104 protein-coding genes, 3 tRNA genes and 1 rRNA gene (1 of these 108 running past the window's edge) are annotated in these 115,343 nt (G+C 58.1%); 41 read left to right on the forward strand and 67 right to left on the reverse strand.

The genetic code is table 11. The annotated features are described in order from the left end of the window. Positions 1–310, forward strand: a 310-nt coding sequence (locus tag VLM75_10055) for a hypothetical protein (protein ID HSV97263.1), incomplete at its 5' end; no start/stop codon positions are given. Positions 311–435: 125 nt separating this feature from the next. Here VLM75_10055 and VLM75_10060 read toward each other — a convergent pair. From VLM75_10060 to VLM75_10130, 15 genes are all read right to left on the reverse strand, one after another. Further along, positions 436–1,053: a DUF4304 domain-containing protein gene (locus VLM75_10060; GenBank protein HSV97264.1), complete on the reverse strand. Its 618-nt coding sequence runs from the start codon at positions 1,051–1,053 to the stop codon at positions 436–438. Further along, on the reverse strand, positions 1,054–8,058 hold the full coding sequence (locus VLM75_10065; protein ID HSV97265.1) for a hemagglutinin repeat-containing protein: 7,005 nt from the start codon (positions 8,056–8,058) through the stop codon (positions 1,054–1,056). It lies immediately after the preceding gene. 483 nt (positions 8,059–8,541) lie between these two features. Next, entirely contained in the window at positions 8,542–8,916 is a 375-nt protein-coding gene (locus VLM75_10070) for a hypothetical protein (protein HSV97266.1), read from the reverse strand. 196 nt (positions 8,917–9,112) lie between these two features. Further along, positions 9,113–10,765, reverse strand: a complete 1,653-nt coding sequence (locus VLM75_10075) for a ShlB/FhaC/HecB family hemolysin secretion/activation protein (GenBank protein ID HSV97267.1) — start codon at positions 10,763–10,765, stop codon at positions 9,113–9,115. A gap of 166 nt (positions 10,766–10,931) precedes the next feature. Further along, positions 10,932–11,840, reverse strand: coding sequence for a tetratricopeptide repeat protein (locus VLM75_10080; protein HSV97268.1), 909 nt, complete (start codon positions 11,838–11,840; stop codon positions 10,932–10,934). A gap of 402 nt (positions 11,841–12,242) precedes the next feature. Then, positions 12,243–13,883 (reverse strand): AMP-binding protein, encoded by a 1,641-nt coding sequence (locus VLM75_10085; protein ID HSV97269.1) that lies wholly within the window; start codon positions 13,881–13,883, stop codon positions 12,243–12,245. Between the two features lie 187 nt (positions 13,884–14,070). Further along, on the reverse strand, positions 14,071–15,228 hold the full coding sequence (locus VLM75_10090) for an acyl-CoA dehydrogenase family protein (protein HSV97270.1): 1,158 nt from the start codon (positions 15,226–15,228) through the stop codon (positions 14,071–14,073). 112 nt (positions 15,229–15,340) lie between these two features. Further along, a complete protein-coding gene (locus VLM75_10095; protein ID HSV97271.1) occupies positions 15,341–15,811 on the reverse strand; it encodes a hypothetical protein in 471 nt (156 codons plus the stop codon). A 14-nt stretch (positions 15,812–15,825) separates the two neighbouring features. Further along, complete coding sequence (locus VLM75_10100) at positions 15,826–16,329, reverse strand: Zn-ribbon domain-containing OB-fold protein (protein ID HSV97272.1); 504 nt, start codon at positions 16,327–16,329, stop codon at positions 15,826–15,828. 10 nt (positions 16,330–16,339) lie between these two features. Beyond that, on the reverse strand, positions 16,340–17,503 hold the full coding sequence (locus tag VLM75_10105) for a thiolase domain-containing protein (GenBank protein ID HSV97273.1): 1,164 nt from the start codon (positions 17,501–17,503) through the stop codon (positions 16,340–16,342). Positions 17,504–17,516: 13 nt separating this feature from the next. Next, a complete protein-coding gene (locus tag VLM75_10110) occupies positions 17,517–18,668 on the reverse strand; it encodes an acetyl-CoA acetyltransferase (GenBank protein HSV97274.1) in 1,152 nt (383 codons plus the stop codon). A 159-nt stretch (positions 18,669–18,827) separates the two neighbouring features. Further along, complete coding sequence (locus VLM75_10115; GenBank protein HSV97275.1) at positions 18,828–19,370, reverse strand: XRE family transcriptional regulator; 543 nt, start codon at positions 19,368–19,370, stop codon at positions 18,828–18,830. A 192-nt stretch (positions 19,371–19,562) separates the two neighbouring features. Beyond that, the gene (locus VLM75_10120) at positions 19,563–20,207 is read right to left on the reverse strand and encodes an XRE family transcriptional regulator (protein HSV97276.1); all 645 of its coding nucleotides are present in this window, start codon (positions 20,205–20,207) and stop codon (positions 19,563–19,565) included. A gap of 119 nt (positions 20,208–20,326) precedes the next feature. Then, entirely contained in the window at positions 20,327–20,458 is a 132-nt protein-coding gene (locus VLM75_10125) for a hypothetical protein (protein HSV97277.1), read from the reverse strand. A gap of 226 nt (positions 20,459–20,684) precedes the next feature. Further along, positions 20,685–21,515: an SDR family oxidoreductase gene (locus VLM75_10130; protein ID HSV97278.1), complete on the reverse strand. Its 831-nt coding sequence runs from the start codon at positions 21,513–21,515 to the stop codon at positions 20,685–20,687. A 233-nt stretch (positions 21,516–21,748) separates the two neighbouring features. Here VLM75_10130 and VLM75_10135 point away from each other — a divergent pair, with 233 nt between their 5' ends. The 3 genes from VLM75_10135 to VLM75_10145 all read left to right on the forward strand — a co-directional run bounded on the left by VLM75_10135 (position 21,749) and on the right by VLM75_10145 (position 27,231). Then, entirely contained in the window at positions 21,749–23,638 is a 1,890-nt protein-coding gene (locus VLM75_10135) for a long-chain fatty acid--CoA ligase (protein ID HSV97279.1), read from the forward strand. 106 nt (positions 23,639–23,744) lie between these two features. Then, positions 23,745–26,015: a DEAD/DEAH box helicase gene (locus VLM75_10140; protein HSV97280.1), complete on the forward strand. Its 2,271-nt coding sequence runs from the start codon at positions 23,745–23,747 to the stop codon at positions 26,013–26,015. Then, on the forward strand, positions 25,999–27,231 hold the full coding sequence (locus VLM75_10145; protein ID HSV97281.1) for a ribonuclease H-like domain-containing protein: 1,233 nt from the start codon (positions 25,999–26,001) through the stop codon (positions 27,229–27,231). Before VLM75_10140 ends, VLM75_10145 begins: the two co-directional genes overlap by 17 nt. On the opposite strand, the gene VLM75_10150 is transcribed toward VLM75_10145, so the two are convergent. Further along, a complete protein-coding gene (locus VLM75_10150) occupies positions 27,197–28,489 on the reverse strand; it encodes an ATP-dependent 6-phosphofructokinase (GenBank protein HSV97282.1) in 1,293 nt (430 codons plus the stop codon). The genes VLM75_10145 and VLM75_10150 overlap by 35 nt on opposite strands. 203 nt (positions 28,490–28,692) lie before the next feature. Between VLM75_10150 and VLM75_10155 the strand changes: the two genes are divergently transcribed. From VLM75_10155 to VLM75_10165, 3 genes are read left to right on the forward strand one after another with little or no spacing between them, the layout of a single operon-like run. Next, positions 28,693–29,694 (forward strand): 2-hydroxyacyl-CoA dehydratase family protein, encoded by a 1,002-nt coding sequence (locus VLM75_10155; GenBank protein ID HSV97283.1) that lies wholly within the window; start codon positions 28,693–28,695, stop codon positions 29,692–29,694. Next, positions 29,694–30,419, forward strand: a complete 726-nt coding sequence (locus VLM75_10160) for a class I SAM-dependent methyltransferase (GenBank protein ID HSV97284.1) — start codon at positions 29,694–29,696, stop codon at positions 30,417–30,419. Before VLM75_10155 ends, VLM75_10160 begins: the two co-directional genes overlap by 1 nt. A 1-nt stretch (position 30,420) precedes the next feature. After that, positions 30,421–30,771, forward strand: a complete 351-nt coding sequence (locus VLM75_10165) for a hypothetical protein (protein HSV97285.1) — start codon at positions 30,421–30,423, stop codon at positions 30,769–30,771. A gap of 9 nt (positions 30,772–30,780) precedes the next feature. Here VLM75_10165 and VLM75_10170 read toward each other — a convergent pair whose 3' ends face one another. The 8 genes from VLM75_10170 to rpsF all read right to left on the reverse strand — a co-directional run bounded on the left by VLM75_10170 (position 30,781) and on the right by rpsF (position 36,441). Next, the gene (locus tag VLM75_10170) at positions 30,781–31,479 is read right to left on the reverse strand and encodes a protein-L-isoaspartate O-methyltransferase (GenBank protein ID HSV97286.1); all 699 of its coding nucleotides are present in this window, start codon (positions 31,477–31,479) and stop codon (positions 30,781–30,783) included. Between the two features lie 150 nt (positions 31,480–31,629). Then, on the reverse strand, positions 31,630–32,409 hold the full coding sequence (locus tag VLM75_10175) for an ABC transporter permease (protein ID HSV97287.1): 780 nt from the start codon (positions 32,407–32,409) through the stop codon (positions 31,630–31,632). Continuing rightward, positions 32,406–33,755, reverse strand: a complete 1,350-nt coding sequence (dnaB, locus tag VLM75_10180) for a replicative DNA helicase (protein ID HSV97288.1) — start codon at positions 33,753–33,755, stop codon at positions 32,406–32,408. Before dnaB ends, VLM75_10175 begins: the two co-directional genes overlap by 4 nt. 3 nt (positions 33,756–33,758) lie before the next feature. Next, positions 33,759–34,202: a 50S ribosomal protein L9 gene (rplI, locus tag VLM75_10185; GenBank protein HSV97289.1), complete on the reverse strand. Its 444-nt coding sequence runs from the start codon at positions 34,200–34,202 to the stop codon at positions 33,759–33,761. A gap of 16 nt (positions 34,203–34,218) precedes the next feature. Beyond that, positions 34,219–35,109, reverse strand: a complete 891-nt coding sequence (locus VLM75_10190; GenBank protein ID HSV97290.1) for a DUF2232 domain-containing protein — start codon at positions 35,107–35,109, stop codon at positions 34,219–34,221. 4 nt (positions 35,110–35,113) lie between these two features. Continuing rightward, positions 35,114–35,524 (reverse strand): 30S ribosomal protein S18, encoded by a 411-nt coding sequence (rpsR, locus tag VLM75_10195; protein ID HSV97291.1) that lies wholly within the window; start codon positions 35,522–35,524, stop codon positions 35,114–35,116. A 35-nt stretch (positions 35,525–35,559) separates the two neighbouring features. Continuing rightward, a complete protein-coding gene (gene ssb / locus VLM75_10200) occupies positions 35,560–35,994 on the reverse strand; it encodes a single-stranded DNA-binding protein (protein HSV97292.1) in 435 nt (144 codons plus the stop codon). 21 nt (positions 35,995–36,015) lie between these two features. Further along, positions 36,016–36,441, reverse strand: coding sequence for a 30S ribosomal protein S6 (rpsF, locus tag VLM75_10205; protein HSV97293.1), 426 nt, complete (start codon positions 36,439–36,441; stop codon positions 36,016–36,018). A 63-nt stretch (positions 36,442–36,504) separates the two neighbouring features. Here rpsF and VLM75_10210 point away from each other — a divergent pair, with 63 nt between their 5' ends. After that, a complete protein-coding gene (locus VLM75_10210) occupies positions 36,505–37,185 on the forward strand; it encodes a PilZ domain-containing protein (protein HSV97294.1) in 681 nt (226 codons plus the stop codon). Between the two features lie 6 nt (positions 37,186–37,191). Here VLM75_10210 and VLM75_10215 read toward each other — a convergent pair whose 3' ends face one another. From VLM75_10215 to VLM75_10235, 5 genes are all read right to left on the reverse strand, one after another. Continuing rightward, complete coding sequence (locus VLM75_10215) at positions 37,192–37,647, reverse strand: hypothetical protein (protein HSV97295.1); 456 nt, start codon at positions 37,645–37,647, stop codon at positions 37,192–37,194. Positions 37,648–37,660: 13 nt separating this feature from the next. Continuing rightward, positions 37,661–38,965 (reverse strand): trypsin-like peptidase domain-containing protein, encoded by a 1,305-nt coding sequence (locus tag VLM75_10220; protein ID HSV97296.1) that lies wholly within the window; start codon positions 38,963–38,965, stop codon positions 37,661–37,663. 42 nt (positions 38,966–39,007) lie between these two features. Continuing rightward, positions 39,008–40,384: a hypothetical protein gene (locus VLM75_10225; protein HSV97297.1), complete on the reverse strand. Its 1,377-nt coding sequence runs from the start codon at positions 40,382–40,384 to the stop codon at positions 39,008–39,010. Between the two features lie 86 nt (positions 40,385–40,470). Beyond that, positions 40,471–41,220, reverse strand: a complete 750-nt coding sequence (locus VLM75_10230; protein HSV97298.1) for a hypothetical protein — start codon at positions 41,218–41,220, stop codon at positions 40,471–40,473. A gap of 285 nt (positions 41,221–41,505) precedes the next feature. Continuing rightward, positions 41,506–42,846 (reverse strand): glycerate kinase, encoded by a 1,341-nt coding sequence (locus VLM75_10235; protein ID HSV97299.1) that lies wholly within the window; start codon positions 42,844–42,846, stop codon positions 41,506–41,508. Between the two features lie 181 nt (positions 42,847–43,027). Here VLM75_10235 and VLM75_10240 point away from each other — a divergent pair, with 181 nt between their 5' ends. From VLM75_10240 to VLM75_10275, 8 genes are all read left to right on the forward strand, one after another. Further along, on the forward strand, positions 43,028–44,410 hold the full coding sequence (locus tag VLM75_10240; protein HSV97300.1) for a UDPGP type 1 family protein: 1,383 nt from the start codon (positions 43,028–43,030) through the stop codon (positions 44,408–44,410). Between the two features lie 24 nt (positions 44,411–44,434). After that, a complete protein-coding gene (gene argB / locus VLM75_10245) occupies positions 44,435–45,292 on the forward strand; it encodes an acetylglutamate kinase (GenBank protein HSV97301.1) in 858 nt (285 codons plus the stop codon). 105 nt (positions 45,293–45,397) lie between these two features. Then, a tRNA-Ser gene (locus VLM75_10250) sits at positions 45,398–45,481 on the forward strand. A gap of 29 nt (positions 45,482–45,510) precedes the next feature. Then, positions 45,511–45,596, forward strand: a tRNA-Ser gene (locus VLM75_10255). A 14-nt stretch (positions 45,597–45,610) separates the two neighbouring features. Beyond that, positions 45,611–46,180 (forward strand): hypothetical protein, encoded by a 570-nt coding sequence (locus tag VLM75_10260; protein ID HSV97302.1) that lies wholly within the window; start codon positions 45,611–45,613, stop codon positions 46,178–46,180. Positions 46,181–46,197: 17 nt separating this feature from the next. Further along, a tRNA-Arg gene (locus VLM75_10265) sits at positions 46,198–46,271 on the forward strand. Positions 46,272–46,391: 120 nt separating this feature from the next. Continuing rightward, positions 46,392–46,880 (forward strand): nucleoside deaminase, encoded by a 489-nt coding sequence (locus VLM75_10270; protein HSV97303.1) that lies wholly within the window; start codon positions 46,392–46,394, stop codon positions 46,878–46,880. A 119-nt stretch (positions 46,881–46,999) separates the two neighbouring features. Beyond that, on the forward strand, positions 47,000–47,971 hold the full coding sequence (locus tag VLM75_10275) for a DUF2279 domain-containing protein (GenBank protein ID HSV97304.1): 972 nt from the start codon (positions 47,000–47,002) through the stop codon (positions 47,969–47,971). Positions 47,972–48,072: 101 nt separating this feature from the next. On the opposite strand, the gene VLM75_10280 is transcribed toward VLM75_10275, so the two are convergent. The 4 genes from VLM75_10280 to VLM75_10295 all read right to left on the reverse strand — a co-directional run bounded on the left by VLM75_10280 (position 48,073) and on the right by VLM75_10295 (position 53,434). Beyond that, positions 48,073–49,545 carry an AsmA family protein gene (locus tag VLM75_10280; GenBank protein HSV97305.1) on the reverse strand — a complete coding sequence of 491 codons (1,473 nt, stop codon included), beginning with the start codon at positions 49,543–49,545 and terminating at the stop codon, positions 48,073–48,075. Positions 49,546–49,752: 207 nt separating this feature from the next. Continuing rightward, positions 49,753–50,514, reverse strand: coding sequence for a hypothetical protein (locus tag VLM75_10285; GenBank protein HSV97306.1), 762 nt, complete (start codon positions 50,512–50,514; stop codon positions 49,753–49,755). 2 nt (positions 50,515–50,516) lie between these two features. Then, complete coding sequence (locus VLM75_10290) at positions 50,517–51,737, reverse strand: hypothetical protein (GenBank protein ID HSV97307.1); 1,221 nt, start codon at positions 51,735–51,737, stop codon at positions 50,517–50,519. Beyond that, positions 51,716–53,434 carry an adenylate/guanylate cyclase domain-containing protein gene (locus VLM75_10295; GenBank protein HSV97308.1) on the reverse strand — a complete coding sequence of 573 codons (1,719 nt, stop codon included), beginning with the start codon at positions 53,432–53,434 and terminating at the stop codon, positions 51,716–51,718. Before VLM75_10295 ends, VLM75_10290 begins: the two co-directional genes overlap by 22 nt. A gap of 353 nt (positions 53,435–53,787) precedes the next feature. Here VLM75_10295 and VLM75_10300 point away from each other — a divergent pair, with 353 nt between their 5' ends. Continuing rightward, a complete protein-coding gene (locus VLM75_10300) occupies positions 53,788–54,417 on the forward strand; it encodes a hypothetical protein (GenBank protein HSV97309.1) in 630 nt (209 codons plus the stop codon). Here VLM75_10300 and VLM75_10305 read toward each other — a convergent pair. The 5 genes from VLM75_10305 to VLM75_10325 all read right to left on the reverse strand — a co-directional run bounded on the left by VLM75_10305 (position 54,383) and on the right by VLM75_10325 (position 61,925). After that, positions 54,383–55,240 carry a response regulator gene (locus VLM75_10305; protein HSV97310.1) on the reverse strand — a complete coding sequence of 286 codons (858 nt, stop codon included), beginning with the start codon at positions 55,238–55,240 and terminating at the stop codon, positions 54,383–54,385. The two genes, VLM75_10300 and VLM75_10305, sit on opposite strands and share 35 nt — an antisense overlap. A gap of 172 nt (positions 55,241–55,412) precedes the next feature. Further along, entirely contained in the window at positions 55,413–57,992 is a 2,580-nt protein-coding gene (gene clpB, locus VLM75_10310) for an ATP-dependent chaperone ClpB (GenBank protein HSV97311.1), read from the reverse strand. Positions 57,993–58,301: 309 nt separating this feature from the next. After that, a complete protein-coding gene (locus VLM75_10315) occupies positions 58,302–59,972 on the reverse strand; it encodes a VWA domain-containing protein (GenBank protein ID HSV97312.1) in 1,671 nt (556 codons plus the stop codon). A gap of 66 nt (positions 59,973–60,038) precedes the next feature. Further along, entirely contained in the window at positions 60,039–60,680 is a 642-nt protein-coding gene (locus tag VLM75_10320) for a rhomboid family intramembrane serine protease (GenBank protein HSV97313.1), read from the reverse strand. A 75-nt stretch (positions 60,681–60,755) separates the two neighbouring features. After that, positions 60,756–61,925: a sugar phosphate nucleotidyltransferase gene (locus tag VLM75_10325; GenBank protein ID HSV97314.1), complete on the reverse strand. Its 1,170-nt coding sequence runs from the start codon at positions 61,923–61,925 to the stop codon at positions 60,756–60,758. Positions 61,926–62,095: 170 nt separating this feature from the next. Here VLM75_10325 and VLM75_10330 point away from each other — a divergent pair, with 170 nt between their 5' ends. After that, entirely contained in the window at positions 62,096–63,640 is a 1,545-nt protein-coding gene (locus VLM75_10330; protein HSV97315.1) for an ASKHA domain-containing protein, read from the forward strand. A gap of 47 nt (positions 63,641–63,687) precedes the next feature. Here the strand turns inward: VLM75_10330 and VLM75_10335 are convergent, their stop codons facing one another. Genes VLM75_10335 through ccsA form a run of 6 tightly spaced genes read right to left on the reverse strand, consistent with a single transcriptional unit; the run spans position 63,688 to position 69,886 of the window. After that, positions 63,688–64,350, reverse strand: a complete 663-nt coding sequence (locus VLM75_10335) for a bifunctional precorrin-2 dehydrogenase/sirohydrochlorin ferrochelatase (protein ID HSV97316.1) — start codon at positions 64,348–64,350, stop codon at positions 63,688–63,690. Then, complete coding sequence (locus tag VLM75_10340) at positions 64,347–65,621, reverse strand: radical SAM protein (GenBank protein ID HSV97317.1); 1,275 nt, start codon at positions 65,619–65,621, stop codon at positions 64,347–64,349. The genes VLM75_10335 and VLM75_10340 overlap by 4 nt, the downstream gene beginning before the upstream one ends. Further along, positions 65,618–66,670, reverse strand: a complete 1,053-nt coding sequence (locus VLM75_10345; GenBank protein ID HSV97318.1) for an Lrp/AsnC family transcriptional regulator — start codon at positions 66,668–66,670, stop codon at positions 65,618–65,620. The genes VLM75_10340 and VLM75_10345 overlap by 4 nt, the downstream gene beginning before the upstream one ends. Continuing rightward, on the reverse strand, positions 66,667–67,737 hold the full coding sequence (locus VLM75_10350; protein ID HSV97319.1) for a radical SAM protein: 1,071 nt from the start codon (positions 67,735–67,737) through the stop codon (positions 66,667–66,669). Before VLM75_10350 ends, VLM75_10345 begins: the two co-directional genes overlap by 4 nt. Then, a complete protein-coding gene (gene hemA, locus VLM75_10355; GenBank protein HSV97320.1) occupies positions 67,734–69,038 on the reverse strand; it encodes a glutamyl-tRNA reductase in 1,305 nt (434 codons plus the stop codon). The genes VLM75_10350 and hemA overlap by 4 nt, the downstream gene beginning before the upstream one ends. Positions 69,039–69,046: 8 nt before the next feature. Next, positions 69,047–69,886: a cytochrome c biogenesis protein CcsA gene (gene ccsA, locus VLM75_10360; protein ID HSV97321.1), complete on the reverse strand. Its 840-nt coding sequence runs from the start codon at positions 69,884–69,886 to the stop codon at positions 69,047–69,049. Positions 69,887–70,219: 333 nt separating this feature from the next. On the opposite strand from ccsA, the gene VLM75_10365 reads away from it, so the two are divergent. The 7 genes from VLM75_10365 to VLM75_10395 all read left to right on the forward strand — a co-directional run bounded on the left by VLM75_10365 (position 70,220) and on the right by VLM75_10395 (position 76,804). Further along, the gene (locus VLM75_10365; GenBank protein HSV97322.1) at positions 70,220–70,888 is read left to right on the forward strand and encodes a hypothetical protein; all 669 of its coding nucleotides are present in this window, start codon (positions 70,220–70,222) and stop codon (positions 70,886–70,888) included. Next, complete coding sequence (locus VLM75_10370; protein ID HSV97323.1) at positions 70,885–71,682, forward strand: histidinol-phosphatase HisJ family protein; 798 nt, start codon at positions 70,885–70,887, stop codon at positions 71,680–71,682. Before VLM75_10365 ends, VLM75_10370 begins: the two co-directional genes overlap by 4 nt. 98 nt (positions 71,683–71,780) lie before the next feature. Beyond that, the gene (locus tag VLM75_10375) at positions 71,781–72,512 is read left to right on the forward strand and encodes a polyphenol oxidase family protein (protein HSV97324.1); all 732 of its coding nucleotides are present in this window, start codon (positions 71,781–71,783) and stop codon (positions 72,510–72,512) included. A 243-nt stretch (positions 72,513–72,755) separates the two neighbouring features. Beyond that, positions 72,756–73,706, forward strand: coding sequence for a hypothetical protein (locus tag VLM75_10380; protein ID HSV97325.1), 951 nt, complete (start codon positions 72,756–72,758; stop codon positions 73,704–73,706). Between the two features lie 312 nt (positions 73,707–74,018). Further along, positions 74,019–75,440, forward strand: a complete 1,422-nt coding sequence (locus VLM75_10385) for an ammonium transporter (GenBank protein HSV97326.1) — start codon at positions 74,019–74,021, stop codon at positions 75,438–75,440. 30 nt (positions 75,441–75,470) lie between these two features. Further along, positions 75,471–75,812: a P-II family nitrogen regulator gene (locus VLM75_10390; protein ID HSV97327.1), complete on the forward strand. Its 342-nt coding sequence runs from the start codon at positions 75,471–75,473 to the stop codon at positions 75,810–75,812. Positions 75,813–75,964: 152 nt separating this feature from the next. Next, on the forward strand, positions 75,965–76,804 hold the full coding sequence (locus tag VLM75_10395) for a hypothetical protein (GenBank protein ID HSV97328.1): 840 nt from the start codon (positions 75,965–75,967) through the stop codon (positions 76,802–76,804). Positions 76,805–76,864: 60 nt separating this feature from the next. Here the strand turns inward: VLM75_10395 and VLM75_10400 are convergent, their stop codons facing one another. The 4 genes from VLM75_10400 to VLM75_10415 all read right to left on the reverse strand — a co-directional run bounded on the left by VLM75_10400 (position 76,865) and on the right by VLM75_10415 (position 83,547). Further along, a complete protein-coding gene (locus VLM75_10400; protein ID HSV97329.1) occupies positions 76,865–79,120 on the reverse strand; it encodes a vitamin B12-dependent ribonucleotide reductase in 2,256 nt (751 codons plus the stop codon). Positions 79,121–79,257: 137 nt separating this feature from the next. Next, complete coding sequence (gene carA / locus VLM75_10405; GenBank protein HSV97330.1) at positions 79,258–80,343, reverse strand: glutamine-hydrolyzing carbamoyl-phosphate synthase small subunit; 1,086 nt, start codon at positions 80,341–80,343, stop codon at positions 79,258–79,260. Between the two features lie 169 nt (positions 80,344–80,512). Next, on the reverse strand, positions 80,513–82,024 hold the full coding sequence (locus VLM75_10410) for a hypothetical protein (GenBank protein HSV97331.1): 1,512 nt from the start codon (positions 82,022–82,024) through the stop codon (positions 80,513–80,515). 26 nt (positions 82,025–82,050) lie between these two features. Beyond that, on the reverse strand, positions 82,051–83,547 hold the full coding sequence (locus VLM75_10415; protein ID HSV97332.1) for a hypothetical protein: 1,497 nt from the start codon (positions 83,545–83,547) through the stop codon (positions 82,051–82,053). A gap of 240 nt (positions 83,548–83,787) precedes the next feature. Between VLM75_10415 and VLM75_10420 the strand changes: the two genes are divergently transcribed. The 4 genes from VLM75_10420 to VLM75_10435 all read left to right on the forward strand — a co-directional run bounded on the left by VLM75_10420 (position 83,788) and on the right by VLM75_10435 (position 86,735). After that, the gene (locus VLM75_10420; protein ID HSV97333.1) at positions 83,788–83,958 is read left to right on the forward strand and encodes a hypothetical protein; all 171 of its coding nucleotides are present in this window, start codon (positions 83,788–83,790) and stop codon (positions 83,956–83,958) included. Further along, positions 83,959–84,297: a hypothetical protein gene (locus VLM75_10425; GenBank protein ID HSV97334.1), complete on the forward strand. Its 339-nt coding sequence runs from the start codon at positions 83,959–83,961 to the stop codon at positions 84,295–84,297. It begins immediately after the preceding gene. A 397-nt stretch (positions 84,298–84,694) separates the two neighbouring features. Beyond that, on the forward strand, positions 84,695–85,363 hold the full coding sequence (locus VLM75_10430) for a TetR/AcrR family transcriptional regulator (GenBank protein ID HSV97335.1): 669 nt from the start codon (positions 84,695–84,697) through the stop codon (positions 85,361–85,363). 52 nt (positions 85,364–85,415) lie between these two features. Next, positions 85,416–86,735, forward strand: coding sequence for a deoxyribodipyrimidine photo-lyase (locus VLM75_10435; protein HSV97336.1), 1,320 nt, complete (start codon positions 85,416–85,418; stop codon positions 86,733–86,735). Between the two features lie 98 nt (positions 86,736–86,833). Here VLM75_10435 and sppA read toward each other — a convergent pair whose 3' ends face one another. The 7 genes from sppA to VLM75_10470 all read right to left on the reverse strand — a co-directional run bounded on the left by sppA (position 86,834) and on the right by VLM75_10470 (position 96,750). Next, the gene (gene sppA / locus VLM75_10440) at positions 86,834–89,320 is read right to left on the reverse strand and encodes a signal peptide peptidase SppA (GenBank protein ID HSV97337.1); all 2,487 of its coding nucleotides are present in this window, start codon (positions 89,318–89,320) and stop codon (positions 86,834–86,836) included. Further along, positions 89,283–91,484, reverse strand: coding sequence for a SpoIIE family protein phosphatase (locus tag VLM75_10445; GenBank protein HSV97338.1), 2,202 nt, complete (start codon positions 91,482–91,484; stop codon positions 89,283–89,285). Before VLM75_10445 ends, sppA begins: the two co-directional genes overlap by 38 nt. Continuing rightward, complete coding sequence (locus VLM75_10450; GenBank protein HSV97339.1) at positions 91,481–92,875, reverse strand: SpoIIE family protein phosphatase; 1,395 nt, start codon at positions 92,873–92,875, stop codon at positions 91,481–91,483. The genes VLM75_10445 and VLM75_10450 overlap by 4 nt, the downstream gene beginning before the upstream one ends. Beyond that, complete coding sequence (tmk, locus tag VLM75_10455) at positions 92,872–93,489, reverse strand: dTMP kinase (protein HSV97340.1); 618 nt, start codon at positions 93,487–93,489, stop codon at positions 92,872–92,874. The genes VLM75_10450 and tmk overlap by 4 nt, the downstream gene beginning before the upstream one ends. Next, complete coding sequence (locus tag VLM75_10460) at positions 93,486–94,883, reverse strand: glucose-6-phosphate isomerase (GenBank protein ID HSV97341.1); 1,398 nt, start codon at positions 94,881–94,883, stop codon at positions 93,486–93,488. Before VLM75_10460 ends, tmk begins: the two co-directional genes overlap by 4 nt. Continuing rightward, the gene (locus VLM75_10465) at positions 94,880–95,677 is read right to left on the reverse strand and encodes an EI24 domain-containing protein (GenBank protein ID HSV97342.1); all 798 of its coding nucleotides are present in this window, start codon (positions 95,675–95,677) and stop codon (positions 94,880–94,882) included. Before VLM75_10465 ends, VLM75_10460 begins: the two co-directional genes overlap by 4 nt. A gap of 95 nt (positions 95,678–95,772) precedes the next feature. Next, positions 95,773–96,750: an L-threonylcarbamoyladenylate synthase gene (locus VLM75_10470; protein ID HSV97343.1), complete on the reverse strand. Its 978-nt coding sequence runs from the start codon at positions 96,748–96,750 to the stop codon at positions 95,773–95,775. 106 nt (positions 96,751–96,856) lie between these two features. On the opposite strand from VLM75_10470, the gene VLM75_10475 reads away from it, so the two are divergent. From VLM75_10475 to VLM75_10495, 5 genes are all read left to right on the forward strand, one after another. Continuing rightward, positions 96,857–97,933 (forward strand): glycosyltransferase family 4 protein, encoded by a 1,077-nt coding sequence (locus VLM75_10475; protein HSV97344.1) that lies wholly within the window; start codon positions 96,857–96,859, stop codon positions 97,931–97,933. Between the two features lie 42 nt (positions 97,934–97,975). Then, positions 97,976–98,482, forward strand: coding sequence for a hypothetical protein (locus VLM75_10480; protein HSV97345.1), 507 nt, complete (start codon positions 97,976–97,978; stop codon positions 98,480–98,482). 13 nt (positions 98,483–98,495) lie between these two features. Further along, positions 98,496–99,092: a histidine phosphatase family protein gene (locus tag VLM75_10485; GenBank protein HSV97346.1), complete on the forward strand. Its 597-nt coding sequence runs from the start codon at positions 98,496–98,498 to the stop codon at positions 99,090–99,092. 96 nt (positions 99,093–99,188) lie between these two features. After that, complete coding sequence (locus VLM75_10490) at positions 99,189–99,497, forward strand: hypothetical protein (GenBank protein ID HSV97347.1); 309 nt, start codon at positions 99,189–99,191, stop codon at positions 99,495–99,497. 81 nt (positions 99,498–99,578) lie between these two features. Beyond that, positions 99,579–100,280 carry a hypothetical protein gene (locus VLM75_10495; protein HSV97348.1) on the forward strand — a complete coding sequence of 234 codons (702 nt, stop codon included), beginning with the start codon at positions 99,579–99,581 and terminating at the stop codon, positions 100,278–100,280. A gap of 56 nt (positions 100,281–100,336) precedes the next feature. Here VLM75_10495 and VLM75_10500 read toward each other — a convergent pair whose 3' ends face one another. Further along, the gene (locus tag VLM75_10500; protein ID HSV97349.1) at positions 100,337–102,667 is read right to left on the reverse strand and encodes a sulfatase; all 2,331 of its coding nucleotides are present in this window, start codon (positions 102,665–102,667) and stop codon (positions 100,337–100,339) included. A gap of 264 nt (positions 102,668–102,931) precedes the next feature. Here VLM75_10500 and gatC point away from each other — a divergent pair, with 264 nt between their 5' ends. The 4 genes from gatC (at position 102,932) to VLM75_10520 (ending at position 104,686) form a co-directional block, all read left to right on the forward strand. Then, positions 102,932–103,228 (forward strand): Asp-tRNA(Asn)/Glu-tRNA(Gln) amidotransferase subunit GatC, encoded by a 297-nt coding sequence (gene gatC, locus VLM75_10505; protein ID HSV97350.1) that lies wholly within the window; start codon positions 102,932–102,934, stop codon positions 103,226–103,228. Beyond that, positions 103,225–103,785 carry an RNA 2',3'-cyclic phosphodiesterase gene (gene thpR / locus VLM75_10510; GenBank protein ID HSV97351.1) on the forward strand — a complete coding sequence of 187 codons (561 nt, stop codon included), beginning with the start codon at positions 103,225–103,227 and terminating at the stop codon, positions 103,783–103,785. Before gatC ends, thpR begins: the two co-directional genes overlap by 4 nt. 148 nt (positions 103,786–103,933) lie before the next feature. Next, positions 103,934–104,296, forward strand: a complete 363-nt coding sequence (locus VLM75_10515) for a YkgJ family cysteine cluster protein (protein ID HSV97352.1) — start codon at positions 103,934–103,936, stop codon at positions 104,294–104,296. Positions 104,297–104,386: 90 nt separating this feature from the next. Beyond that, positions 104,387–104,686, forward strand: a complete 300-nt coding sequence (locus VLM75_10520; protein HSV97353.1) for a hypothetical protein — start codon at positions 104,387–104,389, stop codon at positions 104,684–104,686. Positions 104,687–104,691: 5 nt separating this feature from the next. Here VLM75_10520 and VLM75_10525 read toward each other — a convergent pair whose 3' ends face one another. Beyond that, positions 104,692–105,435 (reverse strand): ATP-binding protein, encoded by a 744-nt coding sequence (locus tag VLM75_10525; GenBank protein HSV97354.1) that lies wholly within the window; start codon positions 105,433–105,435, stop codon positions 104,692–104,694. A gap of 245 nt (positions 105,436–105,680) precedes the next feature. On the opposite strand from VLM75_10525, the gene VLM75_10530 reads away from it, so the two are divergent. After that, on the forward strand, positions 105,681–106,037 hold the full coding sequence (locus VLM75_10530; GenBank protein ID HSV97355.1) for a response regulator: 357 nt from the start codon (positions 105,681–105,683) through the stop codon (positions 106,035–106,037). Then, positions 106,034–107,098, forward strand: a complete 1,065-nt coding sequence (locus VLM75_10535; protein HSV97356.1) for a cyclic nucleotide-binding domain-containing protein — start codon at positions 106,034–106,036, stop codon at positions 107,096–107,098. The genes VLM75_10530 and VLM75_10535 overlap by 4 nt, the downstream gene beginning before the upstream one ends. On the opposite strand, the gene VLM75_10540 is transcribed toward VLM75_10535, so the two are convergent. The 5 genes from VLM75_10540 to VLM75_10560 form a co-directional block, all read right to left on the reverse strand. Further along, entirely contained in the window at positions 107,095–107,634 is a 540-nt protein-coding gene (locus VLM75_10540) for a PadR family transcriptional regulator (GenBank protein ID HSV97357.1), read from the reverse strand. The two genes, VLM75_10535 and VLM75_10540, sit on opposite strands and share 4 nt — an antisense overlap. Before the next feature lie 426 nt (positions 107,635–108,060). Continuing rightward, the gene (ruvA, locus tag VLM75_10545) at positions 108,061–108,645 is read right to left on the reverse strand and encodes a Holliday junction branch migration protein RuvA (GenBank protein ID HSV97358.1); all 585 of its coding nucleotides are present in this window, start codon (positions 108,643–108,645) and stop codon (positions 108,061–108,063) included. A gap of 7 nt (positions 108,646–108,652) precedes the next feature. Continuing rightward, positions 108,653–109,165 (reverse strand): crossover junction endodeoxyribonuclease RuvC, encoded by a 513-nt coding sequence (gene ruvC / locus VLM75_10550; GenBank protein HSV97359.1) that lies wholly within the window; start codon positions 109,163–109,165, stop codon positions 108,653–108,655. After that, positions 109,162–109,917: a YebC/PmpR family DNA-binding transcriptional regulator gene (locus VLM75_10555; GenBank protein HSV97360.1), complete on the reverse strand. Its 756-nt coding sequence runs from the start codon at positions 109,915–109,917 to the stop codon at positions 109,162–109,164. The genes ruvC and VLM75_10555 overlap by 4 nt, the downstream gene beginning before the upstream one ends. A gap of 47 nt (positions 109,918–109,964) precedes the next feature. Then, positions 109,965–111,317, reverse strand: a complete 1,353-nt coding sequence (locus VLM75_10560) for a tetratricopeptide repeat protein (protein ID HSV97361.1) — start codon at positions 111,315–111,317, stop codon at positions 109,965–109,967. 199 nt (positions 111,318–111,516) lie between these two features. Here VLM75_10560 and rrf point away from each other — a divergent pair. After that, positions 111,517–111,633 (forward strand): 5S ribosomal RNA (gene rrf, locus VLM75_10565). Between the two features lie 225 nt (positions 111,634–111,858). Here the strand turns inward: rrf and VLM75_10570 are convergent. From VLM75_10570 to glp, 5 genes are all read right to left on the reverse strand, one after another. Further along, a complete protein-coding gene (locus VLM75_10570; GenBank protein HSV97362.1) occupies positions 111,859–112,308 on the reverse strand; it encodes a hypothetical protein in 450 nt (149 codons plus the stop codon). Positions 112,309–112,547: 239 nt separating this feature from the next. Next, positions 112,548–113,081 (reverse strand): hypothetical protein, encoded by a 534-nt coding sequence (locus tag VLM75_10575; protein ID HSV97363.1) that lies wholly within the window; start codon positions 113,079–113,081, stop codon positions 112,548–112,550. A 76-nt stretch (positions 113,082–113,157) separates the two neighbouring features. Further along, positions 113,158–113,769, reverse strand: a complete 612-nt coding sequence (purN, locus tag VLM75_10580) for a phosphoribosylglycinamide formyltransferase (protein ID HSV97364.1) — start codon at positions 113,767–113,769, stop codon at positions 113,158–113,160. 89 nt (positions 113,770–113,858) lie between these two features. Next, positions 113,859–114,854: a tRNA 4-thiouridine(8) synthase ThiI gene (locus tag VLM75_10585; protein HSV97365.1), complete on the reverse strand. Its 996-nt coding sequence runs from the start codon at positions 114,852–114,854 to the stop codon at positions 113,859–113,861. A 2-nt stretch (positions 114,855–114,856) separates the two neighbouring features. Then, positions 114,857–115,343: the final stretch of a gephyrin-like molybdotransferase Glp gene (gene glp / locus VLM75_10590; protein HSV97366.1), read on the reverse strand. Its footprint extends 752 nt past the window's final position; the window shows 487 of its 1,239 coding nt (coding positions 753–1,239); its start codon lies beyond the right edge, outside the window — the gene reads right to left on this strand; it ends in the stop codon at positions 114,857–114,859.

Here is a 115,343-nt window from a genome sequence, read left to right on the forward strand (position 1 = left end):
GGTTATCTGCTCGGGCGTGAGTTTGCTGAAATCTACATCTTCAAGCAACTTCTCGACTAAATCTTCTTTCTTGGTGGCCATTTTCTTTCCTCTCCTCATGGTATTTGTTATGGCCATTTACACAATCTTTTTTACACCCTCCTATCCAACGCCTGGGCCGTTTGCCTCAGGCTTAAGCCGCATTCCTGATGAAGCCTCAGGGCTTCCCTTATTCTTTTCACTGATGTTCTCCTCTGTGCCATGGTCGCTCTCCGCATTTGTTTTATGCGGCGATTATCATGACCGTAATGGCGTTGAGAAGATTTATTAGGTGGCAGGTTTGCTCCGGAATGACCGGCAGGTTTCGACCGGAACAGGTGGCAGGTTTATTCCGGAATCAGTGGCAGGTTTGGTCCGGAATATGCATTAAGCCCCTCGACTTTTTGTAGTATAAGTTTACTCCTCATTTTTTAATTTATTAACATGCACCTCAACCATTTTGAAAAATGGTTTATTAATCGAGGCTTGATGCAGCTCAGTAATTATTTCCGCAAGTAGCCTCGTATCATATGTCCCCATCTTCTTCACAAGAGCCGAAAGATTCAATAATCTCTGAATGTCCGTTAATCCTGGGGATTTCCCACTTAGCCACAAATTAACAAGGTTTTCATCATGCATGTTTTCCTGAATTGCACTAATTGCATATGACGTTAAATATTCCTTTATTTCCATATATAATTCATCAACATTTGTTCCCTGATCGATCTGCCACCATTTATCATTGTTTTCTTTAAGTAAAAACCCTATTCGTTGTCTCCAATGGCAATCTTCTATAGAAGGAGATTCAATATTTAGCGAAAAATAATCTATCAATCTATTTGATATAACTCCAATATTGATTGTAAAAATAACTATATCATTTTTACTCTTTCGACTTTTTTGAAAATCTATCAATCCATAATTTGAATTTTCCTTTATTATAAAAGTGTTCCCCTCAAGAGAAAAGCCATATTCTTTAAAAAACGGTTTGAAATACATCTTTATCAGATTATTATACTTTAGTGAGGAATTCATTTACTTGTCCCTCACTACATCAACTTGATACCCTTGCTGTTTTAACCAATTATCTTTTGCTCGTTGACTTGGAGTGTAAGGCGACTTGCCAGCTTTGGTCTCAATACCACCAAGAACCCGTCCATCCTTGCTTACCTCAATATCAATAACTCGTTTACCAAAGGGAGTATTTTTTGCAACCTCAGTTTGAACATTGAATCCTTCTTTATTCATTAAGTATGAAATTTCATCGCGAAAAGCGTCACCCTTTATTTTATTTTCTATAATTTTTGTCTCTTTCGTAATTTTACTTACCGCATCCCCATGCTTAGCAATCTGCTCCGCCCCTTCGGAAACGACATCAATCCCCGCTTTAACCATCTTCCCGGATACTATTGGTAACGCTGCGCCTGCTATGCTTGCGGCACGGTCAATCCCGCTTAGTTTATCATTAAATTCATCGTACCCGGTAATTGCGGCTTTCAAATCTTTCAAATCGGAAAACCCCGGAAACAGGTCATCTATCGGACCAATTAGCATGGGAGTTATCGCTTCATTCGCATACGCTCTCTCTATCTTCTGCCGTGCTATCTCATCCAGCTCATGTTCTCGTATAATGTGTCTACGCTGCTGAACTTCGTCCAATATCGTTCCAGTCGGGTCGATCCCCAGCAATTCAATATAGGCGAGCTTTAAGTCGGTACTTGTCCTTGTATCTTTGTAGAAATTACTCCCTAGTATCACTTCTTTATATTTTTCATAAAGCTGCGCCCCTATACCATACTTTGAATCGTCATTCCACACCTGTATGCATTCGTTTATTCGTATCTCCTTATTCGTGTAAAACCCTTTGTCGTTTATGAAATTCGTCGTCCTTTCATACATCACAACCGACTTCTCGTATATCTCCTCCGTCGTCTTCGCCGCGTCACCATATCCTTTCTTCAACGAATCAATCGCATTCTTTATCTCTCCTTCCGGGTCCGTCACAAACGCCACCGTCGAGCTATCAACCGTAAACCCGCCCTTAAGCCCTATATCCACCGTCCCGTACTGCGCCTTCGTTACGTCCCGGTTAAGCCCCGAGAGGTCCGTTTCCCCATCCCGTACAATAATCGTCCCCTCGCCTATGGTCGCGAAGTTCGTTTGCCGCTTCTGCGAAAAGCCGTAGCTCGCGTTCACGCTCCACGTATTGTTCTTCTCCTCGGGTTTGCCCGTGCTGTTCGATCCCAGGTTTACGCCAGCTCCCGCGTTATAGGAGATGTCCTTGTCTTTTATATGGATGTACTCAAAGGAACCGGTATCGAGAGTAAGATCGTTGGAGGTCGAGGCGATCACCGCCCCTTTCAGGGTAGTCTTGTTCTCCACGTATATATTTACGCTGTTTCCCGTAAGGCTCGTCTGTTCGCTCACCCATTTCCTTGTACTGCTCGATACGCTGAAATTGCCTCCGGCATTCAACCCGCTGCCGGATTTGCTTTCGCTGTACCCGGCGCTCAGGCCCAGGCTGTGCGAGCCGGAGCTGCTCTTGTCCTGCAGGGATTCCACTATCAGGTTCCCGCCGACGTTCAGGTCAAGCTGCTCGTTCGCCGACACCACGGCGCCGCGCACCGTGGTGTCGTTTTTGCTCGTAATGCTTATATTGGTCGCGTTCAGGCGGGAATTGGCCCAGGTCGTGCTCTCCGAGTCCATCTCCGAGTAGCTCGCGTCGGCGTTTACTCCCCACGAGCCGTTCGTGCTGTAGCTTCCGTTTATGTGCGCCTGCCTGGTGCTCGAGCTCGACTTGTTCGTGTTCCGCGCCGCCGTTATCTCCACGTCTTCCGCGTCGATCGAAAGCTCGCCTTCGGCGCCGAGGTCGCTTCCCTCTATCTTCGCCGTCTTCCCGGACTGTATCGCAAGGTTCCCGCCCGCAAAGAGGGTAGAGCCCTTCCGCGTCGTCGATTCCTCTTTGTTCTTCGTTATGCTCGCGTCTATGTCCAGTTGAATGTCACCGCTGAAGCCCAGCGTCTCCCCGCTCGATCCCAGGCCCGCCGTCGCCTTTACCAGGTTGGCCGTCTTCGCCACCACGTTCTCGGTAAGGAGCGCTATGTTGGCGAGGTAGTACTTCTCCATCGACTCCAGCGCCTCGTAGTCGTCCTCGTCGATGAGGCCCTTCCCCTTATCCTCCCTCGCCTTCCTAATATTTTCCTTGTAGTCGTCATAATCCTTCTTCGCCGTCTCGAGCGCCTTTACCGCCTCGGCAAGCGCCTTCCCGGCGTAGTACACGTCCGTCGCCGCGTGCTTCGCTCCCACCGTCACCACGCCGCTTCCCTTTATCGTCTCGCTCGTCGTCTTCGAGCTCTCCTCCGTGCTGAGAATGTTCACGTTACCGCCGGCGGTAAGCGTAACGTCCCATCCGGCATTCACTTCGGAGCCCGCTATCGTAAGGTCCTTCCCGGCGCTCACGGCGAGGTCGTTCGTTATGTTCAGGATGGACGACGCCTGCGTGATCGTCTCGACGGTCTTCTCGCTCCGCTCGTATTCCACCCGGCCCATTTCGACCGAAACCCTTCCGTTTTCCTCCTTCGCCATGTTGTTCGTGGCGTGCCCGGTTACGAGCGTCGTAAGATACGCGTTCAGCGGGCTCGCCATTCCCCCCGTAAGCGTCATAAGGCCGGCGTATTTCGCCGCCTCCATAACGCTCACGCCCGTCTTCTCGTGCACCTCGCGGTGATAGCTCGTGTTCTTCGCGCTCGTCTCCGTAAAATTCCCCGCGGCGTCGATAGTCGCGTTCTCCGCGTTGAGCGTACTTCCCTCTACATATACATCCGCTCCGCTCCTTACCGTAAGCTCCTTTGCCGTTATGACCGAGCCCACGGCCTTCGTGTAACCGCTCTCCTCCAGGTCAAGCTCCTGGCTGTAGATGTCCTTGGCACCGCCTATGCCGGTCTTTACCGTGGTGTGCGATTCGTCGTGCCGGTCGTAGGCCGCGACAATGTTGACGCTCCCGTCGGCGGAAATATCGGCCAGGTCGCCGGCGGTAAGTGTACTCCCGATGATGTTGGTGTCCTTCCCGGAATGGGACGCGTATGTGCCTCTAACATCCACCGTGGAGCCCTTGACCTTGCTGTCGTAGGTCATGTCCTGACGCGCTTCCTTCCCGTAGATCGACCCGCCCTGGGCGAAGCCGCTCTTCTTTGTCTCTTTCTTGAAGTAGTGCTCGTCGTTTACCGCCACAATGTTTTCCGTCCCGGCGGCGGAGAGCTTCATGTCCTTTCCCGACGACACCGTGCTTCCGATTATATTGATGTCATTACCGCTTTCCACGTTGAGGTCGTCGCCGGTGGTAAAGCTCGATCCCACGACGGTTTTATCGTAGCTTTGAACCTTCGTGGTCTTGCTCTTGTACGCGTTTCCGCTTCTTTTTTTCCCCTTGAACGAATCGGTGTCGTAATCGTTCAGTAAATTGAAATTCCCCGCCGTCTTTACGTCCGCCTTTCCTTCTATGTCCGCGGCGCTTCCCACGAAGTTGACGTCACGGCCCGCGCTCATCGAGAGGTTTCCGTTCACGTCGAGCTCCGACCCGATCGACGTGGTGCCGTCGCTTACCCCCTTCACGCCGTGCCGCCGCTCGTTCTTCACGGCGCGAAGCTTCACCGTCTCGAAGTCGATGTTCCCGCCCGCCTCGATCACCGCGTCGCTACCCGACTTTACCTCCGCCCCCCTGTTCGTGAAATCGCCCCCGGCGTTAATGGAGAGCCTGTCCCCGCTTTCTATCGAGGCCGTCGTTCCCAGGGTCGATCTGATCTCCCCTCTGGTAAGCCTGGTGGTTTTAACCGTCGTCTCGTTTACTATGTTACCGGCGGCGGTTATGCTTACTGTCCTGTCGGCGTTGATGACGGCACTCCTGTTGACGACATCACTTCCCGACACTACATTCACATCCCCGCCTTTAATCTCCGCGATCATACTGCCTGTCGCGTTTGAAGTTTCGTTCACAATGTCGCCCGCGGCCGTAACGTTCAGCGTCTTCCCGGCCTTGATGACGGCGCCCCGGTTGATGATATCGCCCGCCGATACCAGGTCGACCTCGCCGCCCCGTATCTCCGCGGTCATGCCTTCGATGCCGCTCGCCGTGTTGGTGATCTTCCCGGCGTTAACGACGAGAGAGCTCTTCCCCGCGATCAGGCCGCTGTTCGTAAGCCCCTCGGTGATGTCCATGTTCACGGTGCCGGCCGCTATCTTCGCCGTGCCGCCGTTCGTAAAGCCCGCCACTATGTGCTCGGGGATGTAAATCTTGGGCGCGAGCACCGTAATCCCCTTCACCGTCTCCTCAACGTACCATACGATGGGCTCCTGGAGCAGGTTTATCTGTTCCTTCGTAAGCGCCACCCCGACGGCCAGGCTAAGGTCCTTATACGCCGTCGCCGCGTTGTCGAGGAGGTACTTCATCTCCTCCTGGTTGCTCGCTATGTCCTCGCCCAGGTACTTTTCCGCCGTCGCCTGGTAGATGGCGCGCATGATGAGCTGTTCTTCGTAATACGCGTCGCCCAGTATCTTCACGTCCCCGGGGCTGTAGCCGATCCGGTCGAAGAAGTACTGCGAGCCGTACAGGCCGTTCAGGTCGATAAACCGGTTCCTGGTCTCTATGAGGTACGTCGTTCCGGGCGCGGTGTTGATGGCGAACAGGGCGTTGCCATCGACGCTCACGTACCGCGATACGTCGATGGCGCCGGTGTTGACCAGCTCGTTCAGCGCGGCGTTGTTCGTAACGGTGCCGACGCGCCCGCCGGCGGCGCTTCCGGGCGTGCTGCGCTCGATACCGTTGCCGAGCTTGTTCGCGCGTATCGTTACCGTTTTCCCCTGTATCAGGGCCGTGGTGTTGGAGCCAAGAGTGACGGTTTCGTACCGATAGCGCGTGTCGTTGGTGTAATAGGTTTCATACTTTATCTTCCCAAAACCTAAATCGATCTTTTTTGTATGGCGTGTCCTCTTCCCTTCTAATATTTTCTGCGATACGTCGACCGTATGGGTCTCGTTGGTCAGCGTATCGGCGTCGATCGTCAGATTCCCCGCCGCCGATATCTCGCTTCCGTGGTTGAGCACGTCCCCCGCGTTGATGGAGAGGTTCCCCCCCGACACGAGGTATGAGGAAGCGGTGCGCATATCGCCGTTGGTTATTACGTCCCTTGCAAGCACGGCCCAGCTCTTGCCGAAACCCGCGCCGGTGCTCACCCACTCTTTGGTATACGTCCCCAGGTCGGCGCCCGTGTTGACGAGCGTCCCGTCGCTTCCCAGCTCGATCGCCATGTCCCCGTCCGCGCCGATATAGGCGGAATGGTTGTACAGCGTGTTCCCCGACGCGGCCTTGCCGCGTATCGCCATGCCCCCCATGGAGTAGATATATGCGTTGCCCAGCAGGTTGTCGTCGTCGATATTCGTGCTGACGTTGGAGAGCGACGCGCTTTCGAGCGTTATGCCGTTCACGGCGAAGAGGAGGCCGCCGCTGTTGGTGATGCCCTCGGCCGTTATCGCGAGGCGGTCCCCCGAGGATATCTCCGGGAAGATTCCTGAGTCCGCGAGCGCGTCGCTGTTTTCCACGTGCGCCGCGTTTATCGAAATACCGGAGGCGCTGCTAATCCTCCCGTGGTTCGTAAGGTCCCCGCCCGCGTTGATCGTGACGCTTCCGTCCATCTCGAGGGTGGTATCGTTCACCACGTTGGCCGCGTTCAGGGTGAACGCCCTGCCCGCGTACAACAGGCCCGTGGCGCCCGAAAGCGTAATGTCGCCGGTCATGTCGAGGACGAGCGCCCCGGAGGAGGTAATCGCGCCCCCCTCGCCGTCGAGCGCGGCCAGGCCCGTTATATGAACGCTCCCCGTGTCCGTTCCGCCGAGCCTGATGCTCCCGCCCCTGTTATTGAGCGCGTCGTTCGCGGCGATCATGATGTTTCCGCCCGCGGCGATCTCTCCCCCCTCGTTGTCAAGAAGGCCCGTTACGGCGAGATCGTTCACCGCCAGGAGAGAGCCCCTGTTCGCTACCCTCGCCGCGCCGTATTCGAGGTCCCCCAGGGCCAGCGCCGTTCCCGTCTGGATGATCTCACCCGAGCCGGACCATACGCGGACGTCCGTCGCGGCCTGTGCGTTCTTAAGCTCTATGTTCCCGTCCGCGCGTATGCGGATATCCGCGGCGTCCGCCAGCATGTCCGCCTTCGAGCGTACGCCCACGCCCTGTTCATTGCAGACGAGACTGATCCTTCCGGCGTAGATGCTTCCCAGGGCCGAGGCGTCGATGGCGAACTCCGGCTTCCCCTCCGGCGTGTCGCGGAGCGTGAACACCCGGTCATCGTGATTGTAGAAGCCCGTGCCGGTGATGATGCTCACGTCCCTGCCCCACACCGGCGCGGAGAGCGAGGCCATGCGCGTAACGATGGTGAAGTAGTCAGCCTGCGTGGCGTCGACGCCGCTTCCCTCTATGGAAACGTTTCCGCCCGCTATGTCCAGCCCCCGGAAGACGCCCGCGTCGAAAACGGGCACCCCGGTAGAAAGCGTCACCCGGGGAATGTTGATGAACCCGGCCCCGTTCAAAACGATCCCGTTGGGATTGGCCAGGATGAAATCCGCGCGCCTGCCGAACATCTCCGTGTACCCGCGGAGGTTACTCGCCTTATTCCCCGTCACCTCGTTTATGACGAGCGATGCCGCACAGCCGCCCCGGAAGTTCGGGTTGCCGTATATGGCGCCCCCCAGCACCGACACCCCGTCCGCGGTCGAATTGTTGAGGATGACGCCGCCCGGACCCACGTTGTAGTCGGTGAACTTGTTATGCGACACGCCGCGCCCGTCGGTCTTCGCGAGGTTCACGAGCGGCACGCCGTTCGGGGCCGTGTCCACGGTGGGCTTGTTCCCTGACGCGGATTGATCAACTGCTATGCCTCCTGCCATTACGGGGAGGGCGGCAATAGAGAGCTCCGCTATGAGTACGCACACCAGCGCGTACTCGAACGCGCGCCCCAGCAATCGCCTGATTGTTTTTAGCGGTTTTCTCATACGGTTCATCATAAACAGCGTTGATGCTTTACAACGTAGCGCCTGTTGAGACCGCCGCGTCACTCTGCTCCTCGCGATGACATGCTCCTCATAACATCCTGTCATTGCGAGCCCCCGCCGTTTGGGGGCGTGGCAATCTCTCTATGCACAGAGTTTCATGAATCAACATGTTGCCTTTAGAGATCGCCACGTCGCTGCGCTCCTCGCGATGACATGTTTCTCATAGCATTCTATTCCGAATTGTCACCTGTCCCGGGAGCCTCCGGGTTACACCGGCCCGAGGCGGGCGACAAGTCTTTGAATTATCAATGCTCCGTGTGGTCGACGCGGGGATCGGGGTTCTAACTGGAAGAACCGCACCTCGGATGACTGCGTCGATTAGCACTCACCCGAAAATGAAAGACCGTTTACCGATGAAACCGATGAACAAGCACCACCACCCGGGCGGGAACCGCCGGGGAGCGTACGGCGTTACCGGGTCACCTATTCCTTGCTTACCTTCTTGATGGCCGCCACCATCTTCTTGTTCAGATCATAAAACACGGTGGCGTCCTCGCCCCTCAGCTTGGCGCGCTGCATGAAGAAAAGAAAATTCTTGGCCATGGGGACGGTAAAGCCGACATCGGTGGAGCCCTTTTTCCCACTGCTCGATTCCTTGTAGGACGACTCCAGCAGCGCCTTGATATCGAGGAAGGGGCCCACCTCTCCGCCGGCCAGCTCGATGGAATTCAATAGATTGAGGGAAAAGGCAAGCTCGCCCGTGTTCAGGTTAACGACGACCTTCTCCTCGGCCCGGGCGGCAACGACCGCCACAAGCACGGCCAGCGCGGCAAGCGTCAATTTAACGGTTTTCCCCATCTTTCGGACTCCTGTCGTTATTCACACGTACACCGGGCTGCAAGCGTTAGTTGTAAGACAGCAGTCTCCCGGTGTCAATGATTTTTATCCATCCCTGTCGGTTTTTTTATTCTCGCCCGAAAACGCGCGCCACGCCTCCGCCGCCGCGTCAGTCAGCTTCGCCGTCGCGACGGCGTATATAACGTACTCGTCTTCCTTATATAAAAGACGGAGCGGACACTTTTCGCGCGTATGTCAGGTTCGCGTCGAAAAAATCGCCGGTATACGCCACTCCCGCCGATACCCCCGCCAGGCTCGCCTCTCCGCGGCCGCCGTCGGATTTTTTACCGATTTTATCGATTATATACCCGTAATCGAAACCGGTAAAAAATTTAAGGCCTCTCAAACGCTTCCATACGCCCGAAAAATCATGCGCCGACAGCTCGTTCCGGACATAATACCCCCGGTCACCGACCGCCGAGTGATTTTTAAAGCCCCTCACGGTGTAAAAATCCCCGATATTGAGCTGCTCGGAGTTATACAGGGTATCCATGCCGTACTGCCCGCTCAGGTTGACGGAGTACGCGAAGCCCCGCCCCAGGATAAAGAACGGGCGGTTCCAGAATACGCTCGTTTTATATTTTTCAAACTGCGCCCTCGGCATATCGGCCGACATCCCGGGCGCGTCTTTGCTCGCCTTGAAAAGCCGGGTTCCCCTGTCGTAGCAGGCCTCCCAGTAAAAATAGCCGCCGCCGAGGTATCCGTTATAGACAAGGCCGAACTGTGCTATGGCGAGCCTGTCGCTCTGTGCGTCGATTTTAATGTCCTGGATGAACGTCTCCTTTTCCTTCAGGTTGAGCGACATCCTGCCTTTAACCCTGTCCAGCTTCTTCCTCCAGAGCAGCCTGTCGATGGTAAAAACGCCGCTGCCGTCGTTACCCGCCATCTTATACGGGGCGCCGAGCCCCTGTATGTGCTGCATGTATTCCGAACGGCTGTACATGAGCGAAAACGTCCAGTACCCGAGTGGGAACTCCATGAACATCGTATAGCAGCGGGTGTATTTCTCGCGCGTATCGGTATCCGGCCCGTCGGTATACGTTAGAAGGCACAGATCGTTCACGCTTGCCAGGTTGTCCAGCCCCAGGGAGAGTTTCTTCCTGTATTCCCCGGTCGTCTTCTGCCCCAGGTTGTCGATCCCCGCTTCGAGGTGCACCGGATGCCCCGGCGCGTTATAGATGACGATGCCGGAGGCCCCCAGCGCCGCGCCCGGCACGATTCTCATGGTGGCGTTATTGGACTTCAGCCTGTTCATCTTTTCGATCCCGTAATCGAGGTCGTTGATGTTGAGCGGCTTCCCTTCAAGAAACGGAAACGCGGAAAACACCTGCATCCTTCTCCGCGCGCCCTCTTTTTCCGGATGGATGTCCTCGATGTAACCGTTGATTATGGTAAGCACGAGCTTCCCGGATTTAAGGTTCTGCCCCAGGGGCACCTTTACCCGCGCGGTGACGTATCCTTTCTCTATCAGGGTATTCGTTATCTTCCCCACCAGGACGTTTATATCGTTGTAACCGATCTCCCTGTTCATAAACGGCTCGAGAAGCCCGTTTTTCTCCCTCTCGCTCAACAGCCCGGAATTCTGAAGCTCGATCTCACTTACCAGGATGCGGAGCCCGCTTTCATCCGCGGGAGCGGGCCGCTCGCCCTCCTTTCCCTCTTCCCGCTCCTTCTTTTCAATTCGCTCCCGTTCCCGCAATCGTTGTTCTATTTCCTGCCGCTTCCGCTGTATTTCACGGATGGCCTCCTCGCTTTCCGGCAAGGCCGCTTCCATAACGCCGGGGAACGCGAGAAGAGCCGGTATCATCATGCATGATAGTAAAACACCGGCGCGGAAACACCGGTGGAGTTTCCCGCTTCGCGTAACGCGGGGAAGGCGAGCGACGGCGCGGCCCTTTCCGGAAGTACGCGGCACGGCCTCAAGCGGCGGGTTATTTACGCCACCGTACCGGTCGCGCGCCGTATGCCCGGGGCGGTCAGTCATGACAGGCGCTCATACCGTCCGATGCCGCCTTCCAGCCGAGCGAACCGGCCTTCCTGATATCCTCACACCCCTCCTCATCCATCTTCAACCTGAGCCTCACTTTCCCCCGGCTGTAATAGGCCGCCGCCTCACGCGGGCGGAGACCTATGGCCTTCGTGTAATCCTCCAGCGCCTCGCGGAGCTCCCCGTATTTTTCCCTCACGCCTCCCCTGCGCAGGTACGCGAAGGCGTCATCCGGCTCCAGGTCGATTACCCTGCTGAAATCCTCCAGGGCTCCCTTGTAATCGCGCGCCTCGAACCTCACCGTACCCCTGTTGTAATACGCTTTCGTATATCCCTTTTCAAGGTCGATGGCAAGGCCGTAGTCGGCTATCGACTCGTTGTATCGCTCCAGCATGTGTTTGGCGTATCCCCTGCCGAAATACGCCACGGCGGACCGCGGCTTCAGCCGTATCGCCTCGTTGAAGTCGTCTATGGCTCCGGCGTACTCCTTCAGCGCGTTTTTCGCTTCGCCGCGGCGCACATACGCGTCGGCGAGTCCCGGGTTTAACGCTATGGCCGCGTCGTGATCCGCGACCGCTCCCCGGTAATCGCCGAGCAGGTATCGGACCGTGCCCCTTTCGCCGTAAAGCTCCGGATCGCGCGGGTTTTCCCGTATCGCTTTATCTAAATCCTCCAGCCTGTCGTGAAGGCTCTTCGGTTTCTGCTCGGTGCTTTTTTTCTTTTTCCCCGGCCCCTGCTCGGTTTTCGGGACATCCGCTTTCCCCGATATCTTTTCCTCCCATGTTTTTTCCGTTTCTTTTTCGTGGATATCGCCTGTATCCTTTTGTCCGCAAAAGGGGCATAGCAATGCGGTCAACGATATAATGGCGATAATCGCTATTGGTGCTGGATTAGTCATATCAATCGAAAACCCCTTCTCCATTTCCAATTTCAGCCGCGGCAGTTTTTATCGAACGATACTACAGACGATTTCAGCAAAAAAGTCAACACATACTGCGTTATTTCCCATACCCTGATTGCCCGATACTGCACCGCGAACTCCTTCAGTTTAGGTATACATGGCACAAACCCGCCGTCATGACGTCCGAACGCTTCGTTGACACAAAATTGCCCGATTTACACGGCAACCCCTTCCAAACGCGCCGCGCCGGGAGCATAGTGGGATGCTCGGGGCCTACTCACTGATTTTATGGAATGGACTGAAGACCTGTCGGCAGGATACTAAGGTATATTCACGCCTGACACCTTCGCCGGCGCATACGGGGCGCGGCCATACACCGCGCCCCGACGCGAACAACTCCTACGACGCAAACTTATCCGAGTACATCTCGCGCAGCTTGTACTTCTGCACCTTGCCGCTGGCCGTCATCGGGAAGGCGTTGACGAACTCCCAGTACTTCGGGATCTTGTGGCGCGCTATCTTCCCCTGGCAGAACTCGATGAACTCCTCGACGGTCGCGCTCATCCCCTCTTTGAGCTGAATGGCCGCCAGAACCTGCTCGCCGTATTTCTTGTCGGGTATGCCCACAACGTGCACGTCGCTCACCTTGGGGTTCGTGTAAAGGAACTCCTCGAGTTCGCGCGGGTAGATGTTCTCGCCGCCGCGGATGATCATGTCTTTTATGCGCCCGGTCACCTTGAAGTAGCCGTTTTCGTCCACCTCGCCCAGGTCGCCGGTGTGGAGCCAGCCGTCGGAATCCACGGCATTGGCCGTTTCATCGGGCATCTTGTAATAGCCCTTCATCACGCAGGCGCTGCGGGTCACGATCTCGCCCTGCACGCCGGCGGGCATGTCCTCGCCCGTGTCGGGATTGACGATCCTGCCCTCGATGTCGGGCAAAAGCCTTCCGACGGTCGATACGCGCAGCTCGACCGGGTCATCGCGGCGCGTCATGGTCATCACCGGCGAGCACTCGGTCTGGCCGAAGGCGATGACCACCTCGGGGCAGTGCATGCGGGTGCGCACCTGGTTCATCACCTCGATGGGGCACGGCGCCCCCGCCATGATGCCGGTACGGAGCGACTTCGTATCGTACTTGTCGAAATCGGGATGCGAGAGCATCGCGATAAACATGGTCGGCACGCCGTTTATCGCCGTGCACTTCTCCGTGTGGATCGCCTTCAGCGACGCGAGCGGGTCGAAGGCCTCCATCACCACCATAGTCGAGCCGTGATACACGCCGTTGAGCGTGCTCATCACGCAGCCGAAGCAGTGGAAGAGCGGCACGTGGATGAGCAGGCTGTCCTTCTCCGACAGGCCCATCACGTCGCCGACCATGCGCGCGTTGTTGACGATGTTGTAGTGGGTGAGCATGACGCCCTTCGGGAAGCCCGTCGTCCCCGAGGTGTACTGCATGTTGATGACGTCGTGGCTGTCGCACGAGGCAATCCGCTCCTCGAGCGCCGCGTCCGTAACTCCTTCGCCCATCTTCACCACCCCGTCGAAAGCGAACATGCCCGGCGTCGACGGGCGATCGCCGATGTAGACGACGTTTTTGAGCGACGGCAGCTTCGACGAAGCGGTCTTCCCGGGGGCCTGCGTTTCCAGCCCGGGAATCACCTCGTTCGTCGTGTCGAAATAACTCGTGTCGCGGTATGTGTCCATCAGCACGAGCGTGGTCGAATCCGACTGACGCAGGATGTATTCGAGCTCGTGCGACTTGTAGTTGGTGTTGACCGTCACGAGCACCGCGCCGATCATGCCCAGGCCAAACTGCATGTAGACCCACTGCGGAAGGTTGGTGGTCCACACCGAAACGTGATCGCCTTTTTTAACGCCGAGCGCCATAAAGCCCTTCGCTACCGAAACGCACGAGGCCGAAAAATCGCGATAGCTCTGGTTGATTCCGAACTCCGGATGCACCAGCGCCCGGTTGTCGGGATACTTCGAGACAGTTTCCTTTAACAGCCCACCGATGGTAATTTCCCTGAACTCCGACATGGTAAATCCTCCTGAAGTTGTAAATAAAGACAGTCTCCCATTGCCAATCGCTCCACTCAGGATCCCGGATGTCAGGGCCCGCCGCAGTCCCTGGAAATTCCGGGCCTTCCTCCGCGCGTTGCGAAGGGCAAAGCCCGGAATCTCAAGTTATGCGGCACGCCCATTTTTATATATATTTACGTCCCCTTTAAGCATAACAACCGATAGCGCGCGAGATGACCGTGCGCTGAATCTCGCTCGTCCCCTCGCCGATGGTGAGGAGCTTGTAATCGCGATAAAAGCGCTCGATATTGTACTCGCGCATGAGACCGTACCCGCCGTGCAGCTGCACCGCCTCGTCCACCACGCGGCCCATCATCTCCGAGCAGTAGAGCTTGGCCATGGCCGCATGTTTCGAGAACGGCAGGCCCGCATCTTTAAGATGGCAGGCCTTGTACAACAGATTGCGCGCCGCCTCGATCTCGGTGGCCATATCGGCGAGCTTAAAGGCGTTCACCTGGAATGTCGAGATGGGCACGCCGAACTGCTTGCGCTGCTTCGAGTACTTGAGTGCGAGCTCGAACGCACCCTGCGCCCCGCCAAGCCCCATCGCGGCGATCGCGAGCCTGCCGTTGTCGAGCGTTGAGAGCATCTGGTGAAAGCCTTCGCCGCGCTCGCCGATCAGGTTCCCCTCGGGGACCCGGCAGTCGTCGAAATACAGCTCGCCCGTGTCCGAGGCGCGCCACATCATCTTGCCCGTCATCTTCTTCGCCGTAAAGCCGGGGGTGCCGTTGGGCACCATGATGCACGACACTTCCTTCTTGCCGTCCGCCCTCGTTCCGGTTATCGCCTGCACAACGCAGACGCCCGCCATCACCGAGGTCGAATTGGTTATAAATATCTTGCTCCCGTTTATCACCCACTCGCCGTTCTCCAGGCGCGCATTGGTCCTGCTCGCCCCGGCGTCGGAACCCGCCCCCGGCTCCGTAAGCCCGAACGAGGCGAGTATCTCGCCGCGGCAGAGCCTCGGCAGCCACTGGCGCTTCTGCTCCTCGCTTCCGAAATAGTAGATGGGGCCTATGCCCAGCGAATTCGCCGCCGCCACCGTCGCCCCGTGCGAACCGTCCACCCTCGATATCTCCTCCACCGCGATGCAGTAGGAGAGATAATCCATGTTCGGCCCTCCGTACTCCTCCGAGACCACTATGCCGAAAAGGCCCATGTTCGCCATCTTCCCCGTGAGGTCGGTGGAAAACGTTTCCGTCTCGTCCAGAATCTGCGCCAGCGGCGCGATCTCGTGCTCGGCAAACTCCCGGACGTTGTGCCTGAGCAGCTTCTGTTCCTCGGTCAAACCAAAGTCGACCATAGTAAGCCCCCGGAAAAAAATTCTTTATATTTATTTTTACCCGTTGGTCCCGGGCGGCAATCACGACCACCGCCCGTTTCAAAACCATCCGCCGGCCGATGCCGACAAAACCCTACGCCATCTCGAAGTGAAGGATGTCGTCGACCCCGCCAATCCTCTCCTTTCGGGGCTTCAACACCGCTTTCACTTTCAACCCCATCGCCAGATGGCCCTTTTCGATTTTCAGACGGTGGATGATTCCACCTTTGACCCCCTTGAACCTGATCATACCGATAAGATGGGCTTCGCTATACCGGTTGCCCTGAAAATCCGAATAACACCCGGTGAACGAATAAAGCTCGCCCTCCAGCCCCACGGAAACGAATTTCTCCACCGGGCTGAAACACTCCTCGCAGTAAATAAGCGGGTAGATCGTCTTCGTTCCGCATTCGGAGCACTCCGAGGCGATGAAATCGCCTTTCTCCATCACGGTGGTAAAAAACCGGTCCCCGGCAATACCCAGGGTATACTGGTATTTGACTGGAACCTGGCCCTCGAAATAGCCGAGTTCAGTTGATTTTAAGATTGATTCTTTAAATGACATATCAGACCTCCGGTTTACGCTGGTTCAAAATACTTGATATCGGTGATGGAGCCTTCCCTTTCCTTTTCGGGTTTCCAGACCGCCTTCACCTTCATGCCGATCTTCACGTTCTCGGGTTTCACGTTGCCCAGAAGGTGCATGATTCCCTGGCCGTCCGAGGCGCCGTCGATCTCGATGACGGCCGGCATATGCCGGGGCTCGTCGGGACCCAGGCGACTCGCATCCCAGTTTACGTGACAGATAGCGAAAGTGTTCACCTTGCCGGTATCCTTGACCGGAAGGTATTCGTCGGTCGGCCGCCAGCAGAGCTCGCAAAAGCTTCGGGCCGGCAGCATAATCCTTCCGCATTTTTCGCACAACGCGCCGAGGATTTCGCCCTCCTTGAGCGCCCTCAGGTATTTCCCGATGGCAATGCCATTGTCCCAGGCGTACTTCAGTTCAGGCTTCCAGCTTATCTTCAGCGCCTTATCGTATTCCCCTCCAGAAAGACCTTTAACGGGTACATTATCAATCTTCATTATTCGCCTCCTAACTTCTCAATACGATGACAGTACCGACCTGCATCAGGTCGCCCCAGGCCTGGGCCACGCCCACCCTGGGATTTCCCGGCACCTGGCGCGCCCCCGCCTCCCCTCTGAGCTGGAGGAAAAGCTCTATAACCTTCATAAGCCCAGTCGCCGAAATGGGATTCCCCACGCCCAGGGCCCCCCCCGAGGGGCAGACCGGAAGGTTGCCGGTACGGGCGGTGTAGCCCTCCGCCGTGAGTCTCGCCGCGTCGCCGCGGGCGCAGAGGAGCAGCCCCTCCATGTGATGGAGCTCCTTGTAATCGAAGGGATCGTAGGGTTCGGCCACCTGTATCTCCTTGTGTGGTTCCTTTATGCCGGCCATGTCGTAGGCCATTCGCGCCGCCTTCTCCACATACCTTGGATAGCAGAGGTCCTTGGTCGCCCAGTAGGCTGTGTCGAGATTCCAGCCCACGCCGTCGATCCAGACCGGCTTATCGGTGAGCCTCTTGGCCACATCTTCGCTCACCAGGAGTATCGCCGCGGCGCCGTCGGAAGCGGGGCTGATATCCAGCCTGTTCACCGGTTCGGCCAGCACCTCGGAATTGAGCACGTCCTCGATCGTAACCACCTCGGCAACCTGCGCCGACGGATGGTCCAGGGCGTTGTTCTTGTTCTTTACGGCCACGCGGGCGATATCGGCCTTCGATATGCCGTAGGTCTCCATGTAGCGCCGCATCTCCAGCGCGAATATCCATATCAGCGTGGGTTTCAGGGGCTGCTCCGTGGTATGATCGAAGATCGTGAGAAAGGCACCCGCCGGATGCGGATAGATGGTCGACATCTTCTCGGAGCAGACCACGAGGCAGACGTCGCAGGCGCCCGAAGCCACGTGCATCCATCCGTGTACTGGGGCAAAGACCCCGGTGCCGCCGCCAACGAAATTTCTAATATATTGCTTGTTGTTCCCGCCCGCGCCGCTGAGGAGATATTCGCCCTTCATATGTACGCCGTCGAAGGCGTCGGGGGCCGACCCCATGGTGATCATCTCTACATCCTTCAGCTTCATCCCGGCCTGATCCAGGGCCATTTTGGAGGCAAGATACGACATCTCCGGGCCCGTCTCCTGCGCGCGTCGTACGAATTTTGTGATTCCCGCTCCGACAACTGCCACTTTTCTGTATCCCATATCATGCCTCCTCTTACCCGTTCGACAGGATCGCCACCGAGCCGGTGGCCGTCGGTATGCCGCGCCAGGACTGAACAAGGCCCGTCCTCGCGTTCTTCACCTGACGCGCTCCCGCCTGATGCCGCAGTTGCGTCACCGCCTCGTTGACCTTCATGCCGCCGCTGGCCTCGAAGGCATGCCCCATGCCCAGGGAACCGCCCGAGGCGTTCACCGGCAGGGCGCCCTGTATCGAAGTCTCCCCCGTCTCCGTCAGAAAGCCCGCCTCTCCCTTACGGGCAATACCCAGCGCCTCAAGGTGCTGGAGCTCCTTATAGGAATATTCATCGCAGACCTCGACGAAATCGATTTCCTTCGAAAGGTTGGTTATTCCCGCCATCCGACAGGCCTTCTGTGACGCCAGCCTCGCGTAATCGGCCTCGGCCATGTTCCGGCACCATACATTGCCCTGACCGGAGAACCAGGCGAAACCTTTCACCCACACGGGATTCTTGCAGAGCGCTTTCGCTTCCTTTTCGGCTGCCAGTACCACCATGATGGAGCCGTCACAGGGCGCGGCCGCGTCCAGGTGTTTGAGCGGCGTCGATATTGGCCTGGACGAAAGGACGTCATCCACCGTAAGATCGGCACCGTGGGCCGCCTGCGGATTAAGGAGCGCGCTCTTCCTGTTTTTCACCACGACCCTTGCGCACTGCTCTTCGGTGTTGCCGGACTCGTCGATGAACCGCCGCATTTCGAGGCCCGCGATAAACTCGGCGTTTTCCTTCAGCGTCCTCAGGTAGACCGGGTCAAGGGCGAATGATTTTACATCATTCAACGTCTTGACGTTGGACGCCTTGCTGTGGGCCTGCACGGCGATGGTGCGGAACATTCCGGTGTTGATCATCATGCAGCCTATCCCAAAGGCCTGGAGAAAATCCGCGGTCACCGTGTGCACCGGGCGCATGACCGCTCCCATCTGGTCGGGAACGTACTCGTCGAAAATACTGTAGCCCTCCATGAAGTCCTCGGAAGCCGTGACGAAAGAATCAATTTCCCTGGGATGCAGTCCCGCTTCGGCGTACGCCTTGACTGCCGCGCTGTACGTAAGCTCCTTGAAGGACAAGGCGGGGCTTACGGATGTAAAGCCCGTTACGCCTATTCCAATGATTGCGACACGCTCATTCATTAACTGACCTCCTCTTGGTTGTTGTGGTTTTGTGTTTTTCCCCCGGTTTCATGCGTGACCGCCGGACTGAGCGCGCCCCGCAGAACCATCGTTCCATTGAAGAAGCGAATCATCCCCGCACCGGCTGGATGGTCGTCCAAATTATATTTAAAAATATACTCACAATGTCCCAACCCATAATACCGCCGCGCGCCCTTTCGAGCGGCCCGTAACCATCTGTTTCTCCGGCACCGACCAGTAATGCACCGCGTCGCCCTCCGAAAGGGCTATGTGCTCCTCCCCGAGCACAAGCTCGACCGAACCGTGCAGTACGCACAAAACCTCCTGGCTGTTCTTGATGTTTTTCCTCACCGGGATGCTCCTGTTCTGCTCGATGAGCAGCACAGAGCTGTCTACGACCCGCCGGTTCTCCGGCGGGAAGAATCGCCTGGTAACGAAACCCGACGCGGGAATGTCCGCGTCGTCCCAGTCGTCCCTGCGCACCACCACCAGCTTTTCCTGCTTGCGTGCCTGGTTGAGAAGATCGCCGGCTTCCATGCCAAGCGCACTGCATATATTGACAAGCGTGTCGACCGAGGGCGAATTGACGTCGTTCTCGATCTGGCTCAAGAAACCCTCGGAGATGCCCGCCTTTTCCGCAACCACCTTGAGCGTGAGTTTGCGATCCTTTCGTTTCTGCCGCAACAGCGCGCCGAGATTCATTTTCCCCAAGCCTATATAAATATTTGCTTACAGTAAATATATACCATAAGTAAACATTTATAAAAAATGTCAATGAATTAATGAAATGTGTGGTATTCGGACGGGTGTCCGTGGGGATCCGGCACATCGCTTCGCGCCGGAATGTAAACGATCCGGCGCGGTTATAATTCTCGACAAGTCAGCATCAACAAATCAGCCCGTATACACCACCGCGAGCACCTGCGCCGGGCCGCTCCCCAAGCTTTTCAGAGAATGGGGCACCGTTGAGAGATAATAGATACTGTCGCCTTCCTTCAGCGTTTCTTCTTTTTTCCCCAGGCGGATCAACATCTCTCCCTCCAGCACAAAAAGGAATTCCTCGCCGTCGTGGCTGGAAAGCTCGTCGGCGCTCCCCCCTGCCGGGAGGGTGACGATGAACGATTCCATGTGGCGCGAGACCACTCCGGTCGAAAGGGACTGGTAGAGGTATTGCGGGTTCTCCCTGGTGCCCGACGGGGTCCTGTGCGCATCGCGCCGGTCTTCCTTGCGGATGACCGAGTAGCTGTAGCCGGACTCCTCGTCGAGGATAATCCCCGTGGCGACGCGAAGGGTCTTTGATAATCGGATGATGGATCCCAGGTCCGGGAATACCTTTGCGTTTTCGACTTCCTGCAGATACCGCTCGTCGACGCCCGAGAGCTTCGCGAGCTTTTCGAGCGAGATTCCCTGCATTTCGCGGATTCTCTTAAGCCGCTCGCCGATGAAGGTCTTTTCCTCGCTTTTTTCCTGCTGGCCGTAATAGCCGGCGAGGTCGTTGAGGTAATTCTGGTAATCTTCGCTCTTTACCTGGGTTCTCATGCTGTCACCTTTTCCCTTTCCGAAACGGTCCGCGACAGGCGGCCGGGCATACCGTATGTCGGCAGACTATTCACTCCGGGGATAATCAGTCAACAGCAAAAACTCGAGAGGGGCGGCAGCTACGCGCCATAGAGAACGGCAGGGATGATCGACCGGTCGTCACTCAGGTTTTCGATACGATGGGGTATGGAGGAGTCGTATGGTGCCGATTTCGATACGACCATTCCGCCCGGTTCCTTTTTATCTTTCATTGATAAACGCCCCGCGCGCCGCCCCGTCCCGGCATAACCGGATGTAAGCGTTGCGCTTTGACACAACCAGTGGCATATAAAGCGTACCGCAGCATATCAGGCGTTCAACTTATTTCACCAAATAACCGCCGCCCTAAAACGGCCCGCATGAGATATATGGCTTCGCGGCGCCATCCCCTCGCCCTGTATTCCTCTTTCTTCTTCGGCCCCTGCCGCGCCGAATCCTTCATTTCTTCGCCGCCTGCCTGCGTACTTTTTTTACCGCCCCGTCCATGACCGCCTCGACCAGCCAAGGGAACAAACGCTTCATTATATGAGTAAACTTCCCTTCAAATCCCGGGATGATGACGAACTTTTTCTTCAGCGTGTCCTTCAGCATGGCCTTCGCCACGAAGTCCGGCTGGTACAGCCCGGCGTTCCCGGAGATGGCCTTCGTTTCGGCGGGCTTGGTCTTGTTCTCCTCCCGGAGCTGGGGCGTGTCCGTATCGGGAGGGCACAGCACCGAAACGTTCACGTTATGCGGCTTCAGCTCGCCGCGCAGGCTCTCGGAAAAGCCGATCAGGCCGAACTTGGCCGCGCTGTACGCCGTGTAGCCGTACACGCCCACCAGGCCCGCCAGCGACGAGATGTTCACGATGTGTCCGGCGCCCTTCGCCTTCATCACGGGCACCAGCGCCTCGCACACGTTCCAGACGCCGTACAGGTCGATTTTTATCTCCTCGTCGAACTTCTCGAACGAGGTATTTTCAAAATCGTTGCAGTAGGCCACTCCGGCGCTGTTGATAAGCACGTCCGGCGCGCCGAATTTTTTCACCGCCTTCGCCATCGCCTTCTTCACGCCTCGATTGTCCGAAACGTCAAGCGACTCGGCCGCGAAACGCTGCGAGCCTGATTTCTTCGAGCCTTCTATCTCTGCAAGCGCCTTTTCCAGCCGCTCTTTGTTCCGCGCGAAGATCGCCACATTCGCGCCATACGACGCGAGCAGGACCGCGGTGGCGAGGCCGATACCGCTCGAGCCGCCGGTGATGTAGACCGTTTTCCCATCATAATAGTTCATGGACAATTCTCCATACAGGTTTATTGCACGGTGATTCCGAAAATCCGGGGACGGCTGCTTTCGCGTTTCCGCAAACTGCGGAAGACGCCCTCCGGGCGCTTCGACCCCGCAACAGTCTGATATGAAATTTGCTCCGAAAATCAACATAAAAACCGCCGCCCCATATATTTATTGACGCCCGCGGGCACGCTCTGGATAATGCGGGAGAGCGTCGGGGACGGAGGTGCTAACGGATGGGAAAAACGGCAGGCGGCATCGAGGGTCTCAGGGAACTTTTCAGCGACGCGCCGCTCGAAGAGAAATCGCTCGGGGCGCTGCAAATCAATTCATATCTGCGGATATGGAACCGGACCGCCGTCATCTCGCGCGAGAAGAACGGCCACTCCACGCTCGAGATGGTGCCCATAAAGGCGTCCGAATTCGTCGAACAACAGCTCTGCCTGGCCGCCGGTCTTCTCGAGCTCGGCGTTGAAAAGGGCGATACGGTCGCCATCTACTCTCCCAACTCGGCCCGGTACGCGATCGAGCTCTTCGCCATCTTCACCATCGGAGCGGTTTTCGTACCGGTTTACCCCACCATGACCGAGGAAGAGGTCGACCTGCTGCTTCGGCACTCGGAGTCCAGGTTCGTCTTCGCCGGCGACATTATGCAGTTCCAGAAGTCCCTTGCCATTCTCAACAGGGTGAAATCGCCGCTTAAAAAGCTCATCGTGAATTACCACACGGCAACGGGAAACCCGAACGTCCTCACGTACGACGAACTCATCAGACTGGGCAGGCGCTCGGGGAAAGTCCACGATGCTGCGCGGATGCTGCGAACCGTCAGCGAAGAGGATCTTGCCGCGCTCCTTTATACACCCGGCACGACCGGCATACCCAAGGGGGCGCTCCTCACCCACGGCAATTTCCTCGCACAGCGGAGGCTTCTCGATCTTTTCCGGGTTACCGATAAAGACGTGCGGCTTGCGCATCTCCCGTTCAGCCACGTGTTCGGCCTGTCCGCCGACCTGCTGTCAGCGACGGCCACCGGTTCGCTCCTCTGCATAATGAAAAGCCTCGAGACCGAGGAGGTGCTCGATTACATCCGCGAGGTACGGCCCACGATTATCTGTTCGGTCCCGCGCATGTACGAAAAGATCTGCGTCACCATCGTTCAGGGGCTGCAGCAGTACGGGAGGACCAGGCGCGCGCTCGCCTCGCTTGCCATGAAGATCGGCCGCAAACACTATATCGCCGAATCCAGCGGCCGCGGAGCCCCGCTTTTTTTGGGCGTTCTAAAAAAACTCCTGTATCCCCAGCTCAGGCGGATCAGATCATCACAGGGCATGAGCAGGGTCCGCATCCTCGTCTCCGGCGGCGGCCCCCTCCCGCTCGAGATCGCCTACTTCTTCGGCGGCATCGGCCTGCCGATCACCGAGGGATACGGGCTCACCGAAACCGCCCCCATCATCAACGTAAACAGGTTCGACCTCAACAAGCCCGGCACGGTCGGGCCGCCGCTCGAAGGGGTGGTCGAAAAGATCAGCGACGAGGGCGAAATACTCGTCAAGGGCCCGACGGTATTCAAGGAATATTATAAAAGCGACGAGGAAAACGAGGTGGCATTCACGGCCGACGGCTTCTTCCGCACCGGCGATATCGGCATTTTCGACAAGGACGGCTATCTTATAATAACAGGCCGAATCAAGGACCTGCTCATCACCTCGTCGGGGAAAAACATCGCTCCGCTCTACATCGAGAAAAAGTTCGAAAACGAACCGTACATCAGCTTTATCTGCGTGGTCGGCGATCGCAGAAAATATCTTACGGCGCTGGTAGTCCCGGATTTCGCCCGCCTGCGCGCCTACGCCCGCGATCGCAACCTGAAATTCCAGGGGGACGAGGACCTGGTGGCCCACCCCGAGGTGTTCGCGTTCTTCAAGGAGCGCATAGGAGCGATCAACGAAACGCTGGCCAGGTACGAGCAGATCAAAAAGTTTACCCTGCTGCCAAACGATTTCTCGGTGGAAAGCGGGGAGCTCTCTCCAACCTTCAAGTTCCGCCGCCACCATGTGCATGAAAAGTACAGGGACCTCATCGACACCATGTATCCGTCGAGCGACTCGATCCCCGACGAGTTGTAGGGCCGGCCGGGAAAACATGACGCGGCCATTTCCATATTGACAAAATCCATGCGGCCTGCCATGCTTTCCATGTGACATAAATCGATTCCCTCGCGCCTGCCGGACCATGAACATCGAACAGCTCATCGACTACCTTAAATCCCACGAGCCCTTCACCGCACAGGTAAGTTCGTGGATCAGACATGACCCCGTGCCAGCGTCTTACGAACCCTTCCCCGACTATATCAACGGGCGGCTTGTCGATATAGTCGGCAAAAGGGGCGTCGAGAGGCTCTACTCGCACCAGCGCGAGGCCTGCGACGCGGTGAACAGGGGCGAGAACGTCGTCATCGTCACGCCCACCGCGTCTGGAAAGACGCTCTGTTACAACCTCCCGGTTCTCGACGCCATGATGAAAAACCCCGACGACCGTGCGCTGTATATCTTCCCCACCAAGGCCCTCTCGCAGGACCAGCTTTCCGAACTCCACGGCATCATCACCGAAACCGGGCTCGACATAAAGACCTTCACCTTCGACGGCGACACGCCCAACTCGGCGCGCAAGGCAATCCGCGCCGCCGGCAACATCGTCATCACCAATCCCGACATGCTACATTCTGGGATACTCCCGCACCACACCATATGGGTAAAGCTTTTCGAAAACCTCAAATACATCGTCATCGACGAAATACACTCCTACCGCGGTGTGTTCGGGAGCCACCTGGCTAATCTCATGCGCCGGCTCCAGCGCATCTGCCTTTTTTACGGCTCGAACCCGCGGTTCATCTGCTGCTCGGCTACAATTGCCAATCCGCTCGAACACGCCGAGGCGCTCATCGAGCGCCGCTTCAGACTGATCGATAAAAGCGGCGCGCCGCGGGGGGAGCGGCATTACGTGCTCTACAATCCCCCGGTGGTAAACCGCGAACTCGGGATCCGCGCATCGGCCGTAAAGGAAGCCGCGAAGGTCGGCGCTCTCTTCCTCGCCAATAAAATCTCCACTATCATCTTCGCGCGGAGCCGCCTGCGCACCGAGATCATCTCTACCTACCTCAGGGAGCAATGCGCGCCAATCAAGAGCAAAATCGCCGCATACCGCGGAGGGTATCTCCCGAACGAACGGCGCGCCATCGAGCGGGGCCTCCGGGAAGGGAAGATCGTGGGCGTGGTATCGACCAACGCGCTCGAGCTCGGCATCGATATCGGCATGCTCGACGCGGCTATTACCGTGGGCTATCCCGGTTCCATCTCATCGCTCTACCAGCAGCTGGGCCGCGCCGGGCGCCGCGGCCGAGCCTCGCTCGCCGTCATCATCGCCACCAGCTCGCCGCTCGACCAGTACATAGTGAGCAACGCGGGCTTCCTCCTCGGATCGAATCCCGAGGGCGCCACCATCAATCCCGACAACCTCCTCATATTGATGGACCACATCAAATGCGCCTCCTTCGAGCTCCCGTTCGACAGTGGCGAGCGCTTCGCGCGCCACCTCGCCACCACGACCGAAATGCTCGAATATCTCGAGGAACGGGGAATCCTCAAGCGTTCCGGCGAACGATTCCACTGGATGAGCGACATCTATCCGGCGAACGAGATATCGCTGCGCACGGCCGCCCGCGAAAATTTCGTTATCGTCGATAACACCGACCACTCGCGGGTGATCGGAGAGATCGATTATTATTCGGCGCCCACCCTCATACACGACGACGCCATCTATCTCCACCAGGGGAGACAGTACTATATAGACAGGCTCGACTGGGAGCGCCGAATGGCCTTCTGTCACGAGGTGGATTCGGACTATTACACCGACGCCGAAACCAAGACCGACATCCGCGTGCTCGAGAGCAGCGATTCGCGCGCGCTGTCGGGCGGCACGCTTTCCAGGGGAGAGATCAACGTCCGCAACAAGGCGGTCATGTTCAAGAAGATCAAGTTCAACACGCACGAAAACCTCGGCTGGGGTAAAATTCATCTTCCGGAACAGGAGATGCACACCTCCTCGGTATGGATCGACTTCGACGAGGAGCGGCTCGACGCCGTTGCCGGAAAGCCGCTCTCGGCCAGGCTTCTTTACTCGATTGCATACATTTTGCGCAATATCGTTCCGTTGTTCACGCTTTCCGATTACGGGGACATACACGTCGTTCATCAGACCCGCTCAAACTACAGCGGAAAGCCGGCCGTCTTCGTATACGACTCGGTGCCCGGCGGCGTCGGCATCGCCGAAAGGGCCTTCCAGGTGATCGGGCTTGTCGCCGCGGAATCGATCGGCGTAATTGAACGCTGCGCCTGCGCCGCGGGCTGCCCCGGTTGCGTGGGGCCCCTTCCCCCGGGCGACGACGACATCAAGGGCGCGGTGAAGAAGGCCCTGCGCGAGCTTTCGCATGAGCCTGAAGGATAAACTCCGCCGCTACGAGCGCTCGACCGCAACCGCCCCCGCCGCGCCCGCAACCGGGATACTGCTCGAAATGGGCGGCACCACGCTTGAAACCGAAAACGGGCCCCTGTGGCGTTTCGCCACCACGCATCCTGTGGACAACGGTCGGGAGGCCGCGCTGCGCGAGTTTCTCCCCTCTTTTTTAATGCATGTGGGCGCGAAGCCGGTCGAACTCGAGCGCCTGCTCTTCTTCGACCTCGAGACCACCGGCCTTTCAGGCGGCACGGGCACCTACCCGTTCCTGACCGGGATCGGGTACTACCGCGACGGGGCCTTTCATGTGGAGCAGTATTTCTTGGACGACTACGCGAGCGAACGCGCTATTCTCGCCCACCTCGTATCCGTTTTCCGCGAGGCGAATGCGTTCGTCGCGTTCAACGGCAAAACCTTCGACATTCCGCTCATCAAAAGCCGTTACCGGCTCAACCGCGTAGGCGGGTTCCCCGTGGATATCCCTGTGGTGGACCTTCTCTACCCCTGCAGACGTTTGTTTAAAAAGCTGTACGGAAGCTGCTCCCTTAAGTCCATGGAGGAAAACCTGCTCGGCGTCCGCCGTGGCGACGACATCCCGGGATGGGAGATTCCCGACGTGTTCTTTTCGTTTCAGCGCCATGGCGAAACCGGACGGCTCCCGCTGGTAATCGAGCACAACCGGATGGATGTTTATTCCATGTTTATGCTTGTCGAATCGCTCGGCCGCGTCTTCCGCTCATTGAGCGAAAAAAACTACAACTCGATCGAACCGCGCCTTCTTCCGCGGATCGCTCACTATCTCTACGTAACGGACCTCGTCTCCTTTCTCGAAATATCGGGGCTCATCCACGACGAGGTGAGGACCGACCGTCTGCTCTTCAAGAAGTACTGCACCGCGCTCAAGCGCTCCGGGAGGATCAATGAGGCCCTGAGGTTCTGGAGAGATGACCCGTCGATTTATTCGCTCGAGGAACTCGCCAAGCACTGTGAGCACCGACAGCGCGATTACCGGCTGGCCCTCGGGCACGCCCGAACGGCGCGCTCGCTCATCGAACGCGGGTTCTTCTCGGAAGACGGCGAGGCCCTGTCCGCCGACAGGGCCTTCTTCCACGGCGCCCGCTTCGCCCGGCGTATCGCCCGCCTCGAAGCGCGGATAGCGCGCGGCGACGACGCTATGCGAAATCCGGCTGGCCCGTCGCGCCCCTGACAATGGACCAGAGATAGCCGTCGGGCTCCACCTTCTTGCGCTTCTGGACGGCCAGCGCCAGTGGTATGAACGTAAAATAATTGTTCCAGCGGCCCACCATCATCCCGGTCTTGCCGGCCATGGCCCCGTGGACCGCGTTCTGGGCCAGCATTATGCAGTAAACCGCGTCATCGGCAGAGGCCGGAACGCTCCGTATGATATAGCTCGGATCGATGTACTTTATATTTATATGAAAGCCCATTTTTTTGAAGTGGGCGTTGATTTCGTCCCTGAGCAGCACCCCGATATCCCCGTGTTTGACGTTACCCGAGGCGTCGCGCGCTTTTTCGCCCTCGAAATACTCCTGCCCCGCCCCCTCGGCGACCAGTATGACCGCGTGCCGCTTTGCCGTAAGCCTGCGATGCAGATGATCGAGAAGGCCGCCCTCGCCGCGCAGCCGAAACGGCACCTCCGGCAGCAATACGTAATTCACCACATTGGAGGCCAGCGCCGTATAAGCGGCGATAAAGCCCGAATCGCGCCCCATGACCCGCACCAGCCCTATGCCATTGCGCGCCCCGCGCGCCTCCTCGTGTGCTGAAACGAGCACCTTCGTGGCCTCGGCCATGGCCGTCTCGAAGCCGAATGTCCGGTCTACGAAGCTGATGTCGTTGTCGATGGTCTTGGGGATTCCGACCACGGAGATTTTCGAACCCCGGCGCGCAATCTCATCGCAGAGATCCCTCGCCCCCCTGAGTGTACCGTCCCCGCCGATGGTAAAGAGCATCGATATGCCGTTGTTCTCAAGCGTGTCCACCATCCCGGGGACGCTCTGTTCTCCGCGGGACGAGCCGAGCATGGTCCCGCCCTTGGCGTGGATATCGTCGACCGTATCCGGACCAAGCTCGAGAAAGCCGTGGCCGTACGACGGGATCAGCCCCTCGTAACCATAGCGCACGCCATAGATCGTCTTCACCCCGTACTGGTAGAAGAGCTCCATCACCAGCGCCCGGATCACGTTGTTGAGTCCCGGGCAGAGCCCCCCGCAGGTGACGATCGCCGCCTTCGCCCCGGACGGCTCGAAGAAGATATTCCGACGCGGCCCCGCGTTTTCAAACGATGGAGCGGCGCCGCGGTCTTTGAAGGAGGCCTCCACCCGGCCGTATTCCACGTCCACGATGACGCGCTCGCCCTCATCGATAAACCGTCTTGCCGGCAGCGGCGAATCGACTCGGCATTCACCCAGGCTCGCGACCATGGTATCCTTGTCATTCAACATGGCACAGCACCTCCTCGGAATATTTCCCCGCGGGCGGCATATCAGGTTAGACGAAACAATATGCGGCCGCACCGCATTCCCGCATCCTCTGTGTGTCCGAAATCCATCCAACTTTCAAGCACATTTCGGCCGGGCAACAAATGGATTGAAATTTTTCGTCGTGCTTTTCATTATACCAGCTGGGGCGGTCTGGAGCGGATGGAATGAGCGAGCACGTCAAAATTGCAGGCATCACCTCGACCATACCGGTTGAAATCATATACGCCGCCGGGCGCGTCCCCGTCGACATCAACAACACCTTCATCACCTCCAAAGACCCGGCCTCCCTCGTGCGGCGCGCAAAAATGGACGGATTCCCAGACACCACCTGCAGTTGGATCTGCGGGCTGTACGGCGCCGTGCTCGAACGGGGTATACGGACCGTCGTCTGCGTAACGGGCGGCGACTGCGCCGAAACCATCGCGCTGATGGAGGTGCTCTCCCTGCACGGTATCGACGTCATACCCTTCTCCTACCCGCGCGGGCGCGATCCCGTCTCCCTGGGAGCGGAAATCAACCGCTTCGCGGAGCGCTTCGGCATCGGGATGGAACGGGCCGAAGAGGAAAAAAAACGGCTCGATCGCGTCCGTAAGCGAATCCATCACCTGGACCGCCTGCTCTGGGAGGAGGACAGGGCGCTCGGCGGGGAGGTGCAGAATCTGCAACTGGGCTCCAGCGATTTCGAGGGTAACCCCGAATCCTATCTCGCGAAGGTCGAGGAAAAGATCACGGAAATCGAATCACGGAAGCCGCTGAAAACGACACTGCGGCTCGGCTTCGTGGGTGTTCCCCCTATCATAAGCGACCTTTACGATACGATAGAGCGGGACGGAGTACGCGTCGTCTTCAGCGAGGTCCAGCGCCAGTTTACGCTCCCCTCCGGGGGCACGATCGGGGAATCGTACACGCGCTACACCTACCCCTACGGCATTTTCACGCGCGCGGAAGACATCGCGCTCGAGGTGCAGCGCCGGCGCATAGACGGCATCATTCATTACGTCCAGGCCTTCTGTTTCAGGGGTATCGAGGACATCGCGCTCCGTCGCGAACTCGGCGTCCCCGTGCTCACGCTGCAGGGAGACCTGCCCAGCCGCGTCACCGAGACCGTGCGCCTGCGCGTCGAGGCGTTCGTCGACATGCTCCACCGGCGAAGGGAGCGGCGCTGATGGAACCATATACCGACCTCGCCCGGTCTTACGACCACATCCTCAACCACGTCGACTACGACCAGTGGTATCGCTATCTGAGAACCATCATGTTCCAGTACATCGAGTATCCGGAGTGGATCCTCGAGATGGGATGCGGTACGGGCAAGTTCGGCGCCATGTTCTCGCGCGATGATTTTCCGGTGTACGGCATGGACCGCTCCGTCGAGATGTTGCGCGTTGCGAAAAGACGCTCGTATAAAAACTTCCGCATATTCTGCGCGGATATGACCGATTTCCGCGTTTCCCGCACGTTCGATTTTCTGTTCTCGGTCCACGACACCATGAACTACTTTCTAACCTACGCAAACGTCCAGAAAGTCCTCCGCTCGGCCCGCCGGGCGATGCACGACGGCAGTATTTTCATGTTCGACATAACCACCGAGTACAACATACGGCGTTACTTCGACGGGCGCGTCACGCGGCACAGGACGCGCGGAACCATGGTCGAATGGAGCAACTCCTACGACGAGGACAGGAAAATAATCCGGTCGACCCTGGAGTTCCGCCACCGTGACGGCACCAGATCCGTCGAGGAACACCTTCAGCGCATCTATTCCATCCCCGAAATTAAAGCCCTGCTCGAAAGGGAGCGGCTGCGCGTCGTCGATATTTTCGGCGACTACACCTTTTCCGCCCCGTGCGACGACACGGTAATGATCAACTTTATTACGCGGAGGGCCTGAGGTGCAGTACCTTTTTTATTTCGTGGGATTCGTCATCGCCCTGGCGGTGTTCCTCTACGCGCTAAACGCTTACGAGTCGGGCAAGCGGAAGCTCAAGGAATTGAAAAGCGGACCGAACAAAAAGGACGGCGGCCGGACGGCGACCATAGAACCGCAGGACATCTTTCTGAAAAAGCCGCGCAGCCACCCCGGCGAGCGCATGTGCCCGCTCTGCGGATCGGCGCTGACGAACTACGAGGCCCTGTACGCTGCGCCGGTCAAGGACGGCGATGGCGGTAAGATTCTCATACTTGGGTGCCGGTACTGCTACAAAGAAGAGGATGCGAAGGGCGGCTCCCCAGACGCAACATAGGGGAAACCTTTATTTCACCGGCTCCACGACGGGCGGCTCGTTCCCTTCGAGATACTCCGGCAGGTAAACGGGAAACCCGTATCGCCCCTGCAGAAGACCGAAGACGCAGAGGTCATGAAATGTGACCCGCAGCAGATCGTCCCCGTCTTCGGGAGTGTCGTTGATCACAAGGGTGATCTGCTGCTGGTGCGGCAGCCCCATCGGGAAAACCATCCTGCCCCCCCTCCTGAGCGAACGTATAAGTGAGAGCGGCCGTTTCCCGCACGCACCGCACACAATCACCGCGTCGAAGATTCCCAGCGACGGCTCATGGTCGGTCCCGTCGCCTGAAAAGAAACGGATATTGTCGAATTTCTTCTTTCGGCAGCGGGCTTTCGCCGCCGCCGAGAGTTCACCGTACAGATCGACCGTCACCACTTCGCCCACCATGCGGGAAAGAACGGCCGCGGAATAACCCGACCCGGTTCCCACCTCCAGCACGCGCCATTTCTTCTGCGGCGCGAGTATGCAAAACATGCGCGCCAGCGACATGAGCGGATCGCTTCGCTCTCCGACCCCTATCGGGACCGTCTCGTCGGTGTAAAACAACTTCCTGAACGCGGCGTCGAGGAAGTCCTCCTGTTTAACGGCGGCGAAGGCGTCGATCACGGCCTTGCCCGTCTTTTTCCTTTTTAGTAAGGCCAGAAACGCGTCTCTTTTTTTGCTCATTGTCTGCGCCGGTGATCCTCAGTAAAATAATCGAGTGGTGCAATACATCGCTTCTACACCGGAAAAATTCAAGCATTTCCCCGGGCCGGCGGCGGATAAAACACCCGGCTTTCGCGCGCCGGCATCCGACCGCCGCAAACCACATCGCGCCTATTCGAAGAATTGGAAAAGGTAAGTGAGAAAATAATTCGAGATGAGTATCGCTATCGAGGACTTCACCACCGCCTGAATGGTCGACTTGCCGACTCCCTCCGCGCCGCCGCTCGTGTTAAAACCCTGGTAACAGGAGATAACGGCGATCTGGATACCGAAAAAAACCGACTTTAAAATCCCAGTCATAAAATCCGCCAGCTGGAGATTCTGTAATATGTTCTCGATGTACTTGTCGATCGTGATGTTCAGGCTGAAGTAGGCCACCACGGCCCCGCCCAGCACTCCGACCACGTCCGTTATCACCGTCAGCGCCGGCGTCATCACCAGGCAGGCCAGGAAGCGCGGCACGGCCAGGTACTGGATCGGGTTCGCCGAGAGGGTGACCAGCGCATCGATCTGCTCGGTGACTTTCATCGTGCCGATCTCGGCGGCGATGGCCGAGCCCACCCTGCCGGCGAGGAGAAGCGCGGTGAGCACCGGGCACAGCTCCCTGAACATGGATATCGCCACGGCGCTGCCGATGAAGATCGACGAGCCGGTCATGATCTTGTCCATGGCATTTCCGATCTGGAGCGCCATCACCATGCCGGTAAAGAAGAGCGTGACCGCCGTCACCGGCAGCGACCGGTAGCCGATTTCGAGCATCTGCGCCGTAACGCTTCGCCGGTCGAACGGCGGCCTGAAGATCCATCGTAGCGTCTCGGCGAAAAAGATGGCATAGCGGCCGACCCCCGCCAAGAGCGACACGGCATACTGTCCGGCCCCCGCCCTTGTCATGCCTCCGCCACGGTCTCGTCGAACTCATGGACCTTGTCGAGGTTCCCGAACTTGGTGAATTTTTCCCAGAACCGGAGCTCGACATCGCCGATCGGGCCGTTACGCTGCTTGGCGACGATTACTTCGGCTATCCCTTTTTTTTCCGAGTCCTTTTTCACGCGTTCCTCACGGTAGATGAACATAACCACGTCCGCGTCCTGTTCGATCGCGCCCGATTCCCTGAGGTCCGAAAGCTGCGGCCGCTGATCGGTGCGCGATTCGACCGCCCGCGATAGCTGGGAGAGAGCGACCACAGGCACCGAAAGCTCGCGGGCGATCTGCTTGAGCGAACGCGATATCTCCGCTATCTGCAGGTGGCGGTCCATGCGTGAAAGGCTCGAAATGAGCTGCATGTAATCTACCACAATAGCGCCCAGGCGCTGCTTCTGCGCGACACGGCGCGCCTTCGCGCGGATCTCGAAAATATTGATGGCCGGAGTATCGTCGATGAGAAGCGGCGACTTCTCGAGCCTGCCCGCACTCTGCATAAGGCGGCGCAGCTCTTCGCTGCTTATATGGCCTGTCCTCACCCGCTGTGAATCTATCATCGCGTCGATGCAGAGCAGGCGCATCCCGAGCTGCGAGGCCGGCATCTCCACCGAGAAGAAGAGCACCGGCATTTTTTCCTTCATGACGATATGGTTCGCGATATTGAGCGCGAGCGCGGTTTTCCCCATCGAGGGGCGGGCGGCGATGATGATAAGCTCCGATTCATGAAGCCCGGAAAGCATCTCGTCGAGCCCGGTGAAGCCGGTGGCCACGCCGGTGACCGCCTTCTTGGTTTCGTACATGCGGCCGATGTTGTCCATCGTTTCCTGGATGACATCGGCGATGTTTTTGAAGTCGGAGGTGATGCGCTTTTCAGTGACGCGGAAAATGTCCCGCTCCACCTCGTCCATAAGCTCGTAGGTGTCGCGCGCCGTATCGTGGCATTTTTCGAGCACTTCATGAGAAACCTCAATGAGCCTGCGTCTGAGGCTCATTTCCTTTATCCTGCGCGCATAGAATTCGGCGTTCGCCGAGGTGGAGACCGTACGGTAAATATCGACCAGGCCATGATCGCCGCCGATCCGTTCCAGGCGGCCCAGGTCGTTCAGTCGCTGCCTTACGGTAACGAGGTCAATCGGGAGGTTTTTTCGCTCAAGCTCGACGATGACGCCGAAAATCTCGCGGTGCGCATCAAGATAGAAATCCTCCGGCTGGAGGATTTCTATTACTTTGAGAAGCGCGTCCCTGCTCAGTAGCGCGGAGGATAGACACGAGGCTTCCGCCTCAATATCCTGAGGCGGCACCAGTTCGATCGCCATCGGCTACTCCTTGAAGACGGTGACCTTCAGCTTCGCGGTAACGCCCTCGTCGAGCTTAACAGGCACCTCGTATTCCCCCAGTTTCTTGATCGGCTCTTCCAGATGGATCTTCCTTCTGTCAACATCGTGGCCGAGATCCTTGAGCCTGCGGGCGATGTCCATGGAGGTGACGGAGCCAAACAGCTTCTCCTCCTCGCCCACCTTCGCGCCGATCCGGATGTCAAGGCTCGCGAACGTTTCCATAAGGGTCTCGCTCTGCTTCTTCCTTTTGTCCTTCTTGATCTTGATCAGCTTGCGCTGGTGCACGGCCGCCTTCTGGCTCGAGTCGTTGGCTACGAGAACCATCTTTTTCGGCAGTAAAAAATTACGCGCGTATCCGTCGGAGACGTCCTTGATATCGCCCGCCTCACCGAGATTCGGAATGTCTTTCTGTAAAATCACCTTCATGGTCAATACCTCGAACTTATTGTTCGCCCCGGGCTTCCAGTTTCCTGAAATCTGCCCAGAAGTCCAGGGCTCCTATACCCAAAAGAACTACCGAAACAAAGAGCAACGCCTCCACCCCCAGGAGCAGAACAACGAACGCCGCCAGGGGCAGGATAAAGGGCGGGGCCCCTTTTTTATCCAGGTAGAACCTGGCGATTCCCAGCGCCTGCACCAGATAGAGCGCCGAAAAGCACAACGCGCAGTTGAGGCCGATTACATACACCGCACGATAGCCCTCCTCGTCGACCAGCAACACCGCGAGCCAGCCGACGATAAGCGCAAAGATATAATAGTCCTTAAGCCTGAAATACGCAAGTCCGCTTTTATCGGCCGTTTTGTCCCTGCCGCCGCGCATAAAAAACGGCCTAAGTATCGTGTAACAGAGTGCGGCGATTATCAGCGAATGCATGAAATAGCTGAAAGGTATGATATCCCCAATCACCTCCAGCGATCCGTTCACTTTCGCCAGAATCTCGGTCTTCTCCGCGTCCGGAAGGTCCGCGGCCTTGATCATGTCAACCACGCGTTTCTGCGAATCGGCGACCAGATCGAAATCCCTGTACACCTTGAGAAAATAGTAATTGGCGGAAAAAGCCACTGTAAGCGACAGTACCGAAACCATTAAGAAAAAAACGAGCGCCCTTCCCGACCGAAACGTATATCCCGCCGCCGCGCCTATCACGACCGGCGAGAGCACCATCATGTTATACTCGCCGCCTCCGGACGACAGAAAAGACTGCGCGGCGGCAATTCCCACGAAAAGCGGCACCAGCCCGAAAAGCGCCCGAGCACCCAATCGATACGACACGGCCGCTGAAGCGACAACCAGGCACAGGCCTACCAGCGCGTATGCGAGGAGCGCACCCACGGCACTACTGCACGACGAATGGCATTAGCGCGATGATCCTCGCCCGTTTGATCGCTATCGCCAGCGCGCGCTGATGCTTGGCGCAGGTGCCGGTGATGCGGCGCGGAAGAATCTTTCCGCGCTCGGTGATAAATCTCTCCAGCACATCGATGATCTTATAGTCGATAACGATGCTCTTATTCTGGCAGAAGCGGCAACCCTTTCTTTTAAAGCGGGCCACACGTCCGCCCTGCCTGCCTTCTTCGTCGCCCCCTTCCCTGGGAGGGCGGCCACGAAACCCTTCACGCTCCCTTCTGGGGGCGGGGCTCGTCGCGAGATTATCCTGTGCCGCTGCAGGCGCCCCGGGGGCGGTATTTTCGTCCGCGGACTCCGCGGACGGCTCTATGGTTTCACTGCTCTTAATTTCATCTGACATGATGTCGTACCTCTGATTGGTTTATGGAATTCCGGTTAAAAGGGAATATCATCGTCGCCGAATGCGCCCCCGCCGCCACCCTGGGGGGGCGGCCCTAAATCCTGCGAATCCTGATGCTCGGCCTGCCGGGGGCCATCGTCTTTTCCCGAAAGAAACTGGAAGTTTTCCACCACTATTTCGACCGTCGATCGCTTGTTTCCGCTCTGGTCGTCCCACGAACGCTGCTGGAGCCGGCCCTCGATTGCGATCCGCTGTCCCTTCTTGCAGTATTGCGCAATCACCTCGCCCGTCTTGGCCCAGGCTACACAGTTAAAGAACGAAACCATCTCCTTTTTTTCGCCGGAGACACTATAGCTCCTGTTGTTCGCTATTGAAAAATTGGTTACGGACGACCCTCCCTGCGTATATTTCAGTTCGGGGTCCCTGACCATTCTCCCTATCAGCATAACCCTGTTTATATCGCTCGCCATTGGAGCCCTCCGGGGGGCCGCTTACGCGGTCTTGGCCTTGGGCACCCGCACAAAGAGATGCCGCAGGATGTCGCTGTTAAGACGAAACTCGTTGGTAATCTTCTGAATGGCCTCGGGCGGAGATTCGATGTTCATGAGGGTGTAATTACCGTCGTTCTCCCCATCGAGCATGTAGGAAAGTCTGCGGTTTCCCCATATGTCTTCGGACACGATACTTACGCCGTTTTTCTGAAGAATCGCTTTAACCTTCTCCCTGTTCGATTCAAGCGCCTCATTAATGCGCAAAATCACCGTCAACTCGTACTTGCTCACCTTTTCCTCCCTCCTTTGGATTGTGCTGAAATACGGCAGCCCGCTTTCAGCAGAAAGGATTTCCACTATCCTCACCACCCCTTCTTTTTTCAACAAATATTTTTTCATATGGTTGATTTTGGCCCGGAGATTCACTATAATGTCCACCGCACTGTCACAATATAAAGGCGCCGGAACGCCCCGGAAACTGATTACACCATGAAACAACTGGCAACGACAATGGACCTCAGGGAAAATATGGTGCTCCGCGCCTACCTCAAGGGATACGGCTATGCCCGGCTCATCGTCGTCGGGGTCACCCGCCATTTCTACATTACCGACGCTCCCGCCGATTTTTTCCAGAGAATCCAGGCGAAAGCCGTACTTCAGGGCTATTTGTGGACCCAGAATTCCATTTCATTCGAATTCAACATGGAGGTGGCTGGCAGGATCACGGTCCCGCCCGGTCCCTCTTCGGCCGGCGACCCGGATGCAGGTACCCCACCCGGGCATTTCATCGCTTTCATTCACACCGCGGACATCGCCAGTGCCGACGAGCGCAAGTGCCTCAGGGCCAAGGTTTCGCTACCTTTCCGATTTTTCACGATCGCTGTCGCGCGAAACGACAAGAGCTTTTACACCGAGGAAATACGATACCTGGACGGTACGATCATCATGCTGAGCGACCGTGAGGCCGTAGTCGAAACCGGCCACGAGATACCACTTGCCGGCCTGATCCGCGGCCACCTGGCGTTCGGCGGGGACGATATCGACTTTACCGCCAGGATAACATCGGCCGAATCCGGAACGATGAACCGCTACGGCATGGAGTATACCGGCATGAACGACCGCGAGCGGAACCGGATTCTCGAATACGTTTTCTCTATCTACCGGGAATAGGTCCGCCTATCGCCCTTCCTCTACGACCACCGCCCCCTCTTCCATGACGATATCGAAGATGTACGCGTCCCTGCTCGAATTCACCGGCGTGTAGACGACAAACTGCCCCTTGAACTCGAAAAGGTCGCCCGCCGAGAGGAGCGTGCGGTAGTCATCGCCGTCGGCGTACACGTAAAACGTGATCTTCGGGGAGACCGCCAGGCCCGCGAGCATGATCCTGTAGCGCCTTTTATATCTGCCGGCCGTATCGACTGCGATGACACGGCCGCGGCCGACCATGATTTTATTGAGATGGGCGTCGAGAAAGAAATCCCTTCGTATAACGGGAGCCGCCTGCAGGCGCGTGTAGAACTCGTCGGCGAGCAACGCCGGGGTCGCCTGTGACCGGAGATCGTCTGAATACGGGCCCGCCGAGATGGTAAGGACGGCGCAGACGGCCGCCGCTGTCCGGATCACGCGCATCACCCGCCGCCGCTCATTCAATATCCGCCGAGAAGTCGACCGTGTACAGGCGCGAATCCCTGAGAACCTCAATACGCACCAGGCGCGAAGAGTCACGCCGAAAGACATTTAAAAAATCGTCGACGTTTCCCACAACGCGCCCGTTGACCGAGCGCACGCAATCCCCTCTCTTCAATCCGTGCCGATACGCCTCACCCAGCGGCGAAACCGCCGATATGACGACCCCTTCCAACAGGGAATCGTCGTCGAGCTCGATCCCATACGCTCCCAGGAGCCTTCGCCCTTCCTGCTGGGAGCGTCTGAATTCCGCCTTTTCCCTAAGAACAAGCGCGTACTCGCCGATGTAACCCTCGCGCGCCGCCCGGATCGTGACGGTCGAGCCGATCGGCTTGTTGCCGACCGCCGCCACGAGCTCGCCCAGAGTCGTTATGCGCTTTCCGTCTACCTCGCGTACAACGTCGCCAGTCCGTATGCCCGCCGCCTCGGCCGGCGAATCCTTGATGACCGACATCACCTCTACGACGTTCCGCTCGCCGCGCGCTGGAAGGCTCCTTTCCCTTGCCAGAAACCCAAGCCATCCGCGCCGGATACGCCCGTATTTTAAAAGCTCGACCGAGACCCTGCGCACGATATTCGACGGGATGGCGAAGCTGATTCCCTGAAACCCGCCCGAAACGGTACGTATGGCGGTATTGATGCCCACCAGCTCTCCCCGAAGGTTCACCAGTGGACCGCCCGAATTGCCCGGATTGATGGGAACGTCGGTCTGTATGAAATCCTCGATATCGGCGAACCCTATGTCGCTGCGGCCCGTCGACGATATGATCCCGCTCGTAAACGACTGTCTGAGCCCATAGGGCGTCCCGACGGCGATCACCCACTCCCCCTCTTCGAGCCGGTCGGAATCGCCGAAAACAGCCGGGATAAACGCCGGGGCCTTGCCGGCTGCGATCTTTATAATGGCGATATCGGTCTTGGGATCGGCCACATAATATGCATTTCCGAAGACAGGTTCCGGTTCGTACTCCGAACCATCCGAAAGCACCATCTGGTAATAATCGCCTTTTCGGACCACATGATAATTGGTCACCACGTAACCCTCGCCAGAGATGAGGGTTCCCGAGCCGAACCCGGATTTTGCGTACACCCGCCTGCCGTCCCTCATCGAGGTCCGATAGATGATGATATTCACAACCGAGGGCTTGACCTTTCTGGCCGCCTCGATGAACGTGCGGCTCATCTCGGCCGGGTGTGCGGGACCGGCACCAGACACCACGACGCCAAGAAGGACGATAAATATACGAATCGCGTTTTTCATTGGTTTCTCATTATCGCCGAAAGGGCAAATCGCCGCCTTATATCAGCGGCCGGGAAAAGCGGCCGCATCGAAATAGCTCTTTTCATTTGAACCGCTGTATTTCTCGATGTCAATCCTTTTCCCCCTGGGGCCGCGCGGCCCGCCTATATCTCGCAGTTTCATCCCCGCAAGCAGCGAATAAACGCCGACTGCGATGCCTTCGGCGATTTCATCCTGGCGCGCGGTAAGGATATAGCGGAACCGGGGCTGGTCGAAATACCCGAGCTCCATGAATGCAGTAACCGCGTTGAGAAACAGGGGCATGTGCCATACCGAAACGTACGGTTTTGACAGCCGCTGATCGGGGTGTCCCAAATTATTCAGTCTGAGCGCCATGAGGATGTAGCGGATGATTTCAGCGGATGCAAAGTGATTGTCCCCCCCGTAACCCTCCTCTCCTCCGTCGCGGCGGAACCGCTCGAATTCGGACCGCTCGCGGTCCCAGTACCTGCCCGTCAGGCTGATCGTTCCAGGAGAGGCTGCGTACGGCGTATAATCGGGATGGTTTCGCGCGACGACCTCCCAGCTGGGAGAGTCCCGATATGGCCAGTCGACCATGTTGTGGCGGTATCCCCTGAATCCCGCCATATCGACTTTTCCGCGGGCATCGAGCGGAAATCCGCTGAAGTAGAGCATCGAGTCGTTTAAAAACCATTTGTATCCCGTGCGCTCGTTCGACTCATCGAACCAATCGGCATACGGGCTCGAGAGAAAAAAGCTTCTATCCGATTTTTCACCTCGTAGAACCTTGAGTCCCTGGTACATGAAGCCGAAGGGGGGCGCGATGACGGGATTCATTCCCCTGAAATACGGCGACCCGCTGCGGGTGACGTGCAGACAGACTACCAGGTGAGGACGCAGCGCGTTGATGCGCGAAATCCGTCCCGGACGCATTTTCCCGTCGGGACCCGGGTAGTCGAAGAGCCTGAACTCGCCATTTGGATCTTCGCGACCGCGGATTTTTTCCCTGTCGCGCGAATCCCCACGGCTGAGCGAGACATCCACAATAATCCGCCGGGGCTGATCCGACGAGTACCGTTCGAGCAGGCGACTGAAACGATTAAAATCGCCTCCCTCGCCGCACAGTGCGATGATGTCCGCCGCCTTCCTGGCGATTTCGTACACCACGGCGTGCTCCTCGATGGCGCCCCACGAGGCGCCTTCCTTAAACGATTGAAGGTAGGTCCCCGACAGCGCATCGTACCGGTCTCCATGGCGGGACCGATCCGGCAGGGCCATCCCCCCGTGGCCTGGATCAAGCACAATACGGTACTCGGGGAATTCCCTGCGAACGATACCTTCCGGAACGAGCAGAAAGGCGAACATCGCCAGGACTGCCGCAGCGGCCCGAATGGTGCGGTAACTCGGAGGATAGATCATCGGCCCGGTGCCATTCTTGTTTTCACTATCAATGAAAAAGGGGAAGAAGCTTCCCCTTTTTGTAAACCAACCATATTGAAATATGCTTATTTCGCTACCGGCTCAGCCTTCGCCCTCTCGGGATTAAGCACCCTGTTAAGGTTATCCGCCTTGTGAAGTTCGAACTTGCCCTTCGAATTGACCGGATCAAGCTCTTCCATGATCCTGATACCATAGGCCTTTGCCACACGGTAATGAAGAATCGACGTTCGGTAGATTCCGTCGCTATACGCGTTCTGCGCGTCATCAAGCTGGCCGTAAGCGATCCTGAGGCGCATCATGTTCTGGAAGACCACCTTGCTTCGATTGGGATCTAACTGGCTGCGCTCATCGAGCGAAAGATCCAGGATCGCGTCCGCGCACTGGAAGAGCAGCGTCTGTGTGTATTCCCTATAATGGGCGCTGATCTTTTTAAATAGATCGTTTATCGCCTTCTTATTGTTCTCCAACTCAACCCGCGAGTAGATCACATCGCGCTTGTAAAATAATCCGACCCCTCTTTTATACTGGTCGTAAATCTTCTGGTAGTCGCCTTCCCATCCCTGTTCCTTGAAATTGGATGCTATTACCTTAAGCACGTAAATCTTTTCCAGGTTTTCCTTTATCAACCTCTCGGATACCTCAATAGCCTGGAAGCGCGCCAGGTAGTTTTCCTCGGGGCGCTCGGCTTCAGAGTATTCCGTCCGCGGATCCTTCTTGGCCTCGTCCGATTTCATTTCCTGCGCCGATACGCCCGTCGACAGCACGCAGACGCCAAGAACGAAAACGAACCACTTTACGCCATCTCTCAATTTCATAGCACCACTCCTTTTAATCTGCTTTTATGCATGATATCGCGAACCTCCATGCCCGCGCCGCCTGTTTCGCCTGCAGCGGTTCCCCCGATTTATTCCGCCGAACCCGTCCGGTAGCGCCGCGGGAGCTGCGGACAGCCGCCTTTTACAAGCAGTGCATAGAATAGTGGGCAATTTAATTATAAGCAACTTTTTTTTTAAAATTTTATCTTTTATTTTTAGAGCCGCCTCTCGGATTATGTCGTATATTGCGCGTTCGGGAAACACCCCGCGTTCTCATTAACCTTCTTACCGCACAATCAGTATCCGAACATCCATCACGTTGGTGTTGGTTGGGCCGGTTATTATAAGATCTCCGAGGTTTTTGAAAAAAGAATATGAATCGTTGTTTTCCGCGTACGACCCGATATCCATGCCCGCGGCGCGGGCGCGGGCGACCGTGGCGCCGTCGGCGAAGGCGCCGGCCGCGTCGGTCGGGCCATCGGTGCCGTCGGTGCCCACGCTGGCCGCGCAGATGCCCCGCGTCTGCGCCAGGAAAATCGCGGAATGCAGCGCGAACTCCATATTGCGCCCGCCAAGCCCCTTCCCGCGCACCTCGACCGTTGTCTCCCCGCCGCTGATGATGCAGGCGGGAGGTCTCACCGGGTTTCCCGAAGCGAGCGCCTCCCGGGCTATCGCCGCATGGAAAAGTGCCGCCTGTTGAGTATCTCCCTCGATGAGCGATGAAAGTACCACGGTTGCGTACCCAAGCGATTCCGCCTTCAGGCGTGCCGCTTCGAGAGCAAGGATGTTTGACGCGATAATGACGCCGGTCACACCGTCGAAGCATTCCCCGTCAGCCTTGGGATTTTCAGGCACCAGGCCGTCGACGCCGTCGAGGATCCGCTTGCGCACGGCCGCTGGTACCGAATCCTCAATTCCATAACGTTCGAGGATGGCAAATGCGTCGGCGAAGGTCGACGCGTCCGGCACAAACGGACCCGATGCGATCACGTCGGGGTCGTCCCCGACCACATCCGAGATCATGAGGTTCACGACGGTCGCCGGATACGCGGCCCGTGCCAGATTCCCCCCCTTTATCAATGACAGATGCTTTCGCACGGCGTTCATTTCATGGATCGATGCTCCGCTTTTCAACAGAAGATTTGTCGTGGCCCGCTTTTCCTCAAGCGTGACGGGCGGTGCCGGCAGCGGCAGCAGTGCCGAGCCGCCCCCCGAAAGGAGCGAGATGACAAGATCGTCTTTCCCCGCATCGGCGGCCATTTTCAATATCCTTTCCGCGGCTTCCATGCCCTTCCCGTCCGGCACCGGGTGGGCTGCTTCGATCGACTCCACGCGCGTGAGCGGCGCCGTATAGCCGTACTTTACCGATATGCAGCCCGCGGCGATCCTGTCTCCGAGCAGTTCCTCGACCGCCTGCGCCATCAGGGCTGTCGCCTTTCCCGCTCCAAGCACATATACTCGGCGGAAACGGGAGAGATCGAGCTCGCGGACCATCTTCGCGTTCGAATAGACAAGCAGGCTGCCGCCTTTTATCCGCAGATGCTCGAGCACGGCCCTTCGCGGATTGACGGCATCGATCGCGGCGGTATATATCTCCCGCACATCCTCCCGCAGGTTTTTAATCACAGGCGCCCTGTATCATTTTTAATTTCATCCATCCCGACCAATGCTATCCGGGGCTCCCGTCATTTGCAAGCTCTTCTCCGCCGGGCCGGTGGGCAAAATACCAGGGCGAGAAAACTTATTTGACATCCCGGCAAAAATGACGCGGATTAGTCTATCATTCCGTTCCCCACGAGGACATGCGATGATTTCATATCCGGACCGAAGCGACGTCATTCAGCGCGTGTACGACCACGGGCAGGAGCACGTCTTCACGTTCTGGGAACAGCTCCCGGACGTCAAAAAAAAGGCCCTGCTGGATGATGTTGCATCCATCGATTTCGACCTTCTCTCTCGCCTCTACCTGCAGGCCCGGGAGAGCAAGCCGACGGCAATGGGCTTCGAGCCCGCGCCCTATATCCCAGCCCCCTCCGGGAACAAAGATCTCCGACGCTTCGACGCCGCGCGCGAGGAGGGGATTGCGCTCATTCGAAAAGGCGTCGTCGCGGCCTTCGTGGTGGCGGGTGGACAGGGGTCCCGCCTGGGCTTCGGCGGCCCGAAGGGGCTTTTCGGGGTTGGGCCCGTTTCAGGTAAATCCCTGTTTCAGATCCATGCCGAAAAAATCCTCAAGAGCTCGATAAAATACGGTGCCCCCATTCCCTGGCTCATCATGACCTCGCAGGCCAACCACGAGGACACGGTGCGCTACCTCACCGCCAACCGCCACTTCGGTCTTGACGAGAAAGACGTGTACATCTTCCCCCAGAGCATGATCCCATCCCTCGACACCGGTGGCAAACTCATTCTTGAGTCGCCATCCGCCATCTTTAAAAATCCCGACGGCCACGGCGGGAGCCTCGATGCCCTGGCCGATTCGGGAACGCTGGCGGCGATGCGTAAACGCGGCATCGGGATCATTTCCTACTTCCAGGTGGACAATCCGCTCATTTCCATTATCGATCCCGTCTTCATCGGATTCCACGCACAACGTGGCGCCGACATCTCGAGCAAGGGGCTTATGAAAGCCTATCCCGGCGAAAAAATCGGCGTCTTCGTCCGCTTCGACGACGGGACCATCGGCGTGGTCGAATACTCGGACCTACCCGAGCGTTTACAGAACATGCGCGACGGCAGCGGAGCGCTCCGCTTTTGCATGGGAAGCATCGCCATCCACCTGTTTTGCGTCGGCTTCCTCGAAAAAATAACGGGCGGATCGGCCGTATCTCTTCCCTTTCACGTCGCGCGAAAAAAAATAACGCCCTGCACGCCATCGGGGCCCGCCGAAATTGAAGGATTCAAATTTGAAAAATTCGTCTTCGACGCCCTGCCGCTTACGGATAAAAACATCGTGCTCGAGACAATCCGGGAGGATGAGTTCGCACCGATAAAAAATCCCTCGGGAGTCGACTCGGTCGAATCGGCGCACGAGCTCATGACCGGGCTTTACCGGCGCTGGCTCGGGGAACGCGGCATTCTCATCCCCTCCCTCGTGAAAAAGCTTGAGATATCACCCCTTCTGGCCCTTGAAGCGGCTGATATTCCCGATTCCCTGTCAATACCCGATGCCGAGAGCGTATACCTGGAATAACACACTAAAAGGAGAATGCGTACCATGCAGCGCTACATAGAAAAAGTCAGCACACTTATCGAGTCGTTCCCGTACATTCAGGAATTCTACGGAAAAACCATCGTCATAAAATACGGCGGGCACGCGATGGAGGACGAACGGCTGAGGCGCTCGTTCGCCACCGAAATGGTGCTCCTCAAGCTGGTGGGCATAAACCCGGTCATCGTTCACGGCGGCGGACCGCAGATCGGCGAGCTCCTCAAACAGGTCGGCAAGAAGAGCGAGTTCGTTGCGGGTATGCGAGTTACCGACAGCGCGACCATGGACCTCGTCGAGATGGTGCTGGTGGGCAAGGTCAACAAGGAGATCGTCCACAACATCAACATGGTGGGCGGCAGGGCCGTGGGCCTCTCCGGCAAGGACGGCGGTCTCCTTATTGCCGAGAAGCACTTCCACGAGGACAACGGGGTCAGGCTCGACATCGGACTGGTGGGTTCGGTGAGCCGCGTCAATCCGCAGGTGATCGAGGCGCTCGATCGCGAAAAGTTCATCCCGGTCATCGCGCCGATCGGGTATGACGAGGCCGGCGTTACGTACAATATCAACGCAGATACGGCCGCCGGCGCCATCGCCGAGGCGCTGCGCGCCGAAAAGCTTATCCTTCTCACCGACATCGAGGGGGTGAAGATAAACGGTTCGCTCGCCTCTACCCTCACCGCGTCGGAGATCCCCGCGCTCATCGCTTCTAACGAGATTACCGGGGGTATGATCCCCAAGGTCAACTGCTGCCTCGACGCCCTTCGCGGGGTCAACAAGACGCACATCATAGACGGCAGGGTCGAGCACGCCGTGCTCCTGGAGATATTCACCGACGCCGGTATCGGCACCGAAATCGTGAGATGACTTCCCCGGCGGGATTTATATTTCACTCAGGCGACGCTACGGGCACAGGCCGCCCCGTGGAAATTTTTGTTTGACAGAACGGGCACCCTCCATAGAGTTATGCGCGGAGGGTTGTCTGAGTGGTCTATAGAGGCGGTCTTGAAAACCGTTGGGTGACAAGCTCCGGGGGTTCGAATCCCTCACCCTCCGATATCACGCAACCGGTTTATCACTACACTGGAGAGATGCCCGAGAGGCCGAAGGGGACGGTTTGCTAAACCGTTGTACCATTCCGGTACCGAGGGTTCGAATCCCTCTCTCTCCGAAAGGATACACACAGTGAAGTTTGTACATGCCGTCAAAGATCGACTCCCCCTGCTCAAAGAGAAGGCGCTTGTAACACTACGCTACCTCAGGGACTTTCGGAAAAACTGGCCCCGCACCCGTGAATGGCTGATATTCGCGTGGGGAAGGGCTCGCGCGGCGGCAATCTACCTCCGCGACATCCGGCGGCACTGGCCCGAGATCAGAGCCTCCCTGAAGCACTACCGTAACGAGATCTATCGGCCCATGTACAATAAATACTTCGCCGCTGCGGCCTATCTTCCATTCATCGGCTGGCTCGCGCCGTTGTATCTCAAACCAGATGACGCGTTGTGCCAGGAAAATGGCAGGCGGGGTTTCGTGCTTTCCGTATTTTTTACCGGAATAGCCCTTGCGCTGTTTTTTTTGTACTTCATCCTTGTCCCGAGGGACTGGCGCGCGGTACGGTTCGCACTGGCGCTTTTGGTATACCTCGTCTATGCCGTTTATTTTTCATTCTGCGCATGGGCTGTTTATTTCCTGGTACGGGAAAAAAGGCTTGAAATGCCCTGGCTTAAAAAATATACTCATATAGTGGAGTTGTAGCGGTACTCTCAACCAAAGCGTCTATAGCTCAGCTGGATAGAGCGCCGGACTACGAATCCGTAGGTCAGAGGTTCGAATCCTCTTAGACGCGCGTTTAATCGATAAGGCGGGAACCATTCTCGCCTTTTCTTTTGCGTTCGATTGCCGCGATGCGGCGAAGCCGGCATACATCCACAGGTCGGCATGCATTCGAAGGGAGTGGCAACGGCCGATGAGCGACGATACCTCGTTCATGCTGATCGCGCTCGAAGAGGCGCATATTGCTTACGAAGAAGGCGAGATTCCCGTCGGCGCGGTAATCGTCAGGCAGGGCGTGATTATCGCCCGCGCACACAACAGGAACCGAATCATGACGAACCCTCTCTGGCATGCCGAGATGATCGCCATCGATTCGGCGGCCGGAACGCTCGGCAATGAGCGCCTCAACGATTGCACACTGTACGTCACCAAGGAACCCTGTGTGATGTGTGCGGGGGCCATCGTTCACGCGCGCATCGAACGGCTCGTTATAGCCGCCGAAGACGTCAAATACGGGGCCTGCGGCACGGTCTTTTCGGTCTGCGGCAACAACCTCCTCAACCATGTACCGGAGATAGTTTTCGGTGTGCAGCGCGACGAGGCCTCGGCCCTCCTCACGGCATTTTTCACCGATCTGCGCAACGAAAAAAAGTTAAAAGGACCGTCTTCCCGGGATACATAAATTTTCCCGTAAAATCGTCAACACCTTGACATTTCAGCGGTATTCAATTTTTATTGCGCCTCAGTCGCCGGGACGGCCCGCCGGTACCGGAGACACCCATAAAATAAAGCGTATGGCATATGAAAGGAATTTTGACTCTCGCACTCGTCACCCTGCTCAGTTTAAATCTCGCGCTTTCCGCGCAGGAATCGCCGGCTGAATCCCAGGAACCTCCGATCGAGCCGTTGGCCCCCGTCACCGAAAGTCCGACGGTCCGGCTTCCCGTCAACCTCTACGATACACACAGGTTCGACGAATCCAAATGGCCCTATCTGCGCACCGGGCTCTATCTTTTCGGCCCGGGCTTTGTTACCGTCTGGGGGCTTGTGGAATGGGGCTGGTTCGACGGCACCATGTTTATGTATAAGCCCTCGAGGGTGTGGGGTGCGCACGCGCTTAACGGCGCCTCCGACAAGTTCGGGCACCTGTATGGCACCTACGCCGTCAAGCGGCTTTCCACGTTCTTTTTTCGTTCGACGGGCTCGTCACCGATGCGAGCCAACATAGAGGGAGGCATTTACGCAAGCTCCGTTCAGCTCATCATGGAAATCGGCGATGGATTTTCATCCGCGCAGGGATTTGACATAAACGACGTCATTTTCAACACTATCGGCGCGGGAATCGGCATGCTGCTCGACGGCTTCCCCGTTCTTGACAGGATGTTCGCCATCAAGTTGGAGTATGTTCCCACCAGGCGGTTCAGAAAAGCGGTTGCCGAGAAGAACGGCAGCGCCGATTTCTTCACCGATTACAGCGGCCAGAAATACCTGCTGGTCACCAAGCTGGGCGGAATCCCGTATCTCTCGCTCACCCCGCTTCGCTATGTCAACCTGGATTTCGGGTATTATTCGCGCGGCTACTACAACAAGGACTTCGATCGCAACACACGGAATATTTACCTCGGCATGTCGATCAACTACACCATCGCCTTTGGCGACCTTCTCCCGACAGGATACACCTCGTCCACTCTGCAGTCTTTCTTTAACCACTATCATCCGCCGTATGACCTGGAGGTCAAAGACTGGGAGCTTACCAGCGCCAAAAACCAATAACGGATTGATGGTTGTTCAAGGCGCCCCATGGGGCGGCAATAAACGACAAAGCGGCATAGAACGGTGCCGCTTTGTAATTTCACACTGAATTCCTATCGCGTTTAGAATATTTTCTTAAGTTTCTCTGTCGCCTTGTCTTTGGCCTTGTCCGTCTGCTTGTCCACGACCTTCTCGACCTTTTTCTCGGCCTTTTCCCTGACAACGTCCTTCATGTCGCCCGCAGCATCCTTTACCAAATCGCCGATGGATGGCAGCTTCGGCGCAATCAGCTTAACATCGGGCTTGGCCATGGTTCCGGTCACCTTGTACTGCAGATAGACCAGGCCGTCCTTGTTCGTCAGCGATTTCATCGCCGAATCGGCGACCTTCTCGGTCTTCACGTACTTTTCGAGTTTCGCCGCCTTTATGCCCTTTTCCACGTTTTTGGTGATACCCTCGCGAATGGGCTTGTTATGTTTCTCCGCAAGCAGCATATTCATGTCCATTCCGACCGACTTCGTGTTGATGTTCGTCTGGCCCGCGAAGTTAACCGCGTAATCGTCGGTCGCTATCTTTCCATCGGTCAGCTTCATTAGGCCGCCTTTGTACCACACGTTTACGAAGGCGTTCTTCCATTTAACATCCCCTTTCAGAAAGGTGAACTTCCCGCAGTACTTCTCGATCTGTTCCACCTCCTTAAGCTTCTCGAATATCTGCAGGCCCGTAAGCGTACCATAGTTCGAACCAATCTTCGCCGAAAGCTCGGGATCGACCTTTTTCGACCTCGGGTCGAAAGGCTTCAGCGTGCCGTTTATCGAAAGGCCGATGTCGAAGGTTTTTACGCTCCCGGTCCGCACCTGTCCAATTGTTTTTATTCCCGTCTCGATTTTCAGTTTGGCCGAATTTTTTTTAACGAGGTCTTTAGGGTCAATCTCGATCGAATGCACGAGCGCCGTCAGGTTGTAGATGGAGAAGCTCTGCTTCAGCCCCTGATCCACTAACGATACCAGGCCCTTTTCTATGCCGACCTTGCCGATGGCGATTTCCACGGGAAGATCATCGGCCGTAAACGGTTTCTGGGGCTGTTTGGCCTCTTCCGCTTTCTTCTTCGCCTCTTCCTGTTGTTTCTTCAATAATTTGGCCTTCTCCTCGGCGGTCATCTTCTTCGGAGCGAGGAGATCCGAAAAATTAAACAGGCCGCTGGGATAGCGGACCACGTTAATGACCGGCTCGAACAGCACAAGCTCGCGAAGCTCGACCTGCCTCTTCAACAGGGGTAAAAACTTGAGCTTGAAGGTGAACGACGAGAGGTCGACAAACAGATCGTTTGCGGCGACCGGCTTTCCTCTCAGCGCCTCTCTCTGGGCGGTTGTCTTGAAATTGGATATTTTAACTTCCTTTACCTCCATGCCCGAAACCACTGAAAAAACGCTCACATCGATCGCGCCTATTGAAACCTGCCTGTTCAGCGCATTCTCCATCTGCTGGTCGATCATTTCCTTGTCGACGATGAGCATGATGGCGACGCCCGCCGCGATGATAATAAGCACCAGCGCACCGACGGCGATGCCGAGCCATTTAAAGACCTTTTTCATTGCTTATCCCTCCCTATATATCATTTTCTGAATTCATGTCGCATACACAGTTGCCTGTCAATTGTAACGGGACCGTGCGAAAAATGCGAGAAGATTTCCGGCCGTCTGTTATTGAACGCCGTCGGAATAGCACGAAGGCGCGGTCATAAAACCGCGCCTTCGTGCTATCATGCCCTCCCGCCGATTAAACAGCGGACATGTGTGCAGTTATTCGAACTCGTTATAATACACTCCCAGAACCACCCCGACCGCTTTTTCGCTGACAGATATCTTTTCCTTCTCAAGCGCCTTCACGATATCCCTCCGCTTAAAGACGGGGTTCTGGCGCTTTATCGCGACGATGCGCTGCACCACACTGCGCTCAATTGGTCTGGCCGAGCCGAACACTCCCTTGCTTTCGAATGCCATCATGGCGTTCACCAGACGGTCGAGCCGCTGCAGCAGGTATTCAGGATCGCGCGCCCTGACATAGGCCAGCGGGTCGCTGATGGCGGCGATCGTCTTTTCGCACAGCTCTTCCTCGGTAACGTACTCGCCGTATACGCGGATGAACATCTTGTCGCGCGTAATGCGATAATTATAGTACATGGTGTCGTAATGCGAGAAGAGGAGTCCCGCCGGAAGGTAATCGAGCACGTTTATTCCCTTATACAAAAATTCCGAGGGAATTAGGCTGATCTCGAGAACGTCTTTCGAGTATTCAAATCCCATCCTTCCGATTTTGATATATTTCCAGGCGCTGAAATAGTTTTTCAGTTTCAATATCCGCTGCACTATCGCGTCGGTGGGTTCCGTATCATATCCCAGAACGAATACTTTCCCCTCGCCGTCTTTAAGTGTCAGCACGGTCCGGCCGTTTTCCTTTTCCTCGCCGTCCACGGCGAGGTTGGCCGCTGCCCAGTCATAGGCGTCAAGCCGGGCCGCCCCGGCGAGCGCCAGCATCATCAACACAATTGCGAATCGTTTCATACTCACTCCTGTAACACCTTAATAAGTATTCTGTCGAAAGGCTGTATTCTTCTACCCTCCTGAACTTCTACGACCCGCGCCCTTATCCCCGCGCCCGCGCCGTAAAACTGTATCCTGCCCACGTATTCATCGTCTTTGCGAAACACCAGCGCCGTTGTCCCCTCTTTTACCACATGTACCGCCCGCAGGTGCACGAAGATTGCGCCGCTGTCGCGCGGATCGACGATATAGCCGCTTTCAGGTTCGGTACGGGCCAGATAGTCGAAGGCATAACGTAAATGATCAAGCTGCGCGCTCTTTACCCTCACCGAATCGGCCAGAGCGCCCCACATCCTCTCGTAGCGCCCGGTGAGCTCGCGCGAAAAATACTCGATCTTATCAAGCGTCGGGGCGACCGAATTGACATAGGGTATCCGATTCAACCGACTGATTACCGCCTGCTGGTCCGCCTGCATACGCCGCATTTCGGCGAACTCGGACTCGGAGTACCGTGCGTCGCTCGTCAGCTCCTTTTTAAAATCATTGAGCCTCGGGACGCTTTTGTCCAGGGGCGGATTTTTTTCTTTGAGGATGCGCTGCAGCTCGCGCTCGGTGAAGCGCGGATTATACTTTAGCACCATCTCCGCCATCCGATTCTCGTAATACCGCTTTTGCTTTTGCATTTCCAAATTATGCAATTTCTGGTAGTTGTTGACGATCGCCTCGGCCTTTTTAATGTTTTCCTGCAGGCGGACATCATGCACATCCAGCTTCTTCTGAATCGATGCGACCTCCTCCTGCTGTTTCCTCAGTCGTGCGCGATATATCGCCCGGATCGCGGCCTTCGTATCCTCGTCCTTCGCGCGGGCAAGCTCGTCGTTCATCGTGCCCCGGGTATCACCCAGGCGCGTACGGGCAAGCTCCAGTTCGTTCTCAAGCCGCTTGGCCTTGTCGAGTATCTCGATGAGCCGCATGTCCTCGAAGGCGGTAATCTCCACATCCTCGCGGTTGAACCGTTCCTGGATGAGCTGCGCGAGCATTAATGTTCCGGCGATAAGCGCCACCATGAACCCCGCCACCAGCAGGTAGAAGCCATAGTTGCGGTTTCTCTTCGTCTGCGCGAATTCGTTGTTAAGCGAATATTCCGGCGGCTTCCCGTCGGGATCCTGTATCGCCTCCGGGAGAAATATCGATGTGCCGTCCTCTACCGGCTCGACGTCTTTTATTTCGTTTTCATTTCCCATATGCCATTCCAGTTCCTCGGTGGAGTAGAGTCAGCGGTGCGCTCGGCGAAGACCTCGCCGACCGGCAGGTTGCAGCGCTTGAAAAGCTGGTGCGCTTTGCGCCAATCGCCCCTGTAATAAAGCTCGAGCCCGGCGGAAAAAGCCTTCATGCTCTTTTCCAGGGTCTTCGTGTAATCATTTTTCAGCACGGGCCAGTAAATTTTCTTGCCCTCTGTCTTCCCCTTTACCTTGACTACGTCGATTTCGAAAAAGCGTATATCGTCGACGTGCCCGTTCGATTCCAGGTCTTCCTTTACATATTCCGAGCAGATCACCGGGAGCCGGTACTCGCGCGTGAGCCCCTCGAGGCGGGATGCGGCGTTCACGTTATCGCCGATAACCGTATTGGTCATGCGTATATGCGAGCCGATATTTCCGTAGAAGACCAGGCCTCCGTCGATCCCCACGCCGATTTCGAGTAGCACTGCCTGGTATACCCTTCCCTGGTCCTCGTTGAGGCGGCCCTTGTTCTTTTCGATCTCTTCCTTCTTGGCGGTCATTTCGGACCGGAGTTTCTTGGCTAGGTCCTGGAGCTTGTATGCCACGATGACCGCCTGATACGATTTGTTCTTATGGTCTCCTTCGTACTGGTCCAGTGCGCCGAAAACGGCAAGCAGCGCGTCGCCGATGATGGAGCCGATAATCCCGTCATGCTCCACCACCCTCCGAATCGCCTGGTCGTAATGCAGGTTCAGGAGCTTGATGATATCAGCTCCGAGGGTTTCGGTTATAAACGTAAAACTCTTGATGTCCGAAAAGAGGATGGTCAGGTCGCTCTGTTTCCCCTCCAGGCGCACCTCCCGGTCGCGATAGGCCCTGATCACAACATCACGGTTGGCGAACTTCCTGAAGATGTTAAGTAAATTTGAGATGGTACTCGCCAGCGAGTTGAACGCCACCCCCAAGAATGTGATGTCGTCGTTTGGCGCGCCCTTGAGGTTGATGATTCGAAGCTGCTGCTCCTCAAGCATCGTCATGATCTCGGTCGTGATGATGTTGATAAAACGCAGGACGTAGCGCAGAACGTACACGCCTGCGATGCCGCAGATAATGGTAATGACGAGGATTATGACGCTCACATCACGAAAAACGGCGCGCGATTCCTCGTAGAACTCGTTCTGCTCCTCGGCGCGTATGATGAAAACTTCCCACTTGGGATTGTGCTTGTAAATACCGAAATAGGTCTCGCCGTTGAACCTGAACCGGATTATCCCCTCGCCCGTATTTTTCGCGAGCCCCTCGTTGAGCGTGCTGAGGGTTTTCGAGTCTTCAAAGGACGCCGACTTCGCGAAGTGGGACGCCTGGAACAGGATCGAGCCGTCGGGCTTGACACCGAGCAGCACCGACTTGCGCTTGGCGAACTCGTTCTGCGCCCGGTTCTCGATACTGGAGAGAGAACCCTTCAAGTCCTTGTTGTAATTGTAAATCTCGAACTGGTTGTTGCAGAACACGTAGATGTCCTTGAGGTCCTTGGCGAGCAGTTGCCGCATCATATTGACCATCTTCGTGCGGTTGAACACCAGGTTGACGTAATTGCTGGTGAGATTGGACACGAGGATGAAGAGGGCGAAGACCAGTATGATCTTGAACGCCACCGGGACGATGCGTGTCCCGCCGATCGTTTTACCGAAGAGACTTCCCTTTTCTCGACTGTTCATTGTAACCGTCTGTAATCACTGAGTTTGATTGATTCCAGGGCCCGTTCGGCTGCATATAATTCCAGAGCCCTTTTGCCATAGCTTGTCCGGGGCAGGCTATCACCTGCGTAAAAATAAATCATACAAAAAACTGTTGTATGGCGTAAAATATTTATAAAATAATAATCAACCGGGGAAGCGCCTCGAGACCCGCCGAACCGCCATGGAACGGTCGCCGGCATCGCTCTGGCGGTGTTTTCTGGTTGCAATCGGGAATGTTTTCTGATCCAGTTGGCTGGCGCTCCCTTGAAGACGTCCATACCCGCCATACATGCAACGGAGCTGAAACCATCTAAACCCTGGAGGATGACGAGATGAACCTCAACAATCCGGAAGCGACATCGCAGGCACTGGACCTGCTCCGAAGCGGACAGCCTTTCCAATGGTACGTTATCACGCTTCTCGCGCTGGTGGTCTATGTGTATTTCAACGAGATCTCGAAAAAGAACTGGAAGGGTGTCGCCGCGGGCCTTTCGCTCTACATGGTCCACTGGTTCGTCGAAATCGCAAACGCGCTCGTGCAGCACTTTTCCGGGCACGCCCTCTGGACGGTCCCCACGGGGACTGCCTTCCTGCTGCTCATCGGTGTCGGCGTAGAGCTCTCCCTGATGTTCTCGATCGCTGGGCTGGTGTTCAGCAAACTTCTGCCGGCCGATCCGACGGTAAAAATTCTGGGCGTCAACAACCGCCTTGCATTCGCGATAGGCAACGCGGCCTTCTTCTCCATCTTCGAGATATTTCTCGTTAAAACGCCCGCTTTTGTGTGGGTCTATCCATGGTGGGGGTCCTTCACGGTATTTATAACCGTCTATATACCGTTTTTCGTGGTATCAATGTTCTGTTACGACTGGAAGCCCCGAATGCAGGTCGCCGTCATCGGAAGTCTTTTCGCGGTGAACGCGGCCGCGATCATCCTTTTTGCGGGAGTGCTGGGCTGGATATGAACTGGCAGAGCACCCGCTCGCGGGTGCTCTCGTATCCCGGCATTACCGAATAACGCATCGTTCCGCTGACGGCGCCGCCGGTGAGCGTCGTGCAGCGGGCGGCGGATTCGAACGTGATGTCTCCCTTCGCCGCGGCTGTAAAACATTCCACCAGGTGGTCCCGTGCGGTGTCCCGAAAAAGCGTCAAAAGCACGCTCTTGAGCTCTTCCCTGTTCGCGGCCCCAAAAAGCGCCACCGCGGCGTCGTTCACGTCCCATACCGCGACCATTTCGAGACAATGGCGCGTGTCATCCGGGTTGGCTTCAAAATGGGCCCTTGCATCCTGCACGCCCGACGCACACAGCCCGCACAGGTAATCGCATAATTTCGAGGCATTCGCCTCCCACATGGCGAGCGGGGAACGCTCAAACAGCACCCGCCACCGGCTCTCCGCTTCTCGAAGCCGCCGCTCGGTTTCCCATTGACTGTACACCATTCGAATGGCCGTGTACAAATCCGCCTCGGCCACCGGCTTGGCGACCAGGCCACAGTATCGGAAACCGCGGGTGAGTTCAACCACGTCCGGACCGAACCTGTTGACCAGGAAAACGACGGGCAGCTCGCCTTCTCCCGCAAGGCGGCGGGCTGCCAGATATCCGTCGGCACCGCCGGGAAGGCAGGCGTCGATGAGAAGAAGATCGGGGCGGTCAGTCCGACCGGCCGCCGCCGATTCCTCCCGATAAATTTCCGCGGTTGCATCATAGCCAAGCATCTCGAGAAGGCGCTTCATGTCCATGGCCACAACGGCCTCGCCCATGACGATCGAGATTTTTGTTTTTTTCACCCCGGCCCGCGGACACATCGATTTAAAAGAAGACTTACATCCCCGGCACAGTCGGCCTTAAACCCGCCCGTTTGTCAATTGATGAAATCCATTATTATATTGTAAGCGCTTCCCTTACACGCCCGGCACCTCGCTGACGGCATTGAATGACGCCGCGTCGCCGATGAAGCGATCACTTAAACGCCAGGGACTTGCCGTCGCTGTCGATCTTGATCGTCGTCTCGCCCGCTATATCGCCCCCAAGGAGCTTCACGGAGAGCGGATTGAGCAGATGCTTCTGTATGGCGCGCTTGAGCGGCCGCGCGCCGAACTGCGAATCGAAGCCGGTCGTCGTAAGAAATTCCAGCGCCTTCTTCGTAAGCTCGAGCCGCACACCCCTCTCCAGCAGCCGTTTTGCCACCATGCCGAGCTGCAGTTTTACGATCTCGGCGATGTGCTCCCGACCAAGCGGATTGAAGATAATAACCTCGTCAACGCGGTTGATGAACTCTGGCTTGAAATGCGCCCTGAGCTCCTTCTCCACGCCGCTTTTGCGGTCATCGTAGGGTATCGAGGCGTCGGCGATATACGATGTCCCGATGTTCGACGTCATGATAATGAGGGTGTTTCTGAAATCAACCGTCCTGCCTTTGGAGTCGGTAAGCCGCCCCTCGTCGAGTATCTGCAGAAAAATATTAAAGACGTCCTGGTGCGCCTTTTCGATCTCGTCGAAGAGCAAAACGGCGTATGGCCTGCGGCGCACGGACTCGGTGAGCTGGCCGCCCTCGTCGTAACCGACATAACCGGGAGGCGCTCCGATGAGCCGTGAGACCGAGTGCTTTTCCATATATTCCGACATGTCTATCCGGGTGATGGCCTTCTCATCATTAAAAAGAAACTCCGCCACGGCCTTCGCCGTTTCGGTCTTCCCCACGCCGGTGGGCCCCAGGAAAATGAACGAACCTACAGGCCTGCCCGGGTCCTGAATGCCTGAACGCGAGCGGCGAACGGCGTCGGAGATGGCGATGATCGCCTCGTTCTGTCCCACCACGCGGCGCTCGATGATGCGCTCCATGCCGAGGAGTTTCTCCTTCTCGCCCTCGAGCATCTTGGCCATCGGGATACCCGTCCAGCGCGAAACAACCTCGGCGATCTCCTGTTCGGTCACCTCCTCTTTGAGAAGGCTCCTGTCCTTCTGTATCTGCGCGAGCTTGGCGTTCGTGCCGGCGAGGTCTCTGTCCAGCTCCACGATCTTGCCGTAGCGGATCTCCGCCACCCTGTTCAGGTTGCCCTCCCGCTCCGCGCGGCTTTCCTCCCCCTTCATCCGTTCTATCTCTTCCTTGATGGCGCGGATGCGGGAGATAACCTCCTTCTCGTTTTTCCAGTGGCCGACCAGTTCGTTCTTTTTTTCGTTCAGGTTCGCCAGTTCCTCCTCGATCTTCGCCAGGCGCTCCTTTGATACCTTGTCCTTCTCCTTTTTGACGGCCTCTCGCTCGATCGTGAGCTGCCGTATCCGCCGTTCGATTTCGTCGATCTCGATCGGCATGGAGTCGATCTCCATCTTGATGCGCGACGCGGACTCGTCGATGAGATCGACCGCCTTGTCGGGAAGGAAGCGGTTGGTGATGTAACGGTCGGACAGCACCGCGGCCGCGACCACCGCCGAATCCGAAATGCGCACCCCGTGGTGCACCTCGTACTTCTCCTTCAGCCCGCGGAGTATCGCGATGGTGTCCTCGACGCTCGGCTCGCTGGTGAAAACGGGCTGGAAACGCCGCTCGAGCGCCTTGTCTTTCTCGATGTATTTCTGGTATTCGTTCAGCGTCGTCGCGCCTATGCAACGAAGCTCGCCACGCGCGAGCGCGGGCTTGAGCATGTTCGAGGCGTCCATTGAGCCTTCGGCGGCACCGGCCCCGACCAGGGTGTGCAGCTCGTCGATGAAAAGTATGACCTCTCCCTCCGATTCCTCTATCTCCTGTATCACGCCTTTCAGGCGCTCCTCAAACTCGCCGCGGTACTTAGCGCCCGCGATGAGCGCGCCCATGTCGAGCGCCACGAGCCGCTTTTCTTTGAGGTTTTCGGGCACGTCGCCCGCCACGATTCGGCTGGCGAGCCCCTCAACGATGGCGGTTTTCCCCACGCCGGGCTCGCCGATCAGCACCGGATTGTTCTTGGTGCGCCGGGTGAGCACCTGCATCACGCGGCGGATCTCCTCGTCCCTTCCGATCACCGGGTCGAGCTTGTTCGCGCGCGCCAGTTTCGTCAGGTCGCGGCTGTACCGGTCGAGCGCGTTGTAGCGGTCCTCGGCGTTCTCGTCGGTAACGCGCCTGCTGCCGCGCACATCCATAAGCACCTTGAGGATGTTCTCCCGCGTGAATCCCGCGGCGTTGAGGACGCTCCGTGCGCGCGTCGCTCCCGCGCCGGCGAGCGCGAGGATGAGGTGCTCGGTACTCATAAACTGGTCCTTGAGCTTTACCGCCTCGTTCCACGCCTCGTTCAGAACGTCGCGCATCGACGCGGAGAGGACGCCCCCGCCGGGACCGCCCCCCATCTGCCGCGGCAGTTTCTTTATCTCGGCCTCAATCTCCCTTCCTATCTCCATGGCCGGTACGCCGATCTTCTGCGCGATCGTGGTGAGCATGCCCTCCTCCTGATCGGCCAGGGCCTTCAGCAGGTGTTCGGGCTGAATCTCGTGGTGGTTGTTGTTCGTCGCCTCGTTCTGCGCGCGCGATATCGCGTCCTGCGCTTTGAGGGTCAGCTTGTCCATTCGCATGGTAACATCCTCCAGACGTTATAACACAAAAGGCGGGCGATAAATCGACGGATTTACGTGGATGCCGGATGGTATACTGCAAGCACAATGAGGAACGACTTCTCTCTTTCTCTTTTTGCAAAAATATATCTATAACCGGGATACCTTGAACACCACTGAACCATATCCCGGAAATAATATACATCATCAAACGCCGGTCGTCAAGCGGAAAAGTCAAACCGGCGGCCGATGTCCCGAAGATGCTTCGCCTCACTTTAAAAATGTCAAAATGAGCCTCATGGACCCTTTACCCATGGAGCAGGCGGTCTGTCAGTCCCTGATGTCCGCCCCGTCCCTCTGCCGTTGGACGCGTTCGATCTTCACGCGGATAAACCAAACCGGCGGGCGCATGAGTCCGTTTGCCGTGTAATATTCGGGCTTTCCCATGATCTCGCGAAGCGTCGCCGTTGCCATGCCGGGAACATGCCCGGCATCGAGTCCGGTCACGATCCGCCGCGGGCTGAAATCGAACCCGTAAGGCTCGTCGGGTTTCATTCTCACCATCACCCCGAGCGTTACATAGCGGCCCAGGGCGGCCTGCTTTTCGAAAAACTCGACAAGCGCCCCGTCGGAGAACGACAGCCAGATCGAAAGGCGCTCATCGGCAAGGAGCGCCTTGGCCGCCGCCTTTCCCGCGCCGCTTCCGGCGATCTTTACCGCATGCGCCTCGCCGATCTCCGCAAGCAGGGTGTCGATGTTGCTTTCAAGCCGCTCCCTGTTTATCAGGCGGACCCCGGCGATATCACCGTAGCGCTCGCCCATCGTATAGGCGTTGACGTCGTAGCGTTTTTCGTCGAAGAACAATTCCGACAGGAAAGGCTTTGGGCGGAGGGTCCTTCCCCCGCCGCTCTCGACGAACAGGCCGCTTTTCCACTGGCCCCCGAAGCTTCGCGCATGGAAAAGCCGGCCGGACTGCATGAAGACGTCGATCGTCTTTCCCTCCGCGTCATAAACGCGCTGCCGGTAGGCGACCGGAAGCGTACGACCCCGCCCGGTTATCGCAACCTGCCGCATCGCCTCGGCCTCGTCGCGCCCGATGCGCCCGAGCGGCAGCGTGTAGATGGCGATGCCCTTCTTGCTCGCCTTGAGCGCATACCGTTCGGCCCGGGAAACGTCGCGCGCGGGCGAATTGGAGATCACCAGCATGACCTTCTTCGCGTCCGCGCGCCAGGGAATCGCGTCAATCGCGTGCGCGAGCGCCCCGCCGAGGGCGGCCGGTCCCGCTCCACCCCTTGGCCTGATTGAGGCGAGTTCCTGTTTGAGCGACAGGGGGGATGTTATGGCGCGGGCTGCCCTCGGCGCCGCTGGAGCGTCCGAAAAAGCGGTCACATACAGGCGAAGAGAAGCCTCCCAATCGCCTGATACGCCGGAAGCGAACGCGGTGATCCCGTTTTTAACGGCATCCCACTCGCGCGACACATTATACGACGTATCGAGCACCAGAACGGCGTCTATGGACGCCGCCCCCGCGCCGGGGGCGGCGCGGTCCGGGTAGGTGACGAAGATCTCGCGCACGTCCCTCTCCGCGAGTGCGAAAAGCTCTTCCGCGCGCACGCGCTCCCTCGATATGACCTTCCGCTGCGCCGTGGAATACAGCACGCTTTCGGAGGTAATAACGCCGCCCGAACGCGAAAGCGTACCGGTCAGTATCAGGTCGATGAAGCGTCCCCGTCCGAGCGCGTCCAGGGACTCGCCGCTTATGGAGCGCCGCGGATCGATCGAGAAGCTTTTCATGTCGACCTCGAGTTCCCCCGGCGAACAGGGCTCGATCCCCTTTTTCAGCAGCAGCGTAACCCCGAGCAGCTTCGCGTATTCCGCGCCAACGGCCTCGTTGAATTGTTCCGATGGGGTCTCCACCCGGTAGGGAATCACGGCGATCTCGGCGGCCCCAAGCGGGGCCGATACCGAAAGCCAGAGAAGCAGTGCCGCCATCTTTCTCATTGTTCCGCCTCCACGAAACGATTGGAGTATCCGCCGCCGGCGTCGCCGGCATCGCCCGCATCATCTTCAATCCACGGTAAACAGCCTGAACAGCAGAGCACCCGCGACGAACCCCGCGATATGGCTGATCCACGCGATGCTGTCCGCCCCCCCGCGGAATCCGGACACTTGCAAAAGGAACCATACGGGCAGGAAAAAGAGCGCCTGCATCCGCATCGTGAAGAAGAGCATCCACACGTGGATTCGCGCAAAGGGAAACATGAACAGATACGCGCCAAGCACTCCCGATACGGCGCCGGATGCGCCCACCAGCGGTACATCGGCTCCCGGAGAGTGGGCCGCGAAGGCAAGCGCGGCAATGGCCCCCGTTATCAGGTAGAACAGGAGGAACCCGCCGCGCGTCATGCGGTCTTCCACATTATTGCCGAATATCCAGAGGAACAGCATATTAAACCCTATGTGCGAAAACCCGCCGTGGCAGAACATATACGAAAAAAGAGAAAGAAGCGACCCTGTCGTCAGGGACAGGGAACCGCCGGTTCCTCCGGCGAAGGAGGCCGGATTGAACGCGTACCGGGACGTAACCGCCTCGAAGCCATCCGGGGCGAAAACCTGGTAGGCGAAAGCGGCGCAACTGGCGAGTATGAGAAGGAAGGTCACGACCGCGAAGCGACCGGTTGAATTATCATCCTTATAGGGAATGAACATGGGGCGTCCCCTGTGCCAACAGCCACAACGGGTTGGTCGCGACGGAATGGAGCGAAGCTGCCCGGTAAAATTTCATTATACGACCGACAAGCCGTCATAGAGATACCTGCTTTTGGCGAAGAACTCGACCCCGCGGCCCGACGATACGTAACACGCCCCGCCGACGCGGGCGCCGTCCGGGACACTCGAATCCTTGCCGATGAGCGTTATGCTCTGGAAGAGCGACCTGGGGAAGTCCTTGTTCTTCAGTTGGTCGTGCTCGGAGCCCACATGACAGCGGCTCCCGATCGTTAACCGGTTATCCGCCGGAGTGTCCTTTTTCGGGGGCGTCCGTTCGTCGATGACCGATTTGACGATATGCGCGCCCGCGCCGATCCGGTTGAAGGGAAGCACGATCGAGTCCTTTACCGTCGCCTTTTCATCGATTTCGACACCGGGAAAAATGATGGAGTTCTGCACCGTTCCCCTGATGACACAGCTGTCGCTCACGAAGGAGCCGGCCACCTTTGCGTGCTTTCCGAGAAATGCGAAACCCTCTCCGGGTATGAATGCCTTCATCACCGGGTCGTCGAAAACGCGCCTGAAGAGGTCCTGGTTCCTCATCAGTGTCATGTTGAAACGATAGTAATCCGGGATGTTTTTGATGGGCCAGTAATGCGCGCTGAGCACCTCCCGGCGTATGCCCCTGTTGATGAGCGAGTTGATTATCATCTCGAAAAGATTGGGCGCGCGCCTGCCTTCGTCCATCGCCTCGTTGATGACGGAGAGAAGGCTCTTCTGATTGGTGATGAGGATGGTGTATGCCATCGACTCTTTGCTCGACGTCTTCATGCTGAAGAGCATCGCCCCTGCTTTTTTCTTTTTCTTGTATTTGTCGATGAGCTCGGAGAAATCGATGATCGACGGATTGTCGCCGTTATAGATGATATAGTAATCCGTATTGCTGTCCATCACCAGGTTGTAGCAGAACTTGGCGTCGGAGTACCCGCGCGAAACGACCTTTATGGCGGGGAATTTCTTGTCCTTAAACGGCCCGTAATTCTCAACATACGATTCAAGGCCGTCCTCATAATTGTTGTAGATGATGGTGTGGCGCGCGAGCGACGAGGCTGAATTTCGTATGGTAAAATCGACGATGCGGAACCGCCCCCCGAAGGGCATCAGGTATTTCGAGCGTTCCTCCGCCAGGGAAAGAAGTGACTCGTCTCTGGTTCCAGGATACGAAATGATGGTGAAATCGTCCATAAATGCCCTGTGCCGGGAGCGCCTCGGTGACGTGATGGTAGCTATTTATAAAAGTTTGGGATTAAAAAGCAATTAAAAAACCCGCGTCCCGAAAACGCTCGAATGAGACACCGGCCGGCGGGCGAAAAATCGTTTGATTTTGCCGCTCGCGCATGCAACAACCCACGGTAATGAAAAAGCCACTTTTAACGCTTCGACCCGGCGGCGAGTCCCGCGAATTCGAAAAAGGCACGCCGCTCATCGACGCGCTCGAGGACATGGGGGCCTTCCTGCGCACGCCCTGCGGCGGCAAGGGCGTTTGCGGCAAATGCGGCGTGCTGATCGAATCGGGCGCGCCCGGGCGCTCCGCCGCCGAGGACGGGTTCTTCCCCTCGGAACCGCTCTCGCGTCTTGCGTGCCGCACCGCAATCGTGGGCGACATGGAGGTACATGTACCCGCGGCAAAGGCTGTCGCCCGCCCGGGGAAACCGCCGCCCCCGCGCCTGCGCGATCCGGCCGTCGCGCTCGATATCGGAACAACGATGGTTCAGCTAACGCTTGTGGAACGTGCGGACGGCGCGACGTATCCGCTCGGATCGTTTCTCAACCCGCAGCGGCGCCATGGCCACGATATCATCGGGCGCATCGCCGCATCCGCCGACCCTGCAATCCGCGAATCTCTGACGCGCGTTATCCGCGGTGCGGTTGCCGCATCCGTACGCTCCGGCCTTGCCGGGGGCGGCATGCATCCGGATGAGATCGGACTCCTGGTCGTCTCGGGCAACACCACCATGACGCATCTTTTCCTCGGCATCGACGTGCGGCCGCTCGGCACACACCCCTACACCGCAAGCGAACTCGATTACGACCGTTATGACTCCATCAAGGACCTGTTCCCCTCGGCCCGCATCGCGGCGCTTCCATCGGCCTCGGCATTTCTCGGCGGGGACCTCGTGGGTGGACTCGCCATATCGGACCTCATGGGGCTTCAACGAAACGTGTTCTTCATCGACATCGGCACCAACGGGGAGATGTTTTTACGCGATGGGGCCGGCACCATCCACGCCACCTCCTGCGCCATGGGGCCGGCGCTCGAAGGGATGAACATCTCCTCCGGCATGACGGCCGACGAGGGCGCGATCAATCATTTCACCGTCGAGAACGGAAGTCTGAAGCCTGCGGTCATCGGCGGCGGCGCTCCCGTGGGAATCAGCGGCACCGGCATTATCGACGCGCTGGCGATCATGCTGCGGGAGGGGGTTGTGGGCTACAACGGCGCGATCAACCGCGCCGCGGCGGAGGCGTCCGCGATATTCAGGGGCCGCGTCGTAACTCGAAACGGCACTTCAGTCTGCCTGCTTGGCTATGGCATCGCGATCACCCAGAAGGACATTCGCAACATCCAGCTCGCCAGAGGAGCAAGTCTTGCCGCCGCGCGCCTGCTTCTGAAAGACGCTTCGTACGACGCCGGGCGAATCGACCATGTCCTCATCGCCGGAGCCCTCGGAGAGAACCTCGACATCGACAGCTTCCGCCTGCTTGGCTTTCTGCCCGATTTTCCGGGCGCCCGGTACCGGTTCCTCGGCAACACAAGCCTGGCGGCGGCCGAGCGTTCGTGCGTCGATCCCGCGTTCATCCGGCGGTGCCGCACGCTTCGCGACGAGATCCGAGTCGTCGAGCTCTCCGCGCGCACCGATTTCAATGACGAGTTTATCGGCTGTCTAAATTTCCGCTGACTGCCGAAGCCGCCCTTTTCTCCATGATCCGCGTTCCGATTCCACGATCAACGCGCCCTGTTCTCAAGCATCTCGCAGAGGAACCCCGCAAGCGCTCCCTCCCGGAACGCCCGCGCGCACCGCTCCAAAAGAGCGTCGTCGGCGACGATGCCTTTAAGAAGTTCGCCGCGCGCTGAGAAATCCAGATCGCCGAAGGCGTCGTCCTCCTGAAGAATGCGGCGCGCCTCACGAAGCGCGGCGAGAATATCTCCGATATCCTCCGGAAGTACCTTCTCGAGCGCGCGTCGAAGCCTCGCCGCGTAGGCCGGCGATGCCCCGCTCGTGGAGATGGCCATAAGGAAATCCCCCCTGCGAACGGCCGAGGGAAGATAAAATGAGCAGTTCGGCGGATCGTCGGCGGAATTGATGAAGATGCCGCGCCGTCCGGCCTCATCGAACACGGCCCTGTTGACGGCGGCGCTGTCGGTGGCCGCGAAGACAAGCGCGGCGCCATCGAGATCGCCGTCGCGATACTCGCGCCGCTGGAGGCTCAGTATTTCTGCGTTCGCACGCGCCGCCTCCTCGAGGTCGAAATGCATGCGCGTCGAAACGACCTTCACGCGGGCGCCTGCGTCGATGAGGTCGAGCACCTTTCGAAGCGCAACTTCGCCACCGCCCACCACCACGGCGAGCCTGTCCTCGATATTAAGAAGAACCGGGTAGAGTTTCATCGACCCGCAAGCTCCATTGGCACCGGAAACTCTTCGCCGCACTCGCGAAGCTCCCTTAGTTTTTCGCCGGAGAGCCCGATCTCATCGTCGGTGATGTAGCACTGCGGATCGGGCGCCCACGGATCGTTGTAGGCGCGGAAGGCGCGCACGCGCATCGCGCCGGTGCAGAGCGGACGATGCGCGCACAGCCTGCAGCGCCCCTTGATGTACTCGGCCTTGCGCTTGAGCCCGCGCATCAGCGGGTCGCTTTCATCCATCCAGATGTCGCCGAAGCACCGCTCCCGGACGTTCCCAAGCGTGTAGTCCTGCCAGAACTGGTCGGGATGAACATTGCCGACGAAGTCGATGTTGCCGATGCCGACCCCGGTCGAATGCGCCCCGCCGCCGTTCCAGGCCAGAAGCGCGCGCACCTTTTCGGCCTTCGCCGGATCGGACTCCAGAAGCCGGAGATAGATGTATACGCCGTCGGCATGGTTGTCCACGGTCAGGATATTGATATCGAGCCCTCGCTCGAAATAGTCCTTCGTGCGTCGCAAAAGGATGTCCATGGCGCGGCGGCTTTCGGCGTGGGTGAGGTCGTCGCCGTAGAGGTTCCCGCCCCTGCCTGAATAGACGAGATGATAAAAGCAGGCGCGGCTGATCCTCTCGCGCTCTATGAAATCGAAGATTCCGTCCAGGTCCTCGTAATTGCGCCGGGTGAGCGTAAGGCGCAGGCCCACCCGCTGCCCCACGGCGATGCAGTGCTCGAAGCCCTTCATGGCCTTCGAAAAGGAGCCCTTCATGCCGCGAAACCGGTCGTTCACCTCCTCCATGCCATCCAGGCTTATGCCGACGTAGGTGACGCCGGCGTTCCTGATCGAGTGCGCGGCCTCGCGGTCGATCAGCGTGCCGTTGGTCGAGATGACAGGGCGAATGCCGGCGCTCGAGGCGTGTTCGATGAGGCGAAACAGGTCCCTCCGCATGAGCGGTTCGCCGCCCGAGAAGAGGAGCGAGGGCACGCGAAACGACGCGAGATCGTCAATGAGCTTCTTCCCCTCGCCGGTATCGAGTTCGCCGCCGTACTTCACGTTGGCCGAGTCGGTATAGCAGTGCACGCAGTTGAGGTTGCAACTGCGCGTTGTGCTCCATACCACGATGGGGCGCCGTTCGCTCGCCAGCACCTCGCGCCGGTGCGGCGCGTTGCCGTGAGCGTCCGACGGCGCCTCGGTCCCGTAACGCAGGCCGTCGCCCGTGGACGACCCGTCGCAGTAAAGCTTTCCTATATCGATCACTGCATGTTCTCCTCATTCCACACGTCGAAGGCCGGTGAAAAATACGCAACGCGCTTCTTTTTAAACTCGCGCAGGCTCTTCAGCACCAGATAGTCCCTCAGCCCCGACTTCTCCTCGAGGGCGGCGATGATGCCATCGAGTTCCTCATCGCTCCGTGCGTGGATCATCGCGAAGAGCGGGTGCTCCCATCGCCCGGGGTGGAGCGTCCGACGGTAGAGATGCGATATGCTTTTCGAGGACAGGAACACCGGCATCACCCGGTCTTCGGTCCGCCCCGCGCCGATCTTCCATGCGGTCATGGCGTTCGCGCCGTAGCCGGCGTTGTAGTGTTTGAGCACTGCGGCATACCGTCGCATGATTCCCTTTAGTTTCAGGCCCTCGCCGATGGTTACGAGCCTTTCGGCGCTCATGGGGCTTTTCGCGTCCCCGACTATCGTTTCGAACGGCCTCGACGTGATGGGAAGGTCCGTCTGAAGCAGGAGCACCGCCTCACGCTCCTCGTCGGTCAGCGGGTACATTCCGCCCCCGTGCGCGGGATCGGCGCCGTTCATCTGCGCCGGGTCTCCGTCCTCCGCATCGTCCGCAGCGTCATCCCCCATCCTGAGCATAAATCCTATCTTGTAGAGCTTTTCATTCCGGAGGATCAGGTGGTCCGTCGCGCGGCAGTGACGCGCCAGGACCGCGGCGGTCTCCTCGATTGAGGTCGCCCCGTCCACCGCCAGAGTAAACCAGATGTTGAACCGGTGGTCCCGCAGGTAGTTGTGGCTTACCCCGGGATGCGCGTTGACGATCTCCACCGCGCCCTCAACATCCCTTTCGGCGACACAGAAGGCCACCAGGCTCGAATGATAGCCGAGCCGGTGCGCGTTGAATATGGCCGATATATTACGCACGACCCGCTTCGCCTTGAGGCGCGCAACCGTTTCCAGGAGATCATCCTCGGCAAGCGAAAGCTCATCGGCGACAAGCCGGAAGGGCTCCAGCGCAAGCGGGATGTCTTCCTGTATGCGGTTGATGATGCGTTCCTCGGTGCGGGTAAACCGTGTCATGTTTTAGCTTTCGCCCTCTTCGGCTCGTACACGCAGTACGGCTCCTCGGCCATGCAGTCCCCCGTTTCATAATACGCGCGCGCGCGGCAGCCCGCGCAGAAGGCGCGGTACTCGCACAGGCCGCACTTGCCGCCAAGGTCGTCAATTTTCCGTAATTTACCGAACAGGTCCGACTCGCGCCATATCCCGCCCAGCTGCTTGTCGCGCACGTTACCCGCAACAAGCGGAAGGTAGCCGCAGGGCTGGACGTCGCCCCTGTGCGAGATGAAACACACCCCGCCGCCGGCAAGGCACCCGCGCGTCATCGCCGCCATTCCATCGATCTCGAAGCTTATCGTGCGGCCCTCCTTTTTCGCCTCCTGGCGCATGATACGGTAGTAATGCGGGGCGCAGGTCGCCTTGAACTCGAAGGGAGCGTCCTTGGTGCGGTGATACAGCCAGACGAGGACCTCCTCGTACTTCTCCCGCGAGAGCATGTCGCTTTCGGCGATCTCCACGCCGCAGCCCACCGGCACCAGCATGAAGACGTGGAGCGCCTTTGCGCCGCGTTCCTCCGTAAGCCGGAGCACGTCCTCGATCTCGTCCACGTTCCGCCGGGTGATGGTGGTGTTGAGCTGGAACTCGACACCTTCCTCGCGGAGAAGACGCGCGCCGGCGAGGGCCAGGTCGAAGGACCCGGGAATGCCGCGGAAACCGTCGTGCGAAGCGGCGCTTGAACCGTCGATCGAGATACTCGCCCGGCCGAACCCCGCCTCCCGGATTGCGCGTGCGACGCGCCCGTCGATCAGCGTCCCGTTGGTCGCGAGCGCGGTCCGCAGGCCCTTCGCCCCGGCATACCGGGCGATCTCGAAAAGGTCCGCCCTGTACAGCGGTTCGCCCCCGGTGAGCACAAGGATGGGGCTTGCGAAGGCGGCGATCTCATCAACGACACCAAGCGCCGATGCCGTATCGAGCTCGCCCGAGAACAGCGAATCGTCCGCCTCCGCGCGGCAGTGCGCGCATCGCAGGTTGCACCGCTTCGTAAGCTCCCAGAATACGAGCCTGAGCGTGTCGGCCGCAGTCTTCATTTCTTGAAGAGATCCTCGATTATGCGCGCCGCCTCTCCGGGTCCGTGGCGGGCTTCCCGGTCGTGATGCCCCTTCGCCTGCGTCTGGTAGCGCTTGAGATAGGCGATCGGATTGTGCAGCGTCTTGGTCATGATCTGCCGCGTGAGGTCCTCGACCATGCGGAAGTCATCATCCGAAAGGTGCTTGAGCCCCCGCCGGCGGTAGCGCTCAAGCTCGCCGCTGCGGATCGCCTCGAATTCGTTTCGCATTTTAACGATCGCCGGGACCACGGCAAGCCCCTCGTACCATTCGTAAAACTCGTCCGCGTCCAGGCGGATGAATCCCTTTGCGGTGTCGAGATCCCCCAACCGGTGCTTCAGATTTTCGTCGGAGATCGACTTGAGGTCGTCGATATTATACAGAAAAACGTTGTTGAGCTTCCCCACCTCCGGATCGACGTTCCGTGGAACGGCGATGTCGATCAGGAAAATCGGGCTGCTTCCGCGCTTTTTCGCTATCGATCTCATCATCTCGGTCGTTACGAGGAACTGCGGAGAGGACGCCGAGGCGATGACGATATCCACGCCCTGTGCCGCCGACGCCAGGTCTTCGATCGGTACGATGCGCGCCTCGCGGTTGACTTCCTTTGCAATCCGTTCAGCGTTGGCGAGCGAGCGGTTGGCGATGGTTATCTCGCCGATGTTGAACTTGGTAAAATACTTCAGGATGAGCTCGCCCATCTCCCCGGCCCCGAGCAGCAGCGCCCTCTGGCATGAGAGGTCGTCGAAGATCTTGCGCGCAAGCTCGGTCGCTATATATGCGATGGAAATCGGGTTCTTCGATATATCGGTCTCGGTGCGCACGCGCTTTGCCGTGCGAAAGGCCTGATGAAACAGCCGGTTGAGCACGGCGCCGGCCCTCCCCGCACGCACCGACTTGCCGTAACAGTTCTTCACCTGGAAGAATATCTCGTTTTCCCCCAGCACCATGGAATCGAGCGACGAGGCCACCGACAACAGATGGAGCACCGCCTCGCGCGAATATTTTTTATAGAGAGACGACTCGAATGTTTCCCTGTGAAGCAGGGAAACATCCTCCAGGACGCCGAGCACCGATTCGACCGCCATATTCATATCGCGCGTAACGAAGTATATCTCCACCCGGTTGCAAGTGGAGAGATAGACGATTTCGTCGACCCCCTCGGCGCAGGTCTTTTCGAAGAAGCCGGGAAGCGCCTCGTCGCCAAGCGTAAACCGCTCGCGGATGTCAACGGGCGCCGTCTTATGGCTCAGCCCGACAAGTCCGATCTCGGGCCTGTTCATACTCTCTTTCATTTGAAGCCGTGGAACCCCATAGTGATGTAGATATTGGAAAACATAAAGATGAACATCAGCACGACAAAGAGGAGCACGTTGAGCTGGCTCGCCCTGTGTGGATTTAGCCGCCCGCCGTGGCGCAGCCAGAAAAGGCCCAGAATTACCGCCCACGACGCGTAAAGGATGATCTCCTTGGGGCTTCCCTGAAACGGCGTGGCGAATACCGCGTACGCGACGAAAGCCCCGGAGACAAGCCCGAGCGAAAGCAGCAGAAATGCGCGTGCGATCGCCCACCTGTTGAATTTTTCAATGGACTCCAGGGTGGGAAGGCGGAAGACGAAGCGCATCGAGGCCTTTTTCTTCAACTGCCATTCCATCAGCAGATACAGCACCGAACCGATGAAGCTCAGGAAAAAGAAGATCTCCCCCAGGATCGCGATAACGATGTGGAGCGGGAGCAGCCAGTGCCCGGTATCGACCGTGATTCTCCTGGCTGAATCAAGAAAAGGGATCGAGATGATGAGCACCAGGGTGATGAAAGGGACCGCGAGCGTGGTGAACGACCACCACTGGGCCTTCCAGCGCGAAAAATAAAGATAAACGAGAAGAACCACGAGCGCGAGCGTGAGAAGGTAAAAATACCCCCAGATCGTAAACGCCCCTCTCACGACCCCATCGTCGGTAGTGAAATAAAAGCGAACCGCACCCAGCGCGAAAAATGCCGCGATGGCGGTGAGCAGAACGCCTTTCGCCCTGTGCCGGTGCCTTTCGTCATCGCTATGGAGCGAGAAGATGCACAGCGCCGACGTGACGATAAACAGGGCCAGTGTAGTGATAAAAAGGACATCGAACATGAAATCCGCCGTCTTACCTGCTTCAGATAGTATCCGCGGAGCGGACATAAAACCGGCAATACCCGATATCACCATATTTCGCGGTGGTATCCCTTAAATAAAGCACACGATCCAGTATACCACACTCAGAATAGTGTTTTATAACAAGTAATTTTTATATGAAAGCGGAAACCATATTCCCCGCCGGGCCTTAACCATTCTAACGGTTGACGATTCCTCCCGGAATCGTCCTTTTTTGTACCGCCCCCCGTAATGGGACGGGTCCTTCCATATTTTTCCGGGTGACGTTGAAAAAAGGTTGTATCGGGCCGATCGTTCGCTACATTAATCAGCATGTTCGATATACGCGAATATTACAGGGACGTTGATCCCCGGGCGGGCCTCCCCGTCGAGCAGTCGACCGGGGAGATTGAGGAGGACCTCTCAATTGACATCGACAACCTTCTCCGCGCGCGCTTCGACCCCCTGTACGTGAGGGACCGTTTCAGGCGCAACTCGGCCACCGTGGAAATCATCTATCCGCGACGGACCTGTCACGGCAGCCGCGCGATACTCAGGGGGCCGGACTATATGCGCTACCTGCTCTCCCTGTATCCGCGCAAAAGCGACCTTGAGAACGTCGAAAAGATAGTTCTCCGCCCGCGCCACATCGAAGAGGGCGAAACGGAGCTGATGGCCCTTTATCTGCGACAACGAGCCATACTCGTTTTTTATCTGCACCATCCCTGCCTTTTCGCGATCGACAATTCACGTTTCGGCGAATACGCGGAATTCCTGTCCTTCGAAATAGCCGAATCCTTCGCTTCCGGCGGACTTCCCGCGGAGTGGTCCACCCGGGACGGAATCCGTATACCTCCGCTGTGGTACGTGCTGTCCATCGTGTCCCGGTCGGACGACACGCGGATCGACAAATTTTTCATACGTCGCGATCGTTCCGAAGCGCCCGGCATATCGAGCCAGATCGACGAGATCTCATTTTTCTATTCGCGGAACGGCTATTGAAAGGACTTGCCGATTATCACACGCACACTCCCCTCTGCGGGCACGCCGAAGGGAGCCCCGATGATTTCATCCGCGCCGCCGTGCGCGCCGGGCTTTCCGAGATCGGGTTCTCGGATCACGCGCCGCTTCCCGCGGGTCTTCGCGAGGGGATCACCATGCTCCCGGAACAGGTGGAGGAGTATCTTTCGCTCGTCGAGGCGGCACGCGGGCGGCACGGCGACGCCATCGTTGTCAGAACGGCGATGGAGGTCGACTTTCCCTTTCATGACAGCTTCGACCGGCGCTACCTTACGGACGGCCGCATCGATTATCTCATCGGCTCATGCCACTTCATCGACGGCTGGGGCTTCGACAATCTGGACCACCTGCACGGATTCGACCACAGGGACATTGACTCGGTATATGACGATTATTTCGCCATATTGAGCTCCCTTATCGCCGCGGGCGCCTTCAACATAGTCGGACACTTCGATCTCGTAAAAAAATTCGGACATCGCGCCAGGGCGGATCATAGCGCAATGGTGCGTCGGATCGCCGGTGAGTGCGCCGCGCGGGACGTCGCCATCGAGATCAACACCTCCGGGCTTCGAAAGCCGGCGGGCGAGATGTACCCCTCTGGTTCGATCCTCTCCATTCTTTTCGACGAGGGGGTTCCGCTCGCCCTGGGCTCCGACGCCCATAATCCTGACGAGGTGGCATACGAGTTTGCACGCGCGGCGGAGGCCGCAAGGAAGGCCGGATACCGCTCAATATCCGGATTTTCAAGGAGAAGGCGTTACGATATACCGCTGTAGGCGAAACCGCCGGCCCGTGCCCGGTGCGCCGATCGACCGGAAACACCGATACATCGACGCGCTCGCGGAGGGCCCTGGTAAGGATGGTGCAATCCACGATGACGCTGACGCTGCAAAACGGAATTTTCAGGATACCGGCCCCGGCCGGCGTTGAGATCGGCATCGCCGCAAAACCCGCCAACCCGATCGATTATTCGGCGGGTGCCGACCGTATACGACGCGAAGAGAGGGAGCTCCTCAACGCTCAAGTCGGTGTACCGGCATGGAAAATCCGCATGCTCAACCAGGTGCACGGCGACGAAATTGTCGAGGTCGAGGCCGTTACCGCGGCCGATCCCCACACGATGGCGGACGCCGACGGCATGGTCACCGCGCTTTCCGGGGTATGCCTGGTGATACGCACAGCCGACTGCGTGCCGGTCTTCATATACGATGATGTCCGCCGCGTGCTGGGAGCGGTCCACTCGGGCTGGCGAGGCTGCCGGCTCGACATCGCCGGAAGGCTCGTCGAACGCATGCAGCGGCGCTACGGCTCCAGCCCGGACAATCTTGCCGTTTTCATCCTGCCCGGCATTGGGCCCGGTTCGTACACCGTCAACGATGACGTCGCCTCTTATTTCCCCGGACATGTTACGCGGAAAGACGGCCTCATACTCCTCGATCTGCCCGGCAGCATCCGGATGTCGCTGGTCCGCCGGGGAATATGGCCCGACCGCATACTGACCGCGGCACACTGCACGCTCGAGGAGCGCGACCTTTTCTTCAGCCACCGCGCGGGGCACTCGGGCAGAAACCTCAATTTCGGCCTGATGCTCGATAACAGGGGTTGAACGCCCTCGGAAAGGGTGTTGCTCAAAGAAAAAAATAAAAATTTTGCACTTTTCTGAATTCTTTGCACTATTAATGCAATTACCTCATTTTCGATAACGGATTGCTTCCCGATCGGCATTGAATGGATTCGTGTAATTCTGGACTCGGGGCCAAAGGCGGCCTTCCTTCATAATGTTTTTCCCGCGGCGCAAGGTATGGAGCGCGCCCGGGTAGGTGTGCCCCGCAGATCAAGGAGGAGTATCATGACACATCGGGAGGATGGCCCCCAACTCTCGAGCCTGCTGGCGTCACAGAAGCCCGCGACGATCGTGGCCGAGGTTAAGAATATATTCTGCCGCCATTATTCCGCCCGCGCCTTTGCCCCGGTGGCCCGTGGCGCCCGGCTCGCCAGGGACCTCTTTGTGGGTAAATACCCCGGTTATCGCGCATGCAACACCGAATATCACAATCTGGCGCACACCATGGACGCGCTCCTCGCCTCGGCCCGGATCGTCGACGGATTCAACATCCAGAACCCTCCCTTTCCGGCCCCGCTCGCCGTCAACCTGTTCTGCGCCGCCCTGCTGCACGATACAGGGTATATCCAGGAATCGTGGGACACGGAGGGGACCGGCGCGAAATACACCTCCACGCACGTAGAGCGCAGTGTAAACTTTCTCCAGAGGAACCGCGACGCGTTTCGCTTCGGCGATGATTCCATCAGGATGATCATCAACACGATCCGCTGCACGGGACTCAGCGTGGACCTCGACACCATACCTTTCGAATCCGACACGGAACGGTACGCGGGGTGCGTTTTAGGGACGGCGGACATCCTGGGCCAGATGTCGGATCGCTCCTACCTTGAAAAGCTGCTCTTTCTGTATTATGAATTCAAGGAAGCCGGAATAGCCGGCTTCAACACGGAATTCGACCTGCTCCGCAAAACCGTCGACTTCTATCAGATAACGAAGAAACGGCTGACTGAATCTTACATGAACATTCATATTTATTCCCAGCACCATTTCAAACATCGCCACGGGGTCGATACAAATCTGTATCTCGAGGCCATAGAGCGCCAGATCGCCTACCTCGAAAAGATAATAGAAGACGATTCCACCAACTTCCGCCACAAGCTGAAACGCGGCCCCTGGGTGCACGAGTATCGCGGAGACGGGGATACCCCGCCGATTTCCGAAGGCAGCCCGCTTTAACAGGACGATCCGTTTCCTATTCTTGCGACACAAATCTGTACCGCACACCCGCCAGGGGGTGCGGAATTGTGTCGCGCACTGCCAGGCATCATGCTTCAGTCCCCGCGACCGCCGTTAGCCGCCCGAAAAATCAAGTCGAAGGCCATCCATACCCGTAATATCAGATAACGACCCGTTACGGCCATGTTAAATTCACGCCCGCCCGCGGGGTCTGATCCGATTTCCCCCTTCCCTCCACGTCCGCCGCGAAATTCGGTACGGTTTATGCTCCTATACCGGCAGGTTAACATTTTCCACTATTCCGGAGGGCTTATGAGAAAGTTATCAGGAATTCTGGCGCTCGCGCTGTTCATCGGCGCGTCAGCGACAGCCGCATTCGCCGCGGAGAACGCACCCGCGGCCGTTACCCGGGAGGCGCTCGACGCCCTTAAGGCATCCATCGCGGTCGGCATGGACACCGTATGGGTGCTTTTCGCGGCGTTTCTCGTCTTTTTCATGAACCTTGGCTTCGCCATGGTCGAGTCCGGATTGTCCCGCGCGAAAAACGCGGTCAACATCCTGGCAAAAAACTTCATTGTCTTCGCCATCGCCTCGCTGTCGTTTTACGCGATCGGCTGGGGACTCATGTTCGGAAACGGCAATCCCTTCATGGGGCTCGAGGGGGTCTTCTTCGTGGGCGGGGCCGACAACAGCCCGGCGATCGGCGACGTCTACAAGGGGGCCTATGCCGCCATCAACTGGACGGGCGTTCCGCTGTGGGCCAAGTTTTTCTTCCAGCTCGTCTTCGCCGGAACCGCGGCCACTATCGTCTCGGGCGCCGTGGCCGAGCGCATCAGGTTTCCATCGTTCATCTTCTTCTCGCTTATACTGGTCGGCATCATATACCCGTTTACCGGTCACTGGATCTGGGGCGGAGGCTGGCTCGCATCGCTCGGTATGTTCGACTTCGCCGGATCGACCGTGGTCCACTCGGTAGGCGGCTGGTCGGCGCTCGCCGGGGTTCTTCTTCTCGGCCCACGGCTCGGCAAGTACCGCGCGGACGGATCGGTCAACCCGATCTTCGGACATAACATGTCCATGGTGACGCTGGGTGGGCTCATCCTCTGGTTCGGATGGTTCGGGTTCAACCCCGGTTCGACAATGGCGGTCGGCGATGGCAGCGCGATCGCGCATGTCGCCGTTACCACCAATACCGCAGCCTCGACTGCAATCCTCAGTTCCACTCTCATGTCGTGGGTAATCCAGAGGAAGCCCGATCTCTCCATGATCATCAACGGCGCGCTCGCGGGCCTGGTCGCCATAACCGCTCCCTGCGCCTTCGTAAGCGTGGGTTCATCGGCCGTCATAGGGCTTGCAGCCGGCGTGCTGGTGGTCCTCGCAGTCATGATGTTCGACAGGCTTAAAATCGACGACCCGGTCGGCGCGCTTTCGGTCCACCTGGTAAACGGCGTCTTCGGCACGCTTGCCGTCGGCCTCTTCGCCCAGGACGGCATCGCGGGCACGGCAACCGGAAACGGGCTCTTCTTCGGCGGCGGGCTCAAGCTGCTCGGAGCGCAGGCGGTCGGAGCCCTGGCCGTGGGTGCGTTCACTTTCTCCCTCGCCTTTGCCGTGTGGTACATCATCCGCCTCGTCATGGGGATGAGGGTTTCGCGCGAAGAGGAAATAGCCGGCCTCGACCTCGGCGAGCACGGCATGAAGGCATATCCCGACTTCCAGGGATTCCTGACAAAGTAACGCGTTCCAACAAATTAAGGAGGAAGCAGCATGAAGCTGATAATAGCAGTTGTGCAACCCGAGAAGCTGACCGATGTAAAGGAAGCGCTCGCCGCGGCGAAGGTCGGGAAGATGACCGTCTCGAGCGTAATCGGCTGCGGCGCCCAGGGCGGGTACACGGAGTCCTATCGCGGAGCGACCACCGAGGTCAACCTGCTCGACAAGGCCCGTTTCGAGATCGCCGTAAACGATGATTTCGTAAAGCCGGCGATCGAGGCGATCATAAAGGGCGCGCGTACCGGGAAAATCGGCGATGGAAAGATATTCGTCGTACCGCTCGAGGAGTGCATTCGCGTGCGTACCGGCGAGACCGGCGGCGAGGCGATCGGTTAGTTCCATAAAATCCGGGGCCGCGTGGTGCCGTAAAAAGCCTGCGTGGCCCCGATTTTAGGGCTTATACCAAGGGTACGGTCATTGTTTCGTAGCGCCGGGATAGAAATTTCGAAACATCGTTTAATACAAACTGGAATAAGAGGTGAGTTATCATGATGAAAGCAAGACTGTTATCGTGCCTGGCCGCACTTGCACTGCTTGCGGCAGGCGTCGCGCCGGGGAAGGCGCACGCTGAAGAAGGCGTATCGTTTTTGAAAATACCGGTGGGTCTCAGCTACGCGAGCACCTACTGGTGGCGCGGTGTCGAGCTTAACGGCAAGGGTTCCGGCGTGCTCTGGCCGTCCGTGGGCCTGGTGCTTGGCGACACCGGCCTGTCGTTTCTCGTGGCCGCCGGGCTCAACGCTGACTATTTGTATGCCGGCACCAGCGGCGACCGCAAGGCGATACGCCCCTCGCACGAAGTCGATTACGGCGCATCGTTAGCGAAGCACCTCGGAGACCTCGCGTCGCTCAACTTCGGCATCGTTTACGCCCAGTATCCTTTTTATGACGACAATAATTCCGCAGCAATTAATCCGGCATTCATTGAGGGAACCCTCGGCATAGGGCTCAAGACGGCGCTCAATCCGCGCGTCGATTTCTATTATGATTATTACGTAAAAGAAAGCGCCGCCGAGACCCCGCAGGATGAGGATTACTACGTCAAGTTCTCGTTGGCGCAGGAATTCGCGAAGACCGATGACTCCGCAGTCACCTTGTCCGCCTGGATCGGGTATTACAACAACGCCTATGCCGACGCTGAGGGATTCAGCGACACGGGACTTCGGCTCGGCTTTTTCAAGGATTACAGCGGCACGGTCTTCGCCGCCGGGCTGTACTATGCCCGTACGCTCGACAGCGATTTCTGGCGCGAGTACGACCCGAACGAGGACGGCGAGGGCAGGATGAAAAACCACGTCTGGGCCGATTTCAGCGTATCGAAAACGCTCTGAGAGGCGGCCTCGCTCTCACATAACACAAAAGGCGCGCCGGGCGGCGCGCCTTTTGTCCTTCTATCCGCAGCGCGAAAAGCCGCACATCCGGCAGACCGAGCATCCGGACTCGAACTCCAGCGGGCCGTAACAATCGGGGCACACGCCCACCATCACCGCATCCGAGCCCTTGCCGTTGGTCTCGGCGGCGTTCTTTGCAGCCTCGCTTCCCTGGCCCTCGCGCGCGTCAACGCCAAGGTGCCGCTCGAGGGCCTTTGCGATTGCGTCGGCGCACGAATAAATGCGCCCGCCCTTTTCCCACGCCTGGTTCGGACAGCGCACCCCTTTGAGCTGCTTGATGACCTGCTCGGGCTCGATACCGCAGCGCAGCGAAAGCGAAATGAGGCGGCTGACCGCCTCGGTCTGGCTCGCCGCGCACCCGCCGCTCTTGCCCATGGTGGCGAACACCTCGAAGAGTCCCTCGTCGTCCTGATTTATCGTAACGTACAGCGCCCCGCAGCCGGTGGACATCTTGCGCGTCGAACCGAAGGTGACCTCTCCCCGGGACCGCGGCAAGAGGTGGAGCGGCGCACCGGCGACCGCTTCGCCGGGCGCGGCCTCGCGTTTGACCTCGAGGACCTGGTTCTCCCGCGAGCCGTCGCGGTAGACCGTCACGCCCTTGCAGCCCATCGCGTACGCAAGCCGGTACACCTTGTCGATGTCGCCGACGGTGGCGGTGTTTGGAAAGTTCACGGTCTTCGATACCGCGTTGTCGACGAACCGCTGGAATGCCGCCTGCGCCTTTACGTGGCTCTCGGGCTCGATGTCGTGCGCGGTGACGAAGACCTTCCTCGCCTCCTCGGGCACCTCGGCGATATGCGCGGCCGTACCCTCGGCGGCCACGCGCTTCATGACCGCTTCGGAGTAGAACCCCTGCTCGCGCGCAACCTTCTCGAAGAGCGGATTGATCTCGACGAGCGCGCTGTTGTCCATGACGTTACGGACGAACGCGAGCGCGAAGATGGGCTCGATACCGCTGGTGGTGTCGGCTATGATGCTGATGGTGCCGGTCGGCGCGATCGTCGTCGTGGTCGCGTTCCGTATCGGCGCCTCTTTGCGTTCGGCGAATTCGGAACGGGCGAAATTCGGGAAAGCCCCGCGCTCCGCGGCGAGCCCGCGCGAGGCCTTTTTCGACTCCTCCTGGATGGCCGACATCACGCCCTCGGCGATATCGATCGCCTCGTCCGAATCGTACGGAACGCCAAGGCGGACGAGCATATCGGCGAACCCCATGATCCCCAGGCCGATCTTCCTGTTGGAGAGCGTCATCTCCCGTATCTCGGGCAGGGGATACCTGTTCTGGTCGACCACGTTATCGAGAAAATGCACGGCATCGCGCGTGAGCGCCGCCAGTTTGGCGTAATCGATCGACGGTTTGTCATCGCCGGTCGAGACGCAACGCGCAAGATTGATCGACCCAAGGTTGCACGACTCGTAGGGAAGCAGGGGCTGTTCGCCGCATGGGTTGGTGCTCTCGATCCTTCCCACTTTTTTCAAGGGATTGCTGTCGTTGATGCGGTCGATGAACACGATCCCGGGTTCGCCGTTCTGCCAGGCCTTTTTTACGATCAGGTCGAACACCCTCTTTGCCCCCAGGCGTGCGACGGCGCCACCCGTGCGTGGATTGACGAGGTCGTACTCCCCGTTGTTTTCGACCGCGCGCATAAACTCATCGGTGAGAGCGACCGAGCAATTAAAATTGGTCAGCACGCCGCCGTCTTCCTTCGCCGAAATGAATTCGAGGATATCGGGATGGTCGACCGCGAGTATCGCCATGTTGGCGCCCCGCCTGGTCCCGCCCTGCTTTACGGTCTCCGTCGCCGCGTTAAAGATGTTCATAAAGGAAACCGGCCCGCTTGACACGCCGGTCGTGGAGCGCACCATGTCGTTCTTCGGCCGCAGGCGTGAAAACGAAAAGCCCGTGCCGCCGCCGCTTTTATGAATGAGGGCCATGTTTTTGATGGCATCGAATATGTCCTCCATGGAATCGCCGACGGGGAGCACGAAACAGGCCGCCAGCTGCCCCAGCGGCCTGCCGGCGTTCATGAGCGTGGGACTGTTCGGGATGAACTCGAGCGAGGCCATCATCTCGTAGAACCTGGTGGCGACCGCGCTCACCTCATCGTGCGATTTGCCGTAATTAAAATCGGCGGAGGCGATGAATTTCGCGATGCGCCCGAACATTCCCGCGGGCGTCTCGACGATGCTCCCCTCCCCGTCCCTGACAAGGTAGCGCTTCTCGAGCACGACGGCCGCGTTGCCCGATATTTCAGGCACCACTTCCGAGGATATGATTATTTCGTTCCAATCGGACTCTGTCTTGTTCGTGACGACGGACACAAGCGGCCTCCACTGAGAAAATAGTGCAACTCGGAAGGGGATTCAATATATTTACGGCGACGGTCGGCTTCGTCTCAGCGCGGCGCGACCATCTCGTGAAAACGCCTGAAAAGATAGCGCGAGTCGCGCGGGCCGGGACTCGACTCTGGATGATACTGCACGCAGAACAGTGGAAGCCGCCCGTGTCTGAGCCCCTCGACGGTGTTGTCGTTCAGGTTGACATGGGTGATCTCGACGTCGTCCATGCCTTTCATTGACTCGAGGTCCACGGCGAAGCCGTGGTTCTGCGAGGTGATTTCCACCCGCCCCGTCTCGAGGTTTTTCACCGGCTGGTTCGCGCCGCGGTGTCCGAACTTGAGCTTGTAAGTGCGGCCGCCGAGGCCGAGCGCAATGAGCTGGTGCCCCAGGCAGATCCCGAAGCACGGAATCTCCTCTTTAACTATGTCGCGCACCAGCTTTTTCGCGTACTCCACGGCGTCGGGATCGCCGGGGCCGTTGGAGAGGAGCACGCCCTTCGCCCCGTCACCGATCGCCCTTTTCAGTGGGGTGTCGCCAGGGTAGACGGTAATCGCGAATCCCTCCTCGTCGAGGAGGCGCAGGATGTTCGTCTTCACGCCGAAGTCGTAGACCGCAATCGGCAGCCGCCCGGATGCGTCGCCGCCGAATTCATAGGGGCGTTCGCAGAAAACCCGCGAGGCGAGGTCGAGCCCGTCCATCTTCGAGAGTGCCATCAACCGTTCGAGCGCACCCGCGCGGTCAAGGAACAGACCGGCCCGCATGGCGCCCTTGTCGCGGATATGGCGGGTGAGGCGCCGGGTATCCACGCCCTCCATGGCGGCGATGCCGCCCTGTTTCAGGTATTCCGCGAGCGACATCGAGGCGCGAAAGTTGGAGTAGGTTTTGCTGTATTCCTTTACGACGAAACCGGCGACCTGGATCTTCGCGGACTCTACATCGTCGGGATTTACTCCGTAATTACCGATCATCGGATAGGTCATGGCCACGATCTGGCCGCAGTACGAGGGATCGGTTAGCACCTCCTGGTAGCCGCTCATGGAGGTGTTGAAGACGACCTCCCCCAGGCTTTCCAGGTCGGCTCCGAACGGCTTCCCGGGGAATTCTGTCCCGTCTTCCAGTATAAGATACGCTTGCGACTGCATGTGTTCCCCCATTATCGATTGCGTCTGTAAGCCAATAAAACGCTATCGCCGCGCTGTCAAATATAATAAATACCGTGCAGAAAGACAACCATGTAAATTCCTGCCAAACGCTGAAATATCGACGCCGATACCATCCGGCGGAATGGGGGACAGGCGGTCGGTTGCCACGTCAGGGCCGGTACGACATGCCGAGCATCACAACATCCTCGCCGCCAGGCATCTCACTCATCTGGAGAAACGGCACGAGGGCGGCCTGATCGCCGGTCGTCTCCCGGTTGTAAACGTCGTAGCCCGTACGCATAAAAAACGCGCCGGCGATGTCCGCAAGCTTTACCGCACCCAGCGCCGCAAGAAGAAGGCGGCCCCTGTCGCGATCATCGAAATAATATGCCGAGCACGCGCCCAGCGCCATCTCGGAAATAAAAAAACCCCATCCGGCGAGCCGACGCCCCTTGTAGAACTGACCACCGCCCGGAACCACGGCCGAGCAGAGCGCCGCGAAGGCGTCGCGATCTTCGAAGAAGGGCGGCAACGCCCCCGAGCGTGAAAACTGCGCGGCGAGCTGATCGAAATACGCGGCGCTGATGGTAAGCGGAGCCGTCGCCCACATAACTGCTTGCAGGCGCTGCATGTCGCGCGTCTTGTCGCCGTCGCGTTCCCAGGGGAAAAAATGGACGGAGAAGCCCGAGAGAAACGAGGGAAGCGAGAACTGAAGCGCCAGCACCGAGCCCGAAACGGCGAGCCCCGGCACGTCGGCCTTCGGGTCCCTGAAGCCCAGGTAGCCGGTAGCGAGGAATGCGCCGTACACGGGCAGACACGCGTTGCCGCCGGGATTGATGATACACGCGCCCTCGATATAGCGCTTGCGCGGATCGGCGTCCTTTAAAAGCGTTGAACCCGCGCCGTACCGGGCGATCGTATTTTCCGAGATCCTTAGCGCGTATAGACTGGACCGCCCGCGCGCGTCCGGATAGATGGGAATGACGATCTTCGCCTCGGTGCCGGGCTTCGCCGATGGCATGCGCACCACGGATTCGTACCGCCCCGTAACGAGCACCTCGACCGTACCATGGTCACGTGTGGGGTAGGTCCCCGCGCCGAGCCCGTGCCACTGTCCCGCCCCTATAAGATAGCGGTCTGAATCCAGGTGGGCGACAACCGCCGCATTCACCGGAAGGCCTTCGTGAAGCGAGGCCGCGGCCTTCGCGAGTCTCAGAGGGATGTTCACCATGATGCGGCTCTCAAAGCGCACCACGCGCTCGAGATGTGCGAGATCACCCCGCCGCGGGACGACGCGCATGGTAGCCCCGTAAACCTCGCCCATGCGCGAAAGCGCGACCACCACGTAGAGATCCACGTCGAGGAGGCGAGCCGCGCGTCCGTAAAAATCAGCTTCAGCCCCGCTCTCCGCGCCCCTGAAGGCCCATCGCAACTGGTGTTCCTCGACCGGGAGGAACCGGCCGCAGCGGTCGAACGAGTCGCGAAGGGCGGCCGCGGATTCGATACCGAGCGCACCCAGCGCCGAGTCGGCCACGGGAAGCACGAAAACGGCGACGCCCCCGGAAGGGGGATTGACCCGCATCTCCGCAGCGCCGGCCATCGCTCCCGGAAGCGCTGCCAGCAATAGGAGTGCCGTCAGTATCGATGCAATGCGCGGCTGAATATATCGGGTACCCTTCATTGTCATTACTGTCCGCCGGCGCCCGCTCAGAACCGGTAGGTCACACGAACGCCGGGCGTGATATTGCCCTTGTCGAAAAGCAGCTCGGGAGCCATCGAAAACCGTTCCTCGTGCACCCTGCCCGCGCTGATGGAATGCCCGACTGAAAGAACATGCGCCACTTCGATAATTTTAACGGCGCCGAGAGCGCCGAGGTAAACCCGGAGGCGCCCGGTGTCTCCTTTCGATTTTCGGTACGAATCGGTTCCCGCGTCGTAGCGCTGGGCGGACGAATACTCGCGCAGGACCGAGTAGACCAGCGCGTTATTTAAGTGAAAATAAATGTAACCCCAGAAGCGGTGTCCCTTGTAGAAGTGCCCCCCTCCCCCCGACACCATGGAAAGAAAGACCGCCGTCGGATTTCCCCCGATCACCGGCTGTGTTCCCTGGTAAAGGGAGGCGTCGCGCAAATACTGGTGCGCGAACGCGTCGACGAAAAGCGGAAGCCCCCCCGCGCACAGCATGTACAGGCCGAAGTTGTATCGCGCCGCGGTCTCGCGCGGAACGTCGCGTTTATCGCTTCGCAGGTCCTTCGGCCGGCGAAGCAGCCCGCTCGCCTCGAGGTAGAGCCATGGCGCCGCGTTCACGGCCCAGAGCGAAAGCCCCTCGAAGTCCCCGTAATGGTAGTATCCCAGCGGCGCCATGATCGGCATCGAGGCGCTCGCGGGAACGCTGAAAATCGCGGCGAGGATCGGGTCGGAATAACCCGGGTTCTGAAAAACGGTTTCCTCCTTCCGCGCCCGGTGCAGGTCGGCCATCCGCGCCGCCTCGTCCTGAAAGCCCGTCAGTATATAATCTCCCGCCCGCGGCGTAGCCGGCCCGATGCCCGTCACGCGGCCGTTTTCGTCTATTCGAACGCGTCCAGCGGTTTCGACCGTATACACGACATCGTCTTCCGGGGACGTGCGCGCCGGCCGGAACAGCTCGTACTCGCCGGCGCTCACCCCCGCGTCCCCCGGAACGGGGAACCCTCCCCTGCCGTCTTCGATCAGCGGCACCGAAAGCATGAAACGGGACAGGGCGCCGGCCAAGGCCAGTACGGCATGCTCTTCGCATATAAGTGAAAGCTCCCTTGCACCGAGCACGGCCGTGCCCTGGAACAGCTCGGCGCGATACCGGTACAGCATTTTTCCGAAATACGGCGCGTCGATTCCATAGGCCTCGATCTCGATCGTGAGCGCGCTCCCCCTGTCGTCCACCCTGCCATGCAATAGAAGCGACACTCCCGCCGTCCGCGCAAACCTGATAATGCAGGCCTCGGCGTCGCACCCGTAACGGGACAGCTGGTCGGCGAGCAGATGTCGGTAGATCTGCTCGAACGCCCCGGACGAGCGCAGGGCCGCCGAGAGGCTTTCCGCAAGCATCTCCGCGATCCGCGCCCCGCGCGGGGACTTCGCCTCGATGCCGGCCATGGCCGCGATCGGCCGGGCGGCGAATGCCGGTGTTACGCCCAATACGAGCAAAATCGCGATGGTGGATTCCATCGTCATTTTCCGGAGAATGGCGCATGTTGAGTCCTTTGTGGGAAGCATAACCGCACGAATAGTAGCCGCGTGCGGGTCGAACGCAAGCACTTTAACGGGGAACGACCAAAAGCATGCGGCCGAGCGATGTAAAATCCGCTTTACTTGCCACAGGCTCGCAGGCCATACTGTTTTCACGGGCCTGTGCGCTCGGCACGGAAAGCGGCGGAGGCCGGGAGAATCAGACACGGGAGGCATTGAATGGATTCCATCGTCACCATGCGAAGGTTCAAATCGGTCGGCGATTTTCTAACCCGTTTGGCCGGGCTCTTTCGGGGGCCTCTTTTCATTTCGACCATTCTAAAAACTGACGGTCTGTTCCGTGAAAAAATCCTCCTAACCGTAACGCTCGCCAATAATTGTTATGCCTGAATGAGCATGCACTCCGCCGCGGGCCGGCGGCTCGGACTCACCGACGCACAGATTGAAGATCTCCTCACGCTCGATCCCCGGAAGTTCGACCACCGCGAATGGCTGGCCCTCAGATACGCGCAGGACCGCGCCTTCCTCGACGGGGCCGAGCCCGCCGGAAACTATGTCCGGGAATATCGCCGGCACTATACTGAGGCGGAACGCGCCAGAATATCCAAGCTCATTACCGCGATGCAGTTCGCCAACTACTGGAACAATACGTTCAGGAGGAGGCCGTGGAACAAATCCCGCGAGGGCTCGGCGATATCATGCCGGACGAAGGCCCAGCCCCGAAGTTAATGCTCGAGTATTTCGCCAAGGCGCACCCCGTGCACATGACCGGCATACCGGGTCGGTCGGAAGAGACATGTGCCACCGCCTTCGAACGGTTCCAGCCCGCGTCGCCCCGCAAAAAAAGGCTCTTCGCATGGGCCGTGGAAACCGGCAAGTCGAAATGCCCTAAATCATCAAGTTTTACCGCCGGCGGATCGACGAGCGCACAAGGGACCTGGGCGGGTCGAGAAGATCAAGAATTCCACCCTGCTTAGCATACCCTTCACCCGGGAGAACGGGGAGATCACGCCGACGATGAAAATAAAAAGAAAGTTATTGAGAAGAAATACGGCGATGTTATAGGTGCGATGTACCGTGACGTGGAGCGGGAATAATCGACATCACCGGAAAACGGCCCCCACACATGAAAGACAGGACGGATAAAACCGGAGCGCGCGGCGGACAGACCGCCGACGAGATGCCACAACGGCTACGGGCGCGGCTCTACCCGGTGGTACTCGATCTCTTCTCGCGAAGTGATTTCTACCGGGTAAACCTCCGGGAGATATCGAGGGAATCCGGTCTGTCAACCAGCACCATATACCGGTATTTCAGCTCCAAGGAGGAACTCCTCTTTACCATTCTCAACGAGAAGCTCTCGGAGATACGCGATCTGGTGCGCGTCCATATCCAGGGTCTCGAGAGCACAAAAGAAATATTGCGGAAGATACTCTGGGTCACCATGGACTTCTACGACCGCAACCCCGGCGTCGCCATCACCTCGTTCATAACCGTCCCGATGCGAACATGGATGAGGGAGGAATCCTTCATCCGCGAGGACGAGCGTAACGTGCTGGTCGAGATCGTGACCGCGGCACGCAGCCGCAAGGACATCGATCTCTCGATCGAGGTGCGCGAATTTTTCGACATCTATTATATGATCTGCTACCGTTCGATCTATACCTGGTACTACCACGGCATGCGATGGAAGCTTGTCGACACCATCCCCGGTTTCTTCGAACGGATATGGCGCATGATCGCCCCGCCCGAGGGGCAGGATCGCGGCGCCGGCAAAAAGCACCCCCGGAACTGATCCTCCAAAGCATAAAAAATATTTCCCGTGCGTCGCCGCCGTGCTATACTCCATGGCCATGGACCAACGCCGCCTGCACATCCTGAACGAAGCCCCGTACGCGGGAGGACCGGTCCTCTACTGGATGAGCCGTGAGCAGCGCGCCCGCGACAACTGGGCCCTAATTTACGCCCGCGAGAAGGCCATTGAATACCGCGCGCCGCTGGAGGTCTTCTTCTGCCTCTCGCCCGATTTCCTCGGCGCCGGGGAGGCCCAGTACGCGTTCATGCTCGAGGGGCTCAGGGAGGTCGAGGAGGACCTCCGTTTGCTCGGCATAGCCTTCACCGTCGAGCGCGGGGATCCCATGACCGCCGCCGCCGCATTTGTCGAAAAGATGAAGGCCGGGCTGGTGGTGACGGACTTCGATCCGCTGCGGATAAAGCTTCGCTGGCGCGATGGCCTCGCCGCGAAAAGCCGCGTCCCCGTACACGAGGTCGACGCCCATAACATCGTGCCCTGCCGCGTGGCCTCGCCTAAACTGGAATACGGGGCACATACGCTCAGAAAAAAAATCCAGCGGCTCCTGCCCGAGTTTCTCCTGCCGTTTCCCGCGCTCAAGAAATTTGACGATCCCGGAGCGCGCCCGCCCGTGGACTGGAACCGCATGTTTTGCGGGGCGGCTAAATTCAGCATTAAGAGCGGTCCGCGCGCCGCGCGCCGCGCAATGCGGCGCTTCCTTGCCGGCGGTCTCGGGGACTATTCGTGGGCCCGCAACGACCCGGCCCGCGACGGCCAGTCAGGCCTCTCTCCGTATCTGCATTTCGGCCAACTCTCGGCCCAGCGCCTCGCCCTCGAGGTCTCTCGCTCCCCGTTGCGCGGCAGGGACGACTACCTGGAACAGCTCGTTGTCCGCAGGGAACTTTCCGACAACTACTGCCTGTACAATCCGCGGTATGACTCGTTGGAGGGAATACCCGGCTGGGCCAGGAAAACGCTCGACAAACATCGCGCCGACCGGCGCGAATTCGTCTATACCCGCGATGAACTCGAGCACGCGCGCACACACGATCCGCTCTGGAACGCCGCGCAGACGGGCCTGTTAAAGCTAGGGACGATGCACGGCTACCTTCGAATGTACTGGGCGAAAAAGATACTGGAGTGGAGCCAATCTCCCGAGGAGGCTTTCGAGACCGCCGTCATCCTCAACGACCGCTACCAGCTTGACGGGCGCGATCCGAACGGGTACGCCGGTATCGCCTGGAGTATCGGGGGTACGCACGACAGGCCGTGGGGCGAGCGGCCTGTGTTCGGCATGATCCGCTACATGAGTTTCAACGGCTGCAAGTCAAAGTTCAACATACGCACGTACATCGAATCAATCGAAAACGCATAAGGTCCGGCGCGATAGTGCCGCACACCGGGATGGTGCGGTTTCTTACCGCGCGTGGCGGGGTGGAAGATATTTCCCACCCGCCACCGCTCCGCCCGGGCTTACTTTATTTCGATCCTGTAGGGATACAGAAAAAGCCAGGCCTCGTCGCCGTGGTAGAGGTTCTGAAGCGCGTTTCTGATAGGTTCGATCGCGGCGAGAGCGTCACCGGCGGTGGCCGAGCCGAGCATTTCGACGACCGAGGACCTGCGCGACGGGAGATGGAGCACGCGGCAGCGGCGCTCGACCCCCGCCATCCCTTTGGCGTACTCTATCGCGGCCACCAGTCCGCCGATGGAATCGACCAGCGCGCGCTCCTTCGCGCGGCTTCCAGCAAAGACACGGCCCTCGGCGACACCCGGGATGTTCTCTTTGGATATCCCGCGGCCCTTTTCCACCTTTTCGGTGAAGCCCCGGTAGATGAAATCCACCGCTTTTTGTAAAAGCTCCCGCTCGCGCGCCGAGATATCCCTCGACTCGTCGAAGATATCGGCGAACTCGCTCATCTTGATGACGTCCTTGTTGATGCCGAGCGTCGCGTAGAGTTTACTGAGATTCACCTTGCCCATCACGACCCCGATCGATCCGGTGACCGTGCCGCCGCCGCTGAAGATTTTATCGCCCGTGCAGGCTATATAATAGCCCCCCGAGGCGGCGATGTTGCCGAATGAAAAGACCACCGGCTTGTTGTACTTCTTTTTCATCTCGAGGAGCGCGTGCCACATAAAATCCGACGCTGTCGCCGAACCGCCGCCGGAATTAACCCGGATGACAACGGCGCGCACGGAGGGATCGCCGAAGACCCGTTCGAGCATTTTCCGGAACGACTCGTCGCCCGTCGCGTCCGGCCCGAGCAGGCCGGAGCGGCGCTCTTCGCCCCGTATGATGGAGCCGGTAACGTGCACCACGGCGATCGCGGGGACGGGCCCCCATTCAACCAGCCGGCGTTTCCGGGCGATGTATTCCTCCATCTTCACGAGCCTTTTAGCGCCGGGCCCGTCACCCGTTATCTTTTTCTCGAGTTCGGACGGATACGCCACCTCGTCGACGAAGCGTCCGACTTTCGCATCATCGGGCGCCAGGAACCCGCGCGCAAACAGCGCATCGATCTCTCCGCGCGAAAAACCACGGTCCGCCGCGATATCGTCCAGGTACTGTGTATTCAGATCCGAAAGAAGCTCCGTCAGGTTTTCGCGGTGTGCCTCGGACATGCCCTCGCGGGTGAACGGCTCGTTGAATGATTTATATTTGCCTTTCGATATCGATTCAAACCGCACGCCGGCCTTGTCCATTAGTCCCTTGAAAAAGTATACCTCGGCGACGAGGCCCGTGAACGCGAAGGGAGTGTTGGGGGCCAGACAGACCTCGTCAGCCGCCGCGGCGAGATAATACTCTTTGTTCCCAATGGAAGCAAGGGCCGCGTAGACTTTTTTGCCCGAGGCCCTGAAGCGCTTTATCGCCGCCCTCGCTTCCTGTACCTGCGCGAATCCCAGCGGCATGCTGTCGATTTTAAGCATAACCGCCGCGATCGCCGGGTCGGCCGCGGCCTCGTCCAGTGCCGCGATCATGTCGTGAAACGAAGGGCGCGCCTCTCCCAGTATCCGCTCCTGCTCTATCTCGTTCATGCTTTCGGCAAAACGTATCGCGAGCACGCCCTTCGCCGCCGGGACGGCGTCGCGGTATTTCGCCGCCGTGAGCGCGATCCCGTACGCGGCCGCGCGGGGACTGCCATGCGCGCCCGCGGCGTTGAAATAGTCAAGGATGAGCGTCGATCCGCGCGGGCCCTCGAATTCGATGGGGACGAGGACCCCGGCCGAAAATTTTCGTCCCGGGGTTGTCCCGGCGAAGAGCATGATGTCGCGCGGCAGCCTGAGGTCGGCCGCAATATATAAGCCGTCGCGGTCGAAGCGCTGGCCGTAGCGGCGGACGGCGTCGAAAGAAAGTGACACCCTGTCCCCGTACGGCCGCACCGATACCGAATAGACCTCGCTCCTGGGCGCAGCACCCTGTCCGACGCGCGGCTCGTTCATATCGCGAAGCGCGTAGCCGAACGAAACAAAGCGCACCGGTCGAAGCACCGCCCCCGCCGTAACCGAGCGATACCGGTCGTAACCCTCGCTCGCCCCCGCGCTGAACGAATACGCCCCGCCCAGGCCGAATACGTTGCCGAAAAACAGGCCCTTGGCGATTGTGGCGATATTCATGTGCGCGCCCGTAAAGCTCCGCGCCGCCGGGTCGTACAGGTCTCCGATACGCAGATACGACAGCGTGAACCCGGCGAACGCAAGGGCCGCCAGGTGGTCCGAACCGTCGCGGCCTTCGTAGCGGAGAAGCCGGTAGCTCATGAAGGGCGCGGCGCTATCGCCCGCGAACGCAGGATTCACAAACTGCGCCCCGACGAGGTTCGCGTTGCTCGCCGGAGCGCTTCGGCGGAGTGCCGAGAGCGGGTCCGTCGGGGGTGAGGCGACGGCCGAAAGCGCGCACGCAAGCACGGCGGCACCGGCCGCGAGCTTACAGGATTTTAATGCCGATAACCGTAATGTCGTCATGGATCGCCTCGCCAAAGCTTTCAGCCTTCTCCCGGATCATGCGTATCTTTTCCTCGATTCCCGCGTCGCGCGAGCGCGACACCACCTCGAGCAGCCTGCTCTCGCAGAACTGTTCCCCGGTCTTTTCGTCGTAGAGCTCCACCAGGCCGTCCGTGTAGAGGATGAGCTCATCGCCCCGGTTGAATGCGAATCGCGAAGAAGAATAATTGGCGTCGGGATCGGCCCCCAGTATCTTGGACCGCCCCTCCAGCGTGGACAGGTCCTTTCGGCCCGAGCGGACGAGCACCGGCGCGCAATGTCCCGCATTGATGTACGCCATCTCGCGCGAGGACTTGTCGTAGACCCCGACGAAGAGCGTGATCAGATCGACGCCGTTGTAGCGTCGGGTGAGGAAGTGGTTTACCTCCTCCACGGCCTTCTCGATGGTCTTCTTCTCCATCAGCATCGCGTTGATGATGCTGCTCGTCATCGAGAGTATCATGGCCGCCGAAAGCCCATGGCCAGAAACGTCCGCAATGACCAGGGCAGTCCTGTTCCTGTCGACGGTGATGAAATCATAGTAATCGCCGGTGACCTTTACATAGGGTCGGTTGTAATAATGGATGGCGAGTCCTCTCTTCTCGGGCGTCCGTTCGGGGAAAAGGCGCAACTGGATCGACGATGCTATATCGAGCTCCCGCTCGAAGCTCCGCTGCGTTATATAATCGTTGAACAGCCGGTCATTCTCTATGAGCTGGTAGAGCTGCATGGAGACCGTCTGGAGATAGCCGACCTCGTCGTCGCTGAAAAAGACGTCTCCCTCCTTGTCGCCGACCATCAAAGCGCCCCTGATCTCCCCGTCCCTTATAAGCGGCACGGCGATGAGCACGTCCCGCTCCTTCATGAACCGGTAGACGCTTTCCTCGACGGCTCCATTTTGGATGAGCGTGTAGCGGAGCATCGTCACCGGGCTTTCGGAGAAAAAGCGGTAGAGCGCCGACTCCCGCGACAGCGGCTCGGTGTGGCGCGCAAGCTCTGCCTGGAGCGCCCCGGGGTGGTCCTCGAAAAGGATGAGGCGCGGCGGAGGCGTCCCCGCGACGGCGACCACTTCGGCGAATATCTTCTCGAGCTTCACGTGCAATTCCGCGGGAGAGGAGACGAACTCCGCTATCGTCTGCAGGGATTCGGCGTAGCGGTCGCGTCCGGCGCTGAGCGCATCCCGCAGCCAGTCTCCGGCGCTGAATTTCGCCTTCAACAGAAGGATCATGCCCGCGGCGAAGAGCGCGGCGTCGAGCAGCATCCCGGTGGGAAAGGACGATACCGTCAGGATATAGTACAGGCCTCCCCCACCGGCCGCGGCGATCGCGGCGTTGAGGATGATCACCACGGCGCCTTTCCCGATATAGGGCGTTACGTTGAAGAAATTGTTTTCCAGGAGCCTGTTCCCCACGCAGAGGGGGATTACAAGCATCAGGCCCGGGCCAAGCGCCGGCGGGACCTGGACGCAAGCACAGAGACGAAGCGCGAAAAACAGAACGGGAACGAGAAAGCCGAATGTCATGCATGCCATAATGGTGACGTTACGACGCAAAAGGTATCCGTTTCGGGCTCTTATTGTGGAAAAGGCAAGGCTCCCTATGGCGAAGAGCGAACACAGAATGAGATATATCGCGAGGATTTGAAGCACAACGGTCCCGCCCGGTCCCGATGGAAACGCGATCGAGGCGAGAACGATCCCGGCCCCGGGCACCAGTGAAACGGCCGCAGCAGCCTGGCTTGTCTTCCTATTGGTGAGGTTGAAGCCGATCACGACACCCGCGTACCCCAGCAATACTCCCGTAAGCACGTATGCCGGAACAAACGCGGCGCGCGAAAAAAGGTCGACGAGGAAAAAGCAGTGAAGGCATAGCGCGAAACCGAACCAGCTGAAAAGCCGGGCGAGTCGCCGGTGGGGATGTATGATACGGATGATGAAAGCCCAGACGAACTGGATGTCCGCGCAGGCGATAAGGAAGAGCAAGAACCACAGCGAATCCGCGCCGCTGTCGAGCCCGGGGAAGGCCGCTCCCGCCGGACCCACCACGGACTGTCCGTGGAGCGCGAACTCACGCACAGCCAGAAAAGAGAACGCGTTGAGAAGGGCGATCCCCGCAAGGAGGGCGGCGTTTGCCAGGTAGCGCGTCATGAACGTTCCTCCATGCGCACCATGACCAGCAGTCTGTCGCTCGAGCCCGCCCCCGCGCTTTCCGAAAGCGAGCGGACCATCGCCGATCGAAGCTTCGAGAGCGGTGCGCCGTGGTTCCTTTCCATGAGGTCCGCGAAGGCGGGCAGGTTTTCGACAAGAGCCCGGTAAAAGGAATCGCAGCACAGAATCATGATATCGCCCGGCTGCATACGCAGGGACTGCGTCGTTCCCCGGCCTTCCCTGCGGCGGGGATAAAGCCCTCCGCCGCGACGGTAAACAAGCGGCGCGGGATATCCGTAATTGGAGAATACAAACTCCCCGTTCTGCTTCAGCGAGCCGTGCATGATGACGAGGTCCTGCGCATGGAGATGCTTGTCCCGTATTATACGCTTCATCCGGGCAAGCACCCCGGAGGGCGAAAGCCCCAGGCGCGCGAAGCTCTGCAGTACCGATTGCACCCCGGGCATTAGGATGGATGTCCCGGCTATATTGCTCTTTATTCTGTATGTGGATATCCGTATGTCGTCCTCGACGGCGTCATTTTTGAACACGTCGTAAAATTCACGGATCATGAGGGATGTCGTTTCGTGATATACCCGCAGTTCGAACCTGCCTATCACCGCGCCCGCCGACGGAAGGAAATTCTTCTGCACTCGCGCGGCAAGCTCGTACTCCTTCTCAAGCTCCTTCTTCCTGACGATCTCGTTGAAGAAAAAGCGGTTGACCGAGAGTATGGCGATCTTCGATGCGAATATCCGAAGCAGCCTTATTTCCCCGGGCGAGAACCTGCGACGCTGCCCCCCGGTGGCGATGAAGCCCAGAAACATTTCATGGTAGTAGATGGGCACGACCACCTCGGCGCCGAGGCGGTCGAGCTCGGCGATGATGGAGCCTTCGAAGTGGATGGAGGGATTCAGCTTGCCCCGCACGATGACGTCTTCCGGGCCGTTTATCACCCTGAAGAGCAGGTTGTCTTTCGATATCCTGGCGTTGCGGATTATCTTCCGCCGCTTGTTCTTCTGGTAGAAGATGTTGAACTCGTCCCTGTCGTGGTAGTAGAAAATGAGCATGCCCGTTCCGACCTTGATGAGGTCGAGTATCTGGTCGAAGGTCGTGCGAAGCACCTCGTCGAACGACTCGATGTTGAGGATGGAATCCACCGTCTGGACGTAGAGGTCGTTGTAGCGTATTGGGCTGATGTATGAGTCTATGATGGTGTGCAGGTAGTTGACAACGGGCAGAAGCGATATGATCACGGCGAAAAAGAAAACCGCGGAAAAAGCGCCATCCAGCTCGAGCATGGCGAGCCCGCCCGCGAACGCAAGGAGCAGCGCCATAAAAAGCAAGTTTACCCCGTAAGTCAGGGAGATGTTCTTGATCCTGTTTCTCATGCCTCAAGGAGTGAGTCTATATCGCGCACAACGGTTTCAATGATTGACTGCGCCGGCATCCGTCCGTCGAGTATAAGGAAACGCCCGTCGGCGATGGACAGATAGGCCGCCCGGACCGACGCCTGAAAATCCTCCCTCTCGAACGCGTCCTTACCGGCCGACGCGCCGCCCCTGGCCCGCACCCTGCGCAGGGCCTCCGCGGGTTCAAGGTCCAGCAGGTAGACACGGTCCGGCTCGGGAAAGCCCCTGCGCCTGTTTTCATCGATCACACGGCCGGCCTCGAGCCCCAGCGCACCCTGGTAGGCGGCGTTGGAATAATAATAACGATCAAGGAGGACCATCTTCCCGCCATCGAGCGCGGGCCGGATGTTGGCCGCCACATCATCTTCCCTGTCCTCGATAAACAGTCGCACCTGATCTTCGGGGCCTGGCATCGCGTCGTTCTGGATCAACTCGCGTATCCTTCTCCCCCACGGTCCGTCCGATGGCTCCCGAAGCCTGACCACCGGGAACCCGGCGTTCGTGTAATGGGCGAACACCGCCTCGCAGATGGTCGTCTTCCCCGAGCCGTCAATTCCCTCGAAAACAACGAAGAGCGGACCAACGCCCTTCATAGGATGTAATCGTCCCTCTTGCTCGACCCCCGATCGAACTGCTCTTTGAAGCGCTCGAACCCGGGCCGATCGAGAAGAGCGAAGGTGAATTGCTTGCCCTGCTCCACCGCCGGCTGGTCGTACGGATTGATGCCGTAGAGATATCCGGCATAGGCCGTCTGCATTTCAAAAAACATTATGAGCTCGCCGATAGTCCCCGCGTCGAGGCGCGGCAGGATGATCGAGGCGTTCGGGCGCGAGGCCTCGCGCAGCACCAGCTCGGTGGCGGACTCCTCGAAGCGGTTGAGTCCTCGCAGGCTCTTGCGTGATATATAATCCACCTCGGGGACTCCCGGATAGAAATCGGGAATCTCCACGTCGCAACCGAAATCGCTCAGCTTGAGGAAGGTGATAACCTTGTCGTTGGGCCCCTCCAGGTAGAGCTGTAGCTGCGAATGCTGGTCGATGGTTCCCAGCGCCGGAACCGGCGTAAGCCCCGAGACAACCGGCCGGCCCTCGATATCGCGGTTTTTCCCGAGGGACTCGGCCCAAAGCTGGCGGTACCAGTCGGCGAAAAGAAAGAGCTTCTTTGTATAGGGCATGAGCACGTTGATGCGCTTGCCCCGGGCCCTGTCGAACAGGTAGTGAAAGGCCGCGCACAGAAGCGGGGCGTTCCGGAAAAGGTCCGCGCCGTAGTAGCGTTCGACGGCCGTGCGCGCGCCCGAAAGCATACCCCCGATATCGATCCCCATGAACGCGGCGGGCACGAGCCCCACGGCCGAGAGCACCGAAAACCGCCCTCCAACGTTCTGGGGGACGGGAAAGGTCATAAACCCCTCGTCCGTGGCGATTTTTCTGAGCACGCCCTTTTCCGGATCGGTTATCGCGACCACGTGCTCGCGGTAGCGTTTGCCGACCTTCTTCTTCAGCATTGAAAGGAGAATGGCGAAATTCGCGTTGGTCTCGGTCGTGCCCCCGGACTTCGAAATGACGAGAAAGAGCGTCTCTCTCACATCCATAACATCCGCCGCGGCGAGTATCTCGAACGGGTCCACGTTATCGAAGAAATACACCTTCGCCCTCTTCTTCCGCTTCCGCTCGTCGAGCTCGTTAAGATAAAGGTGGGAAAGGGCGTTCCTGAGCGCCTGCGCGCCGAGAGCCGACCCGCCGATCCCGATCACGGCCAGCGTCGAGAAGCGGTCCGCCACCGACTTTCTGAAGAGATCGATGGAGCGCGCGATGGAATCGTCATAGGGAATTTCGAGAAAGCCGAGCTTGGCCTCGGCCTTCTCGCGCGCCATCCTGTTGAGCGCCTCGGCGGCCAGGTCCCGTAGCCCCTCAAGTTCTTTCGGGGCTATGCCGTGTTCGGGGCCGATGGCCCCTTCCATGAAGTAATTATAATCGAAACGTATCATGCGTTTCCTCCCGCTGACTTTTCTCCGAGCCCGGGCTCTACATGCTCCAGGAACAGGGTTGTTGCGCCGATCGTCCCCAGGTTCAATGCCATAAAACCCAGCAGCGGCACAAGACTCAGGACCCAGAACGCAAGCCCCACACCCATCGTCATGTAGCGATAGCGCCAGAGCAGTCCAAGCTTGCTTTTAAAAACGAACCGGCGACGCTCAAGCGGGAAGTCGAAAAAACCGAAGCCGAAAAAAAACAGCGCGGACGCGAAACTCAACACGGAATAGAGCAGCCCGCCCGCCACGGGAACCAGGTTAAGGAACAGAATGAGCACGTTGAACGCCACCAACATAAACAGGAGCTTGATGGTGTTCGCGGCTATCCTCGAGACGTCATCAAGAATCAACCGGAGCGTAAGCGATTCCTCATGTTTTCCGCCGCCGAGGAGCTCCTCGACCCTGGCCGAGAGAGGATCGTTGAACGGCGCGGTGATGATGCTTCCCGCAATGGAATATAACAGGACCAGAAAAATTGTGAGCGCCGCGAGCAGAAAGGGCGTCGCCATCAGGCGCAGCAGGGCGAGATACCACGCATCCCCCTGTGGAACGAGCGAGACGAGCGCGGGATATACGTGTGTCCACGAAAACCAGACCAGGGCAGAGAGCAGGGCAATATTGACAACGAATGGGATGATGAAATACCGCTTGAGCCCTTTCCGCTCACGGACAAGGCCGAGCGCGCGGAAAGGGGCTTGAAATCCACTGGCGAAAAGCGCCAGGCCCTGGCCGTTGACTTTCTTATTCATGATTGTGCCTTTCCTGTCATCCAACGAAAGTGTGGAACGGAAGTGTACACGCCGTTTTTCCGGATGTCAAACAAAATACGCACGCCGGTAACGGGTCAGCGCTTGCGGGCGGCCGATTCGGCGCGGCGGAGGCGGTTCATAATCGCCCTGCCAAGACCGTTCTCGGGCACCGATTCGGCGATGATGATGTCGAGCCCGCGCGCATCAAGCTCGTGGAGGCAGGAAAACAGTCGCGCGGCGGCCTCGCGGAGGTCTCCCGAGGGGGAGAGTACCTCTACATGATCGTACGCGAGCACGTCGCGCGGCCGGCGAAACGCGAGCAGCCCGGCGCTCCCCGCGACACCGCCGGCAACGGCCGCATCCGCGACGATCCGAACGGGCGTGCGCGGAGAATAATGCGAAGTCGTCTGCCCCGGCGCCTGGGGGATCGCGTTGGGTCCGCTCGCGTCGTCGACCCTGCCGATCAGGTTTTCTATCTCCTCGATGGCCAGGCCGCCGGGACGCAGGAGGAACGCCCGCTCCTCGTCGATCCTGAGTATGGTGGACTCCAGGCCCACCGCGCATTGTCCACCGTCCAGTATCATGTCTACCGAGTCGCCGATCTGGGCGACCACGTGTCCGGCGATGGTGGGGCTGATATAGCCGAACGGGTTCGCGCTCGGCGCCGCGATCGGCCTCCCGGTCCGCACGATGAGCTCGAGGGCCACCGGGTGGGCGGGCATGCGCACCGCCACCGTGGGGAGCCCGGCGGTCACGATATCGGGAACGATCTCCTTTTTTTCGAGGACCAGCGTCAGCGGTCCCGGCCAGAAGCGTTCGATGAGCGCGCGCGCGCGAAGGGGCACCGCTACGGCAAGGGCCTCGAGATCCTCGAGCCGGGCGATATGCACGATGAGAGGATCGAACGAGGGTCGGTTTTTGGCCTCGAATATCCGTGCGCACGCGACAGGATTGAGCGCATCGGCCCCCAGGCCGTACACGGTCTCGGTCGGAAAGGCCACGATGCCTCCCGAGCGGAGTATCCCGGCCGCCCTCTCGATGTTTACCTCGCTCGCCTGCACCACGTTCGTCACGCCGCCGCTCCGAAGATATGTATAATTATGGACAAAAAACGTTTCACCTGCGATACACACCAGTGGTATGCAGTGTGTAAAAACAATCAAATCAATTAGGGACGCCATGGCAAAAAAACCGGTGAAGATACTCTTTCTCTCGTACGTATATCCCCCTAAAACGATCGGGGGCATACAGACCTACATACGCGATCTGACCGCCCACGTAGCGGCTCAGAATCCCCCCACGTTCACGCTCATCAATCCCGGCGGGTACGCCTTTCTGGCGTTGTTCATACCCTATTCCATCTTCAAGGCGATCAGTCTCATCCGCCGCCACGGCATCACCCATTTCCATGCGGCAAGCGGTCCGCACTGCTTCCAGGCGCTGCTCATTAAAAAAGCGACCGGCGTAAAAACATCCATCACCATCCACGGCCTCGACATCATGATCGAGACGCTTCGTCTTGACCGGGCCATCGCGTTCTTTGTTCGCCGGCTCGATCGCGTCATCTGCGTGAGCAACGCAACCAGGCTTGAATGCGTCAGACGTGGTGTCCCGCCGGAAAAATGCGCGGTCATCTTCAACGGCGTCGATCCAGGGGCTTTTCCGCTCGGTCGTCCACGGAAGGAACTGCGCACCCGGCTCGAGCACGATCTCGGCCTGCCACCCGGCAATCGAAAGATCCTGCTCGCCAACGGCCGCCTCGTTAAACGCAAAGGCGTAGAGTGGTTCATACGCTCGGTGGTGCCGCGGCTGGACCGCCGCTGTCTCTTCCTCGTTTCGGGCGATGGTCCCGAGCGGGACGCGGTCCGCGACGCCGTCTCGGAATGCGGCCTCTCCGACCGGGTACTGCTGTTAGGCAGGACGAGCGATGAGCTGTTACGGCTGCTGTACAATACGGCCGATTACTTTATAATGCCCAATGTCCGCGAGCACGGGAACATGGAGGGCTTCGGCCTGGTGATCCTCGAGGCGGCCTCCTGCGGAGCGACCGTCATCGCCGCGGACATCGAGGGGATCAGCGACGCCGTGGTCAACGGCGTCACCGGATGGCTCGTGCCCGAGCGCAACGCCGACGCTTTCGTGAAATACATCGCAAAGGCCCCGCTCTCGCCACGGAAGGTGGCCGACGCCATACAAAAGCGCTTCGACTGGCGGGTGATCGCGGCGCAGTATATCGATGAGATCCGCAGAGCGTAACATGGCCACGCTCAACAGGTTTTTTACATGCGGAGCACACTAATGGCAAAGCGAGGCTATTCAATGAAAAAAAGAGCGATTTATTTTTCGGCACTTCTATGCTCCACGGTTTTGACGGCCGGCCCGGCGCTCGCCGCCGGAAATTTCGGCCTCGGTTTCGTGCTCGGCGACCCTTCGGGAATCACGGCGAAGTATTTTTTAGGGGACGATCACGCCCTGGCGGCGGGGATCGGCGACACCGCGGGCCACGGCTTCTACCTCAATGTCGATTACCTCAAGCACTTTCGCGGCATCATTCCCGCACCGGAGTTCGCGCTGTACCTCGGGGGCGGAGGCGCCTTTTACCACTATCATCGCGAACATAACAGCAGTTTCCGGGATGACGATAAAGAGGAAAACCGCCTGGAGGCCCGCGTACCCTTCGGGATAAACTATGTATTCAAACCCGTGCCCGTCGAGGTATTCTTCGAACTGGCGCCCGCGATCAGGCTGGTGCCCGATGTCGATTTTAGAATACGCGCCGGTCTGGGCGCGCGCTATTACTTCTGACGGTGAGGCTTCCGTGCGCCTTATTCTGGTACGCCACGGCGAAACCGTTTGGAACCGCGAAAACCGCGTCCAGGGAAGGAGCGATACGCTTCTTTCCGATAATGGAATCGGCCAGGCAGAACGGCTTGCCGAAAACATGGGATGCGAGCAAATCGATCTCATAGTGACCAGCCCTTTACGGCGCGCCGCGGAGACCGCGTCGATCATCAACCGCCGCATTAACGCGCCCCTGGAACTCGACGCGGACCTCAAGGAACTCGATCAGGGAATGTTCGAAGGGATGAGCTTCGGGGAGCTTGCGCGCGATCACGGGGACTTTCTACGAAAATGGGCCGCCGACCCCGCCTCGGTCGTAATCCCCGGCGGCGAATCTCTCGCCGCGCTTCAGGAAAGGGCCTGGCGCGCCGTTTGCCGGATCACCGTGTCGTGCGACAATGCGCTTGTCATATCACACAACTTCACCATTACTACCATCCTCTGCAAGATTCTCCACATGCCCCTTTCTGATTTCAGGCGGATACGGCTGGACAACGCGTCGAAAACGATCGTCGAGGCCGCCGAAAGCGTGTTCCGGGCGATCGTCATCAACGACACCGCTCACCTCAAATGAGCGCCGGACCGCTTTTTACTTTACTTCTGTTCGTCCGCCGCTATTTTTCGACCATGCATGGATGGACCGGTAAAATACTCGTCATCGACCTCTCAAATGGAACGCACATGGCACAGCGTCCCGAAAGAGCGCTGTACGAAACATGCCCGGGGCGGGGGGCTCGCCGCGCTCTTTTCCCGCAACACCACCTGGCGGGCTGCACTTGCCGGGATGCCGTCGGGAACGGTCGTACTGGTTGTATGGAAAAGCCTCGGCCTCGGAACACAGCTTTACGAGATCGTGCCGGGATTCGCCGCAAACGTCGCCGCGATAATTATCGTAAACAGGTTCACTTGCAACGCGAACGATGCCGCGCGGCGCGAGTTCGACGAGGTTGAATCGACCGTACGGAATTTTTCCTCTTGACGCGCGCACGGCGTTCCATATCATCGAGGTAACAGCAGGCGCCCCGGGGCGTTAGTAACCATTTTGAGAGGAAGGAACAATATGAAACGTATTCTTTTCTGCATCACCGCACTCGTCTTCGCAATCTCATGCGGACCGTCGGTCAATCCCCAGCTAAAGATGAAAATCGACGGGCAGTTCGCCGCGACATCAAACCAGAATTTCGGCACGGCCGCTAGGTTCAGAAAACCCATGCCCTACGCCGTCGGACAGTACGTTATACTCGGAACGACGGATTCGAGCGGGAAGCGCTCGATCAGCCGCACGATGATCGCAGGCAAAGCGGACGGAGGATGGGTCATCGAGACCGGCACACTCAACACGGCTGAGGAGACCGCCGTACAGCTTTGCGTTCGCGGACTCGAGAAAGCCGCGGCCTCGGGCAATGCCGAAAGTGTTGAGATCGTATGGATAAAAATCAAGGACGAGAAGGGGGCCATCCAGCGGATTGAGGGACCGGTCCTGGCGATGATGCGCTCAGTCTATAAAAACAACCTCTCATCCCTGAATGTAAAGGCGGCCGCGTACGTGAACGGCGGAACTGTCTCGGTACCGGCAGGCACTTTCGCCGCGACCAACAAGGTCGAAGCGGAGGTCAGCTTCCTCGGAAAAACCCACCGCTCAACGGCATGGCACCATTCCGCCGTACCCATCAACGGAATGGTGAAGTCGGTCTCGGAGGACGGGAAGAACCAGACCGTTCTGCTGGGCTTCGGCCTTAAAGGGGCGGTTTCGGAATTCTAAAGAACGCGCCATTCGCCTGCCGCGGCCTGACGCCGAGCGTTTCCGGCCGCGGCGCTTTACTCGACCCTCTTTTCTTTTCCCTGAATGTAGCCCCATCGTTCAAGCAGTTTGTTGACGTCCTTCGACAGGTATTTCTCGTTCGAGACTCCGCGCAGACCCCGATTAAGCGAATCGTGCCAGTAGTACAGCACCCCGCCGGCCATTGCCGCAACCTCGGGAATGGGCTCGCCGCCCGCTGCGCCCGAAGCCGGGTCCAGCCTGAACGCTCCGCCCCTCCGGGGGAAAACCGGCAGAAGGTAACGACCGGCCAAAAGCGCGCCGGCATCCGCCGGCACCACCATACACGCGGCGCCCGCGGGTATCGTCTGAAAGCGTATACGGTCGCCGGGCGCCAACGTAAAGGCGATCTCCTTTCTGCCGATTTTACGAATTGCCGACCGGCCCGAGCCCGGCGATAAATACTCCAGGTCATAGAAAAACCCGTCCACCACGCGCAGCCTTCCGCCCGTCATCGTTTCGTTAGCCGAAATATAATTGTCCGGCTGCCTGAAGCGTTCCCCGGCCAGCACCCCCCTCATGCGTCGGGTGTCGTCCGGGCGTTCGGCCACGATGTTTCTCCGCTCGTCCGGATCGTTTTTCAGGTCGTACAGCTCGGCATATTCCTTCACGACCTCGCCTCCCCAGTGGTGTGGTCGCACACCGAAGCCGTAAAACCGCTCCGCGTACTTGTATCCATGCGCGCGCACGGAATACATCATCCTTCCCTCGCTGTACACCGGCCGTTCGTCGCGCTCGGTCCCGTCGAGGATCGGCCGTATCGTTTTACCCTGGAAGCTCACCGGCGCACCGATTCCCATAAAATCGAGGACGGTCGGCGCAATGTCCATACTGCGCACCTGCGAGTCTATCCTCACGCTTCGATGGGGAATTCCCTTCTGCGGTTTGATGACCAGCGGTACGCGCAATTCCTCGTCGTATTGCGTCTGCCCGTGGGAATACAAGGCCCTGACATCGGTAAAGGGGCTCATTTCCTTGTCGGGGCTGAATATCTCCCCGTGGTCGGAGGTCACCACAATAATCGTGTTTTCATAGAGCCCCAATCGCTTCAGCACGTCGACCACCTTCCCGAGATATTCGTCAGTATAGGCGACCTCGCCGAGATAGGCGCGAAACCACGGATGGAGCGAGGGGAAGCGCGTGCGCAACGGCGCAAGATAGCGCTCCGGGGGGACGTATGCGTTATGCGGTGCGTTATAGTTTATAAAAAGGAAAAACCTTCGCTTTGCGTTATTTTCGATCCAGGCCACCGCCTCGTCGGTGATGTCGACCGTGTCCCGCACCGGCGTCTGGTACTCGGAGAGCTCGTCGAAGTCGAGGTCCACGCCGATGCCGGTATAGTCGATTATAAAGGCGTTGTTCCCGATCGACCGGGTGATGTAGCCGGATTCTTTCAGAATGCTCGTCATGGACCGCGTGCCGCTCTTCCGGTAGAAGAACTCCTTTTCCTCGTCGCTGACCGGCGGATAGAAGATGTTCACACCGGTGCGCGACGCCTGTACACCCGCGAGCATGCAGATGGTGGAGGGCCTGGTCCAGTTGGAGACGACAAAATGATTGCCAAAGACAATCCCGTCGCGGGCGAGCGCGTCGATGGATGGAGTGAGGCCGTAGCGTTGCACGACCGCATCGACCGCGTCGGCACGCAGGGAATCTATGGAGATGAAGACGACGTTCGGTGGTCGTGATGATTTCGATTTCCGCGTGAAGATCCGGGGATTGGCCAGAAAGACGTGAGTGGTCTTCTCCGAGGCGCTGGAGAGCCGGAACTCGATGGATACGTCATCGAGCGCGATGCCTTCCAGATCGATCGTGTAATCTTTCCAACCCCGCTCGGGGATACCGTCGCCGCCGATCCTGAAAATCTCGTCGCTCTTTCCATCACCGGTCACCGAAATAGACAGATCGCACCGCGAATTTCGCACCCCCAGGCCTCCAAGGGAGAAACTCAGGGTCGTTCCGCGCGCATCGGTTTTCAGCGGGATGGCGATACGGCAGGGCGAGCGCTTCACGGCGCCGATGTAGAGTGAACGGCGCATGTTCTGGAACATCTTTACGGCGTCGATCTCGAAACCAACCTTGACAACTCGCGGAGAATCGACACCATACGGATCGCGGTAGAGCCTTTCGTATCGCAACAGATCCGTGTACTTCACGGCGAACCCGTCGTCTTCCACCAAAGCGGTACCGAAACCGTCGATGAGGTCGGCGGCGATTTCCTCACTGTCCGTCCATCCCAAGGCGGAGCAACCCGCCGCGAGCAGTGAGCACAGCGCCAGCAATGCAAGCGGCCCGCACCGGCGACTCCGTTTTTTCCTCTCGTTCTTCACAGGCCTGTAGTCCGATATCCGGCTTTCCGCATGCGGCATTTTACCCTTACGCTTTTTTTAGGATACAAAAAAATCATTGCACCGTCCGCTCCGCATCGCAGCCTTCGAATGGGTCACGGCCGGGAAGCGAAACCTGAAAATTGTCGATTGCGACGCCGCAAGTTGACCTTAAAAAAAGAATTGCTTTTGAGCCCGGCCGGTTCGACTATAGAAAGCATGGAGGCCGGATTCATAAATCCGGCCCCACGGCAAGGAGAACTCCCGATGATAATCGATGAAAAACAGATAATTCGCGTCGCCGAGCTCGCACGACTCGATCTGACCGAACAGGAAAAAAAGGAGTACTCGCGCCAGCTTTCGGACATCCTGGCCTATGTCGAAAAAATCAACGAGATGGACACGGCAAACGTGTTGCCCACCGACCATATAGTCGAGCTCAATAACGTCTTCCGTGATGACGTTGTGCGTGAATCCGTCGACGCTTCCGCCCTGCGCTCCATGGCTCCGTGCTTCGAGGACGGGCACGTCGTGGTGCCGATCATCATCGAGGGGCAGGAATGACGCGCCTCTTTATCGGCCTTCCCATCGATGCGCAGATGCGTACGGCGCTGCGCCCCGCGTATGAATTTCTATCCGGACATGACCACGTCCTCAAGGCGGCTCCTCCGGAGAATTATCACATCACCGTCAAGTTTCTGGGCGAGTGCGACGGCAATGTGGCCAACGCGATCGAAAGCACCTTCCTCGAGATCCCGGTGCCGACCGTCGATATCCCGTTCACGCTCTCGGGGATGGGCGCTTTCCCGGACATGAAAAAGCCGACGGTTATATGGGCCGGGCTGAGGGCCGAAGCCGAGCTGATGGGGCAGCTTTTAAAAAATGTCGAGCGATTCGCCTCCAATTTCCGCTTCAGGCACGAAAAGCGCCAGTTCACCCCGCACCTCACGCTCGCACGGCTCAGAAGCGGGAGGAAGATCACGGGGGACCTCCTGAAGTTCATAGAAAAGAACACCGACACCCTCTACGGTGAATCCTTATTCACCCGCCTTTCACTCTACTCGTCCAGGCTGACACCGGATGGCGCGGTCTACACGGAACTCAAGTCCAAGTCGTTCTGATGAAATCAGGTCTTCGGCAGATCGTCTAAACTCCTCGCCCTGCCGGTTGAAATTTCACGGCCCGTCGGCTCAAAAAGCCCCTTGGTTTTGACTGGACACAAAAGCCCTGCCAGGTAAGCTTACCGAATCGACCGGCATGGAGCTGACAATGGCTGAGTGTAAACGATGCGGAAGCTGCTGCCAGGATGTAAGACTGGCGGAGTCTCCCGATATGCTGGAGAGGGCGTATCACTACTGGAAAAAAACGCCCTCAATAGACCCGAACTTCTCGGAAATCTACCTGATCTTCCCCATGCTGCGGTTCCTGTACGAGGACCGGCGGGAAGATCTGCCGTATCATTACCGCTGCGTTCACTACGGAATCGGCGAAAACGGACTGCCCGCGTGCTCAATCCACCCGATTCGGCCGCGAATGTGCCGGGACTTTCCCTACTATAACGAAGCCGAACACCTCGATCGGAACGGACCGGTAAGCCCCTATGGAGGATGCGGATACAACGACACCGACTGATACCCCATCGTAATACTCTTGACTTCGCCGAGCCGGCACCGTACCGTAGCGTCCATTGAAACACGGCACGCCGGAGGCGCACCGTGGGAATTGACTGATCGCAGGAGGAATCCCAGGAAGATGCTGTTTCGAAAGCCCGCAACGGTAAAAGTAACGATAAAATTATTTTCCGGCATCAACAGGGACCTCGGACTGCCCGACTACGACCCTTCCCGCGGGATCGAGCTTCTGGTCCGCGATGGAACACGTCTAAAAAAAGCATTAAAGCGGCTCGGCATGCGCAAATTGATGCATAATGCCTATTTCCGAAACGGTGAGCGGGCCGGGCTCTGGACCCGCCTCGGGGATGGAGACGAGATATCCTGCATTAAGCCTTCCGCCGGCGGCTGAATTCCTCACTCCATGTCATCATACCCGGAAGGCAGGTATTCCCTGTTGATGTTTTCCATCGATCGAAACATGTTTACCCTGGCGCCGGGGTTCAGCCCTTCCAATTCGCCAATGATCCTTCTCGCCCCCGAGCGTTTTGACTGATCGGACCAGGGACACTCACCCCCGATCGGAGAGAGCCCGGCCGCCAGTGCATACTCGGAGACCTGCCGCTTCATCAACAGCCCGAGTGGGCGTATTATGTCGAACTCGCCCCCGAACATGGGAAGTCGCAGCGGCATGGTACTGAATTTGGCGTGAAAGGTCATGTTAAGGAGGAGCGTTTCGATTACATCATCCAGATGGTGTCCGAATGCCAGGCGCGAAAATCCCACCTCCTTCATAACTGCGAAAAGCGCCTTTCTGCGGTGCCACGAGCAGAAAAAGCACCTCGAATCCCCGACCGAAAAATCGACCTGCCCTTGAACGGTTCGCACCATCAGCTCAACGTTCCGCTCGCGGCAGAAAGCTTCCAGAAAACCGACATCGGCCCGCACGCCCAAACCTTCCATGTGGATATGGGCGGCGGCGATATGATACGAAATCGGAAGACCGCGGCGCCTGCCGGCGACCGCGTCCAGGAGGACGAGGGAATCGATACCACCCGAAAGGGCGATTAAAACCCTGTCCCCCTCCGCAATCATCCCGTAGCGGTTAATCGCCTTTCCGACTATCTTTCGGAGAGTTTTTATGCGATATTCTGTCTTCATACTGTTTCGATATCTCACAGTAAAATTATTGCACGTTCGGCAGGCGTAATATAGAATAAGCGCTTGAAAAATACAGGCGTATTTTTATTATTACACAATAATCAGGTCGTTGTCGGAGTCTGGATGGCTTTCCCCGGCAACTTGGGTGTTATGGCGAAAGGTTAAAAACCGTATCATTCGCACTATATCCTTCACCGTACGTCACCTGTTTTTTGCAGTGCGTATTGAAGAAGGGGAACGGACTGATGGCACGAGCACTGATAGTTGACGACTCCAAATTCATGCGCAAGATAATACGAGACACCCTGGAAGAAGGCGGGCATGTCATACTCGCCGAGGCCGACAACGGCATCGACGGCATAGATGAATATCGTAAATTAAAGCCCGACTTCGTCACTATGGACGTCACCATGACCGGCAAGGACGGCATACAGGCGGTATCCGATATCCAGGCGATCGATCCCGATGCCAGGATAATCATAATATCCGCGATGAGCGAAACCACGCTGAAGTTAAACGACGAGAAACTGCATGCGAACGCGTTTATAACCAAACCGTTCGACAAAAAGAAACTCCTGGATACCATCAATACAATTCTATGAGCGGACAGAACTATCTCAGGCTGTATACCATCGCAACTCCCGCGGAGTCGGCCTTCCTCCTGAACGAGGGGCGGGCGTATTTCTTCGTCTCGAATTCCGACAAGTACGCCCTCAAGGGGAACAACCTCATAATCGGGGCGACCGAGCTCATACTCAACAACCTGCTCGACATGAACCTTCCCCGGCTCGAAACCGCCCTCGGTGATCCCGATTCCAAAGTGAAAAAGATCCCCGCGGAAACATTCCTTTCCTCGCTCGACACATATTCGGTCGCACTCAATGTTTCAATGGTCATCGCCGAGCAGGTCGTACTCACCAACCAGATCATCAACACGAATCTGGAAAGCGTACAGGGTGATGAGAAAAGGATAAAGGAAACATCCATCGAGTATTACCGCATCGTAGCGCGGCTGCGCCAGGAATATGAAAAACGCCGGCTGCCCTGGCTCAAAATGCTGTCTGAAAAATTCGAGAACACGCTCATCTGCAAGCGGGGCGAGGCCTTCGGGCGCACAGCCGCTCCGACGAGGATCACCACTCCGCTGGTAAACACAGAAACAACCCTCGAACTCCCCAAAGACGCCGTCATCTGCGAGGAGGGCTCAATGGGCGACGAGATGTACATACTCCAGTCGGGGACCGTGGACGTGTTGATAAGCGGCACGCGCGTAACCTCCATCTCGGATCACGGATACGTTTTCGGCGAGATCGCGCTGCTGCTCGGGGAAAAGCGCACGGCGACGCTCAAGGCCAAGAGCGATGTCCTGCTTACTCGCCTGCGGAAAAGCGATCTTAAAAACATTACCGGCGCGCAGGACAGCATCCTCAGGGCCCTGCTGACCTCGCTGGCACAAAAGCATTATTATAATATCGAGAAGATCAAGGCGATCAGCGCCGTCATCATCGAGAAGGACCTCTCGACGGGCCCGGGAGAAAAGAGCAGGCAGATCCTCGAGGTCCAGCGCGCACAAAACGACCTCCTTTCATTAAAAAAGGAGGTCTCGGGAGTGTACACGGCCCGGAAGGCCGAATTCCTGGCGGAAATAGTTGAAGGCTTTTAGGCCTCTACATCCGAAGACACCAGGTCTCCTTTTTTCAGGGATTTAAGCCAGGTAAGCTCGGCTTTGAGGTGATTCTCAAGATACGTGAAGACGTGTATGTGGGATTTTTCCTCGGGGAGCTTCATTTCCTCATCGACCTTTTCCTTGATGTTGGCCAGCTTTTCCTTTACCGCCTCCATCCTGTCCTCGATAAACGCCTCTTTCTGCTCGGGTATCAGGGAATTGTAGAACATCAGCACGATGTCTATATCGAAGTGGATCATCGTATGGTCGAAATACTGCTTCAGCATCTTCCTGTAGTATTTACGTCCCGCGGGCATGATCTGGTAAATATAGCGCTCGGGATTTCCTCCCTCCTTCTCGGTGCCCACGCGCTTCACCCAGCCGTTGTCCACCGCCTTCTTGATGGCATAGTAGATCGAACCGAACTTGATGTCGACGTAATCCTCGAGACGCTCGACTATCTTCTTTTTGATCTCATAGCCGTACAGATTTTCCTCCATCAGGAGCCCCAGGATCGTTATTTCTATTTTCATATCAACCTCTCGGAGATGAAAAACATTAAAATTAAAATCATTGGTTTATTATATACATAATTTGGACACCGAGGCAATGATTAATTACCTGATATTGCAATAAAAATTGCGTATTATATACTATATTTTATAAGGAAATGTAATCAGGTTTACTATGTTAAATACCCTTTAAAAAAACGGGACGTTCCCCTGCCCTTGAATGCCGGGGCCTCCGCGCGGCTTAAAAGACGGCGGAATTCATTGGTCCGGCAGACATACGACATATCCAACAGAATTGTATTGATAATCCGCGGAATGAGAGGCCGTGAAACGCAGCTGCTGAATCAGGTAAATTCAATTCATACAACCGAAAAACCGTAAGGGCGACGGAACTGCGCGGCGCGGGCCGGTTTGCGGCAAGGTTGCGTGATCAGCCGGATGCCGGACTCACGACGATAGGTTCTTTAGTGCGGCCTTCACCAGGGGCTCGATCGTCAACGATGGGTCGGTACGGAGCAATTCGTCCACGGCCCGCGCCGCTCGGCCCTCGTCGAAACCGAGGGCCGCGAGCGCCTCGATGGCCTCGTTCCTTGCCGACTGCCTTGCCCCCGCTTCGTTCGAAACGACTTCTATATGTTTGAGCCGCCGGGTAAGCTCGAACACGAGCTTCTCGGCCTTGCTGCGCCCTATCCCCGGAACCCTCAATAGCGGCGCCAGATCGCCGGAACGCACCGCCATGACCAGGTCCTCTGTCTTAATTCCAGAGAGGATCGAAAGCGCCATCGCCGGGCCTATCCCGGTTATGCCGAGAAGAACGGCGAATAGATCATGTTCCTGCCGCGAAAAAAAACCGAACAGCCTAAGCTGGTCCTCGCGATGGTAGGTAAAAACGAACAGCACCGCCTCCCGGTGCCCGACGAGGCGTTCGTAGGTCGAAAGCGGAATGCTGCAGCGATAGCCGACACCACCCACATCCACTATCGCTTCCGTGGGTCGAAGGTCCTCGATCATCCCTTTAATCCGCGCTATCATCAGGCTCCTACCTCCCGGAATGCGCCCCGGAGGCGCGTTCCGAGAAAGCCGCACCGGCCCCCGACGAGGCAAGATAATGGCAGGTGGCGACGGCCAGCGCGTCCGCCGCGTCGTCCGACGACGGCGGGTTCTTCATGCCGTACAGGCTTCCCACCATGATCTGCACCTGGCGCTTGGTGGCCTTCCCGTGGCCGGTGACCGCGCGTTTTACCTGAAGCGGAGTGTACTCCGCGCACGAAAGGCCCCTCATGCCGGCGGAGAGCAGCACAACACCGATGCACTTCCCTACATCCATTGCGGTCGTCGCGTTTTTTGCGAAATACAGGCGCTCCATCGCCAGCACGGCGGGTGAATGATTTAAAATAATCTCGTCGAGCTCCCGGTGTATTTTCACAAGACGATCGGCAAGGTCTCCCCCGGGACCGGAAACGATCGCCCCGCAGCCAACCAGTTTCAACCCGTCCTCAATAACCGCCCAACCGAGGGTCCCGAAGCCCGGGTCGATCCCGAGAATCCTCACTTGCCCTCGCTTATCCTTGTCATTATCGCGTCGGGTATTTCGTAGTTGGAGTACACGTTCTGAACGTCATCCTGGTCCTCGAGCTGATCTATAAGCCTCAGGCACTGCTCGGCTTTCTTTTCATCAAGCAGGATGGTGCTCTGCGGAATAAACGTGATTTCGTGAAGTACCAGCCTGTACTGCTTCGTCTGGATCAGGTCGTTCACCTGCGCAAAGCCTTCGGGCGAGGCGGCGATCACGATATTACCGTCCTCGGTCCTGACATCTTCCACGCCGTAATCGAGGACCATTTCGATTATTTCCTCTTCCGTGGCCTGCCCGCCCTCGACGATGATCACCCCCTTGCGGTCGAAAAGATATGACACGCAGCCCGTCTCACCGAGATTACCGCCGTTACGGGAAAACGCGGCACGAATCTCCGGGGTGGTGCGTTTTTTGTTGTCGGTGAGACAGTGGACCATGATGGCCACCCCTCCCGGACCGTACCCCTCGTAGGAGATTTCTTCATATACAGCGCCTTCCAGCGTTCCGGTGCCCTTCTTTATGGCGCGCTCGATATTGTCGGCGGGCATATTGTTTTCCCTGGCCTTGAGAACCGCGGTGCGCAGGCGCGGGTTCGCGTTCATGTCGTCGCCGCCCATCCGTGCCGCGACCGTAATCTCCCGGATTATCTTGGTGAAGAGCGCCCCCCTCTTCGAGTCCACCGACGCCTTCTTCCTTCTGATGGTGGCCCATTTAGAATGTCCTGACATACGCTACCTCGGTTTTTTTCTCAACCAAACGCTTCAGGTAAACCCTCTCAATAACCCCTGCTAATTTTCAACTGTATTTTTACAATCCGCTCCCTTGCCCTCGAAGAGTTGTAATCGAACGCAATGCACTCGCGGTAATACCGCATCGCCTCATCGAGCCTCCCCAGTCGCTCGGAGCATTCCGCAATGTTCCAGCGCACCTTCCCCGAATTGAGCTTCGAATACGAATAGAGCCGCTCCCTGCGCTCCAGGCGGAGCCTGCTCTCCTCTTCCAGAAAAAATTCATACTGGTTATAGGTATCAAAGTCCGGCTTTTTCATGAGCGACGTCTTTACGCCCCGGATATCCGAAGAGAGCTTCTCGATCTCGCGGTCCTTCTCCTCGAGGAGCTTTTTAATCCTGTCCTGAAAAACGATCGTTTCCCCGTAGAGCCGTATGGCCTTCTCGAAGTCGAGATCCCTCATCGCCATGTCGGCGGTATACTCGTAGGCCTTCGACCGCCTGAAGATCTCGCCTTCCGGCAAAAGTGCCAGCGCCCGCTCAAGACTTCGGCGCGCGAGATCGAAATCACCGGTGCGCGTAAAGGCGAGATGGCCCAGCGCGAAATGAATGTAACCGTCGCCGGGCTTTGCGGCCAGATATTTTCGGTAATACCGCACCGTCTCAAGGTACCGCCCGATATCCTCGTTGAGATTTCCGACCATCAGATACAGGCCGGGATCCTCAACGCGGTCACCCTTCCACTGGAGATAGCGATCCAGGTGGAAAATGGCCCGTTTTTTTTCAGCGGTCCGGTAGAGGGCCACGCCAAGCCGCAGCGAGTATTCATGCTTGCGAGGGTTCAGGCTGTAGGCCGCTTCGAGCGCGCGGGCATAGGCCCCGTTATCGCCCCGTTTTTTATACACATCCGCAACCTCCAATAAAATAACGTCGTCCTTTTCCGGCTCGAGTTCCTTGAACCTGAGGGACTGGCCGTAGTGGTTGAGCGACTCGTCAAGGCGATCGAGCCGATACAGGCATCGTGCCGCATCAAGATGCAGCGTGTGGAGTTCGATGTTACGCTCGATAAAGAATCCTTCCGCGACACGGTTGCGAAAGAGGTCGTTTATATTAACCCGTTCCTCGAGCTTTTTGGCGGTTATAAAATCAGTCGGAACGCGCTTGGTTTCCACCCTGGTGTCGTAAATCGCGAGCAGCCGCTTGCGTATGGCATCGTAGGCCTTCGCGTAATCACCCTTTGAATACAGCTCGACATAGTCGGGAAGCGGTTCCTGCGCGCCGAGACGAGCCTCCGGCCGGGGAACGAGAAGCAAGGTAATCGCGGCCACCGCCATGATAACCGTCAGCGCGAGGGCGTGTTTGCTCTGCGCGTTGTTCTTTTCGCAACGATTGTCGCTCATATACTTACTACTATCGGCCTCATTCCGCCCCATCTTGACCGCCGGCACGGCGGACCGGCCCGGCGCCGTTTTCTGTTGTAATACCTGTTGTCAGTACAGAAAATAACAATTTTCATGCTCCGTTAAAAATTTCCCTTAATTTCATTGACAAATAAAAGGGGGGGCGTTTAAGTGCATTCATTACTGAGAGAAACAATTCTCCGGTGGTTATAGAGAAGAGGCAACACCTGTTCCCATTCCGAACACAGAAGTTAAGCTCTTCATCGCCGATGGTACTGCATGGGTAACCGTGTGGGAGAGTAGGGCGCTGCCGGGGTTGCAATAATACAATTTAACTAAAGAGCGCTGAAAGGCGCTCTTTTTATTTATACGGAAAGAAGCTTTCTTCCCGTTCACCCGCCGCGCTTCATGCCGGATGCGATTCGTCAATAACACCGTTTTTTCATCCCCGGCAGCCAGCGGGAGAGGTCATTTCACAGACGAAAAAATACGCCGCGGAAACCGCGGCGTATTGTGATTCTACAGTAATCTGCGGGTTCGCTTATTTCGTCGCGCCGCCCTCAACGCTCGAGCGAAGGCCCTTGCGCTCTACCTGGTACACTATTTCGCAGTTGTCGTCCTTGTCATAGGTGGCCCGTACGATCGTTCCGCCCTTCACCACGCCGCTGAACTCCTTGGCCACGGCGATGCCGGTAGAGGCGTAGTCAGCCGCGCCCGCGGCGCCCTCAAGACGCGCACCGACGAATTTTTCGATGATCCTCTTCTCGGCCATGATTTGAGCCGCTTCCTTCGCGGTTCCCTGGCGCTGGATCTTGTTGGTAAGCCCCGGTTTGGGAACGCCGACAGAGGTCACCCTGAAGATATCGGGGGTTACCCATCCTTCTGTTACGAACGTATCACCCTTGACCTGCCCTCCCATAGACTGACCGCCGCATGCGGTGAAGGCGACACCGACGGCGAGAATCAGGGCCAACGTAACAACTTTTTTCATGGAAAATCCTCCTTGGAAATTTAAAGGGGTCCCCCCCCAGTTCGATTGTATTATTCGTGATGTGGGTCAATGAACCTTCCGCACATCGCACGAGAAGTTCATTGCCAAGTAAAATAACAGCGTTCAAGGCCAAAGTCAACAGAAAAACCAACATTTTTACAGGCCCTGAATTTTTTTGATATTAACAAAATATTGATACTGTCCACATGTCGGCGACGCTCTCCCCGACGGAGTGCGGCCTACTCCTCTCTAAGCTCCTTTAAAAGCGCAAGCTCCAAGAGAATGCACAGAATGGCGAGATTGAAAAGCAGCCACAGAAAACCGAGCTCCCTGGTGGTCGCCCACACGTACATAAGCGCCGCGCCGTTGCCGGAACCGAAACCCACAACGATGAGGCCGGCGTATCTGGCGATGAAATTGGCGATATCGTCGCGGTAGTATTCGCTGGCGGCGACCCGCGTGCTCGCGAACCGCTCGCGGACGACCGGGAGGACGAGGTAGAGAATGACGAAAAGAGCGCTCGAATTGAAAACAAGGTTGTTGGCCAGGAATGGAACGACGATGCCCAGAAGCGCCGACAGCAGGAACACGAGTGGAAATCCCCCCATGGAGTATTTTTCAGCGAGTTTGCCAAGCGAGCCCGAAATATACGGCAGAACGCTCGCAATCTCCTCCCGCGTGTAGACGTCCTTGCTCGAGATAAGGGTAACGTAATAACCGACGGAAAGAAGGAAGAGCACGAAAACGATAAAGACTATCAGAAGATAAAACATTCCACATCCCTCCGAACGCGAGATGGCTGACCGGGAACTATTATGTCACACCATCCCCGCCGAAGGCAAGAATAATTTATTCCCTTATCATTACCTTTCTTCCCTTGACCGAAAGCCCTCCTTCGCAAAAGAGCCGTACCGACTCGGGCAGGATGATATGCTCTTCCCTCAGTATTCTCGCCGCCAGGCTGTCGGCCGTGTCGGCCGGGAGGACCGGCACGGCGGCCTGCATGATGATCGGGCCGGTGTCCACCCCCTCGTCGATAAAATGGGTGGTGCACCCGCTGATCTTTACCCCGTAATCGAGCGCCTGCCTCTGGGCGTGCACCCCGGGGAAAGCGGGCAGAAGGGCCGGATGAACATTGATGATGGCGCTCCTGAATTCACCGATAATAAACGGCGTCAAAAGCCTCATATATCCCGCGGCGACGACCAGGTCGGTCCCGTGCCCCCTGAGCAGGCGCACGATGGCTTCCTCGTGGGATTTTCTGTCCGCGTACGCTTTCGGATCGACAAAGAATGATTTCATGCCGAATTCATCCGCAATCGCGAAGGCGCCCGCGTCCTTTCCGTCGCATATCAGTATGCCGGGCCTGGCAGGTATGTGCCCGTCGCGGATTCTTTCCATCACCGCCCTGAAGTTGGACCCCCTGCCCGACGCCAGAAATGAGACCACCTTATTCTTCATTCGATTATCGGCCTCTTGTCAAACTTGTTGAAAATCCATGAAATATTGGGTTTTACCCCGCCGCATTGACCGGTTATGCGACAACTCCGTTATATCATCATTTGCTTTAAAACGGCATCGTCCAGCGGAACCCCCGACGGCACTTCACCCACGGTGCTCCCCCTCCCGAGCAGTGCGATCCGGTCGTCCCCTTCGGCGGGCTTGCCGTACCTGGCCGCGACCGAGGCCAGAAGTCGAATATCGCCCTCGCCAACCGCACCCCGCGCGAATACAACCGGCCCCTTGAAAGCGGGGAGCAGGAGCAAATCCGCACCCGAACCGTATTTCTCGAGCTTGGCGTTCTCCGTTTCGTTCCGCCCGACGATGAACTTGAGGCCCTCGCGGGCGCGAAAATGCCGGCCGATGGAGAGCAGATACACGTCGAGCATGTCGAAATCCGGGACGTTGTCGAGCAGATCGCGGACCCTTCGCGATATCTGCGGGTCGGTAAAAAGGCACCCGCCGGCCGGGGAGGCGTACCCGGTTATGCCCATGCTCCGGGCAAGCTCCATCTGCGCCGAGCGGCCGCGGCCGCTGATCCCCAGCAGGCGCTCGCGGTCAACCAGACCCTCGCGCTCGGCGATTGTGGGCGGTAAAAGCCGCGCCGAGAGCGGCCGCAGCAGCAGCCCCTTAAGGCCCGATTCGTTCTCGATGTGCCGGAGCATGTGTTTCATCTGCGACATCGGGCGCTGTCCCACAACCTCTCCGGTGGCGACGAAGGAAGCGCCCTCGGACTCCATAAGCTCGCCCGCCTTTCGCAGGAAGTATATCTTGCAGTCGATACACGGATTGCTTCGTTTACCGTATCCGTGCGGGGGGTTTTTGACCATCTCCATGTACTCCCGCCCGCAGCGGAAAAAGCGCATCGGGATACCGTTGTCACGCGCGATCTTAGCGGGGCGGTCCTCCTCCGGACGGAAATCGGGAGCGTGGAAGGGAAGGATGAACATGATTCCTCTCACCTCGACGCCCTGCCCCATCAGGAGCCTCCCGGCGAGCAGGCTGTCGAGCCCCCCCGAGTAAAGGAGGATACCCCTGGCGCCCACGGTCAGATCTCCCCGTGGTCGATGAGCTGTACAAGCACCGTCTCCCCGGCGCGAACGTTGCCGGTGTCCTCGGGAATGATGATGAGGCAGTTCGCGTCGCTCATGGACCGGAGTATTCCGGACCCCTGGGGGCCGGTGGTCGAAACCCTGAAGCACCCGTCGCGCACGCTGAATAGGCCGCGGATAAAGTGGGTACGCCCCGTCTTTTTTTTAATGTCCTCGGCGAGGACCGCGTGCACCAGCGGCTTTTCGATGCGACGCGCCCCCATCATTCGAAGCATCGCCGGGCGCACGAACTGAATGAATGACACCATCGTTGAAACGGGGTTCCCCGGCAGGCCGAAGAAAAGCGTCGCCCCTTTTTTGCCGAAGACACAGGGCTTGCCGGGTTTCATGCTTATCGTTTCGATCAGAATCTCGACGCCAAGTTCCTCCAGGGCCTCGGTCACAAAATCGTACCGCCCCGCCGAGACGCCACCCGTGGTGATC

The sequence above is a fragment of the Spirochaetota bacterium genome, assembly GCA_035477215.1.
Lineage (GTDB): Bacteria > Spirochaetota > UBA4802 > UBA4802 > UBA5368 > MVZN01.

Coding starts and splice junctions, on each gene's coding strand:
- VLM75_10395 (HSV97328.1), top strand. CDS start 75,965: ATGATGAAAGCAAGACTGTTATCGTGCCTGGCCGCACTTGCACTGCTT.
- VLM75_10220 (HSV97296.1), bottom strand. CDS start 38,965: ATGAAAAACGCGATTCGTATATTTATCGTCCTTCTTGGCGTCGTGGTG.
- VLM75_10465 (HSV97342.1), bottom strand. CDS start 95,677: ATGAATAAGAAAGTCAACGGCCAGGGCCTGGCGCTTTTCGCCAGTGGA.
- VLM75_10460 (HSV97341.1), bottom strand. CDS start 94,883: ATGATACGTTTCGATTATAATTACTTCATGGAAGGGGCCATCGGCCCC.
- VLM75_10160 (HSV97284.1), top strand. CDS start 29,694: ATGGAACCATATACCGACCTCGCCCGGTCTTACGACCACATCCTCAAC.
- VLM75_10435 (HSV97336.1), top strand. CDS start 85,416: ATGGCCATGGACCAACGCCGCCTGCACATCCTGAACGAAGCCCCGTAC.
- VLM75_10325 (HSV97314.1), bottom strand. CDS start 61,925: ATGGACGATTTCACCATCATTTCGTATCCTGGAACCAGAGACGAGTCA.
- VLM75_10065 (HSV97265.1), bottom strand. CDS start 8,058: ATGAGAAAACCGCTAAAAACAATCAGGCGATTGCTGGGGCGCGCGTTC.
- VLM75_10105 (HSV97273.1), bottom strand. CDS start 17,503: ATGGGATACAGAAAAGTGGCAGTTGTCGGAGCGGGAATCACAAAATTC.
- VLM75_10270 (HSV97303.1), top strand. CDS start 46,392: ATGAGCGACGATACCTCGTTCATGCTGATCGCGCTCGAAGAGGCGCAT.
- dnaB (HSV97288.1), bottom strand. CDS start 33,755: ATGGCGATCGAACTGGTGCCGCCTCAGGATATTGAGGCGGAAGCCTCG.
- VLM75_10495 (HSV97348.1), top strand. CDS start 99,579: ATGAAACGTATTCTTTTCTGCATCACCGCACTCGTCTTCGCAATCTCA.
- VLM75_10280 (HSV97305.1), bottom strand. CDS start 49,545: ATGAAAAAGGTCTTTAAATGGCTCGGCATCGCCGTCGGTGCGCTGGTG.
- VLM75_10515 (HSV97352.1), top strand. CDS start 103,934: ATGGCTGAGTGTAAACGATGCGGAAGCTGCTGCCAGGATGTAAGACTG.
- VLM75_10335 (HSV97316.1), bottom strand. CDS start 64,350: ATGAAACTCTACCCGGTTCTTCTTAATATCGAGGACAGGCTCGCCGTG.
- gatC (HSV97350.1), top strand. CDS start 102,932: ATGATAATCGATGAAAAACAGATAATTCGCGTCGCCGAGCTCGCACGA.
- purN (HSV97364.1), bottom strand. CDS start 113,769: ATGAAGAATAAGGTGGTCTCATTTCTGGCGTCGGGCAGGGGGTCCAAC.
- VLM75_10215 (HSV97295.1), bottom strand. CDS start 37,647: ATGCGCGTGATCCGGACAGCGGCGGCCGTCTGCGCCGTCCTTACCATC.
- clpB (HSV97311.1), bottom strand. CDS start 57,992: ATGCGAATGGACAAGCTGACCCTCAAAGCGCAGGACGCGATATCGCGC.
- VLM75_10140 (HSV97280.1), top strand. CDS start 23,745: ATGAACATCGAACAGCTCATCGACTACCTTAAATCCCACGAGCCCTTC.
- VLM75_10095 (HSV97271.1), bottom strand. CDS start 15,811: ATGTCATTTAAAGAATCAATCTTAAAATCAACTGAACTCGGCTATTTC.
- ssb (HSV97292.1), bottom strand. CDS start 35,994: ATGGCGAGCGATATAAACAGGGTTATGCTGATAGGGAGAATGGTCAGG.
- VLM75_10315 (HSV97312.1), bottom strand. CDS start 59,972: ATGAGAAAGATGGCGGCACTGCTTCTCTGGCTTTCGGTATCGGCCCCG.
- VLM75_10175 (HSV97287.1), bottom strand. CDS start 32,409: ATGACAAGGGCGGGGGCCGGACAGTATGCCGTGTCGCTCTTGGCGGGG.
- VLM75_10275 (HSV97304.1), top strand. CDS start 47,000: ATGAAAGGAATTTTGACTCTCGCACTCGTCACCCTGCTCAGTTTAAAT.
- VLM75_10130 (HSV97278.1), bottom strand. CDS start 21,515: ATGAACTATTATGATGGGAAAACGGTCTACATCACCGGCGGCTCGAGC.
- VLM75_10445 (HSV97338.1), bottom strand. CDS start 91,484: ATGACGCGCTACCTGGCAAACGCCGCCCTCCTTGCGGGGATCGCCCTT.
- VLM75_10120 (HSV97276.1), bottom strand. CDS start 20,207: ATGAGAACCCAGGTAAAGAGCGAAGATTACCAGAATTACCTCAACGAC.
- VLM75_10490 (HSV97347.1), top strand. CDS start 99,189: ATGGAACGCACATGGCACAGCGTCCCGAAAGAGCGCTGTACGAAACAT.
- VLM75_10170 (HSV97286.1), bottom strand. CDS start 31,479: ATGAGCAAAAAAAGAGACGCGTTTCTGGCCTTACTAAAAAGGAAAAAG.
- VLM75_10420 (HSV97333.1), top strand. CDS start 83,788: ATGGATTCCATCGTCACCATGCGAAGGTTCAAATCGGTCGGCGATTTT.
- VLM75_10060 (HSV97264.1), bottom strand. CDS start 1,053: ATGAATTCCTCACTAAAGTATAATAATCTGATAAAGATGTATTTCAAA.
- VLM75_10320 (HSV97313.1), bottom strand. CDS start 60,680: ATGTTCATTCCCTATAAGGATGATAATTCAACCGGTCGCTTCGCGGTC.
- VLM75_10570 (HSV97362.1), bottom strand. CDS start 112,308: ATGAAAAAAGTTGTTACGTTGGCCCTGATTCTCGCCGTCGGTGTCGCC.
- VLM75_10350 (HSV97319.1), bottom strand. CDS start 67,737: ATGAAGACTGCGGCCGACACGCTCAGGCTCGTATTCTGGGAGCTTACG.
- VLM75_10155 (HSV97283.1), top strand. CDS start 28,693: ATGAGCGAGCACGTCAAAATTGCAGGCATCACCTCGACCATACCGGTT.
- VLM75_10410 (HSV97331.1), bottom strand. CDS start 82,024: ATGAAGGGTACCCGATATATTCAGCCGCGCATTGCATCGATACTGACG.
- tmk (HSV97340.1), bottom strand. CDS start 93,489: ATGAAGGGCGTTGGTCCGCTCTTCGTTGTTTTCGAGGGAATTGACGGC.
- rpsR (HSV97291.1), bottom strand. CDS start 35,524: ATGTCAGATGAAATTAAGAGCAGTGAAACCATAGAGCCGTCCGCGGAG.
- VLM75_10375 (HSV97324.1), top strand. CDS start 71,781: ATGACGCTGACGCTGCAAAACGGAATTTTCAGGATACCGGCCCCGGCC.
- VLM75_10230 (HSV97298.1), bottom strand. CDS start 41,220: ATGAAATTGAGAGATGGCGTAAAGTGGTTCGTTTTCGTTCTTGGCGTC.
- VLM75_10135 (HSV97279.1), top strand. CDS start 21,749: ATGGGAAAAACGGCAGGCGGCATCGAGGGTCTCAGGGAACTTTTCAGC.
- VLM75_10290 (HSV97307.1), bottom strand. CDS start 51,737: ATGGGAAATGAAAACGAAATAAAAGACGTCGAGCCGGTAGAGGACGGC.
- argB (HSV97301.1), top strand. CDS start 44,435: ATGCAGCGCTACATAGAAAAAGTCAGCACACTTATCGAGTCGTTCCCG.
- VLM75_10475 (HSV97344.1), top strand. CDS start 96,857: ATGGCAAAAAAACCGGTGAAGATACTCTTTCTCTCGTACGTATATCCC.
- sppA (HSV97337.1), bottom strand. CDS start 89,320: ATGACGACATTACGGTTATCGGCATTAAAATCCTGTAAGCTCGCGGCC.
- VLM75_10555 (HSV97360.1), bottom strand. CDS start 109,917: ATGTCAGGACATTCTAAATGGGCCACCATCAGAAGGAAGAAGGCGTCG.
- VLM75_10365 (HSV97322.1), top strand. CDS start 70,220: ATGTTCGATATACGCGAATATTACAGGGACGTTGATCCCCGGGCGGGC.
- VLM75_10390 (HSV97327.1), top strand. CDS start 75,471: ATGAAGCTGATAATAGCAGTTGTGCAACCCGAGAAGCTGACCGATGTA.
- VLM75_10535 (HSV97356.1), top strand. CDS start 106,034: ATGAGCGGACAGAACTATCTCAGGCTGTATACCATCGCAACTCCCGCG.
- VLM75_10090 (HSV97270.1), bottom strand. CDS start 15,228: ATGGTCGACTTTGGTTTGACCGAGGAACAGAAGCTGCTCAGGCACAAC.
- VLM75_10100 (HSV97272.1), bottom strand. CDS start 16,329: ATGAAGATTGATAATGTACCCGTTAAAGGTCTTTCTGGAGGGGAATAC.
- VLM75_10385 (HSV97326.1), top strand. CDS start 74,019: ATGAGAAAGTTATCAGGAATTCTGGCGCTCGCGCTGTTCATCGGCGCG.
- VLM75_10300 (HSV97309.1), top strand. CDS start 53,788: ATGAACCTCAACAATCCGGAAGCGACATCGCAGGCACTGGACCTGCTC.
- rplI (HSV97289.1), bottom strand. CDS start 34,202: ATGAAGGTGATTTTACAGAAAGACATTCCGAATCTCGGTGAGGCGGGC.
- VLM75_10540 (HSV97357.1), bottom strand. CDS start 107,634: ATGAAAATAGAAATAACGATCCTGGGGCTCCTGATGGAGGAAAATCTG.
- VLM75_10240 (HSV97300.1), top strand. CDS start 43,028: ATGATTTCATATCCGGACCGAAGCGACGTCATTCAGCGCGTGTACGAC.
- VLM75_10070 (HSV97266.1), bottom strand. CDS start 8,916: ATGGGGAAAACCGTTAAATTGACGCTTGCCGCGCTGGCCGTGCTTGTG.
- VLM75_10575 (HSV97363.1), bottom strand. CDS start 113,081: ATGTTTTATCTTCTGATAGTCTTTATCGTTTTCGTGCTCTTCCTTCTT.
- thpR (HSV97351.1), top strand. CDS start 103,225: ATGACGCGCCTCTTTATCGGCCTTCCCATCGATGCGCAGATGCGTACG.
- VLM75_10480 (HSV97345.1), top strand. CDS start 97,976: ATGGCAAAGCGAGGCTATTCAATGAAAAAAAGAGCGATTTATTTTTCG.
- VLM75_10110 (HSV97274.1), bottom strand. CDS start 18,668: ATGAATGAGCGTGTCGCAATCATTGGAATAGGCGTAACGGGCTTTACA.
- VLM75_10530 (HSV97355.1), top strand. CDS start 105,681: ATGGCACGAGCACTGATAGTTGACGACTCCAAATTCATGCGCAAGATA.
- VLM75_10150 (HSV97282.1), bottom strand. CDS start 28,489: ATGTTGAATGACAAGGATACCATGGTCGCGAGCCTGGGTGAATGCCGA.
- VLM75_10380 (HSV97325.1), top strand. CDS start 72,756: ATGACACATCGGGAGGATGGCCCCCAACTCTCGAGCCTGCTGGCGTCA.
- VLM75_10430 (HSV97335.1), top strand. CDS start 84,695: ATGAAAGACAGGACGGATAAAACCGGAGCGCGCGGCGGACAGACCGCC.
- carA (HSV97330.1), bottom strand. CDS start 80,343: ATGCAGTCGCAAGCGTATCTTATACTGGAAGACGGGACAGAATTCCCC.
- VLM75_10330 (HSV97315.1), top strand. CDS start 62,096: ATGAAAAAGCCACTTTTAACGCTTCGACCCGGCGGCGAGTCCCGCGAA.
- VLM75_10425 (HSV97334.1), top strand. CDS start 83,959: ATGAGCATGCACTCCGCCGCGGGCCGGCGGCTCGGACTCACCGACGCA.
- VLM75_10525 (HSV97354.1), bottom strand. CDS start 105,435: ATGAAGACAGAATATCGCATAAAAACTCTCCGAAAGATAGTCGGAAAG.
- VLM75_10450 (HSV97339.1), bottom strand. CDS start 92,875: ATGAGAAACAGGATCAAGAACATCTCCCTGACTTACGGGGTAAACTTG.
- VLM75_10145 (HSV97281.1), top strand. CDS start 25,999: ATGAGCCTGAAGGATAAACTCCGCCGCTACGAGCGCTCGACCGCAACC.
- VLM75_10345 (HSV97318.1), bottom strand. CDS start 66,670: ATGACACGGTTTACCCGCACCGAGGAACGCATCATCAACCGCATACAG.
- VLM75_10210 (HSV97294.1), top strand. CDS start 36,505: ATGAAACAACTGGCAACGACAATGGACCTCAGGGAAAATATGGTGCTC.
- VLM75_10125 (HSV97277.1), bottom strand. CDS start 20,458: ATGAAAGATAAAAAGGAACCGGGCGGAATGGTCGTATCGAAATCGGCA.
- VLM75_10415 (HSV97332.1), bottom strand. CDS start 83,547: ATGGAATCCACCATCGCGATTTTGCTCGTATTGGGCGTAACACCGGCA.
- ccsA (HSV97321.1), bottom strand. CDS start 69,886: ATGTTCGATGTCCTTTTTATCACTACACTGGCCCTGTTTATCGTCACG.
- VLM75_10085 (HSV97269.1), bottom strand. CDS start 13,883: ATGTCGGAGTTCAGGGAAATTACCATCGGTGGGCTGTTAAAGGAAACT.
- ruvA (HSV97358.1), bottom strand. CDS start 108,645: ATGATAGCGCGGATTAAAGGGATGATCGAGGACCTTCGACCCACGGAA.
- VLM75_10225 (HSV97297.1), bottom strand. CDS start 40,384: ATGATCTATCCTCCGAGTTACCGCACCATTCGGGCCGCTGCGGCAGTC.
- VLM75_10115 (HSV97275.1), bottom strand. CDS start 19,370: ATGAATCTCGGCGCGCTGTTGCGGCAGAAACGAAAGGATCGCAAACTC.
- VLM75_10560 (HSV97361.1), bottom strand. CDS start 111,317: ATGAGCGACAATCGTTGCGAAAAGAACAACGCGCAGAGCAAACACGCC.
- VLM75_10075 (HSV97267.1), bottom strand. CDS start 10,765: ATGATGATACCGGCTCTTCTCGCGTTCCCCGGCGTTATGGAAGCGGCC.
- VLM75_10080 (HSV97268.1), bottom strand. CDS start 11,840: ATGACTAATCCAGCACCAATAGCGATTATCGCCATTATATCGTTGACC.
- VLM75_10295 (HSV97308.1), bottom strand. CDS start 53,434: ATGAACAGTCGAGAAAAGGGAAGTCTCTTCGGTAAAACGATCGGCGGG.
- hemA (HSV97320.1), bottom strand. CDS start 69,038: ATGAACAGGCCCGAGATCGGACTTGTCGGGCTGAGCCATAAGACGGCG.
- VLM75_10285 (HSV97306.1), bottom strand. CDS start 50,514: ATGAAACGATTCGCAATTGTGTTGATGATGCTGGCGCTCGCCGGGGCG.